Origin of the sequence: Rhodanobacter sp. FW021-MT20, assembly GCF_041107475.1 — a bacterium.
Lineage (GTDB): Bacteria > Pseudomonadota > Gammaproteobacteria > Xanthomonadales > Rhodanobacteraceae > Rhodanobacter_A > Rhodanobacter_A glycinis.
In genome coordinates this window covers 114,006-214,336 of record NZ_JBGBPX010000004.1, presented here as the reverse complement: position 1 = coordinate 214,336, position 100,331 = coordinate 114,006, and the positions used below count along the sequence as shown (strand labels likewise).

Below are 100,331 nucleotides of genomic sequence, written 5' to 3'. Positions count from 1 at the left end.
ATCCGCCAAGCGTGCACTCAGCACCGCATCCGAGGCAAGATCGCCGTCGTGTCAACCACACCAGACGCGAGAGAGCCCGTGTTGTAGGCATCCAGGAATGTGTCAATGACGAAGTTGTCCACTTCGTAACTGGCTGAATTGCGGCTCAGGTCGGTAGAGAGCTTCAGATTGTCGCCATGCCACTTCAAACCGATCGCATTCTGGACGTTCTGTCCCCATTCGTGCCTGGCTTGGGTGCTGGTAGCCGCATAGTAATTGCCTGTGTACTGCGCACTGGTGATCGGGCAAATGTTCTGGCCAAAGTACTGCGAGCCGGTCAGGCCGATCGGGAAACATTGGCTGCTGGTGGTCAGCGCGTTGGGAGCCACCTGATTCTGCGGGCCGGAGAAATAGTAGGTCTGGTTGTACTTGTCCGACATCCAGGTGTAGAGGCCTTCCATATAGACCTCAGTGCTATCGTTGGGCTTCCACTGCAAGGCGTAGTTGGCCTCGGGCCGTTTGCGCCAGCCCACGTTGTAGTTGGCCCCGTACTGATTGTTACCAACCACCAGGTCACCATTTGAATTGCGCACCGGGTTACCGTGGCCGTCGTTCAGTACACTGGTCAGATTGCTGTCGACGTAGGCAACGTTGTAGTCGTAATGCATGGTGGTGATGCCCGCATTGATGAGGGCACCGAATTCACCGTAGTCGGTCTTCCAGCGATTGCTGAGCAGAATGCTGGCGGTCGGATCAGTATGACCCGCCGTTTTCTGATGCGTTCCGGTAACACTGATCGCAACCTTGCTTCCCTCGAAGTCGAAAGGCCGGTAGGTACGCATGTCTACCGTGCCGGCAATGCCGCCGCTGATCATGCTTGCCTCGGTGGTCTTGTACACCTTCAGCGCACTGACTGCCGTAGCCGGCAGATCCTGAAAGGCAAACGAGCGACCGCCGGACCCGAAGATTTCCCGGCCGTTCAATGTAGTTGCCACATTCGGAAGCCCGCGTACCACTACCCCGGTGGTCTCGCCCTGGAAGCCCTGCGACACCTGCACACCCGTCACGCGTTGCAGGGCATCGGCCACGGAGTTGTCAGGCAACTTGCCAATATCCTCAGAGACCACCGAGTCGACGATCATCCTGGAGTCGCGCTTGATTTCCTGCGCGCTCTCGAGACTGCTGCGAAGAGGAGTCACATTGACCGTCGACAGGTTGACTGCATTTTTCTTGTCCTGCTCCTCCCTGCGCTTCTTGGCTGCCTTGGTTTCTGTAGACGAAGCTGATGCATCGGCCGTCTGCGCCGGGGCAGCATTGACCGCCGGGGTGGCATCAGCCGCATGTACCGGGAACAGACAGGCACTGATCGCGCTGGCCAGCAGTGTCGCCGTGCAGGTAATCAAAATCGGGTGCTTCATGAAATTCTCCCCAGAACTTTTCTGTATGTCGTGATGATCGGGTAGAGCATTGCCTTCGCTCTTCGGTGCCTTTCGCCCATACCGGCTCGACAGCCCGTTGGCACGCTCCTCAAAAGCACGCCCGTCGCACCGAAAAGCCCGATTCGACGGAATTTCAAATAGTCTGACAATTTTGCATTTGTCGTACTATATGACCAACAATGCATCAGTTGCACTCGCTTGTCATGCTGCAGCGCAGCGCCTCGAATTTACGGATCACGCACACGTGAAAACGCCCGGCATGCCGGGCGTTTTCGTGGTCAATGACCGATCCAGCGGCGGCCTTGAATCACCGCCTGTCAGAAGGCCCTCAGGGGCTCAATGCGGATGCCGGCACCACACCCTTGGGCGAATGGCTCAGCACGCGAATGATCTGCGCCTCGCGCTCGCGATACGGCGTGCCATCCGCATGCAGCAGGTCGTGGAACCAGATCGTCGGCGGTTGCTCGGTATAGGGCCGCTGCCAGGAATCCCATGGCAGGTCGGTCTGTGTCTTGCCGTTGACGAAGCCCCAGTTGACCATGCCGACATTCAGCCGCTTGCCGATCGGCAGCACGCCATCGATGGTGGAGCCGGCGCCGCGCGCCATGTACTCGGTGCAGATCATCGGTCGGCCATACGGCTTGAGCTGGTCCACCCGCCGCAGGAAATCCTCTGGCCAGCCGTAGTTGTGGAAGCTGATGATGTCGGATTGCTCGACCTGCGTCCGTTCGACAGCGTTGAGGTGTGCCGAGGGGCTCCAGTCATCGTCATGCCACAGGCCGCTGGTGAGTGGCTGCGTCGGATGCTCGCTGCGTGCCCAGGTGAATACCTGCGGCAGCAGCTCGGCCACACGCTGGAATTTGTCCTTCGGCTCGTGATCGGCGTAATTGCCACCGCCCGGATTGTCCGGCTCGTTCCACACGTCCCAAGCGAGAATGCGATCATCCTTGGCGAAGCTGCCCACGATGTCCTTCACGTAATGCTCGAAGCGCGGGTACTGGCTTGGATCATCCATCGCGATACCTGGTGATTGCACCCAGCCGGAGTTGTGCACGCCGGGAATCGGCGGATGCTGCGGACCCAGTTTCGGATCCGGATCCCAGCAGGAATCGAACAGCACGAAGATCGGCTTGATGTGGTGTTTCGCCGCGATCACCAGGAAAGCGTTGATGCGCTTCTTGAAACCGGCCGGATCCTGCTTCCACAGCAGGTCATGCAGGAATACGCGCATGGTGTTCATGCCCAGCGACTGCGCCCAGCCCAGTTCCTGGTCGATACGCTTCGGGTCGAACGTGGCAGCCTGCCACATCTCCAATTCGTTGATGGCATCGGAGGGGACATAGTTGCTGCCCACCGGCCAAGGCTGCTTTGCGTACCAGGCATTTGCCTGCGCCTTCGTCCAACGCGCGGAAGCGGATGAATCCGCATGCGCCGGGACACCTGTGATGATCGCCACCAGGGCGACCAGTAGACAGGACCATATGTGTTTCATGAAACCTCCGGTGACGGCGGCATCACCGCCGACGCGGTGGCCTCGATACATGCCCCGGGCCACGAGGGCAACCGGGGCGGCATGCTTTCATTCAGTGCTTCCCGGCTTCCTTGTTCACCGAGAACCGATAAATGATGTGGTTGTGATAGGTCTGCCCCGGTGCCAGTCGTGCCGAACCGAAATCCGGGTGGTTGGGCGTATCCGGGAACATCTGCGGTTCCAGCACGAAGGCATCGCCCTGGCGATAGATGCGTCCGGACTTGCCCACGCTGGTGCCGTCGAGGAAGTTGCCCGAGTAGAACTGCAAGCCCGGCTGCGCCGAAAGCAGCGTCAGCACGCGGCCGCTGTGCGGATCTTCCACCTTCGCCATCAGGCGCGGCGCGGCGGCCTTCGTGCGGCTGATGACCCAGTTCATGTCGTAACCATGCCCGCGCAACAATTGCTCTTCCTTGCCGTCGCGGATGTCGCGACCGATCGGCTTGCCATGTCGGAAGTCGTAAGGGGTGCCCGCCACGGAACGGAATTCGCCGGTAGGAATCAGCGTGGCATCGACTGGCGTGATGCTGTTGCCTGGAATCGTGAGGATGTCGTGGTAGATGCTGCCCGAGCCTTCGCCGCCCAGGTTCCAGTAGGTGTGGTTGCTGATGTTGACGATGGTCGGCTTGTCGGTGGTCGCGGTGTAATCGATATCCAGTTCGTGGCCGGCCTTGAGCGTATAAGTGGCAGTGGCGGTGAGCGTGCCCGGATAGCCCTGGTCGCCGTCGGGACTGACATACCGCAGCGTCACGCTGGGCTCGGGTGACTTCACCACCTTCACCACCTGCCACACCACCTTGTCGAAACCCTTCGTACCGCCGTGCAGCGAATTGGGGCCATCGTTGAGCGTGAGCTGGTAGGTCTTGCCATCCAGCGTGAAGCGACCCTTGCCGATGCGATTGGCGAAGCGCCCCACCGAGGCACCGAAGTACTGCGGATCGGCCAGGTAGTCGTGCAGGTCGGGATAGGCCAGCACCACATCGGCAGACTTGCCGTGGCGATCCGGCAGCATCAGCGACTGCAGGGCAGCGCCCAGGCTGATCACACGTGCGGTAAAGCCATGCCCATCGTCCAGCGTCACCACCTCGACTTTCTGGCCATCGGGCATGGTGCCGAAAGTGGCCTGCCTGGCATCCGTTGCCATGGCCAGCGAAGACGTCGCCAGCAGCGACAGGAAAAGGGTGTTTCCGAATAGACGCTTGTTCATGATGATGCCCTGCCGAATGGGAGCCAACGCGTGAAGCACGCATGAACGAGAACATATAATATGACAATTGACAAGTGTCAAAATCCAGCTCACGCATTTCTGACCGCGCAGGCATGATGGCTTTCAGGAAGCCCGCTTCGCTGAGGCGACACCAACCTGAAAGGCAAAGGGCTCCGCCAGTTGCGTTGATCACATCACGAGGAGGGCCGTAATGAAGCATCGTCAATGGATCAAGGCAGGGTTGGTCGCAAGCAGCCTCGCACTCGCAGCCGCCGGATCAGCCCGTACGAGCGGCGAAGCCACGGCTCCCGCACCCACGCCAACGGCCCACCGCGTCAGCTTCGACAAATACAGTTTCCTGATCGACGGCAAGCGCACCTATCTCTGGTCGGGCGAAGTCCATCCCTATCGCCTGCCGAGCCCTGAATTGTGGCCGGACATCTTCCAGAAGATGAAGGCGGCGGGATTCAACACCGCATCGATCTACTTTTCCTGGGGATATCACTCGCCGCGCGAAGGCCAGTACGACTTCAGCGGCGTGCGCAATCTCGACAAGCTGCTGGATGACGCGCGCGATGCCGGCATCTACGTGATCGCGCGTCCCGGCCCCTACATCAACGCCGAAGTCGACAGCGGCGGATTCCCGTTGTGGCTGACCGACAAGCCGGTCAGGAACCGCAGCCCGGATCCCGCCTATCTCAAGCTCGCCGACCAGTGGATGACGCAGATCGACCGCATCCTCGCCCGGCACCAGCTCACCGACGGCCGCGGCACGGTGATCGCCTATCAGGTGGAAAACGAGTACTACAACGGCTCGCCGGCGGGTCGCGAATACATGCAGCACCTGGAGAACAAGGCGCGCGCCGACGGCATCACCGTGCCCCTGGTCGGCAACCACAACGCAACCTTCGTCAGCGGCAAGGGCGCGGTCGATGTCAGCGGCTGGGACTATTACCCGCAGGGCTTCGACTGCTCGCATCCGTCGCAATGGAAACCGGCGCCGGACATGGCCGCGCATCGCTTCGCCGGCGAGCCGCTGTTCACCGCCGAGTTCCAGGGCGGTGCGTTCGACCCCTGGGGCGGCCCCGGCTACGCCAAGTGCGCGCAGCTGATCAACGACCGCTTCGCCAACGTGTTCTACAAGGAAAACATCGCGGCGGGGGCGACGGCGCAGAACTTCTACATGCTGTTCGGCGGCACCTCGTGGGGCTGGCAGGCGATCCCGCAGAACTACACTTCCTACGATTACGGTGCGGCGATCACCGAGGGACGCCAGTTCGATCCCAAGTACTACGAGGACAAGCGGATCGGCTATTTCCTTCACGCCGTCACGCCCATCACCAAGACCAACGCGTTGGCGGCGGGCCGGGTCGACAATCCGCGTGTCGTCGATCGGGCGCGGATCAATCCGGACACCGGCACGCAATTCCATCTTGTTCGCCACGGCGATACCACCGCGTCGACGGTCGAAGCGGCGCATCTGACACTGTCGTTGAAGGAAGGCTCGTTCACCGTGCCGCAACAAGCCGGCACCGCGATCACCATCGATGGTCGCGAGAGCAAGTTGCTGCTGGCCGACTACATGCTCGGTGCGACACGGCTGGTTTATTCGACATCCGAACTGATGACCGACGCGACGGTCGGCAATCGCGACATCGCCGTGCTTTACGGCCGCCATGGCAGCGATGGCGAGACACTGCTCGGCTTTGCCGCCCAACCGAAGGTCACGGTGTTGTCCGGTACGGTGAGTCAGCACTGGGGCAAGCACGGGCTGCGGCTGGACTACCGGCATGACGGTCTGGCGCGCGTGCTGATCGACGGTGGCCAGCGGCCGCTGTTGCCGCTGATCGGCGATGACCAGGCCACGCAGCGCGTCTGGCGACAAGACACCCCCAAGGGTTCGGTATTGATGATCGGCTCGCACCTGTTGCGCAGCGCGAAGTACGACGATGGCACCCTGGCCTTGACCGGTGATGGCGACAGCGATGCCCGTGCGGAATTGTTCGCCGGCGACGCATCCAGACTCACCTGGAATGGCCGGCCGCTCGCCGCCACGCACACCGCTTCGGGGAGCCTGGCCGTGACCCTGCCAGTGCCGCAACCGATCACGCTGCCAAAGCTCGATCACTGGACACGCCGCGCCGGCGCCCCGGAGATTGCCCGCAACTTCAACGATTCCAAATGGCGCGTCGCCAACTTCACCACTACCAGCAGCATCACCAAGCCGGGCACGTTGCCGGTGCTGTTTGCCGATGACTATGGCTTCCATACCGGCAACACCTGGTATCGCGGCCATTTCACCGTCGACGCCCACCACGCCGCACCTTCCGGCCTCAAGCTCAAGGTCATCAGCGGCGGCAAGGGCGGCGCCTTCTCGGCATGGCTCAACGGCCATTTCCTCGGCAGTGTGACGCGCAGCGAAATCGGCGCCTTCAGCTTCCCCGCCACCATGCTCGTGCCGGGCGACAACGTCGTCTCGGTACTGACCGTCAACATGGGGCACGAGGAAGACTACGACTCCACCGGCGAGAACCGTACGGCGCGAGGCATCGTCTCGGCCGAACCGATCGGCGCCGATGCCAAGGCAGTCACCTGGCGCCTGCAAGGGGCGATCACCGACGAAAACCCGCAACGCGGCCCGTACAATTTCGGCGGTCTGTATGGCGAGCGCCACGAGTGGCCGATCAAGTCCGGCAAGCCTGCCGACTGGCAACCCGCAGTCTTGCCGGCCAACACCGCACAGCCCGGCGTGACGTGGTATCGCAGCAACGTTTCGCTCGCCCTGCCCAAGGGCCAAGATACGTCGCTGGGGCTGCAGATCACCGATCCGCCGGGTCGGCACTATCACGCGATGATCTTCGTCAACGGCTGGCAGATGGGCAACTACATCGCCGATCTCGGCCCGCAGCATCGCTTCCCGATTCCCGACGGCATCATCGATCCGCACGGGAAGAACAACATCACCATCGCCGTATGGAAGACCGACGCTTCGCCCGGTGGCCTCGGCACCGTCTCGCTCATCGATTACGGCTCGTACACATCGCCGGTTGATGTCACTGCGATTCGATAAGCGGAAACGGTATCCCGGCTGAAGAGCGCTGGGTGCGGCCCGGATACTTGCCACGAAAGTGGCCGGAATCCGGGCCGATCGCTGTCGGCACTGTCTCCACTCGCGCGACAGGCGCAGACTATAAGTTCCGGTCTGTCCCGGAACCCGTGTCATGAGCCTGCGCAGCCTTTTCGTCGACTTCAACAGTTACTTCGCCTCGGTCGAGCAACACGAGGTGCCGGCGCTGCGTGGGCGGCCGGTGGGCGTGGTGCCGGTGGATGCGGAAACCACCAGCCTGATCGCCGCCAGCTACGAGGCGAAGGCCTTCGGCGTGAGCACCGGCACGATGGTGCGCGAGGCACGTGCACGCTGCCCCGGCATCACCATCGTGGTAGCACGACCCGAACGCTACGTCGCCTGGCACGGCACCCTGAAAGCGGCGATCGATCGCGCGATTCCCATTGCGCATGTGGGCTCGATCGACGAGATGGCTTGCGAGCTGGTCGGTCGACAATGCCAACGCGCCATCGCCGAGCAGATCGCACGGCAGGTGAAGGACGAAATCGCCAAGTCTGCGCCAGGTGGCGCCATTCGTTGTTCCGTCGGCATCGCGCCGAATGATTTCCTCGCCAAGACCGCCACCGACATGATGAAGCCCGACGGCTTGGTGGTGATCGAACAGGCCGACTTGCCACAGGCACTGCATCGGCTGGAACTGCGCGACCTGTGTGGCATCGGCGCCTCAATGGAAGCGCGCCTGCACGCGGAAGGCATCCGCAGCGTGGCGCAACTCACTGCCGCATCGAAACTGGTGTTGCGCCGGGCCTGGGGCGGCATCGAGGGCGAACGCATGTGGGGTCTGTTGCGCGGTGCATGGCTGCCGACCGCCGAAACCACGCGCAGCTCGCTCGGTCATTCCCATGTCCTCGGCCCGGAGTTGCGCACGCCGGCAGGCGCCCGCGCGGTGCTGAAGAAACTGCTGGTGAAGGCAGCGATGCGGCTGCGCCGCGATGGTTTGCTGGCCGGTGCGATGGCCGTGCGCATCCGTTACATCGGGGTCGACCAACGTTGGGAAGGCAATCTCAATTTCGGCCCCACCGACGACAGCCGCGAGCTGTTGCACCTGCTGCGCGGCATGCTCGATGCCGGGCGCCGACCTGGGCATCTACTGCCCGGTCCGGCGCGCGCCGTGCCGCTATCGGTCAGCGTCACCCTGCACCGCCTCGGCGAGCGCGCGCAAACCAGCGGCTCGCTGTTCGCCCAGGCCACGCCAGCACGTGACGTCGACACGGTGATCGACCGCATCAACACCAAGTTCGGCCTCAACAAGGTCTACTTCGGCGGCATGCAGGACGCCCTCGCCCACGACGCCGCGCCGATGCGCATCCCGTTCAGCCGCATCCCCGAAGCCAGCGAAAACGAAGCCGACCACAACGCGCTGTGGCTGCAGACCATGAACCGCTTCAAGGCGATGACCGAGGGTGAGCATCGCAAGCGCGAGCGGGATAAACGTGGCTATTGAAATCCGGCTTCCGCAGTAATCGTGCAGGGGCTCGCTGGCGGAAAATGCTCTCCCGAATCCCGACCAACAGCATCGCCCGCGAGCGGGCTCCTGCCGTGGGCTTTCGGCGAAAGGATGACTTTTTTACAGGCTCCAAGCGTAGGCGCGAAGCGAGCCACACGGAGAGCCGCCATGGTCACCCTCGCGTGCGCTTGCCGCGCCGGGTCCCACCGCGCACGGCCGCAGCGTCCTCACGCAGGCACGCTTCCAGTTTCGCCAGCACCGGCAGATGCCGCGTGCGCAGCATGACCAGCGCCGTCTGCAGTCGCGCCACTCGCGGTGGCATGTCGCGCACCGACAACGCATCGCGCTGCGGAAACACCTCCAATACCGACCGTGGCACCAGGCTCGCGCCCACGCCGGCCGCGGCCGCGGCGAAGATGCCGTGGTAGGACGCGAATTCCAGCATGCGTGCGGGAACGATATGTTGCGCCTCCAGCCATTGTCCAAGTCGTCGCCGGTAGGCACACCCTTCGCTGTGGTAGACCAGCACGGTACCCTCGGCCAACTGTTTCGGCTCGCGCAACAGCTCGCTGCCGCGAGCAGCCACCAGCACCAGCTCTTCCACGTACAGTGGAACACTGCGGAAGCGCGTCGTATCCACCGACTCCCCGACGATGGCCGCATCCAGCGCGCCAGCCTGCACATCCGCCACCAGCCCACGCGAGGAAGCGGTTTGCAGATTCACCGCGATCTGCGGGTGCTGCCGATGAAACTCCGCCAATGGATACGGCAACCGGCTGGCGGCCACGCTCTCCATCGCACCCAGTCGCAGTTGGCCCACCGCCTCGTTGTCACGCACGGCGGCGCGTGTCTGCTCGGCCAATTCCAGCATGCGCCCGGCGTAATCGACCAGCGCTTCGCCCGAGGCAGTGAGGTGCAAGCGCTGGCCTTCTCGATGAAACAGTTGCACGCCCAGCGACAGCTCCAGTTGGTGAATGCGACTGGTGACGCTGGACTGGGCGCGGTGCAGTTTCGCCGCCGCACGACCGATGCCACCCGTCGCCACGACGGCCTGGAAGGTTTCAAGTGCACGCAAGTCCATGATCGATTTTTCCGATGATGATGTTCGTAATTATTCGCTATATACGATGGTACGCCTGACTTAGCATGGCCGCATCCCCATCGCCGGAAGCGCATCATGCGATCCCCCGTCCGTCTCGCCGTCGTCGGCATGACCGTATTGGCCATTGCGCTGGGCATCGGCCGCTTCATGCTCACGCCCTTGTTGCCGTTGATGCAGGCCGATGCGGGACTGAGCCTGATCGGTGGTGGCTGGCTGGCCTCGGTCAATAACATCGGCTACCTGCTGGGCGCCTTGCTGTGCGCGGCGCTGGCGCTGCCGCAACGCACCACCCTGCGCCTTGGCATGTTGCTGGTGACCCTGGGCACGCTGGGCATGGGCTTGGCGCCGTCACTGGCGTTGTGGCTGCTGTGTCGTTTCGTGGCCGGCGTGGCGGCCGCCATGCTGATGGTGCATGGCATTGCCTGGTGCACGGCGCACCTGCGCACGCATGGCCGCATCGGGCTGGAATCACTGCTGTACAGCGGCCCCGGCATCGGCATCGTGGTCAGCGGCACCCTGGTCGCCGCCCTGCACGGTGGCGGACTGGATTCCGCACGCTGGTGGCTGCTCTCCGGCGCATTGTGTGCCGTGGTAACCGTATTGACCTGGCGCACGCTGGCCGCTCCCGGCCAAACGCCGGCGGCATCCCATGTGCGGCATGAAAGCGGCCCGACCTGGCCGCTGGTGGCCATCTACGGCCTGTTCGGCTTTGCCTATGTGATTCCGGCGACGTTCCTGCCGCTGATTGCCGACGCACAACTGCACCTGCCTGCGTTGCGCGAGTGGTTCTGGCCGCTGTACGGCGTGGCCACGGTACTGGCGACCCTGTTGCTGGGCGTGCTGCCCACCGTGCGCAGCAATTACGTGGGACTGGCCGGTTGCTGTTTCTCGATGCTGCTGGGCACGCTGGCCTGCCTGTACTGGCCAACGCCCACCGGGCTGGCACTGGGTGCGGTGCTGGAAGGTGCCGCGCTCATGCCGGTGGTGATGTTCACCATGCGCGAAGCCGCCGTACTGGCACCACGCGACCCCACCCGGCTGATCGGTGCACTGACGGCAGCCTTCGGCATCGGCCAGATCATCGGCCCGTTGGTGGCCGCCACCCTGGCATCGCACCGGCACGGCTTTGCCGCACCGCTGGAATTGGCCGGCCTCGCCACCCTCGCGGCGTTGCTGCTGGCGCTGGCGTTTGCGCGGCGCCATCGATCCCGTGTGCCGGCCCCACTTACTTAGCCTGCTCCGACCGTAATTGCTCGTTCACTTCGCGCACCGCCTTCACGAAACCCGCAAACGGAATATCGGTGATGCCGACCAGGCCGATGTGCGAGTTTTCGCCATCGAGCAGTCGGCCGGTGACGGGTTGGTCGGTGTAATCGAACCAGTGCGTGCCCACGATATCCGGATCACTCGCCGCGGCCTGCACGAAACGCGCATAGGCCGGGCCGCGCTCGGACTCGTTCCATACCGAGGCCACGCCCTTGCCGAACGGACCGCGGTCATTCGAGCCGAAGTGGAACTCGGAGATCAGCACCGGCTTGTCGAGTTTGTGCATGGTGGCGGCATCGAAACCATGTTGCGGCATGTCGGTGTAGGTGTTGAAACTGACCACGTCGCAATACTGCGCACAGGACGCCACGGCCTCGGGCGTGCGCACCGCGAAACGACCACCGAGGAACAGATGATGCGGGTCGTCCCGATGGATCGCCGCGGCGACAGTGCGGAAATAAGTGTCGGCATAGTTGCGCAGCCACGCCTCGTAATCGGCGGTGATGGCCGGGTGCGCCTCGTTCGGCGCCGGCGCGGCGAAGCCGGTGGTCTCTAGCGCGTTCCACGAGGCCAATGCCATGCCCCAGGCGGCGGCCAGCTTTTGCGGTGTGCCGTATTTCTTCTTCAGCACTGCGATGAAGGCCTGCTTGGCCGGACTGCGTGCGTCACCGCGCAGCGTGCCGGTGGCCAGCCCCCAGCGCCCCTGCGGCCCGATACCGGCCCAGGCCAGTTCGTTGTCGGCAAAGTAGCCGAGCAACCACGGATCATTGCGCACGTCTGCACTCGCCTTCGCCACGGCCACCTTCACCGCTTGCACGAAACGGGGATCGAACGGATCGGGCATGCGCCCCCAGTAGTCGTAGCCGGAAGAGACATTGGCGAAGTCGCCGCGGATATCGATCGAGCGCGTGTACGGCAGGCGATGTGCCTGGCCCAGCGCGGGATCGCTCCAGTTGCCGATGGTGTTGAAGCCCCAGGCCTTGAGGCGATCCAGCGTGCGTGAGCGCCACGCGGCCAGCCAGCCCTTGCCATCGACGCGATACAGGTTGGCCTGATAGAAATCGAACCAGCGACCGTGGTCGTAACCGATGCCGGCACCGGCACCCGCATCGGGACGGCGATCGTCACCCGTGCCCCAGAACGCCGCCCATGCACCGCTGTCCGGCGGCAGGTCACGGAACATGAACTCGCGGCCCTGCACATAGGTGGGGTCCTGGCTGGCGGCTATCGCATTCACGCCCAGCGAGAAGAAGCCGTGGCCGTCCGGCGTCACCAGCCACCAGCGGCCATCCTGCTTCTGCGTGTGGAACCAGCCGGTCTTGCGCAAAGGGACGTCCATGCGGCCGCCGTACGCATCGAGTCCTTTCGCTTCGGCCAGCTCCGTCTTCAGCGTCGCCCGCTCGCGTGCATGCGCTGCCCGCAGAGCGGCATCACTGTCGACCTTTTCCGGCCAGTTCTCGCGCGTGTACTGTCCGTAGCGGTCGACGATGCCGGTGTAGGCATTGCGCGACGTGGCATCCCCCACTTCCACCTCGACGTTCCCCAGCAGCAAGGTCTGCGCAGCCTTTGGCGCCGGCATGCCGAGGCGGATCGCATGCACCGCCTGCAGGTCGATATCGCCCCGCACCGTGGTCGCCAGCAACACCGACCGGCCATGATCGTCGAACGGCATCGGCGGACCTACCTGCATGCCGAAAGCGCGCGACGACATGGCGCGCAGCGGCAACACCAGCGTCTGCGCCGGCCCCGGCAGCACACCCAGCGTGGCGTGCAGATGCTTGCCGGCGCCGCTGTCGATATCCACATCCAGCGTCACCGCCCAGGCCATCGCATCCTGCACGCGCAAATGCAGCTCACCCTGCCCGCTCCAGTTCCACGCACCCTGAGCCGGCTGGATGACAATCTGCGGCTGCGCGGCAGGCTGAAACTCGTAACGCTGCTGGATAACACCATCGGCAGCCGTTTCCGTGTGCCCCGTGCGCTGCACTTGCTGCAGCACGATGCGCGCCGAGGCATCCGGCGCCGCAAGCCTGACAACTTCCGTCGCCGACAACTGACTGGCAAAAAGCATTGCCGCACAAGTTGCCGCCATTCGCGTCATCATTTTCATTGCCGCCTCGCCATCACCGGATTGGCCGAGTATCGCGCCATTGGCGGAGCATGTCTGGCTGTCTTTCCCTTGCATGTCCGGCAAGGAATCGCATGCGCTGGAGAAGGCGAAGCGTCGCAAGCGATAGCGCCCCCTCTCTGGCCTCGGTTTCCGGTTACGGCGCGGTGTGGATAGAGGTGTAACAGGAGAGGCCGCGTCTGTTCCAAAACCCCTCAAGCGACAAGGCTTGTAGGGTCGGCGGGTTCCACAGGCCATTTCTTTGGGTCACCTTTCTTTGGGCCCGCAAAGAAAGGTGGCTCGCTGGCCGGCAGGACAGCGAAAGCCCGCCGCAGGCGAGCCATCTGGCGACCATGCCAACCTATCCAAAAACACTCGCCACAGCTTGGCAATCTCGCGACCAAGCCCGCTGGGCCCCTTGTCAGCGACGCTGCCAGCGCCGCCAAACCCAATACACCGGCACCCCCAACGCGATGATCACCAGACTCATCCCCGCATCCCCCGGTGTCTCGATCACGGTGGCAGTAATCACGCCCAGCACGGTCACCACGAACACCAGCGGCAGCAGCGGGAACAGCGGCACGCGATACGGCGCCGGTTCGTCAACGAATTTCCAGCGATACCAGAACAGCGTGCCGATGCCGAACACATGGCCGAGCCATTCGCCCACCGTGGTGTAGTCCACCAACTGGCCGAAGTTGCCCCATAACGTAAGCACCACCGTCCACGCGCCCAGCAGCGCCAATGCCACCTGCGGCGCACGCGTGCGCGGTTCGATGTAACCCACCGCGCGAAACAGCATGCCGTCCGCGCCCATGGTCTGCAGCACGCGCGCGCCACCGGCGATGGCGATGCTGCAATAACCGAAGGTGGAGCAGGCAATGCCGATGGCCATCACCTTCGCGCCGGGCGTGCCGAACAGCCGGTGCATCAGGTCCGCCGCCGGTGCCTGGCTCGCGGCCAGCCCGGCGTGGCCCAATCCGACCAGGTAAGCGATGTTGGCCAGCACGTAAGCCACCACCACGCCGACCATGCCCAGCGTCAACGCACGCGGCAAGGTGCGTTGCGGATCGCGCACTTCGCCGGCCATGTCATTCAGGTAATGGAAGCCGCCGTAGGTGAACAGCACCGGCAGCAAGGCGCCCACGAAGGCGCCGCGGGTTGCCGGATGAATGGCATCCGTGGCCAGCACGCCGCCCAGATGACCATGCGCCAGCACCAGTCCCACCACCACCAGCAACGCGATCGCGGTCAGCTTCAGCACCGCAAAGACGTTCTGCATCAGCGCGCCGGCGCGGATGCCGAACAGGTTCACGCCGACGATGAAGATGATCGCCCCCACCGCCACCGGCTTCACCCACAGCAACGGCAGGTCGACCGCCTTGCAGAAGTAGTCGGCAAAGGTGGTGGCCACTGCCGCCACGCTGCCGGGGTAATTGATCAGCGCCATCGTCCAGCCGAACAGGAACGCCGGCAGCGTGCCGAAGGCCTCGCGCAGATACAGATAGATGCCGCCCGCCTGCGGCCGCCGAGAACCCAGCTCCGCGTAACACAGCACCCCGGTCAAGGTAAGCAGACCGCCCAGCACCCACAACGCCAGCAGCGGCAGGCCCGAGGACGTGCGTTCGGCCACCGTGGCCGGCGTGCGGAAGATGCCGGCGCCGATCACGCCGCCGATCACGATCATCGCGCCATCCCACACCCCGAGGCGGCGCAGGTACGAAGTGGAACTGGTTTCGGTCGTCATCCCGCAACCTTGGCATGGCGCGGGCGGTTTCGGCCAGTCCCCCGAGTACCGACGGGCGCTATGCTGCGTACTCGGTCGTTCCGGCCGCAGGGGCCAACTAAGGAAACCACGCTGATGAACCACGCCACGGTGGTCCTGATGGGATTGCTGTTCGTAGCCGCCGGCTACCTCAGCTACCGCCACTACGTAAATGCCAAGGCGCTGCTTTACGACTGGGCTCAGGCCAACCGGTTCCGCATCCTGCACGCCAGGCGCGGCATGTTCCTGCCGCTGTCGATGATGTTCACCACCTCCAGATACCAGGTCGTCTACCACGTCTCGCTGTACGACGAATCCACCCACCGCATCCGCACTGCCTGGGTGCGGCTGGGCACGCGCTACTGGGGGGTGATGGATGGCGATGCGATCGATGTGAAGTGGGAAGACGCCGGCTGAGATCACGCGTGGTGAAAGAAATCCGTGCTGGTGTGTATATAGTCAGGAAGGCAGCCATCTGGCTTGCCGCGAGGGAATCGCATGAAACAGATATTCCAACTCATTGCCGGATCAGCGCTGCTTCTGGTACTGGTGGCCTGCCATGCGCCCGCGACTGGCAACACCTCTGCGGCAATGCAGTTGAAGGTCTACAACGTGCCGCCAGCCAAGACTGACGAAGTGAATAAAGCGCTGAGCTCTGCATTACGCGACAAGGCCAGTGTTTCCACTGCCGGGCCGGGCAAGTTGCTGGTGTATGCCCCCCGTGATGCGCAGACCTCCATCGGCAAGGCGATGGAGTCGCTGGACAACGCTGCAGAAAAACAGGCAGCGCCCGTGCAGGTAGGTGTGCATTTCTGGGTTGTCGATGGCCAATCCGGCGCTGGCAGTGACGATCCCGCGTTGAAGGATCTCGTCGGCAGCCTCTCGTCGCTGCGGCAGACCGTGGGGCCACTGCATTTTCACCTTGACCAAGCCGCTGCCCTCGTAGGCACCAGCAGCGAGAATGGCTCGCTGGTCACTGCCGACGGCCCGTACACCCGCAGCTTCTACTTCCACATCGAAACGATCGCCGGCAACACGGCCCGATTGCGACTCAGCTACGAGGACAACGGCGGGCACGGCCTGGGCAAACTCGACACCCACATCGATGCCACGTTCGGTCAATACATTGTGCTGGCACAAGCCCCCGGCGCCTGCCCGCAGCCACCCACGAATACAAGCGCAGCTACTTGCGCCAACAAACCCGCCATGCGCCTGCTGGTCGTGCAGGTGGACCGCTTGCCCGCGAAAGCCTGAGCCTTCTGCATGACGCTGCGCGAGGATGCGCTGCAGGCCAGCTATCGGCGACTGGAACGGCCGCTGTACAACGTGCTCTACCGCCAGCTATGGCAGGCGCAGGATTGCCAGGACGTGATCCACGATGCGTTCATGCGGGTGTGGGAGCGACGTGCAAAGGTGGACGAGGATACGCTCGACGCGTTGATCTGGACCACCGCGCTAAACCTGTCACGGAACCGGCTGCGCTGGCGGCGCCTGTGGCGGCAGGCCCCGCTGGACGAAGTCGACGCCATGGCGCATGACGCCACCGACACGGAAGACTTTCTCGCCACACGCCGCCTGCGCCTGGCCATGCGCGAACTGCCATCGACCTCGCGCGACGTGCTGCTGCTGGCCGAATTCAGCGGCCTGCGCGGGGCGGAAATCGCCAAGGTGCTGGGCATTCCCGCCGGCACCGTCGCCTCGCGCAAGCACCACGCCATGGAACGGTTGAAAGCCTTGCTGGGAGAAGCCATCGATGCGTGAACTCGAACACCTGCTGCCCGATCTCGAACCGCCGCCCGGCGGCTTGGCACGACTGCAGCACAGCCTGCAGGGGCGACACACGCGAACCGGTCCGCGTGTGCTGCATTGGCTGCCCGCCACCGCTGGCGCCTGCGCCATGATTCTGCTGGTCAGCCTCTGGCTGCCCGGTGTCGTGCAACGCCAGCAACGCACGGCCGCGCTGACGCGTGCGTTGCGCGAAGCCATGGCACCGCAGGCCAATGGCATCCGGGTCATCAACGGCGCCGTGCTTGCGCTACCCAGCGGGCAGGCCAATGTGCGGATCTACCTGGTGCAGACAAACCCGCCGCCTGCCGCGAAGCATTGAACGCACGCCGCTCAGGGCTTCGCCGGCAGGTGGTAGTACGTGCGTAGCGCGCATTCGTAATCGGCCATCGATGGCAGACCGATGGCAAGGCGGCGCTTGTCCACATGGGCCGGGTTCTCCATCGGGTCGGCCTGCAGCTTTCCCTTCACCACCTTGAACTGGGTGCCGTAGCGCTGCGGCTTGTGTTGCGCGACCAGTACACGGTCGGTCAACAAGGTGTATTCCTGCGCACTGATGCCGCCATCTCGCACGCGCGGCTGCAGTTCGGCCAACACATGTGCCTGGAAGACCGGATCGCTGTCGGCATGCTGCACCAGCAGCCACGCCGCCTCCACACCATCTCGCCCCACTTGGGCACGGGTGGGAAAGCCCTGCTTCGTGTCAATCTGCTTGATACGGGGAAGGTTATGGGCATCGACGGCCAGCATGGCCTTGATCGCAGCCTGGTTCTGAGTGCCCGCGGCAATCAGGGCGTTGCGCACTTTCTGGTCCGCATCGCTCATCTTCAGCAATTCGGCGCGCAGGGCTGGTTCAACGGGTTGGGTTGGTGGATGCGCCTTGCGCTGGGCAGCCACTTCGGCTTTCTTCGCCTGAATCCAGGTCGCCAGGTGCGGACACTGCCGCGCCATTTGCGCGTCGTCGCTGTCGGCCGCATGTGCCACGGCTACCGTTCCCGCCAGCAGCCCCGCCAATCCCCATAGCCACACCTTGTGCATTGTCCATCTCCCTTGATTTGCCGATTCGTGCGGGTTCGACCTGAAGATCCGCGATCGGTTTCATTCGGTCAAGCAGGCACTCATCGCCGCGCGCGGCGCCATGCGCTTTCGAGCAGGATGGCGAGCAGTCCGACGCACAGGATGATCGCGTTCCAACCACCGCCGAGGCGAAGCAACGGCAACGCCAGCCATGCCAGCAGCAGCCATGCCACGATGCTGAGCGCATAGCGGCCGTCATCGACGAACAGGCCCCACAGTTCACTGATGATGGTCCGCAGCCAGCGCATCATGCCGACGCTCCATGGATGGCGGCACGACGGCAGCCGCGCACGGCAAACATGGCCGCGACCAGGTAGGCAGGGATCAGGGCAAGGATCGCGACGTCGCCACCGGGCCACGCGTCCCCCATGCCCTCGCCCACCCAGAACGTACCGAACGCACACAGCAGGACGCCGACGACGAATTTCAAGGTGTTCTCCGGCACCCGCGCCAGCGGGCGATGCACCACCGCTCCCAGCACGATCACCACCAGCAGGGCTGCCACCGCGCCCGCGCTGGCCGGCAGCCACAGGCCGGGCCGGCCGGCGCTGATCGCGATCACGATGAACACCACTTCAAGCCCCTCGAGCATGCAGATCTTGAATGCGGTCGTGAAGGCCAGTCGGTCCCAACCCTGCGTCGCCACCACCGAGCCTTGCAACGCCTGCGTCTGGCGCGTGTAGATGGCCGCCTCGTCGTGCAAGGCCAACACGCCGGCCGCGCGCAGGATGGCCTTGCGCAGCCAGCGCATGCCGAACAGCAGCAACAACGCGCCAACCAGCAACTGGATGTCGCCCAGCGGCACCCGGGTCAGCGCCGAACCCAGCAACGCCACGATCAGCAGCAGTACCAGCACGGCCAACGCGCTACCGGTCACCGCGCTGCGCCAGCCGCGCGTCACCCCGACCGCCAGCACCACGGTCAGCGCCTCCACGCATTCCACCAGCGAAGCAAGGAACGCGGCCAGCAGCGTGGCCCCGGCATGAGCCCAATCGATCGGCATGGATGGAAACCTCGGCAGGCAAGCAGGCGACAGGTTCCGAGCATACGCGCTGGCGAACGGCGTGGCAGCGAACCGTCTAGGAGCGTGGGCGGTAGAAACTTTCGAGGCGAAAAAGTGGCTGCGTGAGGACAGATTTTCGACGATTCGCCGGCCCATAGTGGTTCTATGGGCCAAGAAGCGACGAAGCGCTTCATAACAGCGAAGCTGGTCAAATATGGACCACGCAGACACTTTTGCAGCCCGGAAGATTTCTGTCGCCCACGCTCCTAGAATCGACGACATCCCACCGATCTCCCGGCGAAGCGTGACCGCCCCACCCCGCAAGATTCTGCATGTCGACATGGACGCGTTCTACGCGTCGGTGGAGCAGCGCGACGATCCCTCGCTGCGCGGCAAGCCGGTGGTGGTGGCGTGGCGTGGCGCGCGTTCGGTGGTGTGCGCGGCCAGTTACGAGGCGCGCACGTTCGGGGTGCGCTCGGCGATGCCGGCGGTGCGGGCCGAGCGGCTATGCCCGCAGGCGATCTTCGTGCCGCCGGATTTCGGGCGTTACAAGGCGGTGTCGCGGCAGATCCGTGCGATCTTTGCGGAGCACACCGACCTGGTCGAGCCGCTGTCGCTGGACGAGGCCTATCTCGACGTCACCGCCGCCAAGACCGGCCTGCCCTCGGCCACCGCCACGGCCGAGGCGATCCGCGCCGCGATTCGCGCGGAAACCCGGCTTACCGCCTCGGCCGGGGTGGCGCCGAACAAGTTCCTGGCCAAGATCGCCTCGGATTTCCGCAAGCCGGACGGCCTGTTCGTGGTGCGCCCGCGCGAGGTGATGGATTTCCTCACCCCGCTCTCCGTCGCGCGCCTGCCGGGCGTGGGCAAGGTGATGGAAGGGCGGCTGGCTGCGCTGGGCGTTATCACCGTGGGCGAGCTGCGCACGGTGCCGGCGGAAGAAATGGAACAACGCTTCGGCCGCTGGGGCCGGCGCCTGCACGAGTTGTCGCTGGGCATCGACGAACACCCGGTGCAGCCGGATCGCCCCACCCTGCAAGTCTCCGCCGAGGATACGTTCGAGAACGACCTGCCGTTGGATGAACTCGAACCGCACATCCGCCGCCTCGCCGAAAAAGCCTGGGCCGGCCATCAGCGCGAGGTGGAAGGCGGCCGGGTGGCGCGCACGGTGGTGCTGAAGCTGAAGACCTCGGACTTCCATACCCTGACCCGCAGCCTCACGCCGACGCTGCGACCCGCCTCCGCGCGCGAGCTGGCCGACATCGCCTGCGCCCTGCGCGACCGCGTGGAACGTCCGGCGAATACCCGTTATCGGCTGGTCGGGGTGGGGGTGTCCGGCTTTGTCGAGGCCGACAGCTATGCCGCCCAGCGCGACCTGTTCGACCCCCGCTGAGCCCCCGCGACCACGCCGCCGGCTACTTTTTCGACCCAAAAGCCGGGACCGCGCAAGGATTTCGCCCGGCGAGGGACGCCGGGAAGACACCGATCACCCGCCGCCAGGCACCTTGCCATGGCACATCCGGCCGCGCGCGCCCACGCCTCCACATCGGCTGGAAACCGTTGCCACGACTCATTCCAGGCCGTTTTCATCGACCGGATTCGCACTGCATGGCCCCCTGCCGAGCCAGCCCCGGCCACCCCCGCCATCCCTCATTCGGGGCCGCCCCGACAAGCCGGTTATCTCCAGCACGCGCACGCACGTGAATTGTGGGTTATGCTGGCGAGGCAGCGCTTGAGGCAACTCCGGATGCACTGCGCACCCTTACGGCGAGTTCGCCTCACTCCAAGCCGTAAATCATCCATGTTTCAAAGGTTACGTGTTATGTCGGATCGTCAGAGCGGTACAGTCAAGTGGTTCAACGATGCCAAGGGCTTCGGCTTCATCAGCCCGGAAAGTGGTGACGACTTGTTCGTCCACTTCCGTGCCATCCAGGGCAACGGCTTCAAGTCGCTGCAGGAAGGCCAGAAGGTCACCTTCGTCGTCGTCAAGGGCCCGAAGGGCCTGCAGGCCGACCAGGTGCAGGTGGCGTAAGCCTCCTTCCAAGGTGTTTTGGAGAAGCCCGCTTCGGCGGGCTTTTTCATGCCTGGCGTTCAAGCCTGGCGGCTCACGCCACGCCGTCCCCGCTACCTCGTGCCAAGGCGCCGGGCACCCGCGCTCAGCTCTCGCTGGACGATCCGCCGAAACGGGGAAGATTCCAGCCAAAGCGCAAGGACACGAAGCGCAACGTGAAACACAGCAGGATCGGCAGCCAGGTCGCCCACAGGACAGGCCACCCGACACGCTCGCCGAGTACGGCCAAAGCCGCGCCAGCGAAGGCGGCCGACGCATAAATCTCCCGCTGCAGCACCACCGGCACACGGGCCAACAACATGTCGCGCGCCAGGCCGCCGCCAATCGCGGTCACCATGCCCAGGATGATCGCCACTTCGACATTGCCGGTGGCCAACAGCGCCTTGTGCGCACCGTACACCGCGAACAGGCCCAGTCCCATCGCGTCGAACAGGCGCACCGGATGGTCCAGCCGCTCCACCTGACGGTAGGCCACGATGGTGGCCAGCGCAGCGACCACCGCGGTCAGCAGGTAGCGCCACTCGGACAGACCGGCCGGCGGCACCGCCCCGATGCACAGGTCGCGCGCAATGCCGCCGCCACACGCCGTGACGTAGGCAATGACAAGGATGCCGAAGAGATCCAGCCCTTCCCGTCGCGCGGCAGTGGCACCGCTGATGGCGAAGGCAAACGTACCGGCCAGGTCGACCAGGTTGAACAGCAGGTGCTCATTCATGCAACCAGATCGCTCGCGGACATGCCGACGGCGCGGCGAAGGCTGCCATTGAACCAGTTTTTGCTCGCGCGCTCACGGCTTGCCGAATGTGTTGCCGTCGACACGCATAATTTGCTTGCAATCAAATAGTGCACTATATATATTCGCCACATGAACGCTCGGCACGCCTCCACTACCGGTACCTCGCACCTGCTGCTCGACCAGCAACTGTGCTTCGCGCTGTATGCGGCGAACCTGGCGATGGGCAAGGTCTATCGCAAGCTGCTCGCCACGCTGGAACTCACCTATCCGCAGTACCTGGTGATGCTGGTGCTGTGGGAGCGCGACGAGCTCACCGTCTCCGACATCGGCGAGCGCCTGCACCTGGACTCCGCCACGCTCACGCCATTGCTCAAGCGCCTGCAGGCCAATGGCCTGCTCGATCGCGTGCGCTCGACCGCCGACGAACGCCAGGTGGTGATCAGCCTGACCGCCGAAGGCCGCGCGCTGAAAAAGCGGGCCGCCGCCGTGCCGGAGGGTGTCCTTTGCGCCGTCGGCTGCGCGCCGGACGAGCTGCAAACCCTCAAGCAGGACCTGGACCAGCTGCGCACCCGGCTGGCCAATGCCCTCTGATCATGGCCATCACGCGCAACCGCTTTTCACTTTTACTTATCGCACTATTTAATACTGAACAACTTAACTGACGGAGCCACGCCGGGCACTCCCGAATTCGCGACCACCCGCCCGGTCACCCACCCCATGAGGTCACACCCATGTCCATCGAAAACGTTCTCTACCGCGCCCATGCCAAGGCCACCGGCGGCCGTGACGGCCACGCCACCTCTTCGGATGGCGTACTCGACGTCAAGCTGACCACCCCGAAGGAACTCGGCGGCGCTGGCGACACCGGCACCAATCCGGAACAGCTGTTTGCCGCCGGCTACTCGGCCTGCTTCCTCGGCGCACTCAAGTATGTCGCCGGCCAGCAGAAGCGCAGCCTGCCGGCCGATACCAGCATCGAAGGCAACGTGGGCATCGGCCCGATCCCCACCGGCTTCGGCATCGAGGTCGAACTGAAGATCCACCTGCCCGGCCTGGACCGCGCCGAAGCCGAGGCGCTGGTGCAGAAGGCACACATCGTGTGCCCCTACTCCAACGCCACCCGCGGCAACATCGACGTGACGCTCACCGTGGTTTGAACCCGCCACGGACATCCGCACGACAAAAAGGCCCGGGTTCGACCCCGGGCCTTTTTACAGCGAGAACAGCTCAACCCAGGCGACGCGAGATCGCGAAAAACACCAGGTTGCCCAGGCCGGTAGCGCCAGCCAGCACCGCGATCAGGCCCGGCGTGACCTCGGTCCAGCCGAACCACTGGATCAGGCCAAAACCCAGGGCCAGCGACAGCAGCACGATGCCCCAGCGCAGCGAGGAATGGCGCCGGCGCTGCTCCTCGTCGCGCAGCATCGCGTCGATCAGCTCGGGCGAGCCGCCCGCGCTGACCATGCGCTTGCGCACCATCGCGTCAATGCAGACCTTGATGGAATAAGCGATGCAGACAAACAGCACCATCGGAATCAGTATGGCCATGTTCATGGGTTGCTCCTGGCGGTAAGGATGGAAATGGCGAGCTTCGGGAACATGGATACCAGTCGGCGCGCAACGGTTGCAGTTGCGTGCGTGCAACCGTTGTGCGCGCGCACGTATCCATCCGGTCATGGATGACATTCGCCACCCAGACCGCGAACTGGTCGATGCCGTGCTGGCCAACCGGCCGGGCGCGTTCGAGCGTCTTGTGCACGAGCATCAGCGGCTGTGCTGGCACCTGATCCTGCGCATGGTTCGCAATCCCGAAGATGCCCGCGAGCTGTGCCAGGACACCTTCCTGCGCGTGCACCAATGCCTGCACCAGTATCGGGGCGAATGCGCGCTGAAATCCTGGATCGGCCGCGTGGCCTATTCCATCGCGCTGCGTCACCTGCAGCGCAAACGCATCCCGCTGGTGGAAAATGCCGATGACGAAGGCACCCCGCTGGTGGAAAGCGTCAGCGACGGCTTCGACCTGGAAGCCGCCTGCGCGAACGCGGAAACATCGCGGCACCTGCATGAAGCGATCGAGGCGCTGCCGCGTTTGCAACGCACCGTGCTGACGCTGTATTACCTTGAGGAAATGACGATTCCGGACATCGTCGACATCACTGGCCTGGCCAGTGGCACCATCAAGAGCCACTTGTTCCGGTCTCGACTGCGCCTGCGCGACGCACTCGAAACCCGCACAGGAGTTGCAGCATGAACCACGACACCCCTCCCTTCGATGACCACGCCAGCGAACGCGAGTGGCAGGCACAGGAACGCGCGATGCGGGCCGAACGGTTCGGCCTCGATGCGAACCGCGACGACGCCCGCGTGCAGCGCTACCGCCTGATCACCCGCGCCCTGCGCCAGCCACCAGCCGAGGCGTTGCCCGCCGACTTTGCGCAACAGATGGCCGCGCAGGTGGCGCCCCATGCCGTCTCCGCGGAAACGCCCCGCGAGCGCCGTCTTGAAGCCACCTTGTTCACCTGCGTGATCGGCATCTTCGTCATCGCCGGTGCCGCGACCACCGTCCTTTACCACCTGGACTGGCTGTCCACCCTGCGCATCGCGCTGCCGGCGCTGGATCCACAGGCCATCCGCTGGCCACTGGCCTTCGCCGGCTGTCTGGGGCTTTCCTGGCTGCTGGGAAAACTGAAGCCGCGCGGGCAAGCGCACCCGCTGGCCTGATTCACTCGGATCGGACGAGCCGGCAAACCGCGAGCAACCATGACGTCGCCATCCATACAGGCCACGGGCACAGCCGCCTGCAAGCGCACTTGGCGGCGATCTTTCAAAAAGCGACGGCACAAACGTCATAACCCAAGCCCCCTGCGTGCAAATGGCCGCGGCCTTCGGCGGTAGCAAGCCGCCGCAATCCCCGCCCGCTCGCCTCCTCCCGTGCACGCAGGGGGCGTCCTTTCTGGTGCGAAAGCACAGGCACAAAAAAAGCCCGGGCGAACCCGGGCTTCGTATTCCAATGCAGTGCCGCCTTACTTTTTCTTCTTCGGCATGTACAGGTCGGTGATGGTGCCTTCGTAGACTTCGGCGGCCATGCCCACCGATTCACCCAGGGTGGGATGCGGGTGCACGGTCAACGCGATGTCGGCGGCCTCGGCACCCATCTCGATCGCCAACGCCAGTTCGGAGATCAGCTCGCCGGCGTTCACGCCGACGATGCCGGCGCCCACGATGCGATGGGTTTCCTCATCGAAGATCAGCTTGGTGAAGCCTTCGGTGCGGTCGATGCCGATGGCGCGACCGGAAGCCGCCCACGGGAACTTGCCCACGCCGACCTTGAGGCCCTTTTCCTTCGCCTCGCGCTCGGTCACGCCGACCCAGGACACTTCCGGATTGGTGTAGGCCACGGACGGAATCACCCGCGCGTCGAAATGGCTCTTGCCGCCAGCCACCACTTCGGCCGCCACATGCGCCTCGTGGGTAGCCTTGTGCGCCAGCATCGGCTGGCCGACGATGTCGCCGATGGCGAAGATGTGCGGCACGTTGGTGCGCAGCTGCGTATCGACGTTGATGAAGCCGCGTTCGGTCACCGCCACGCCGGCCTTGTCCGCACCGATCTTGTTGCCGTTGGGCGAACGGCCCACCGCCACCAGCACGCGATCGAACACGGTGGTATCGGGAATGCTGTCGCCCTCGTAGCCGACCTCGATGCCCTTCTTGGTGGCCTTGGCCGAGACCACCTTGGTCTTCAGGTGGATGCCCTTGAGCTTGCCGCCGATGCGCTTGGCCAGCGGCTTGACCAGGTCGGCGTCGGCACCGGGGATGAGCTGGTCCATGAACTCGACCACGGTCACTTCGCTGCCCAGGCCGGCGTACACCGTGGCCATTTCCAGCCCGATGATGCCGCCGCCGACGACCAGCAGCTTCTTCGGCACGTCCTTCAGTTCCAGCGCGCCGGTGGAATCCATCACGCGCTCATCGTCCCACGGGAACATCGGCAGGCGCACCGCCTGCGAACCGGCGGCGATGATGGCGTTCTCGAAGCGGATCAGTTTCTTGCCGTCGGCCGTCTCCACTTCCATTTCATTCGCCGAGACGAAGCTGCCGGTGCCCTGCACGATGCGCACCTTGCGCTGCTTGGCCATGCCGGCCAGGCCGCCGGTGAGCTGGCCCACCACCTTGGTCTTGAACTCGCGCAGCTTGTCGATATCGATCTTCGGCTTGCCGAAGCTGATGCCGTGGGCACCGATGGCCTCGGCCTCGTCGATCACCGCGGCGGCATGCAGCAGCGCCTTGGACGGGATGCAGCCCACGTTGAGGCAGACGCCGCCGATGGTGGCGTAGCGTTCCACCAGCACGGTATCCACGCCCAGGTCGGCGGCGCGGAAGGCGGCGGAGTAGCCGCCGGGGCCGGAACCCAGCACCACCAGCTTGCACTCGATGTCGGCCGCCTTCCCGGTAGAAGCTGCCGCTTGCGGCGCCTTCGCCTCCTCTCCCCGCTGGGGAGAGCCCTGCCCTGAGCTGGTCGAAGGGGATTGAGGTGAGGGGCGGGTGCTCGCGGCAGAGTTGCCAGCCGCTTTCGCTTCGTCGCCAGACTGCGGCGAGCTCGCCCCCTCACCCTGGCCCTCTCCCCGCTGGGGAGAAGGAGAGGCTGTGTCGGCTCCGCTGGCGTCGGTCTCGAGCACGGCAATCACCGTGCCTTCGGACACCTCGTCGCCGACCTTGAGCTTCAGCTCCTTGATCACGCCGTCGGCGCTGGAGGGAATCTCCATGGTCGCCTTGTCCGATTCCAGGGTGATCAGGCTCTGGTCCTTGCTCACCGTGTCGCCGGCCTTCACCAGCACTTCGATCACCGGCACGTTGTCGTGGCCGCCGATATCCGGAATCTTGATTTCGATGGTGTTGGCCATGATGTGTTTCCTTCGTGTTGCGGGACGTCAGCGGGCGTCCGGATCTTGGGGAGTGGTGGGTTTCGGGTGCTGGCTGGCGCTTTCGGCAATGTCGCGGCGAACATCCCGCACGGCGTCGTTTCCGCTCTCGTGCTGGCCTTGCGCGCGCGGCTCGGTGGTGCCGGAATCCTCGGCACCGCCAGGGCCGACCCAGCTGTGCACATGCACGTCGCGCTGCGGGAACGGAATCTGGATGCCATACTTTTCCAGTGCGCTGTGCAAGGCCCAGTTGTACGCGGCACTGACTGCACCGACGCGTCGCGTGGCTTCGGCATTGAGCCAGACCACCAGCGAAAAATGAAAGGAGGATTCGCCGAAATCGGTCAGCCACACCTGCGGCTGGCGCGGCCCATCCATGGTCAACGTGAACGGCACCGCGGCGGCGGCCTCCAGCGCGGCCGCCTTGACCCGTTCCTTGTCGGTGCCATACGGAACGCGGAACGGAATCTTCTGGCGCCGCGCCACCTCGCGCAGCGTCCAGTTGACCACCTGGCCGGTGACGAATTCGGAGTTCGGCACCAGGATGTCGATATCGTCGTTGGTGCTGACCAGGGTGGCGCGGATGCGGATTTCCCGCACATGCCCATGCACGCCAGAGGCCAGTTCGACGAAGTCGCCCACCTTCAGGCTGCGGTCGAACAACAGGATCAGGCCGGAAACGAAGTTGTTGAAGATCGCCTGCAGGCCGAAGCCGAGGCCCACGCCCAAGGCCCCGGCGAACACACCCATCTTCGCCACCGGGATGCCCACCACGTCCAGCGCCCACAACAGGCCGACCGTGAGCAGCAGGTATTGCAGCAGGCGCTCGACCGTGTACAGGTTGGACGGGCTGATGTGCTCGTGCCGCTCGCCGTAACGTCGCAACAGACGCCGCAGCAGCGCAGTGCCTGCCAAGAACAGCGCGAACAGCAACACGCCGCACAAGGCGGAGCCGACTGTCACGTTGACTTCGCCCAGGGTGAATCCGAGATCCGTCCACGTTTGCGCCTGCTTCATGCCCGGCGGGATGGCCATGGGCGCGGCCATGGCCGGCGCCAGGCCGACACGCATTGCTGAAGCAGGCACCAGCACCGGGTCGGTGTTACAGCAGCAGGCGGCGGATGTCGCCGAGCTGCTTGGCGACGAACACCGCGAAACGTGCGGCCAGCGCGCCGTCGATCACGCGATGGTCATAGGACAGCGACAGCGGCAACATCAACCGCGGCGCGAATTCCTTGCCATTCCAGACCGGCTTCATCGCCGCCTTGGAGACGCCGAGGATGGCCACTTCCGGCGCGTTGACGATGGGCGTGAACGCGGTGCCGCCGATGCCGCCCAGCGAACTGATCGAGAAGCAGCCACCGGACATCTCGGCCGGGCCAAGCTTCTTGTCGCGCGCCTTCTTCGAAATTTCGCCCAGCTCGCGGGCCAGGTCGAGCAGGCCCTTCTTGTCCACGTCGCGGATCACCGGCACCACCAGGCCATCAGGCGTGTCCACCGCGATGCCGACATGGAAGTACTTCTTCAGGATCAGCTTCTCGCCGGTTTCGTCCAGCGAGGCGTTGAACTGCGGATACTCCTTCAGCGCCGCCACCACCGCCTTCATCTGGAACACCAGCGGGGTGATCTTGAGTTCCTTGTTCTCTTCGCCAAGCTTCTTGCGGAAGGCTTCCAGCTCGGTGATGTCGGCGTCTTCGTGCTGGGTAACGTGGGGGATCATCGCCCAGTTGCGCGCCAGGTTGGCGCCGGAGATCTTCTGGATGCGCGAAAGCGGCTTTTCCTCGATCTCGCCGAACTTGCTGAAGTCGACCTTCGGCCACGGCAGCAGGCTGAGGCCGTTGCCGCCAGCCACCGGCGCGTTGCCCGGACGGGCACCGGACGCCAGCGCGTGCTTCACGTAGCCGGACACATCTTCACGCTGGATGCGACCACTGCGACCGCTGCCCTTGATCTGGGCAATGTCCACGCCCAGTTCGCGCGCAAACGCACGCACCGCCGGGCTGGCGTAGGGCGCATCGCCCGGCATGACGATGGTGGCGTCCAGCGGTGGACGCGGGCTCGGCGCGGCGGTAGGGGCCGGGGCGGCGGACTTCGCGGCATCCGCCGCCGGGGCGGGCGCGGCTGCCGGAGCGGCAGCAGGTGCCGGCGTCGGCGCGGGCGCGGGCGCGGGTGCCGGAGCGGGCGCTGCAGCCGGGGCTTCGGCCTTCGAAGCCGAGGCGTCGGCACCGTCGGCCTCGACCTGCGCGATCACCGCGCCCTCGGACACTTCGTCACCCACCTTCAGCTTCACTTCCTTCACGGTGCCGGCAAACGGTGCGGGCACCTCCATGGTGGCCTTGTCCGATTCCAGCGTGATCAGGCTCTGATCCTTCTCCACACGGTCGCCGGGCTTGATCAATACCTCGATCACCGGCACGTTGTCGTGACCGCCGATATCGGGTACGTGGACTTCTTTGAGGTCGGCCATGGGTTCTCCTGCGGATCAGTGGGACCGCGGGGGATGGCGGTCGCAAGGCTTCAATGATAACGAACATGGCCCCGCTGCGGGCGATTCCGGACGTCCAAATCGTCCATCCGCATACGTATGCAAACCGGCCGAAACGTGCGGATGCATGACCTTGGGCCCGTACACGCGCACCCCCTCATACCTTAGTCTGATGCCTGCAAGCGCTGCGCGGGGCGGCGCCGGAGGGAACCCATGCTGGCCATTCGCGATTTGTCCAAGACTTACGCCAACGGCGTGAAGGCGCTGCGCAGCGTCACGCTCGACATCCCCAACGGCATGTTCGGCCTGCTCGGCCCTAACGGCGCGGGCAAATCGTCGCTGATGCGCACCATCGCCACCCTGCAGGATCCGGACGCCGGCACGATCGCGCTGGATGGCGTTGATCTGCTGGCCGACAAGCAGGCCACCCGTCGCCTTCTTGGCTACCTGCCGCAGGAATTCGGCGTGTACCCGAAGGTGTCGGCCGAGGCGATGCTCAACCACTTCGCCGTGCTCAAGGGCGTTACCGCGAAGGACGAGCGGCGTGAGTTGATCGAAGTGCTGCTGCGCCAGGTGAACCTGTGGGATGTGCGCAAGCGCAAGCTGGGCACCTATTCCGGTGGCATGCGCCAGCGCTTCGGCATCGCCCAGGCGCTGATCGGCGATCCGAAGCTGGTGATCGTGGACGAACCCACTGCCGGCCTCGATCCGGAAGAGCGCAACCGCTTCCTCAACCTGCTGGCGGAAATCGGCGAACGCGTGGTGGTGATCCTGTCCACCCATATCGTGGAAGACGTCACCGACCTGTGCTCGCACATGGCGATCATCGGCCAGGGCCAGGTGCTGCTGGCCGGCGAGCCGCACGAAGCGATCCGCTCGCTGGATGGCCGGGTCTGGCGCCGCAGCATCGACAAGGCCGAGCTGGACAGCTATCGCGCCCGCATGAACATCCTGTCCACCCGGCTGTCCGGCGGACGCACCCTGCTGCACGTATTGGCCGACAGCCGCCCCGAGGAAGGTTTCGAGCCGGTCGCCCCCGATCTGGAAGACGTCTACTTCGGCCGCCTGCGTGCGCAGGCCACCGCCCGGGCCGCCTGACGCCACTTGCACTTTCGTGGGAGCGCACCCTGTGCGCGAGCTTTCCTTCGGCGTGACGCAGAGCATCGCGCACAGGCTGCGCTCCTACACCAGACAGGATCACCGCATGTTCTTCGAGATCTTCCGCTTCGAATGGCGCCAGCAGCTGAGGGCACCGCTGTTCTGGATCATCCTGGCGGCCTTCGCCGGGCTGGCCTTCACCGTCACCAGCACCGACGCCGTCACCGTCATGGGCGGCGCCAGCGGCAATGTGCTGCGCAATGCACCGCTGGTGATCGCGCGCCTGCTTAATGCCTTCGCCGCGCTCAGCATCCTGCTGGTGGTGGTGTTCGTGGCGAACACCGCAATCCGCGATTTCGAGCAGCGCACTGCGGAGCTGCTGTTCGCCACGCCCATGAGCCGCGGCGCCTATCTTGGCGGCCGCTTCGCCGCCGGCTACCTGATCCTGCTGCTGATCCTGGTGGTGTGCGCGCTGGGGCTGGCACTGGGCGGCTCGATGCCATGGGTCGACGCCAGTCGGCTCGGCACGGCCGACTGGCGTGGCTATGCCTGGGGCTTCGGCGTGATGGTGCTGCCGAACATGTTGTTCATCGCCGCGCTGCTGTTCCTGCTGGCCACCGCCACGCGTTCGCTGCTGGCCAGCTACGTGGGCGTGATTGCCTACTTCGTGCTGCATGGCGTGGCCGGCTACCTGAGCCGCGACGTCAACAACCATGTCATCGCGGCGATGCTCGATCCGTTCGGCACCCGCACCCTGGCCATCGTCACTCGCTACTGGTCGCCCGACCAGGCCAACCACCTGCTGCCGACGCTGCATGGCGTGCTGCTGTTCAACCGGCTGCTGTGGCTGGGCGTGTCGGTGCTGATGCTGGTCGCCTCGTTCGTGCTGTTCCGCCCCAACCGCGAGGGGCTGCAATTGCCGCGTCGCAAGAAGCGCGCCGAACCGCCCATGCTGCGTCCGCAGGCCGGCTCGGCTGCACTTGCCCTGCCCCACACCACGCTTCACCACGACTGGCGTGCACGCCTGATCCAGTTACGCACGCAGTTCATGTTCGACACCAGGGGCGTACTGCGCGGCGCGGCATTCCTGGTACTGCTGGTGCTGTCGCTGGTGGTGATGATCGTGGCACTGATCTCGTCCGGGCTGGTCTACGGCACGCCGGTATGGCCGGTCACCCACCACGTGCTCGGCGCGATCAACGGCAGTTTCACCCTGCCGCTGATCATCATCGTGATCTTCTATGCCGGCGAACTGGTCTGGCGCGAGCGTACGCACCAATCGGCCGAGGTGAGCGACGCGTTCCCGGTGCCGGACTGGGTGTCACTGTTGTCCAAGCTGGGCGCACTGCTGGCGATCATCGTGCTGATGCTGCTGATCGGCGCAGTGCTGGGCATGGGCTGGCAGCTGGCGCATGGCTATACCCATCTGGAGCCAGGCCTGTATCTGGGCATGCTGGCACTGAATGCGATCCCGTTCGTGTTGATGGCGGTGCTGGCGCTGTTCCTGCAGGTGGCGAGCAACAACAAATTTTTCGGCTATCTGCTGAACATCATTTGGGTAGTGGCCAGCACGTTGGGCTTCAGCCTGCTGCACTGGGAGCACAACCTGTACAACTACGGCAGCACACCCGGCGTGCCGTATTCGGACATGAACGGCTTCGGCCATTTCATCGTCGGCGCGCTGTGGTTCGACGCCTATTGGGGCTGTCTCGCCGTGGCGTTGCTGGTGCTGTCGGCACTGCTGTGGGTGCGCGGCACCGGTCAATCGTGGCGTGACCGGTTGCATGAGGCCCGCGTGCGTGCGCGGCCACCGCTGGCTGCGCTGTTGGCCGTGGCGCTACTGGCCTTCCTCGGCCTCGGTGGCTGGATCTTCTACAACACCAACGTGCTCAACCATTACGAGAACAGCACGGCGCAGAAACGCGAACAAGCCGATTACGAAAAGCAGTACGCGAAATATGCCGACCTGCCGCAACCGCGCATCACTGCGGTCAAGGCCGACGTGGACATCTATCCGTACAAGCGCCGCCTGCGCATCCACGCGCACTACACCCTGGTCAACAAGCACGACGTGCCGGTCACGAAACTGCTGGTGAACTACACCAACGATTTCGTGCCCGCATCGCTGCACTTCGCCCCGCATGCCACCGCCAGCTTCGACAAGCGTCTGGGCGTGGCGATCTATACGCTGAAGACACCGCTGGCGCCCGGGGCCTCGATGCCGTTCGACTTCGACATCGACTACGCGCCGAAGGGCTTCACCAACGGAACCGGCGAAACCTTCCTCGTCCACAACGGCACCTTCTTCAACAACAGCCTGCTGCCGCAGTTCGGCTACCAGACCAAGTACCAGCTCACCGACCGCAACGATCGCCGCAAGTACGGCCTGAAGCTCGACGTGCCGCGCATGCCGCCGCTGGGCGACCAGAAAGCTCGTGCCAATACCTACATCAGCAACGATGCCGACTGGATCAGCTTCGACACCACGGTGTCCACCGCCGCCGACCAGATCGCGCTGGCGCCCGGTACGCTGCAGAAGAAATGGGCGGCCAACGGCCGCAATTACTTCCATTACGTGATGCAGCAGCCGATGCTGAACTTCTTCGCCTATCTTTCTGCCCGCTATACGGTGAAAAGCGTGGACTGGAAGGGCGTGGACATCTCGGTCTACTACAACCCGGCGCACGCCTGGAACGTGGACCGGATGATCGAGAGCGCGAAGGATTCGCTGGACTACTACGACAGTCACTACACGCCGTACCAGTTCAAGCAGCTGCGCATCCTGGAATTTCCGGACTACGCCGCGTTCGCGCAATCGTTCGCCAATACCATTCCGTTCTCCGAGGCGATCGGTTTCATTGCCGACCTGCGCGACAAGAGCCACCTCGACTACGTCTACGACGTTACCGCGCACGAGATCGCGCACCAGTGGTGGGCGCACCGGGTGATCGGCGCCAACATGCAGGGCTCGACCATGCTCAGCGAATCGCTGGCGCAGTACTCCTCGCTGATGGTGATGAAGCACAAGTACGGCGCCGACCAGATGCGCAAGTTCCTCAAGTACGAACTGGATTCCTACCTCGCCGGCCGCGCCAATGAAAAAGTGGCCGAGGAACCGCTGGCGAAAGTGGAGAACCAGCCGTACATCCACTACCGCAAGGGCTCGCTGGTGTTCTACGCGCTGCAGGATTACGTCGGCGAGGACAAGCTGGACGCGATGCTGAAGCAGTTCCTGCTCGACAAGGGCTTCCAGCAACCACCGTACACCGACTCGCAGGAATTCATGGATGCGCTGTCCAAGGCGCTGGGGCCGAAGTGGCAGCCGATGCTGGACGACTTCTTCTGGAAGATCACCCTGTTCGACAACCGCATCACCGACGCCACCGCGAAGAAGCTGCCGGACGGCAAGTACCAGGTGACCATGAAGGTGCACGCCGGCATGGTCTATGCGGACGGCAAGGGCAAGGAGACGAAAGCCGCGCCGAACATCCCGATCGAGATCGGCGTATTTGCCGCCTCGCCTGGCGCGGGCAAGGACGGCAAGCCGCTGTACCTGGCCAAGCGCAACCTGGCCGAGGGCGACAGCACGATCACCGTCACCGTTGACGGCAAGCCCGCCACTGCCGGCATCGATCCGTACAACGAGCTGATCGACAAGGTCTCCAGTGACAACCGCCGCGCGGTGACGCTGCAATAGCTGTTTGTTTCCCGCAGGCCGCGATCACCGCCTGCGGGAAACCGTCTCAGGTGCGATCGGTGGTCGACGACAACAAGTCGGCCTGCACCACTTTCAACTCGCGCTGCGGCAGCGGGATGCTGATGCCCTTGTCGTCGAAGCGCTTCTTGATCGCGCCCAGCAGATCGGTCTGCACCGTCCAGAAATCCGCGGTGAGCGTCCACGCGCGTACCAGCAGGTCGACCGAGCTCTCGCCCAGCCCATGGGTCCAGACGACCGGCTCCGGATCCTTCAGCACCCGCGCGTCCGCAGCCAGCAGCTGATGAATCTCGGCCATGGCGGCGTCGATATTGTCCTTGTAGCCAATGCGCACATCGAGCTGGAAACGGCGCTTGCCGCGACGGTTGTAGTTGGTGATCACATCGCTGCCGACCTTGCCGTTCGGCACCACCGACTCGCGGCCGTCCGGCAGCAGCAATTGCGTGTGCATCAGGTTGATGCTTTCCACCGTGCCATCGACACCCGCGACGGTAACGAAATCGCCCACCCGGAACGGGCGGAACATGATCAGCAACACACCCCAGGCCAGGTTGCTCAGCGAGCCTTGCAGCGCCAGGCCAATAGCCAGGCCCGCGGTACCCAGCGCCGCCACCATCGGCGCCGATGGCACGCCGATCACGCCCAGCGCCATCACCACAAGCACGGCGATCAATACGCCGAACAGCAGGTTGCGCAGGAAGCCGATCAGGGTGGTGTCGATCTTCGCCCGGCCCAGCGCACGCGCGGAGAAATTCACGATTCGCCGCACCACCCACGTACCGACCACCAGCAGCACCAGCGCGCCCAGCACTTTCAGGCCGACGCGCGTGAGCGTGTCCACGTTGACATAGTCGGAGAGAGAGGGAATCGCGGCGTGGCTGGCGGCGACTTCATGGGGCTGGAAAAGCATGGGGATCAGGCTCCGGCTGGAAAATCGGCCACAAGCCTAACAGCGCTGGCGAAAAGGTTCGGTGTATCCCGGGCATGCGTGGATGGCCCCGGTCGACATCCGCCGCGAAGGCGCCGATCACCTGCACCCCAGGCCTGCAGGCAAAAGAAGCCGCACCAGGCGTTGCGCCTGATGCGACATGCCGTGCGCGGCTAGGGGGGTACGCACGGTTGGGGAGTCACGCTGGAATCAGCGTATGGCGACTTGCCTTGCCTGGTTTTCATGCTCCGTATTCGTGTGTTTCAGCAATTGCAGCGCGGAGCCATCCGCCAGGCGGAAGCTGAATTGCTGCTGCAACTTGTCCAGTGATTCCAGTCGCGGACAAACGGCCTTGGCACGCGCCTCGAGTTGATCCGAGCGCTGGTCCATGGCCTTGTCGATCGATTGGTCGATTGCATCGGCACGTGCCTCGACATCGCTGGCGTGGCCGGTCAACACCGCCCACAGCACGCTACGGGTAATCGAGTGCGCCATGTCGTTGGCGGCCTCGGTCACCGGCTGCTCAATGGCCGAGCCGAAACCCTGCTGATCCCAGCGCTGCGCGTTGATGTGCGCATCCAGCGCACGCAAGGCTTCGCGGCGCTGATGGTTGAGCCGATCCACCAGTGCATCACGATGATGCTGGCTGCCGCCCAGTGTCGCCGCCACCGTGGTCAGCGCGTCGAACGCCATGCCGATCGCCTCGTTGGCAATGCCGGCCATCTGTGGCAGCAAGTCGCGCATATCGCTTTCGTAGGCGCGCAAGCGGGCCGCATCCGCACGAGACACGGCCACCGCCTTGCCGTTCACCCGCAACTGGCCGTCGTGCATGAACACGTCGGAGGGATGGCCATCGCCACTGCGATGAAAGTCGATGCCATCCGGCTTCGCCTGCACGTCGTAGGCACTGCTGTAACCACAGTGTTCGTTGTCGACATGCAGGTCGCGGGCCGACGCCTGGGCCATCGCAGCCACACCCAGCGATACGGCCAAAATCATCCATCGTTTGCGCATGTTCGTTTCCCCGTGAACACGGACGGTCATCGTCCGAACCCGGCTTGGATGCCGCTCCATGCCGTAAAGGTTTAACCGGATTCGCCTTGCAGGCATGGGCCATGCGTCATCCCGTGCTGTTGGTCATGCTGTCGTGACCATGCCATCCGACACACGCAGCTCGATGGCAGAAACGCGGTCGCACGCTAGGCAAGCCGCCACGGGCGAGCTAAGTTGCCAGGATCGACCGTCGTTCGTGGAGCAGCACATGCCCGATTCCACCGATGTCATCGTCGTCGGCGCCGGCCTGGCCGGACTGGTTGCCGCCACCGAGCTGACCAATGCCGGCCGCCACGTGCGCGTGCTGGAGCAGGAGCCGGAACAGAACCTGGGCGGCCAGGCGTTCTGGTCGTTCGGCGGCCTGTTCTTCGTCGACTCGCCGGAGCAGCGGCGCATGGGCGTGCATGATTCGCATGCACTGGCGCTGGCCGACTGGATGGGCACCGCTGCGTTCGATCGGCCCGAGGATCACTGGCCGCGACGCTGGGCCGAGGCCTATGTGGATTTCGCCGCCGGCGAGAAACGCGCCTGGCTGCACGCCATGGGCATGCGCTGGTTTCCAGTGGTGGGCTGGGCCGAGCGCGGCGGCTATGGCGCGATCGGCCACGGCAACTCGGTGCCGCGCTTCCACGTCACCTGGGGCACCGGGCCGGGCGTGCTCGAACCGTTTGTGCGCCGCGCCCGCGAAGCCGTGGCCAAAGGTTTGCTGCGTTTCGACTTCCGCCATCGCGTGGACGAGCTGATCGTGGAAAACGGCGCCGTCGTCGGCGTGCGCGGCACGCGCCTGGTCGACGATGCCGCGGCACGCGGCAAGCCCAGCTCACGCGCGGCAGCGGGCGATTTCGAACAACGCGCACAGGCGGTGATCGTGGCCTCCGGCGGCATCGGCGGGAACCAGGCACTGGTGCGCCAGAACTGGCCGGCACGGCTCGGCACGCCACCGGCGCACATGCTTTGCGGCGTACCCGCGCACGTGGATGGCCGCATGCTCGGCATCAGCGAAACCGCCGGCGCGCGCCTGATCAACCGCGACCGCATGTGGCACTACGTGGAAGGCATCGAGAACTGGGACCCGATCTGGCCGATGCACGCCATCCGCATCCTGCCCGGGCCGTCGTCGCTATGGTTCGACGCCACCGGCAAGCGTCTGCCCGGGCCGCTGTGGCCGGGTTTCGACACGCTGGGCACGCTGGAATACCTGCGCCATACCGGCCACGACTACAGCTGGTTCGTGCTCGATCAGTCGATCATTCGGCGCGAATTTGCGCTGTCCGGTTCGGAGCAGAATCCCGACCTTACCGGCAAAAGCTGGCGCCAGGTGGCGAAGCGCGCAATCGGCAAGCACGCGCCGGCACCGGTGGAGGCGTTCAAGCAGCACGGTCGCGACTTCGTCGTGCGCGACACGCTGGAGGAACTGGTGGCCGGCATGAATGCACTGGCCGGCAACGCACTGCTGGATGCGGCGCAACTGCGCCGCGAAATCGAGGCGCGCGACCGGCAGTTCGACAACCCCTACAGCAAGGACAGCCAGGTCATGGCGATCCACAATGCGCGGCGCTACCGCGGTGATCGACTGGTGCGCGTGGCCAAGCCGCACCGCCTGCTTGATCCCTCGCATGGACCGCTGATCGCGGTGCGCCTGAACATCCTCACCCGCAAGACCCTGGGCGGCCTCGAAACCGACCTGCAGGCCCGCGTGCTGGGCCACGACGGCCAGCCGCTGCCTGGCCTGTACGCCGCCGGCGAAGCGGCCGGTTTCGGGGGCGGTGGCCTGCACGGTTATCGCTCGCTGGAGGGCAGCTTCCTCGGCGGTTGCCTGTTTTCCGGGCGCATCGCCGGGCGCGCCGCTGCGGCCGCCGTGGCATGAGCGAGAGCCGCTTGCCACGCATGGCCATCCACGGCGCCGGCCTGGTCGGCTGCTATCTGGGCGGACGTCTGCACGGCCACGCCGCCGTGCGACTGATCTGCCGGCCGTACATGATCACCGTGCTCAACGAGCACGGTCTCGGCACCAGTGACTTCCGCGGCCATCAGCGGCATGTCGCCGTCGACTCGTTGGACCTGCGCACGCATGCCAGTGCCGCCGTCGACGCCGAGCTGGTGCTGGTGACGGTGAAGTCCGCCGCCACGGCGGAAGTGGCGGAGAAGCTGGCCGGCGTGCTCGCACCCGGTGCCGTGGTCATCAGCTTCCAGAACGGGCTGCACAACGCGCAGCAACTGCGCGCGGCGCTGCCGGCGCATACCGTGCTGGCCGGCATGGTGCCGTTCAACGTGGTGCAAACTTCGCCCGGCGTATTCCACCAGGCCTCATCCGGCGCATTGATGGTGGAGGACTCGCCCGCGCTGGCACCATTCATGGAGGCCTTCGCCAGCGCCGGCCTGCCGCTGCAACCGCGCAGCGACATGCCCGCCGTGCAATGGGCCAAGCTGCTGCTCAACCTCAACAACGCGCTGAACGCGTTGAGCGGTTTGCCGTTGCGCGAAGAACTGTCGCAACGCGCATGGCGGCGTTGCCTGGCACTGGCCCAGCGCGAGGCACTGCACGTGCTTGATGCCGCGAAGATCCGCCCGGCGCGACTCACACCGTTGCCGCCCGGCTGGTTGCCGCGCGTGCTGGAATGGCCCGACCTGCTGTTCCGCCGCATCGCCACCACGATGCTGGCAATCGACCCGCTGGCACGCTCCTCCACCTGGGAGGATCTGCAGACGGGTCGGCGTACCGAAGTGGACTACATCAACGGCGAAGTGGTGAAACTGGCCGAGGCACACGGCCTGCGTGCCCCGGTCAACGCGCGCCTGGTCGACTTGATTCGCGAAGCGGAGCAGCAGCCGCGACCCTGGCTTGGCGAAGCCTTGCTGGCGGAGTTGCGCAACGCCTGTTGACGCCAACGCCCTCCGCCTCATCGGCGACGTCGGTTCAGGACCGGCGTTCGTCGATATCGGTCACCAGGCCATCGACGATGGTCACCACGATCACGTGACCGTCGCGCCGATACTGCCAGCGCTGGCCGCCCGAGCTGCTGCGGCCTCTCGTTCCCCGGCGATGACGACCTCGCGAGCTGCCGCGATGCGCGCGATACGACGGGCGCCCCAGCAATTCCTGCACGTGCGCCGCAGTGTCGCCCACCATCAGCAATCGATTGCCCACGCGCAAGCTGTCGGAGGCCTGCGCCACGCCGGCACAAGCGATCCACGCGAACCCGAAAAGCACGAACACCCACATACGATGAGGCATGACGTCTCCCTGTCTGTCGTTGCACAAGCCCGGCACGCCGCCGAGCGGATCCTGGACTGCCAGGAGCGTGGGCGGCAGAAATCTTCCGGGCTGCAAAAGTGTCTGCGTGGTCCATATCTCCGTCGCTTCCTGGCCCATAGAACCACTATGGGCCGGCGAATCGTCGAAGCGCTTCATAACAGCGAAGCTGGTCAAATCTGTCCTCACGCAGCCACTTTTTCGCCTCGAAAGTTTCTACCACCCAAGCTCCTAGAACCCCGCGCCTGGCTGCGCGAGATAGTGCAGTTCCTCCTCCGTGCTCGGTCGACCCAGCACGGCGTTGCGATGTGGAAAGCGGCCGAAGCGCGCGATCACTTCGCGATGACGCCGAGCATAGTTCAGCGAACTTCGGAAACGGGGGCGCTCCGCCGGCGTCACCTCCGCGTACAAGGCCTCGAACAACGCCACCGAACGCTGCTGCAGGCCTTCATTTTCAGCATGTTCCAGCGGCATGTAGGCAAACCCGCGCTGCAGCGGCGGAAGCTGGCGGTCGAAACCTTCGGCAATGCCCGACAAGGCAAGCCGCTGCGCACTGACGTCCTGCGCCCACGCGCGCGGGTCATCCCGATACAGGTTGCGCGGAAACTGATCGAGCAGGATCAGCAGTGCCAGCCAGCCGCGCGGCGTGTCCGCCCATGCATCGAGGCGACCTTCCGCGGCGGCCTGCACCTCGGCGCCGAAGCGGGCCCGAATCTGTTCGTCAAAGGCGGCACTCTTGGCAAACCAGCGTTTGGCCTGCTTGTCGGCGAACCAGAAATCCAGCAACGCGTCGGCGCGGGACGGTGTCGTGGACATGCTGAAGCCTCCTCGTGGCATCCGGACACCCGGGCACGATAACAGGCCTTCAGTAGCCCACCGCGCGGGCCAGGCTGCGCATGTCGCGATGCAGGGCATCCAGTCGCGGACGCTGTCGATGCAGCAGGGGTGCCGCATCGGTCGACGCCGTGGCCAGCGCCTGCTCGAAGCTGCGCAACAAGGCCGCTTCGTCGCGAGCCAGCAGGCGAATCCACAACACGTCGCTGCGCGGTATCGCGCGCCAGCGCCAGGCGTCGATGCGCGATTGCACTGCGTCCATCCAGTGTGCCTTTGGAGCCTGCGCAGCCACCGGCTCGCGGCCCTGCGCACGCCATTCGGCAATCAGCTGATCGAGCAGTTCCGCGTTTTCCAGCAGCACGCTGCGCAGACCCGGTTCGTCCACGGTGATGGCCGCACGACGATACGCCGCACGCAGGTGAAGACTGCGACGGATCATGTTGCGCCAAGGGTGTCGCGATACAGCGTGTCGCGATACGGGATGTTGCGATACGGGCGACACGGGGCCGCCTCCTGTCCATGGGGAACTGGTTGCCAGTTTCGGACCCGGCCACTTAGCGCAGGGTTAACCCGCCCCGCGCGTGGGCAAAGCACTCAGAATCCGTTCAAGGTTGGGCGACTCAGTGGCCTACCTCAAGCAGGTCCAGCGACCGCCCCTGATCGTCGCGGATCCCCTGCTGCAGCGAGGCCAGGCGCTGGATGTCCGGGCACAAGGCCTCGATCCGCGGGCGCAACACCTGCATGCGTTGCTGCAGGCGGGCCGGCCATGTGTTGGCCAGGTTGCTGGCGCGGTCGCGCAGGGCGGCGGCACCCTGCAGGTCGCCACTCATGGCCGCGGTCAGCGCCTGCTGCCCAAGATCGGCCGCCAGCAGCGGCACGATGTCGCTGGCCAGGCGCTGGGCATACTGGTTGGCGGCGGTACCGTGCCAGTCGTGGGTGCTCTGGCTGGCCGCGATGCGCTGTTTGAGGTCGGCCGCATCCGCCGCCAGCCGGCGATCCAGTTCGGCACGCGTATCGGCGCCCAGGTTCAATCCGCCCGCTTCGCTGCGGATGGCCTGCACCGCGACGTCCACGCCCTGGTCGGCCACGGCCTTCACCCGTGGCACCAGCGCACGAAGGTTGCGTTCGAACAGGCTCAGCCGATCCTGGTTTTCGTCATTCAGCGCCACCGCTTGGCCATCAACCCGCAGCGTGCCGTCCTCCAGCAGCACCCGTCGCGGTGCCGGGGCGGGCCGGTCGAACAGCAGGCTGTTCGCCTGCACGGTGAGGTCGTAGCTGCTGCTGGCGTGGCAGGTCGCCGCCAGCTGTTGCGCATGGACACTGGTCGCGGCAGCGAACAATCCGAACAGGATGAGGGGCAGATGACGCATGACGGGTTTCCGGCGGATTCCAGCGCACAGCGATACCCCGGCGCGAGCGAACCCGCGCTGAACCCGGGCCGGCCACGCCGCTGGATTCAGCGCGTCAGCGAATCCTTGCGCCCACGGAATTGCGCTTTCACCGACGGCTGGCCCAACCGCCACGCCAGCCATACCAGCACGGGCACCGAAACCACTTTGAGTGCCAGGCCGATGTGGTAACTGCGCCGCGCATGGTCCAGCAGCGCCTGCAACGCCACCGCCCCCTGCGGGCCGGCGGCAGCGGCCATCGCCGTCGCCGAATCGACAAAACCGTGCCATTGCTGGAACAGCCACAAGCCGCTCAATGCCGACCACGCCGCCAGGATTCCGGCAGCCACCTGCAGCGGCAGTCGCGACCAGGCCTGGTGCAGAATGCCGCCCGCGCACAACACGATCAGTGCAAAGGCCGCCAACAGGTACCCGGCATCCCAGGCCAGCATGACGCGAAGCCCCGCGGCCCTTTGCGCATCGCCAGACCCCAAAGCCTTCAGGTGCGCCCACACTTCCTGTGCGTGATGCACGTATTGCAGGCAGCCAAACGCGGCCAGCAGCAGGATCAGCCACAGCACGATGCGCCACAGCGCCAGTCTTGACGAGGATGCGCTCGTGCGCATGGTGAATGGCATCGGGAAACCACCTTTCTTGATGAGGCCAGGTCATGCAGAACCAGGCCGGAATTCGCTTTCAAACCCACGTCACGACAGACCTTCGCGACGAAACCCGTATGGATCGACCAGGCGCGAGGTGCGCCAGGCGTACTGCAAACCGGTCACCGAACCCGGTCTGTCATGGAGACGTTACATGGTACTTCGCGGCGAACCGGGCGTGCGAGCTCGCCTCGCCGATACGACGAAGGGCGCCCGGAGGCGCCCTTCGTCGTCGCGTTGCCTGCCAGGATCAGCGGCGGCTGATGGTGAACTTGCCCACCGACACGCCAAGGTTCACGCCCTCGCCGGTACCAGCCAGCGCCAGCGACGTGGTGCCCTTGGTCAGCACCTGCGCGGTGCCGCTCTTGACCACGCCGGCCTCGGCGCCCGCCTGGGCGTAATCGCCGAATACGTCGGCGATGCTGCGCACATCACTGATTTCGCCCTTGCCATGGTCAATGCGGAACTTGCCCGCGGTGAGGCCACCGCCGACCACGCTGATCTTCACCGGTGCGCTCTGGCCATTGTCGCAAGTCACGAAGCCAGTGCCCTCGGCGTGCTTGTAGATAAGCGACCAGCCGGACAGCTTGAATTTCAGGTGACATTCCACCTTCGCCGTTTCGGCCGCATGCACGGGAGCCACCGGCAACGCCGTCATCGCACCCGCACACAGCATCAGGGCAGCCGTCAGTCCAAGGGTACGCTTGCTCATGGTCCTCTCCTTACGTTTGGCGTGATCGCCGGTTAAGCGTCCAGTCTCTGACGCAACAAGTGAACGAACAGACAAAACCGGAATACCTGTTCAGCGCCCGCACGGCAGCGTGACGGCGGCGTGCAGGTGCCGTCGCCGGGGTTTGGTCACGCATGCCTTGATGATTCACTAACAACAGGGCGCGCAAACTTCGTCACGCAGGCTCGACGCCGTCACCCATGGAGAAAACATGCTCAAACATTCACTGGTTGGTTACGACGGTTCCGAATCCTCGCAACAGGCATTCCGTTTCGCGATGGAAGTGGCGCGGGCATGCGGCGGCCGCGTACGCGTGGTGTCCGTGCTGCAGGTCGCCGAGGGCGGCGACACCTGCGCGCTGATGATGACCGATGCCGGCGCGCAACGTGCGCAGGACCTGCTCGACGAACTGAAGACGCTGGAGCCGGATGCCGCTGGCCTGATCGACCTCGAAGTCACCCACGGCAGTCCCGGCGACGTGCTGCTCAGCCAGGTGCAGCAACACGACATCGACCACATCGTGATTGGTCACACCGCCCGCGGCACGCTGGCGCGCTGGCTGCTCGGCTCGGTCTCCGGCGACGTGCTGGCGCGTGCGCACGTGCCGGTGACCGTGGTGCGTTGACACCGGCACCTCGTCGAAAATACCGGCGAGTCGGTTCGCGTTAATCCACGCAGCGGTCCGGCCCTTATGCTGGATCGCTCATCGCCAGGTCACTCTGCGGCGTTTCTCGCCCCGTTCCCGGCCCATTCCCCCAGCAGGAACCCCACCGTGGACACCACCGACGCCCAGCCGTGGACGCTGGAAAATCTGGACTTGACGCGCATCGACGTCGCGCGCATCCGCCACGACGAAGACCTGTTCTTCCTGGTCTGCGCCGCGTCGTTCGCCGAACAGGCGGCACAGCCGCACATGCACGAACTGGTCAAGCAGTTTGCCGGTGACCGCGCATGGCAAGCGTGGTTGCGCCAATGCTGGCAACCGGAAAAGTGCCAGCACGGCCATGCCCTGGCCGCCTATGTGCGCCATGTCTGGCCGGAATACGACTGGCAGGCCGGCTTCAAGGCCTGTCTCGATGCCGCCGTGGTGCAGCCGCCCGAGCTCTACCGCGAGCGCGGCTTGACCCTGGCCGCACGTTGCGTGATCGGCGCCGGCGTGGCCAGCCATTACCGCGCGCTCGGCGAGATCACCGACGAACCGGTGCTGCGCGAGCTGGTCGCCTGCATCAAGCGCGACGAAGTCCGTCACTTCAACCGCTTCTGCCAGCAACTGGAGCAGTGCCGCACCGAAGAAGGAACCGGTCGTTACCGGATGCTTCGCGCCATGCTGGGCCAGGCCCGGCGCGGACGTGCGCCGAACCATGACGCGGCGCTCCAGCCGGTGTTCGCGCAGTGCTATCCGCAGCAAGTCGCCGACCCGGCCAGCCGCGCGCAGCTCGCCGACCGCGTCCATCAGCGCCTGCGCGCCCATTTCGGCGCCAACACCACGGCAAGAATGCTGCTCAAGCCGCTGGATCTGTCACCACGCCTGCACGACATGCTGGAAAGGCCGCTGACACGATTCAGCCACCGCGTATGGCCGCTGCCCTCACGCGCCCATGCCGCGCTGGCGCCGGAGCCCGCGCGTTCGTAGTTCGGTTGTGCGCTATCGGACCGGCGCCGCCGTGCGCGGTTCCGATTCGATCTTGCGCTGTTTCGCCTGCTCGATCTTCAGGCGCGCCACATCCACCGGGCGGATGCGCGTGATCGTGCAGGGAAAGTCGCGATGCCCGGTGAGCACCTTGTCGAAATTCACCGACACTTCGTCCAGGTTCGAAGTCAGCCCGATCGCGTTGGTGAATTCGAGGTTCTGGCAAGCGCCACCCACATCCAGCAGCCAGGCCTTGTTCGGCCGCGTGTAGACGGCGAGCTGCGTATCGCTCAGCGGCTCCCACGACCACAACGGCGCGAAGAAACGGAAGCTGCGCACCGGCGCGCCGGCTGCCGCGAGGTACGCAGCCTGGCGCTGCTGCTGACGCTGCGCATAGGGCACGCTGGAACAGGCTGCCAGCAGGCCGGCCAGGACGATGGCCATCGATACCCGCACGCATGACATGGTGGCTACCTCCGCTGGAAACCTGCCCATTACAACGCGCAAGCACCCGCGCCGTGCACGTGCCTATTTCTTCTTGCCGCCCTTGTGCATGGTCACCTTCTGCCACTTCGCCGGCTCGAAGCCCGCCACCTCGTAGGTCAGCGTTTCGTGCTTGTCACCATCGGTCAGGGTCACGTCCATGGTGATCTTCTTCGTTTTCGCCATGGCGTCGATGAAGGCCTGGTCGTCGCGGATGAACAGGGCCGGTTCGCCGCCGTTGGGCCGATAGGCGCGCAGTTTGCGCGGCTTGCCGTCGAAGGTTGCAGGAATCAGACAATTGCCCTTGCACACGAAGCCGTGGCCGCTGCCGAACAGGAACACGCTCTGGCCCCAGTCCGAATGCCGGCGCAGCACCAGCCGCACGGCGTCGTTGCCGCCCGGCTCGCTGCTGTAGATGGCTGCGGTGGACTGCGTGCCGCCTTCCATCGGCCCGAGCTGATACAGCCACAAGCCCTTGAGTCGACGCGATTCGCTTTCCGCCTTCCAGCGCTTCTGGATGTCCGGCAAGGTCTGCTGCACTTCCTTTGCCGCCGCGCTGTCCGGGAAGCGGCTGACGATGTCCTGGCCCAGCGAGGCTGCCATCTGGTCGTTCTTGATCTTCAGCAGTTCGCGATAGGTGGCCAGCTGCCGCGCCGCATCGGCCTGCCTGGCCTGGGCTTGCGCCTGCGCACCGCTGGCCGGGGCTGACGCATTGCCGCCTTGCTGCGAACAGGCGGCGAGTCCCAGCGCAGCGCACACGGCAAGCGCAACGAGACCATGGCGGAAGGTCGGCTTCATCATCGTCGGCAGATTCCTGGATAACAGATGCCTAGCTTGGAACGAGCCGGCGCCGCTGTGCAAGTTCACTCCACTGTCGCGGGCTGACCGGCGTGCTCGCGCAACGCGGCGCGATAGCGGCGACTGCACGGAATTTTCGCGCCATCACGCAGGTGCAGCCGTGCGTCGCCGGTGTCCAGCGGCTCGATCTCGGCCAGGTAATCCAGGTTGACCAGATAGCTGCGATGCACCCGCACGAAGCGCGCCGGATCGAGCCGCTCCTCGATGCCGGCCATGGTGGCGCGCAGCGGATAATCGCGACCGCGTACATGCAGGTTCACGTAATTGCCCGCCGCCTGCAGCCATTCGATTTCACGCGCGGCAAGCAGGAATTCCTTGCCCAGCTTGCGCACCAGGAAGCGTTCGGGTCGATCCACCGGCTCCACCGGCACGCCTTCGTCCGGCTCGGCCAGCAACGTCGCCTCGCCCTGCTTGCGCAGCAGCCACAGCCGCGACAGGCAGATCAGCGCAATGATGAGGAAATAGTTGCGAATGTCCTTCAGGTACTCGTAACCGAAATTCGGCCACCACGCCCCGAAGCGGTAATGCCAGCCGACCAGCGCATAGGCCAGCTTGCGCAGCTCGACCATGCCGGCGACGTGCATCAGGCTGAACGCCAGGCTGGCCAGCAGATGACGGGGCAGGCTATGGCGCCAGGTATCGAAGCGGAACGGCCAACGCCGCTCCACCACCTGGATGAACGGAATCAGCAGCAGGACCAACAGCGAGCTGCTCGACTCCCATACCCACGGTTCCCATGCCGCCGTGCGGGAATGATCGATCTGCGCGACGATACCGTTGAATACCGTGTTGAGAATGGCCAGAGCCACCCAGAAGGCGACCTCGGCCGGTCGTCCCCAACGCTGGAAATCCCGATATTCGACATCCGCCTGTTCGCTCATGCCGGCGATTCTACGTGGCGCTGGCGAAATCCCCATGTGCCTCGTCACGCGGCGGGATCGGTTCGTCCCTGCGCACCCGCGATTCGTCACTTCGCGCTGGGAAAGGCCGCGATCGAGGGCCACGCTGCGGCCATGCCCAGTCACTGTGGAGCCACCCGATGAAAAGACGCGACCTGTTGAAGGCAGCCGCCACCCTGCCCCTGCTGCCGCTGCTGATGCGCAGCGGCACCGCCTTGGCGCACGGCGCCGGCTCGTTGGCGACAACACTGCGCTCGCGGGTGCGTCCGGGGCAAACCGGCTGGCCGGCGACCGCGCAATGGGAACGACTGAAACGCGACGTCGGCGGCCGGCTGCTGAAGCTGGAGCCCCCGTTCGCCCAAGGCGCCGCGTCGCCGGCATTGAAACAACTCGCCAACCCGTTTGCCGTGGGCGACAACCCCGCTCTGACCCTGACCAGCGGCTGGGCTGATGCCTGGACTTCGCAACCCAGCTCCTATGCGGTGGCGGCGGAGAACACGGCCGATGTGGTCGCAGCGGTCAATTTCGCGCGCCAGCACCACCTGCGGCTGGTGGTGAAAGGTGGCGGCCACAGTTACCAGGGCACCTCGGACGCGCCGGATTCGCTGCTGGTGTGGACGCGGCACATGAACCAAGTGAGCCTGCACGACGCCTTCGTGCCACAAGGCTGCGCCGGTCACCTCGCGCCACAACCCGCCGTGACCGTGCAGGCAGGCGCGATGTGGATCGACGCCTACGATGCAGTCACCACCAAGGGTGGCCGCTACGTGCAAGGCGGCGGTTGCACCACCGTCGGCGTGGCCGGACTGGTGCAGAGCGGCGGCTTCGGCAATTTCTCCAAGAACTGGGGCACGGCGGCCTCCAACCTGCTGGAAGCCGAAGTGGTCACCGCCGACGGCCAGGTGCGCATCGCCAATGCCCGCACGAACCCCGAGCTGTTCTGGGGCCTCAAGGGCGGCGGTGGCGGCAGCCTGGGCGTGGTCACGCGGCTGACCTTGCGCACGTACGAACTGCCCGAGTTCTTCGGCGGGATGGGCCTCATCATCAAGGCAGATTCCGACACAGCCTACCGCGCGCTGATTGCCAAGGCGGTGGACTTCTACCGTCGCGCGCTGTTCAACCCGCACTGGGGCGAGCAGATGAAGTTCTACGGCGGCGACACCCTCGACATCTCGATGATGTTCCAGGGCCTCAGCAAGCAACAAGCCGAGCAGACTTGGGCTCCTTTCGTCGACTGGGTGCACGCGCGCAAGAACTACCGCATCACCAAACCGTTCCAGGCGCTGGCGGCGCCGGCCCAACATCTCTGGGACGCCGAATTCCTGCGCAAGTACGCACCGAATATCATCGTGTCGGACGACCGGCCGAACGCGCCCCGCGACCACTTCGTGTGGGCCGGCGACCGGGATCAAGCGGGCTGGTTCATCCAAGGCTACCAGTCGGCGTGGCTACCTGCTTCGCTGCTGCAACCGGGGCAGCAGACGCCACTGGTGAATGCCTTGTTCGAGGCCGCGCAACACCAGGGCGTCTCGTTGCACTTCAACAAGGGCCTGGCCGGTGCGCCAGCCGACGCGATCACCCGCGCCCGCGACACCGCCACCCACCCACAGGTGCTGGACGCCTTCGCATTGGCCATCAGCGCCAGCGGCGGCGACCCCGCCTTTCCCGGCATGCCGGGCACGAAGCCCGACTTGGCCATGGCGCGGCGCATGGCGGCGGCCGTCGAGAAAACGATGGATGCGCTGCGCGCCGTAGCGCCCGATGCCGGCTCCTACGTCTCGGAAAGCGATTACTTCCTGCGCGACTGGCAGCAGGGATTCTGGGGCAGCAACTATCCGCGCCTCGCCGCAGCGAAGCGCAAGTACGATCCCGACGGGTTGTTCTTCGTGCACCACGGCGTCGGCAGCGAGGAATGGAACGCGGACGGCTTTACGCGGAAAGGATGATCGCGCCGCGGCACCACTGCGCACCGGCGTCGGGTTCGAGCAAGCCGCCGGTGCGCAAACACATCGTTTTCCGCCATCGACTCAGGATTCACTGCCAAGGATCGAATCCAGATGCTCGACCCGCTCGATCTGGTCAAGCCAGATGCGCCGGCTCCATGCCGGCTCCCGCGGTCGCTCCAGGCGCAACTCGGCGTTGATGCCTTCGCGGCCACTCTGGTCGCGCATCACCTGCATGGTGGGGCGTACGCTGACCACGCCCTCGCACACGCTGCCGTCCTTTTGCACAATCGACACGTGGCCGTTGCCCTGCAGATCGGCCACCAGCGACTCGAGGCGGCGTATATCGGCCGGATCGACACAGACACGTTCGACATATTGAGCCATCGCAACGACCTCCTCGGTGGGAATGCGCATCCACTCTGACGGATGCGCGGGTAAGCGCGAGTGAATTCGGCACGAACGCTTTCGCCGCGCAATGCGCGCAGGCACCCCGCCCTTGCTCGTCATTCCGGCGAAGGCCCACTGCTGTCCGGAATAATTTCGAATACCCGCAGTCGTGCGGTGGCATATGCCGAAATCGGTTTTTGCCCGTCATTCCGGCGAAGGCCGGAATCCAGTGACTGTGTGGCTTGAGCAAGCGTGATCGTCACTGGATCCCGGCCTTCGCCGGGATGACGAGCACGATAGGTCATCGCCAGCCGATGTGGAGTCACCTCCTCGCCGTATCCCGGGCAAACATCGCCACGCCTTCGCCTTGGGAGCCATGCCCGGGTTATTCCGGACAACAGTGGACCGACGCCGGGATGACGAGCAAAAAGCAGCTATTCGATATTCTTTACCCCGCGATCACGGTAAAGACCGGACTGAGCCGTGGGACAATGCGCGGCCCCGCCCGGATCCCCAGATGCCTTCTCCCACCGCTCCACGCTCCGATTCGCTGCTGCAGCACCGTGCCTTCGTCGCCTTCTGGTGCGCGCGCATTGCCTCCGGCTTCGGCTTCCAGATGCTGTCGGTGGCGGTGGGCTGGCAGATCTACGCGATCACCGGGCGCGCCTTCGATCTGGGCCTGATCGGGCTGGTGCAGTTCATTCCCTCGGTGTTGCTGGCGCTGCCGGCCGGACACGTGGCCGACCAGTTCGAACGACGCCGCGTGGTCTTGCTGGGGCAGATCGCGGAATGGACGGCCATCGTGTTGCTGGCCGCATTGACCATGACCCACCGCATACACGAAACGGGCATCCTCACATTGGTGTTCGTGATTGGCGTGGCCAAGGCATTCGAGTCGCCGTCGATGCAGTCGCTGCTGCCGGCACTGGTGCCGACCTCGATGCTGCCGCGCGCGGTGGCGGTGAGCGGCTCGGCATTCCAGATGGCGATGATCCTGGGCCCCGCGGTAGGTGGCCTGCTGTACGTGGCCGGCCCCGGCGTGGTGTACCTCACGGCCGCCGCGTTGTATCTCGTCGCTGCCACGATGATGGCGCGCCTGCGCTACGAGCACACCCCACCGAAACGCGAACCGGCCACGCTGAAAACCCTGTTCGCCGGCGTGCATTTCATTCGCGCGCGCAAGGACGTGCTGGGGGTGATCTCGCTGGACCTGTTCGCGGTGCTGTTGGGTGGCGCCACCGCGCTACTGCCGATCTTCGCCAAGGACATCCTGCACACCGGTCCGTGGGGCCTGGGCCTGCTGCGCGCGGCGCCGGCGGTGGGCGCACTGCTGATGTCGGTATGGCTGGCGCGGCACGACATGCAGCGCCGCGTGGGCATGATCATGTTCGCCTCGGTGGCCGGCTTCGGCGCGGCGACGCTGGTGTTCGCCGTATCCACCGCACTGTGGCTGTCGCTGCTGGCGTTGTTTGCACTGGGCGCGTTCGACATGGTCAGCATGGTGATTCGCGGAGCGCTGGTGCAACTGGATACGCCGGACGCGATGCGCGGCCGGGTCAGCGCGGTGAACGCGATCTTCATCAACACCTCGAACCAGCTCGGCGAATTCGAATCGGGCATGCTCGCCGCGTGGCTGGGTGCGGTGAACGCCACCCTGCTCGGCGGCATCGGTACGCTGGTGGTGGTGGGCTTGTGGATGACGATGTTCCCCACCTTGCGCCGGCGCCAGAAACTGCATGTGGAGCCGGCCGACGTGGAACCGGCCACCAACACGCTGTAGGCAGGCGGCATCGCGCAAAGCGCGACAGCAGCGTCGGCAAGCCATCGCGATGGCGTTTAAACTTCGCATTTCTGCCCGGGAAGTTCAGCCATGCTCGTCACCTCGCCCGCCGCCTTCCTCGAAGCCTTCCAGACACTCGCGCCGCAGCCCGGCATGGCCGCCACGGCGCGGAGCGCATTCCTGGTAGCGCCGGCGGACTTCACCCTGGCCGCAGAATCGGCGCGGGACAACCGCTACATGGCGATGGACCAGGCCGTCGACCCGCTGCGTGCGCTGGCCCAGCACCAGTCGCTGGCGCAGGCACTGCGCGAGGACGTGCCGGTAATCGTATTCCCCGGCGACCCGGCCACGCCCGACGCGGTGTTTCCGAACAACGTGTTCGGCACCGCGCCCGGCACGCTGGTGATCGGGCGCATGCGCCATCCCGTGCGCCAGCGCGAAGCGCAGCGCGGCGACATCCGCGCGTTCTTCGGCGAGATGCTGGACTACGATGAAGTCGACCTGTCCGGCTGCGACGAACTGGTCGCCGAACTGACCGGCTCGCTGATCATCGACCGCGCCCGCGGCATCGGCTACTGCGGCCTCAGCGAACGCTGCGACATGGCCGGTGCCGAGGCGATGCACAAGGCCTTCGGCCTGCGCCTGACGTTCTGTTTCGAGCTGACCGAAAGCGAATACCACACCAACGTGGTGTTCGCCCTGCTCGCCGGCCGCGCAGCGATTCTTGCCGCCGACGGCTTCCGTGATCCGGCCGTGCCGCAGGCCATCGCCAGCGCCTACGGCGACCGCGCACTCTGGCTCACTCCCGCCCAGAAACAGGCGTACGCTGCCAATGCCATCACCCTCGTCGACGACCGTGTGTGGATGAGCGCCGTGGCCGCCGCCTCGCTGCGCGACGAGCAACGCGAATCGCTCACGCAATGGGGCTTCCGCCTCGGCGCGGTGGACCTGTCCGAAATCGAGAAGGCCGGCGGCAGCCTGCGCTGCTGCGTGGGCGAGATCTATTGAATCATTCGTCCACCATCATTCCCATGTAGCAGGAGCCCGCTGGCGGGCGATGCTCCTGCTCTGGCGCTCCAGAGAGGAAAGCAAAAGCATCGCCCACCAGCGGGCTTCTACACTTGGAAAAACACTGCCGGAGCGTTGCCATGATCACCGTCCACCACCTCAACAATTCGCGCTCGCAGCGCATCCTTTGGCTGCTGGAAGAACTGGGCGTTCCCTACGAGATCAAGCGCTACCAGCGTGATCCGAAGACCATGCTGGCGCCGCCGGAACTGCGCGCGGTGCATCCGCTGGGCAAGTCGCCGGTGGTCGACGACGATGGCACCGTACTGGCCGAGTCCGGCGCCATCGTCGAATACCTGGCCGATCGCTACGACACCGGCACGCTGATTCCGCCACATGGCACCCCGCAGCGCCTGCGCTGCAACTACTGGCTGCATTACGCCGAGGGTTCGGCGATGCCGCCGCTGCTGCTGAAACTGGTGTTCCACCGCGTCGAAACCGCACCGATGCCGTTCTTCGCGCGGCCGATTGCCAAGGGCATCGCCGGCAAGGTGCAGCACGGTTTCGTCGATCCGCAGATCGCGCTGCACCTGGACTACATGGAAGGCGAACTGGGCAAGAGCGTGTGGTTCGGCGGTCCGGAATTCAGTGTCGCCGACATCCAGATGAGCTTCCCGCTGGAGGCCGCCGCTTCCCGTGGCGGACTCAACGAAAGCCGGCCGAAGCTGTGGGCTTTCCTGCAACGCATCCATGCTCGCCCCGCCTACCAGCGCGCACTGGAACGCGGCGGCGAATACACGCTGGGCTGAACGGCCGGATGCCCCGTTTACGCCCGGCTCACGGGTCGGCTGGCAACGTGAGCCGTCCCAACCTGAGGAGAATGTCCATGAGCCGGTCTCGCGATCTCGAAAGCCGCGTCGACGACCTCGGCGACCGCGTGCGCCGTTATGCCGGGGATGTCGGCGATACCGCCCAGGGCTGGATGGCCCGTGGCCGCCGCAGCGTGTCGCGCCTGGGCAACCGCGACTATGGCCAGCGCGTGTCGCGCGCCGCCGAGGACCTCGCCGACGAGGCGAACTACCAGTATCGGCGCCTGCGTCGCCAGGTGAACCGCCACCCCGCCGCCACCGTGGCGATCGTGGCCGGCACCGTGGGCGCGTTCCTGTTGCTGCGCAAGGCCTTCCGCAGCGACGACGAGGACTGAGCGCGCCGACCGCTTGCCGGGCAGGAGCGCACCCTGTGCGCGATGGCTCCTGGTTTTGATCGGCGTCGAGGCATTCGCGCACAGGGTGCGCTCCTACCTTTCGATATCCATGACGACGCTCCACCTGTCGGGCGTTCGGCATCGGAGAAGGCTTTGCAAAGGAACCGGTTCCACGAAAAAGCCGCCCCGATGGGCGGCTTTTTCGTGGAACGACGCGATGACTCAGACAGTCAACGGGTTGGGCTTGTCCGGATCGAGCTTGTATTCCTTGATCGCGCGCGCCACGTCCTTGGCGTTGACCTTGCCGTCCTTCGCCAGTGCGGCGAGGGCGGCATGGGCGATCCAGTAGCGATCGACCTCGAAGAAACCACGCAGATGCTCGCGCGTGTCCGAACGACCGAAACCGTCGGTGCCCAGCACGGTATAGCGCATGCCGTCCGGAATGAACGCACGCACCTGGTCGGCAAACTCGCGCACGTAATCGGTGGCGGCAACCGCCGGGCCCTGGCGACCTTCCAGCAGGCCGGTGATGTACGGCACGCGCTGCTTGGCTTCCGGATGCAGGCGATTCCAGCGCTCGGCGTCGAAACCGTCGCGGCGCAGCTCGCTGAAGCTGGGGCACGACCAGATGTCGGCGCTGACGCCGAAGTCCTTCTCCAGCAGTTCGGCGGCGGCAATCACCTCGCGCAGGATCACGCCCGAACCCATCAGCTGCACGCGCGTCTCGCCCTTCTTCGGCTTGCCGGCGTCCTTGAACAGGTACATGCCCTTGATGATGCCCTCCGCGCTGCCTTCCGGCATGTCCGGGTGCGCGTAGTTCTCGTTCATCACGGTGATGTAGTAGTAGTGATCCTCCTGGTCCTGCAGCATGCTGCGCACGCCGTCCTGGAGCACCACCGCCACCTCGTAGGAGAAGGTGGGGTCGTACGAGCGCACGTTCGGGATCGCGCCGGACATCAGGTGCGAATGGCCGTCCTCGTGCTGCAGGCCTTCGCCATTGAGCGTGGTGCGACCCGAGGTGCCACCGACCAGGAAGCCACGCGACCGCATGTCGCCGGCAGCCCAGCACAGGTCGCCGATGCGCTGGAAGCCGAACATCGAGTAGTAGATGAAGAACGGCAGCATCGGCTGGTTGCTGACCGAATAGCTGGTCGCCGCCGCCATCCACGACGCCATGCCGCCGGCCTCGCTGATGCCTTGCTGCAACACTTGGCCTTTCTGGTCTTCGCGGTAGTACAGCAGCTGGTCGGAATCCTGCGGCTTGTACTTCTGGCCGAACGGCGCGTAGATGCCGATCTGCCGGAACATGCCTTCCATGCCGAAGGTGCGCGCCTCGTCGGCGACGATCGGCACCACGCGCGGGCCGATGGCCTTGTCGCGCAGCAGCAGGTTCATGCCGCGGACCAGCGCCATGGTGGTGCTGATCTCGCGCTCGCCGGTGCCCTTGGTGATCTGCTCGAAGGCATCCAGCGCCGGCGCCTTGAAGCTCTCGTCGGCCTTGCGGCGGCGCTGCGGCAGCGCACCGCCGAGTGCCTTGCGGCGCTCCAGCATGTACTGCACTTCCTCCGAGTCCTTGCCCGGGTGGTAGTACGGCACATCCTTGAGCTGGTCGTCCTCGAGCGGGATGTTGAAGCGGTCGCGGAACGCGCGCACGGCCTCGTCGTCCAGCTTCTTCTGCTGGTGCGTCGGGTTCTGCGATTCGCCCGAGCCAAGGCCCATGCCGTAGCCCTTGACCGTCTTGGCCAGGATCACGGTAGGCATGCCTTCGGTGTGCACGGCGGCGTGATAGGCGGCGTAGACCTTGTGCGGATCATGGCCACCACGGTTCAGGCGCCATACGTCGTCGTCGGACAGGTTGGCGACCATGGCGCGGGTCTGCGGGTACTTGCCGAAGAAATGTTCGCGCGTATAGGCGCCACCGAAGGCCTTGCAGGCCTGGTACTCGCCGTCCACGGTTTCCATCATCAGCTTGCGCAGCGTGCCATCGGTGTCGCGCGCCAGGAGCGGATCCCAGTAGCTGCCCCAGACCACCTTGAGCGCATTCCAGCCGGCGCCGCGGAACGCGCCTTCGAGTTCCTGGATGATCTTGCCGTTGCCGCGCACCGGACCGTCCAGACGCTGCAGGTTGCAGTTGATCACGAAGATCAGGTTGTCCAGCTTCTCGCGGCCGGCCAGCGCGATCGCGCCGAGCGACTCGGGCTCGTCGGTTTCGCCGTCGCCCAGGAAGCACCAGATCTTGCGATCGCTCTTGGGAACCAGGCCGCGGTGCTCCAGGTACTTGAAGAACTGCGCCTGGTAGATCGCCTGGATCGGACCCAGGCCCATCGACACGGTGGGCACCTGCCAGTAATCCGGCATCAGCCACGGATGCGGGTAGGACGACAACGCGCCGCGGCCATGGCCCACGACTTCCATGCGGAACAGGTCGAGCTGTTCCTGGCTGATGCGACCTTCAAGGAACGAACGCGCATAGATGCCCGGGCTGGAATGGCCCTGATGGAACACCAGGTCGCCCGGATGATCGGCGCTGGGCGCGCGCCAGAAATGGTTGAAGCCCACGTCGTACAGCGTGGCCGACGAGGCGAAGCTGGCGATATGGCCGCCCAGATCACCGGGCTTGCGGTTGGCGCGCACCACCATCGCCATCGCGTTCCAGCGGATCAGCGAACGGATGCGCCATTCCATCGCCGCGTCACCGGGGCTCTTGGCCTCGTTCGCCGGTGCAATGGTGTTGACGTACTCGGTGGTGGGGTCGAACGGCAGGTAGCCGCCGGAACGACGGGTGGTGTCGACCATGCGCTCCAGCAGGAAATGCGCACGTTCGGTGCCGTCGTGATGGATCACTGCATCGAGCGAGTCGATCCACTCTCGGGTTTCGGTGGGGTCGATGTCCTGGTGGAGGATATCGTCGAGCTGATCCATTGAAGGTTCTCCGCGGCGCCGTGCGGCGCAGATTTTGGGTGGGGAGGCTTGCCGCAGGGGGATGCAGCAGGCTGACAGTCAAGTCTAGCCCGCGGGGCACACGACTGCCAATTGGACGTCCGTCGATGGGCGTCCATGCGGTGGCGCATGGGGTGTTGCCTTTGCGCCCTCTCCCCGGCGGTGAGAGGAGGCGAAGGCTTGCAAGTGCGAGCGAAGCATGCCGTAGAGCCGCTCCCTCGCCCCTCCGGGGAGAGGGCTGGGGTGAGGGGACACGCTGGCGACGAGGGGGCTACGAAGCGTGCTTTCGTTGCAGGCTACCGCGAGCACCCGCCCCTCACCTCAATTCTCTCCCCAAAGGGGAGAGGAGGCGAAAGCCCGCAAGTTCGAGACGACGGTGCCGAAGAGCTACTCCCTCGCCCCTCCGGGGAGAGGGCTGGGGTGAGAGGACACGCTGGCGACGAGGGAGCTACGAAGCGCGCTTTCGTTGCGCGTCATCGCGAGCACCCTCCCCTCACCTCAATCCTCTCCCCGACGGGGAGAGGAGGCGAAGGCCTGCAAGTTCGAGAGGACGGTGCCGAAGAGGCACTCCCTCGCCCCTCCGGGGAGAGGGCTGGGGTGAGGGGACACGCTGGCGACGAGAGAGCTACGAAGCGTGCTTTCGTTGCAGGCTACCGCGAGCACCCACCCCTCACCTCAATCCTCTCCCCAAAGGGGAGAGGAGGCGAAGGCGGTGGGCGGGTTCGCCTGCCGAGCGTTACTGGGTGAAGTAGCGCCCGGCTTCGAAACCAACTTCATTTTTTTGCGCGCGCTATGCGCGCGCGGCGCGGATCTGCGCATCCACGGCGGCGATGGCGGTCATGTTGACCACGCGTCGCACGCTGGATGCCGAGGTGATGATGTGCGCGGGTTTGTCCACGCCCATCAGGATCGGCCCGATCGCCACGCCGTCGGTCATCACGCGCACCATGTTGTAGGTGATGTTGGCGGCGTCCAGGTTGGGCATCACGAACAGGTTCGCGCGACCGGTCAAGGTGGTGTTGGGGAAGATGCGCCGACGCAACACTTCGTCCCACGCGGTATCGGCCTGCATCTCGCCGCCCATGTCCAGCTTGGGTGCGCGCTGGCGCAGGATTTCCCACACCTTGCGCATCTTCGCCGCGCTGGGGTTGTCGTGGCTGCCGAAGTTGGAGTGCGACAGCAAGGCCACCTTCGGTTCGATGCCGAACAGCTTGAGGCGGTACGACGCCTGCATGGTGGCCTCGGCGATCTGCTCGGCGCTGGGATCGGCCTGCACATGGGTGTCGAGGAAGAACCAGGCGCCCTTGTCGTTGATCACGCCAGTCATCGCCGAGGTGCACGACACACCCGGGTCCAGCCCGAACACGCTGCGCACGTAGCCCAGTTTCTTGTGGTAGCGACCGACCATGCCGCAGATCATCGCGTCGGCTTCACCGCGCTTGACCATCATCGCGGCGATCAGCGTGTGCCGCGATCGCATCAGGTTCTTGGCCGCGTCCGGGGTAACGCCGCGACGTTCGGTCATGGCGTGGTACTGCTGCCAGTAGTCGTTAAAGCGGGGATCGTCGTTGATGTTGGTCAACTCGAAATCCACGCCCTGGCGCATGCGCAGGCCGAGGCGCTCGATACGCATGTCGATGATGTCGGGACGGCCGATCAGGATCGGATAGGCCAGCTTGTAGTCGATCACCGACTGCACCGCGCGCAGCACGGTTTCCTCTTCGCCCTCGGCGTAGACCACGCGCTTGCGGTCACTGCGGGCGCGGTCGTACACCGGCTTCATGATCAGGCCGGTGCGGTAGATGAACTGGCCGAGTTTCTCCTTGTACGCGTCCATGTCGGTGATCGGCCGCATGGCCACACCGGAATCCATCGCCGCCTGCGCCACCGCCGGCGCCAGCATCACCAGCAGGCGCGGGTCGAATGGCCGCGGGATCAGGTATTCGGGGCCGAACGAAGGCACCTCGCCACCATAGGCGCTACCCAGGTCGGAGGCTTCCATCCGCGCCAGCTCGGCGATGGCCCGCACGCAGGCAGTCTTCATCGCCTCGTTGATGCCGGTGGCGCCCACGTCCAGCGCGCCACGGAAGATGTACGGGAAACACAGCGCGTTGTTGACCTGGTTCGGGTAATCCGAACGGCCGGTGGCGATGATGCAGTCCGGGCGCACTTTCTTCGCGTCCTCGGGCAGGATCTCCGGGTTCGGGTTGGCCAGCGCCATGATCACCGGCTTGTCGGCCATGGTGGCGACCATTTCCGGCTTCAGGATGCCGCCGGCCGACAGGCCCAGGAACACGTCCGCGCCGTCGACGATCTCGGCCAGCGTGCGCATCTTGGTATCGCGCGCGTAACGCGCCTTGTCCGGGTCCAGGCCCGCGCGGTCCTTGTAAATCACGCCGTCGCGGTCGAACGCAATGATGTGCTCGGGCTTCACGCCCAGCGCCACCAGCATGTCCAGGCAGGCGATGCCCGCCGCGCCGGCACCGGTGGTGGCGATCTTCACGTCCTCGATCTTCTTGCCCACCACTTCCAGCGCGTTGAGCACGGCGGCACCGACGATGATCGCGGTACCGTGCTGGTCGTCGTGGAACACCGGGATCTTCATCCGCTCACGCAACTTGCGCTCGACGATGAAGCATTCCGGCGCCTTGATGTCTTCGAGGTTGATGCCGCCGAAGGTCGGCTCCATCGCGGCGATGATGTCGACCAGCTTGTCCGGGTCGCGCTCGTTGAGTTCGATGTCGAACACGTCGATGCCGGCGAACTTCTGGAACAGCACACCCTTGCCTTCCATGACCGGTTTGCCGGCGAGCGGACCGATGTCGCCCAGGCCCAGCACCGCGGTGCCGTTGGTGATGACCGCCACCAGGTTCGAGCGCGCGGTCATTTCGCTGGCCACGTTCGGGTCGTCCACGATGGCTTCACAGGCGTAGGCCACACCCGGCGAATAGGCCAGCGACAGATCACGCTGGGTCAGCAGCGCGGTGGTCGGCGTGACCTTGATCTTGCCCGGGTGCGGGTGACGGTGATACTCGAGCGCGGCTTGGCGCAGGTCTTCGGAGTGGGCCATCAGAAGTGTCGGAATCTATGCGGTAATGAAGGGAGCCACCGGCACGGTGGTGCGGCTCATGGTAGCACCGGGCCACGTCGGACCGAACGCATCGCGTGGCATGGACATGTCGCCGAAACAGCCCACCGTCTGCTGTTTCAAGCCTGGAACGTTTCGCGCCTGAAACGTGCGCCGCGGCCATCCACGCAGGCGCTGCGCGAGGCGCGATCAGACACTCGCCGATAGCGCATCCGGCTCGACCCGCCCCATGCGGATACCGTTGATGAACACCGAGAACGCCAGCTTGCCGGCCAGCCCGTGCGCGTGACGCATCCACGGCGGCAGCCAGCGCGGCGATGCCAGGGTTCCATCGGCGAAATGCGGCTCCAGGCTGAGCACGTCCGCCAGCGCCAGCTTGCCGGCGAACAGGTAGCGCAGCAGATCCATGCGTTGCTCGCGGAACGCCCAGCGGAAGAAAGTGTGCACGGCGAGCAGGCCGGACAGGTACACGTTGTCCTTGGCGAAGGCCGCGCCACCGGTGACCGGCACGCCGCGGAACACGCGCTGGGCGGAATGGAAACTGTCTTCCACGCCCTGCCCGCGTTCGTGGAAGAAGCGGTAGACCTCGACGAAATCCGCGCCATTCAATGCCATGTCGATGGCCAGAATGCGCAGGCTGATGCGCTTGAGCCGGGCGATATCGATGGCGCCGGACATCAGTTCGGCGAACACCGCCAAGCCCTCCTGCGTGGCGGTGACGCGCGGTGAAGTGCGCGCCAGCGAGGCCAGCAGCGGCTGCTCGCGGCCGTTCAGCGCGGTCAGCGAATGCACGTAGGCCTCGTGCGCCAGCAACTGGTGGCGGTCGTACTCGCTGAAGCAGGTGCCGTCACGCAGGCGGATGCGGGTGGCGCCCGCGGCGGCCTTGGCGGTCAATTCGGCGTCCAGTTCCACGGCAATGACGCCGGCGCCGAAGAAGCCGTCCAGCGTGCTGGCCAGTTCGTCGCGCAAGGTGGCGGACGGGATGTCCACGCGAATGTCATCCGCCAACAGGTCGGCGCCCAACTCGTCGGACAGCTCCACGAAATAGCGTGCCGCGTCGAGGTTGCTGCGATGGCTGCCGGGGATCACGTCACCCGGCTTGCCGTAGAGTGCGATCGACGGCGCGGTGACACCGCCAGTCCCCACCGCTTCGAGCATTTCCGCCGCGATGCGCCAGGACTCCGCGGTACGGCGCAGATAATCGCCCAACGCATCGGTTGGCGCAGCAGCGCCGTCACCGGCTTCGCGCTCGATCGCCGTCAATTCGGCACGCGCGTCGGCCAGGTCAGGCCGGCGATAGTTCACCTCCGGCAACGCAAAGCGGCCTTGCGCGTAGTCGGCGATCATCCGGCGCTCCAGCGACGCCGGCCACGCGACCGCGCCGAGGATGTGGATGCCACGCACGGCGGCGAGCAGGCGGCGGTCGAGATCGGCGTAGCGTTGCAAGGCGGGAGTGGCGTTCATGCCCATGGCCTTCCGGTATCGGCGATTGCAGCGACGCTCGAACGCAATCCACAACCATCATTCCGGCCCGCGCCCACTGCTGTCCGAAATAATTTTGAACCCTGTGGCTCCGCATGACTTGTACCGATACCGCCCCCTCGCTCGTCATTCCGGCGCAGGCCGGAATCCAGTAGCCGTATGGCTTGGACCGGCGTGATCGCTACTGGATCCCGGCCTGCGCCGGGATGACAAACCGGAGAGGGGGTCGCTGCCAGAAATGGAGTCGCCCCCTTGTTGCATCTCGTGCAAGCGGCGCGGGTATTCACTCTCGAAGGACATCCCAGGATTATTCCGGACAGCCGTGGGCCCGCGCCGGAATGACAAGCCATGCGACCGGGCCGCAAACGCCTCACTCCCGCTCGCGCTTGCCGCGCGGCGAGTGCGGCCGGTCGATCGGCCGGCCACCACGTTGCCGGCGCAGGCGCGCTTCCAGCGTGGCGGCCTGGTCCTCGCGTTCGTCGCGCAGCTTGAGGTAGTTGCGCCAGCGCTCGGGCGTCAGTTCGCCGCTGTCCAGCGCCGCCTGCACCGCGCAGCCGGGCTCGCTGCCATGGCCACAGTCGGCGAAGCGGCATTGTTCGGCCAGCGCCTCGATATCGGCGAACAGGTCGAGGTTTTCCTCGCCGGTGAGCTTCAGTTCGCGCATGCCGGGGGTATCGATCAGGCAACCGCCACTGGGCAGCTGCAGCAGCGCGCGGTGCGTGGTGGTGTGGCGGCCGCGGCTGTCGTGCGAGCGCACCGTGTTGGTGGCCATCTTGTCCACCCCGAGCAAGGTGTTGGTCAGGGTGGATTTGCCTGCGCCGGACGAGCCGACCAGCACCGCGCTGTCGCCGAGCTGCAGGTACTTCGTCAGCAATTCGGCGCTGGCCGCTTCCTTGCCGTTGATGGCATGGATCGGCGTGCCGTCGGGCAGGCGCGCACGCAAGGCGGCCAGCAATTCCTCGGCATCGTCGCGGGTGTCCAGCTTGCTCAGCAATACCACCGGTTGCGCGCCGGAATCCTCGGTCAGCGAGAGATAGCGTTCGATCCGCGCCGGATTGAAGTCGCCATCCAGGCCGGTCAGCACCAGCACGTAGTCGATGTTGGCGGCGATCAGCTGGCGCTCATAGCGCTCGCCGGCGGCGGCGCGCGACAACACCGTGCGTCGTGGCAGCACGCGCACGATGTGCGGTGGCTTGCCCGCCTCGACCTCCACGAAATCGCCCACGGCGGGGCGTTCGGAAGGGTCCAGGCCACGCTTCAGGAAATGGCCGGCCGGCTGCGCGCTGAAGGCCTGCTCGCCGTCGTGCAGCTCGTAACCGGTGCGGTGCTGGGCCACCACGCGAGCCAGTCGCAGGTCGCCGCTGGGCAGGTGTTCGCCACGCCAGCCGATACGGCGAAGGCGCTCGATGTTCTGGACGTCCGTCATGGGGGGCGATGATGCCAGTCCGGGGGTTGTCCGAGAATAGCCCGGAATCGGCCCCGTGCGCGCCACCCCGGACGCTCGCGCTGCAGTGCATCACGCTGCTAGCATCGGCCCACCGGCGGTGGCGCCGGGCCTGATATCGAGGAATGCCGGTGGTGGCTTCGATCAAACCCAGTGCGCATCTGGCGGACGTGCGCTACGAAATCCGCGGTGCACTGACCCGTCGCGCACGCGAACTGGAGGCGGCCGGACGGCCGATCATCAAGCTCAACATCGGCAATCCGGGCCGCTACGGCTTCGAGGCACCGGCCCATTTGCGCGAAGCCATCGCCGCACATCTGCGCGACAGCGAAGCCTATGGCCACGAACAAGGCCTGGACGAGGCACGCGAGGCGATTGCCGCACAGCAGCGTGCTCGCGGCGCACGCCATGTGGAGGTGGAGCGCATCTTCGTCGGCAACGGCGTCAGCGAGCTGATCGACCTTTCCCTGCGCGCCCTGCTGCAACCCGGCGACGAAGTGCTGCTGCCCAGCCCGGACTATCCGCTGTGGAGCGCTGCCACCATTCTCAACGGCGGCACCCCGCGCCATTACCGCTGCCTGGCGGAGAACGGCCACCTGCCCGATCCGGCCGAAGTCGAGGCACTGGTCACCCCGCGCACCCGCGCGCTGGTGCTGATCAATCCGAACAACCCCACCGGCGCGGTCTACCCGCGGGCGCTGCTGGAACAACTGGTCGCCATCGCCGCGCGCCATCACCTACTGCTGCTGTGCGACGAGATCTACGACGACATCCTGTATGACGACACGCCGTTCCAGCCACTGGCCGAAGTGGCCGGCGAACTGCCCTGCATCAGCTTCGGCGGTCTCAGCAAGGTGCATCGCGCCTGCGGCTACCGCATCGGCTGGCTGAGCCTGTCCGGCAACCCGGCCCGCACGGCCGAGTACCGTGACGCGCTGCAGCTGCTGGCCGCGTTGCGCTTGTGCGCCAATGTCACCGCGCAATGGGCAATTCCCGCAGCACTGCAGGGCGCGCCCACCATTCACGCGCTGACCGCGCCGGGCGGCCGGCTGCACGAGGCGCGCCGGGTGATTCTCGAAGGCGTCGCCTCCAGCAACTATCTGGACCTGGTTGCCCCGGCCGGTGCGCTGTACGCCTTCCCGCAAGTGCGTACCGACCGTATCGCCACGTTTGACGACAACGCGTTCGCGCTGCGCCTGCTGGATGAGGAATCGGTGCTCGTGGTGCCCGGCACCAGCTTCAACGTGCCGGCCAGTCGCCACCTGCGCCTGACCTTGCTGCCGCAGCCGGCGGACCTGGCCGAAGTGTTCGTGCGCATGGAACGCGTGCTGGCGCGAATGGCCACCGAGCAGCCGGAGCGCACCGTCGCTGCGGCGTAATCACCCCCTCCCTGCCTCCTCCTGCACGCAGCGGGAGGAGCCAAGAGCCCGGAACCCGGCATGCCCCTGAGTTATCTCGCCCTGGGCGACTCCTACACCATCGGCGAAGGCGTCGAGGCCACCGGGCGCTGGCCCGCGCAACTGGCGGCCCGACTGCGCAACGAAGGCGTGCCGCTGGCCGAGCCGCGCATCCTCGCCACCACCGGTTGGACCACCGACGAATTGGCCGCGGCGATGGATGGCACCCGCTTCGACCCGCCCTACGCACTGGTCAGCCTGCTGATCGGCGTCAACAACCAGTACCGCGAACGCAGCGCCGAGGCGTACCGCGGCGAATTCGTGGCACTGCTGGAACGCGCCATCACGCTGGCCGGCGAACGTTCGTCACGCGTGCTGGTGCTGTCGATTCCCGATTGGGGTGTGACTTCCTTCGCCCGCGACAGTGGTCGCGACTGCGCGAAGATCGGCGCCGAGCTGGACAACTACAACGCCATCGCCCGCGACGAAACCCTGCACTGCGGCGCCCACTGGGTCGACATCACCGGGCTCTCACGCCAGCATCCCGCGCTGCTCGCCGATGACGGCCTGCATCCGTCCGCGGCGCAGTACACGCTGTGGGCCGAAGCGACGGTGCCGGTGGCACGCCAGGCGCTGCGATAGTCCTGCGGCAACGCCTGCGCCATCGCGGCTACCCTTCGACTTCGGCCCGCAGTGCCTGCGCTCGGGGCGAACGGGGGGGGCGGTTCACAACCGGGCTTTCTCGCTAATCAGCGCCCGCTACACACGCCTGCCCCATGCCGTCACCGACAGCCCGATGGTCGATGCCGACCATGCGGTCAGCTACTTCGCTTCGCTGTCCTACGTCTTCTAAAGCCATGGACAGCGGAATCATCCGACGCATCGTGACCCTGGCCGAACGCCTGGAACCGGACCGCCAGGCCGTATGGAACTGGCTGTTCAACACGAAAATCGAGTCACTGGACCACCATGCCGCGATCGAACTGGCCTTCGCCGGCCAGGGCGAAAAGGTGGTAACGATGCTCGAAACGGCACTGCACGACGAGACCGCGGGCCACGCCACCGCCTGAGATTCGGGCAAGCCGCAGGGGGCGGACTACCTTGAACCTGTCCCCTCCAGCAACATATCAGGGGTACCATTCCCTTTTAGCCTGCTTGCCGGAAGCCTTGCCATGTCCCTCGACACTCCTACCCGCGAACGTATCGAAACCCTGCTCAAGGACCACCGCGTGGTGCTGTTCATGAAGGGCAACCGCCAACAGCCGATGTGCGGTTTCTCTGCCGCCGCGACCAACACGCTCAACGAGCTGCTGCCGGATTACCACACCGTCAACGTGCTGGACGATCCGGAAATCCGCGAAGGCATCAAGGAATTCGGCAGCTGGCCGACCATTCCGCAGTTGTACGTGGAGGGTGAGCTGGTCGGCGGCGCCGACATCATCCGCCAGATGTACGGCAGCGGCGAACTGCACCAGTTGTTCGGCATGGCCCAGCCCGACCGCACCCCGCCTGAAATCACCATCACCGACAAGGCCGCCGAGGCAATCCGCCAGGGCACGGCCAATGCCGAAGGCTTGGCCTTGCATCTGGAGATCGGCCCCGACCACAGCGCCGGTTTCCAGCTGGCCCCGGCCGGCGACGGCGACATCGTGGCGCACGCCAATGGCCTGGAAGTGCACTTCGACCCCGCTAGCGCCCAGCGCGCCAAGGGTATCGTCATCGATTGGGTCTCCACCGTGCAGGGCGAAGGCCTCAGCCTGAAGTTCCCCGGCGCGCAGGAAATCAAGTCGCTCAGCGTGCAGGAACTGCAGCAGCGCCTGGCCGACAACAGCATCACCCTGATCGACGTGCGCCCCGCCGCCGTCCGCGCCCAGCTCGCCCCGCTGCCACAGGCGCGCATCCTGGAAGAAGAAGGCTACGACGCCCTCGCCGCCCTCCCCAAGGACACCCAACTCGCCTTCATCTGCATGCATGGCATCTCCAGCCAGGGCATGGCCGAACGCTTCGCCGCGCACGGCTTCAGTCAGGTGCACAACGTGGAAGGCGGGATGGAAGCATGGAACGCCGCCTACACCACGCGACACTGAACGCACCCGACGCCGCGGGAAGCGCAGTGTGAAACGTCAAAAGGTGATGACGGCATGAGCATGAACCCGTCCTCCACAAACGAGGGCGGGGCCGGCGTGGCCCAACTGCTCCGCGAAGCCGGCCGCGCACTGAGTTTCGGCCAGATCGCTCTTGCCGAACAACAACTGGACAAAGTGCTGGCGCTCGCCCCCGGCAATACGGAAGCCTGTCGACTGCTGGGTATCGCCGCCCTGATGGCCGGCGATCATCCCCGGGCCATCTCGCACCTGCGCAGCGTGCTCGCCGTCAGGCCCGATGATGCAGTTATCAACATGACGCTGGGCAACGCCCTGTTCGAGACCGGCGAGACCGAAGCTGGCCTGGCCAGCTTGCAGCGTGCCAGCGAGCTCGCACCCGGAATGGCCGCGGCCTGGTACAACCTGGGCCGCGCACTACAGGTATCCACCCGCATGGAACCGGCCCGCGATGCCCTGCAACGTGCCGTGGCGATCGACCCAAACCATGCCAGGGCCCGCAACGCACTGGCCACCGTGCTGACCAACCTGGGCGAGATTCCGGCCGCCGTGGCGATGCTGCGCGAAACCCTGCGCCGGCAACCCGAGGATGTCGATGCCTGGCTCGCGCTTGGCAACATCAAGACCGAAATCCTGGGCAGCGGTGACGTGGAGCAACTGCGCCGCCTGCTTCACCGGACCGATGGCTCCGACGACACCCGCATCCTGCTCGGTTTCACCCTTGCCAAGGCGCTGGAGGATCAGGCCGATTACGCAGCAGCGTTCGATGTCGTGAGCGAAGCCAACGCTCTGAAGCGGCGAACCCTGTACTGGAGCCGTGAGGAGGAGCGCTCACGCGTCGATGCCATCGCGGAAGCGTTTTCCCACCCGCTGCCCGCGCCGCTGGATCCCGCGCTGGGACAGGAAGTCATCTTCGTGGTTTGCCTGCCACGTTCCGGCTCCACCCTCGCCGAGCAGATCCTCGCCTCGCACCCGGACGTCGCGGGTAGCGACGAGATCCAGACGCTGCCCGAGATCCTCGACGAGGAATCTGCACGCCACGGCCAGCCCTTCCCCCAGTGGGTACCCACCGCGACCGCCGCTGATTGGCACCGTCTGGGCGAAACCTACCTGGCACGCGCCCACGGTCAGCACCCGACGCATCTGCGCTTCACCGACAAGAACGTCAGCAACTGGGCCTTCGTCGGCGCAGCCTTGGCCATGCTGCCCGGGGCCCGGGTGGTGAATGCTCGGCGCGACCTGCTGGAAAACTGCTTCGCAGCCTATCGGCAGCTGTTCACCACCGGTCAGTTACGACCTGGATGACATGGTGGACTACTGCGCCGGCTATGAGCGCTTGAGCCGGCTCTGGCAGAAGCGTTTCCCGCAGCAATGGTTCGATCACCACTACGAGGCACTGCAGCACGCGCCGGAACAACAGATCCGCACACTGCTGGATTTCTGCGAACTGCCGTTCGACCCGGCCTGCCTCGCCTTCCACCAGACACCACGCACCGTGCTTACCTTCAGCTCCGCCCAGGTGCGCCAGCCGCTGCGCCGGGATACCGCGCGCGCCGCGCTCTACGGCGACAAGCTGGCGCCGTTGCGCAGTCGCCTTCAGCAAGCCGGGCTACTGTCGACAGACAGGTAGTTCGCCACTCAAACTTGGACTGGCTGCCGGTTTCCTGTCGTCCCCTTCCGGCAAGACAAAAAAACCACCGGCCATGCAGGCCGGTGGCTCAAGGTTGATGCGAAATGTTCGCCGATCAGTAGTCGTAGGTAACCGAGAACCGCATCGTGCGCGGCGGCGTGGTGAACGTCGGCTGGCCGTAGTAACTGTTCACGTACACCGTGTTGGAGGCGCCGTCATAGGAAGTCGGGAACGACGGCTGAACCTGTGTGGCTCGCTGCTGGTTCAGTGCGTTGAACACGTCCAGGTTGAAACCCAGTTTGTTGTCTGCGAACGCCGGGTGGTAATGCACACCCAGGTTGAGCAGTTCCGTCCACGGCGTGTGGCCGTTCGAGCCCGGCGTCACGCGCTTGCCGTTGCACCAGTGGTAATTGCCGCTACCGCCGTTGTTGTAGCCAGTAGGGTCTCCATTGCCATCGGGACCGAAGTAACCCAGACATTCCTTGGGTGCCCCGGACTGGGCAAGCAAGGTAGCCGAGAGCAGCCATTCCGGTGCGATCTGATAATCGCCACGGAAGCGCAGCTGGTGCGTGCGCACGTTGATGAGGTCGCCGTACTGGCCGTCCATCAGCTGCCAGCTGTCCCAGTCCTCGGTCTTGGAAATGTCGCCTTGGCCGAAGTCGGAACGTACCTGGCCTTCGGTATTGCCGAAGCCACGGCTGTAGGTGTAGTCGATGCGGCCATACCATTTGCCGTCGAACGGATGCTCCAGGTACAGGTTCAGTGAGCCGTACTTGCGCACCGCGCCGCGGGTGAAGCCCCAGTCCTTCGTGGTCATTGGCACGTTCACCCGGCTGCTGCCGTCATCGGACACCACCAGCATGTTGTTGGTCATGCCCGGGTTGAACAGGCGACAATACGAGGCGCCATACAGCGAATTGGAGTATTCGCCCGGATTGAGCCCCATACTGGTCATCTTGGTGGCGATCTGGCCCGGCGAGCATTCGTCGTCGATGGCGGCCTTCAGGTCGCGCCACATGGCCTTGGCGCCATACACCCAACTGCTACCCAGCTTCTTGTCGAAGCCGACGATGAACTCGTCCTCGTACTCCGGTTTCAGGTTGCGCGCGGCGACCTGTTGCGGATCCTTGGGAGCACCGTTCTCGCCATCAGGTGAGGCGTACGGCGTGCAATTGCTCGGATCCGCGGGCTCGCCAGTAGCGGGATCGATCGTGGTGTAATGGCAGTGCGAGACCAGGAAGGTGGAAACGTTGGCCGCGCGCTCAGCCGCATTGTTGGGCAGCGCCAGGTAGTAACGACCGGCGTTGCCGTAGACCTTGAACGAGGAATCGCCGAACACGTCCCAGCTCGCTCCGATACGCGGCTCCCACTGATTCTTCTCGTCGACGAACGCCTGCCCCAGGTTGTTGTTGTTGGTGAAGTGGTCGTTGCGCAAGCCGATGGACAGCAGGACGTTGGAAGCCACTTGCCAGTTGTCCTGCAGGTACCAGGCCTTCTGCGAGGTCGACATGCTGGTGGCCCAGCCGATGTTGCGCTTGTCGACCCGGTGACTGCCATCTGCATAGACTGTCGGGTAATAGCGCCAGTAGAAGTCCTGCGACGGATTGAACGGATTGAACTGACTCGGGCCTTGGTCCGTGGCCGTCAGGTACATGTTGTCCATACCCACCATCAGGTCGTGGCCACCCAACTTGTAGTCGAAGTCCACGCGCAGGCCGCGGCTGGCATTCTTGGCACCCGGCATGGTCCAGGTCGTGTTGGTCTGGGCATTGTGCGGGTGGCTGCCGTCGGGCAACGTTGCGTAGGATGTCTGCGACAGGAAGGGCAGCGGGCTGGTGTTGCCGTAAACCACCGGATCCTGGAAATGGGCCTTGCCGGCCAGGATGCTCAGCGTGGCCGCGTCGGTGATATAGCTGGTGAAATGGGCAATGTAGAACTGCGCATTGTCCTTGGTGACGTCGCCCTTGCTGGAGAAGGCGCCCTTCTTCAGGGTGTCGTAATTGAAGTCGTAGTACGAGCCGCCACCATTGGAGGTGTTGTTGCGCAACGTGGTCAGTTCCAGCACGTTGTTGTCGGTGATGTTCCAGTCCAGCTTGGCGTAGATCTTGGTCTGCTTGTCTTGGTACTCCCATACGTTGCCGCTGTCGATGCTGCCGACGCTGGTGCCCTTGCTCTTGGTGGTTTCACCGGCCAGGAAGAAGTACAGCTTGTCCTTGATCAGCGGGCCGCCCAGGTAGGCCGAATACACGGTTTCCCAGGACTTGTTGTCGTTGCGGTAACGGTACAGCGAGCCCGGCTTGGAGGGGTCGTCCGGCTGATAGGTGAGCGTGCCCAGCGGCCCCGGAATGGTCGGATGGCCATAGTGGTAGTTGACCGGATTGCCTTCCAGCGAGCGCGGCTGCCACAGTACCTGACCACCAAAGTGCCACTCGTTGGTGCCGCGCTTGCCCACCTGGTTGATCACGCCGCCGTCGGAACGGCCGTACTTGGCGTCGTAACCGCCGGTCAGAGTTTCCTGCTGCTCGATGGCGCCGTAGGGCAGTTGGAAGCCGCCAAGGTTCTTGTACGGTTCGCCCACGTTGTAGCCGTTCACGTAGTAAGCGTTCTCGGACACGCTGGAACCACCGAAGGACACCAGCGCACCACCGGACGGACCGGTGAAGTAGCTGCTGCCCGGCGTGGTGTTGGGCGCCAGCAACGCGATGGCCTCGGCGCTGTGCGCCACCGGCAGGCGTTTCAGATCGGCCGAAGTGATGACGGTGCTGGAATTGACGCTGCTGACGTCGATGGACGGCAACGCATTGGCTGTCACCGTGACCGCCGACAACTGGGTCGCATTGCTGTTGCCGCCAGCCGTGGCGTTGCTGGTGAAGTCGACGCCGGCGGCGCCGCCAGTGGAGACATAGGTGTCTTTGTGGGTGCTGACGACGGTGCCGTTCTGCTTGAGGGTTACCGTATAGCTGCCTACCGGCAGGTGATCGACGCGGAAACGACCCGTGCTGTCCACCGGCACTTCGCGCGAGATACCCGAACTGTTGCTCACCACCACGGTCTCACCCGACCCTGCGGGCGCCTGTCCCAAGATGCTGCCGACCGTGCTCTGCGCCAGCGCGGCACCAGCAAAACTGAGGCCCAGCGCCACCGCCAGGGCAGTGCGACGCCAACGGAAATTACCGGCGCCGGTACCGGCTCCATTACAAGTAGTCATGTATTTCTCCCCAATAGAGATTGTCGCGAAGGGCGACGAAAAAACGAGGCAGACACTCAAAAACCCGAGTTCGCAATTACTTACCGTAAATACTTGCGAACTCCCTCATGGCTTGATCTACCGCTTCGCAAAATACCTCCGCAAAAACGCATGAGTCAACAAAATTTTTATGTTTGGCCCGGCATGTCGCGATAACACAATGCTATTCATTGCGTAATATCGGCCAGTCTCCGCCATTTGTTGCATATTGCTGCCGGATCTTCGCTATTCGTTACGCATTCCCCCGATCGCTCATCATTCACTCGTTCATGTCCGCAGGTATTTGAGCGCACGCACCAACCGCTCTACCATCCGGCAATGACTGCTTCCACAGACTCATCCGAATATGCGCCCGCCTCCGACACCACCCGGCTCGCCGAGATCCAGGCCATGCTGGAGGCCCGGCTGGTGCGGATTCCCGATGATGTCGCAAGCCTGGTCGAGCTATCGCGCACCCGCTTTCATCGAGGTCATTTCCGCGCAGCAAGTGCCCCTCTGCTGCGCGCCGCCGGCCATTTGCCACACGACGCACCGCAGATTGTTGCGCTGGTTCAGCGATTGATCGCTCAAGGCGAGATCGCCGTTGCCCGGCGCTGCCTGCAACTGCTGGCACAGGCCCCCCAGCCACCCGCTGACATGCTGGCCACCCAAGCCCACCTGCAATTCATGCTGGGCGATCACGACTGGGCCCTGCGCACGATGGCGGCGGCCGTCGACGCCGGCGTTGACGGCCCCGGCGACCTGTTCATGCACGCCATACTGCTGCAGTTCAGCGGCCAGGCGGACGCTACCCATGCCGTGCTGGAACGCTGTCTGGCCCGCTGGCCCGGCTTCGGCGACGCGCTGACGGTCCTCGTCAACCTGCGCAAACAGCGTCCCGAGACCCAGCGTCTGGATTGGATCGCCGCCCGGCTGTGCGAACTGCCCTTGGCCGGCACGCCGGAACAGCGCTTCGTGCGCGCCGAGTTCGAATACGCCCGCTTCAAGACCCTCGACGACCTCGACCGGCGCGACGAGGCCTGGGCGGCGCTGGAGAGCTGCAACGCACTGATGCGGGCGCTCAACCCCTACGACGCAGCGGCCGAGGAACGCGTCACCACGGCGCTGATCGGCATGCCCGTGTCACCATCCGGGCCCGTGCATGCATGCTCGCCGGGCCCGCTGCCGATCTTCATCGTGGGCATGCCGCGCTCGGGCACCACCCTGCTTGATCGCATCCTCTCCAGTCACTCGCAGGTGGCCTCAGCCGGCGAGATCATCGACTTCTGGCGCCAGTTGCACTGGGTGGCGGACGTGCCTCCCGCGCGCAACGCGGGCCTGCTGGAAATCGTCCGCCGCAGCGCACGGATCGACTACCGGGAGCTGGGCGAGCGCTATCTTGCCCAGACCCGCTGGCGCGCGCAGGGCAAGGCCTGGTACGTGGACAAGCTGCCGGCGAACATCCAACTGGTGGGGTTCATCCGGCGCGCGCTGCCGCAGGCGCCGATCCTGCACCTGGTGCGCGACCCCATGGATGTGTGCTTCTCCAACTACAAGGCGCTGTTCGGCAACATCTCCGCCTACAGCTACGGATTGGACTCCGTCGCGCACTACCACAGCCAGTATGCGCGGCTCGCGCGGCATTGGCGCACGGCGCTGCCGGGCACCGTGCTCGACGTGCCCTATGCCGACCTGGTGCAGCGCACCGAAGACACGGTAAGCAAAGTGCTGCAGCATTGCGGACTCACGCTCGAGAACGCCTGCCTGCACCCGGAACACAATGCCGCGCCGGTCGCCACGCCCAGCAGTGCCCAGGTCCGCGAAGCCATCCACCGCCGCGGCCTGGGGCAATGGCAGCGCTACGCCCGCGAACTGGAACCTCTGCGCCGGGCGCTGGCCGAACAGGAAAACGGAGCAGGCTGACCACTGCGCGACTCGCCACAGCCCGGGCCGACATGACTACGTATCCGGCAAGGTTCCGCACCGGTGGTGCCAACCGGGCCGCTGCGCACAAAGGAAAGCCGCCGGACGAATCCGGCGGCTTTCCAATACGCCACGATGCCCGGTCGGGACCGGGCATGCTGCCTGTGCTTACCAGTCGTAAGTCACGCCAAACTGCACGTAGCGAGGCAGCTCGCTGCCCGCCGTGAGCATGTACGTGGACTCCGGTGCGGACGTCAGGCCATAGCCGTAGTCGTACTGGGTCGCGTTCTGCTCGTTGAACACGTTGAAGACCTGCACCTGGAAGCCCAGTTTCTTGCCGGCCCAGAGTGGGCGGTACGCCACTTGCAGGTCGAGCTGGTGCGTCCACGGGGTCCGACCGTTCGCGGCCGGCGGCATCGGCTTGCCACCGCAATAGTGGTAGTCGGTATTGCCGTAGTTGTTGAACTTCGATATCTCGTCCACACCGTAAGCACCCAGGCAGAACTTCGGATAACCCGAGGCGATCCGCAGCTGTGCCCCCACGCTCCACTCCGGCGCCAACTGGTAATAGCCGTAGGCGCGCAGCTGATGCTTCTGGTCGTTGGCCTGCACGCCGCCCGCGTATTCCATGAGCTGACTGAAGTCCCACTGCTCGGTCGAGGACTGCGAGCTGCCGCCCTGGCCGATGCTTGACTGCACCGGTCCCTCGGTATTGCCGTAGCTGCGCGAGAAGGTGTAATCCACCTTGCCGTACCACTTGCCATCGAACGGGTGCTCCAGGTACATGTCCAGCGCGTAGTACTTGCGCTTGAGCTTCTGGAAACCCATTTGCTCACGCGTGATGGTCGCCTCGTCGTAGCCGCCCGCTTCGTTCGCGACGCGAATGACGTTGGTCGCGCCCGGATTGATCAGGTAGCCCCCGTTGAGATCAGAGATCTTCAAGGTCGCCGGGTTGGCGCCCTGGGCGATCAACTGGTTGTAGATGACCTGCTGGTCACCCCAGTCGTCGATCGCACGACCCATGCGGTTGACGATGCCGGTAACACCATAGACCCAGGACGAATTGATCTGCTGCTGCATGCCGAGGACGAACTGGTCCTGGTACTCGGGCTTGAGATTGGTGGCGGCCACGGTCTTGGGATCGATCGGGGTGCCGTCCGAGTTGTTGCTCGGCACCGCGCCGCCCGGGGCGTTGGTGGCGAGCGGATGGATATTCAGCGGCGCACCGGTTTCCGGGTCGATACCCTGGTAGGTGTAGTACTGATTCGTGTAGAGCGGCGCACCGGCGGCGCGCAAGGCAACGCTGGAGGGCATGGCGATGTAGTAGCGGCCCACGTTGCCGAACACCTTCAGGCTCGAATCGCCCAGCACATCCCAGCTGAAACCGAGCCGCGGCGCCCACTGCGGGCTGGTTTCTCTCAGGTAGGCCACGCCGGCCGGGTTGTAGTTGGTGAACTGGTCGTTGCGCAGGCCCAGGTTCAGCAGCAGATTGGGCGTGACCTGCCAGTTGTCCTGGATGTATTGCGCGCGCTGCGCCACCTTGACGGTGGCGCTGGTAACGAAGACGTACTTGGAGACGATATATCCCTGCTCGCCACCCGGCTGGGTATTGGGCGGCGCCACGTTGTAGACGCCAGAGGTTACAGGTTTGCCAGGATCGACCTTGCCGTAATCCCAGGCGAATCCCGGACCTGTCATCGCCTTGCCATCATTGATGTCGATGTCGTTGTCGTTGTCGATGCCGAACTGCAAATCGTGGTCGCCCAGCCTCCAGTCCAGGTCCAGGCGGTAATTGGTGACGCTGGATTTGTGCCTGGGGTTGCTGATGTTGGTACTGGTATTCAGGCTGGTGATGCCGGGACCGCCGTAAAGCGGGTTTTCGTTGCCCGAGCCGAGCACATTCGCAACGTCGGGAGTCAGCCCGGCGATAGGCGGCTGCTCGACGTAGTAGCTATTGTGCATCTTGCCGACCATCGCGCTCATGGTCAGGTTGTCGGTGATGTACGAGGTGTACTTCGCGATCCAGATCTTGGCCGTGTCCTTGCTGTACTGGCCGTAGCTCTGTAGCGCGCCCAGCTTCTTGGTGCCGTAGTCGAAACCGTAGATTTCCGGCGCACTGGTCTGGTACGAATTCTGGATACCGGTCAGCGAGAGGATGTTGTTCGCGTTGATGTTCCAGTCGAGCTTGGCGTAATACTTCGGCGCCTTGGTCGTGGAGAAGTCTTCCTGGCCACCGCCGGAAGTGATCGGCTGCACGTTGCTGTTGCTGGTCTTGTTCGCCTCGGCGGACAGGAACACGTACAGCTTGTCCTTGATCAGCGGGCCACCCACGTAGGCGTCGTAGACCGTGTTCCAGGTGCTGCTGGCCTGGCGATAGCGGTAGAGATCCCCGGGCTCCTGGCCCGGCGTGGTCGAGCGCGGATTCGCATAGTGGTAATTCACATAGTTTGCTTGCGCAAACGCCGGTTGCCACAGCACCTGGCCGCCGAAATGCCACTGGTTGGTACCGCTCTTGCCGACCTGGCTGATCACGCCGCCAGCGGAACGGCCGTATTTCGCGCCATAGCCGCTGGTCAATGTCTGCTGCTGATCGATGGAGCCGTAGGGCAAGGTGATGCCGCCCGTATCCGAAAGCGGATCGGTCGTATTGAACCCGTTGATGTAGTAGGCGTTTTCGACCACCGTCGAACCGCTGAAGGAGACCAGCGGATCGCCCATCGGACCGCTGCCCAGCCGCGCCGCGCCCGGGGTTGTTCCCGGGGCCAGCAGCGCGATGGAGCCTGCCGAACGCGCCACCGGCAGCCGCGCGAGTTGCTCGGAGGTGATGGTGGTGTTCTGGGTGGTCGAGGTGACGTCGATCGCCGGCAAGGCATTGGCCTGAACCGTCACCGCCGCAAAATTCTTGGCGTTGACGCCCTCGGCACCGGCGCCGGCGTCGGTGAAGTCGGCTTCCAGCGCGCTGCCCGCCTGCGGGCTGACGTGTTCATGCGTCTGCACGACCTGGCCGCCCTGCAGCAGGTTCACCGTATACGTGCCCACCGGGACGGTAAGGGAGTAATGGCCCGACGTCCCGACCGGCACGGTGCGGCTGAAGCCCGCGCCACCCGTGACCTGGACTTCGGCGCCGGCGGTGGCCGTGCCGAAAATGGTGCCGGTCGTGGCTTGCGCGAGTACCTGCCCCGACAAGCCGAAACCCGTGGCAATGGCCAAGGCCAGTGCCGTGCGCTGCACATGTTTCCCCCCGGACATGCGCGTGACTTTTTTGATATTCATGAAATTGATCCCACCGGTTGAAGGAACACCATCCGGAACCCGGAGGCGCGATTGCGGTGTACGTCATGACGGGCCGGACAGACCGGCCATGCGTCATGGCCGCGGTACGACCTCGTACTTCCCCCGGTCGCGTGAGCGATGGAAGGCGTACGGACAGATCGATGGATCGGACCCGTCAGGCGCCCGATGCAAATTTCAATCGATCTAATTCGAGACTAGGCCATCCCGTAACAAAATTTCAACGATACAAGTCTCGTTTTGTCACACTTCCGCGAAAACCTGCGTCTTCGACGCATCAGACGCCATTGCGGCGTCCGGAACACGGCCCGGCTTCACCCGTCACGAAAGGCCGGCGGATACCCGGCTCATTCGCCCTCGATATCTTCCTCGAAGCGCAGATGCTTCACGCTGCGCCCGTTGCGGCGCACCAGCTTCAGCGCCTCGATGCCGATGCGGATATGCGATTCGACGAACTGCGTGGTCACGCTGCGGTCGCTGGCCTCGGTCTTCACGCCTTCGGGGATCATCGGCTGGTCGGAGACCAGCAGCAGCGCGCCACATGGAATGCCGTTGGCAAAGCCGGCGGCGAAGATGGTGGCGGTTTCCATGTCCACCGCCATGCAGCGGGTGCGGCGCAGGTAATCCTTGAACTGGTCGTCGTGCTCCCATACGCGGCGGTTGGTGGTGTAGACGGTGCCGGTCCAGTAGTCGTGGCCGAGGTCGCGGATCATGGTGGAAACGCCGCGCTGCAGCTGGAACGCGGGCAGCGCCGGCACTTCCGGCGGCAGGTAGTCGTTGCTGGTGCCCTCGCCGCGGATCGCCGCGATCGGCAGCACCAGGTCGCCGATCTGGTTCTTCTTCTTCAGGCCGCCACACTTGCCCAGGAACAAGGCCGCCTTCGGCCGGATCGCACCGAGCAGGTCCATCACGGTGGCCGCGTTCGGGCTGCCCATGCCGAAATTGATCAGGGTGATGCCGTCGGCGGTGGCGTTGGGCATGGGGCGATCGCGCCCCTGCACTTCCACCCCGTGCCACTCGGCGAACAGGTCCACGTAATGGCCGAAGTTGGTGAGCAGGATGTGCTCGCCGAACTGTTCCAGCGGCGTGCCGGTATAACGCGGAAGCCAGTTGGAAACGATCTCTTGCTTGTCTTTCATGCGCAGGCTCTGGAGGCGACGCAACGATCTTTCGTTGCGCGTTACCGGCGACGCCACGCCGGCGAGATGCCAAAAGATGGTACTCATCATAGGCGGTGACCCTGCGGCCTCGCCAGCCCCGGCGACAACCGTCCGGCGCGAGCACCCTTCCATTTTTCCGAGTTCCCCGCGCGACACCCCATGCTATGTTCGGCCTGCCGATCAACGGAGACCGAATCATGCGCATGGGGTTGGCGATCGACGCATCCTGCGATTTGCCGCAGGCGTTCCTGCAGAAGCACGACATTGCGATCATGCCCATCGCGGTACGCGTGGACAACGACACGTTCAAGGACGACCGCGCGCCGGCCGAGGTCCAGCGATTCCTCGACCTCAAGCTGGGCAGCCGCAGCCACTCCGCCGAAACCGAGCCCTGTTCGGTCGAGGACGTGCAGAAGCTGTTCCTGGAGAAGCTGGTGCTGGAGCGGGACTGCGTGTTCTGCCTCACCATCACCGCCACGCGCAGCCCGATCAACGAGCACGTGAACAAGGCCAGCTTCGGGGTGTTGAAGAACTATCGCAGCGTGCGCGAACCGGCCGGCATCAGTGGCCCCTTCCTGATGCGGATCATCGACACGCGCACCATCTTCGCCGGCTCCGCCCCGGCCGTGTACGAAGCCACCCGCCTGATCGCTGCCAATGAACAACCCGCGGCGATCCGCGAGCGACTGGCCCACGTCGCCAACAATTCCTACGGCTACATGCTGCCGCGCGACCTGTACTACCTGCGCGCCCGCGCCAAGAAGAAGGGCGACAGCAGCGTGGGCCTGTTCAGCGCCGTGCTCGGCTCCACCCTGGACATCAAGCCGATCCTGCGCGGCTATCGCGGCGAAACCGGGCCGGTCGGCAAGGTCCGCGGCTTCGAGCACGGCACCGAAGTGCTGTTCGGCTACGCCGCCAAGCGCGTGCATGCCGGCCTGATGGTGCCGATGGTCTGCGTGAGCTATGGCGGTGATCTCGCCGAACTGCCGAAACTGCCCGGTTACGAACGCCTGCGCGCAGCCTGCGCGGAATGCAACGTCGAGCTGATGGAGGCTCCGATGAGCATCACCGGCATGGTCAATGTCGGCGAAGGCGCGGTGACGCTGGGTTTCGCCGCCGAGGAACACGTGGCCGAATTCTGAGTCCGGCGCCCGATTGCCCTGCAGGTTCGCCGCCGGCTTAGAATCAGCGGCATGACACGTCGTGGCCTGCTGTTCCTGCTGCTCCTGTCCGTTGCCCCGGCGGCGGCGGGCACCACGGTCTACAAGTGCACCGGCCATGACGGCAAGGTGAGTTACCAGGGCATGCCCTGCTCCGCCATGCAGCGGCAGAAGACCCTGACGCTCCGCGACCGGCAGCCCACTCCAGCGCCGGCTCCGGCGGCACCCGTGGCCGACACGCCGGCACCGGCGCCGGCCATCGCCGCACCGCCACCGCCACCCTCTCGCCCGGCCGCGCCACTGCCGCTGATGTACCGCTGCGTGCGCGCCACCGACGGCACCACCTACCTCAGCTCCGGCCAGCCCGCGCCCTACCTCGCGCCGCTGGGCATGCTCGGCATCGTGCCCTCCTCACTGGCGCAAACCTATAGCGGCGCCAACCACATGGGCCACGGCAAGGTCACGGCAGGCCTGGTCGCCAACAACTACACCTGGGTGCAGGACCGTTGTCGCGAGCTCAGCCCAAGCGAAACCTGCCAGGCCCTGCACGACGACTGGGATGCCAACGAAGACAAGCTGCGCCGCGCCTTCAAGAGCGATCAGCCGCCCTTGCTCAAACGCGAGGCCGAACTGCGCGCGCAACTCACCAACTGCTGAAACCGGCCGCCACTTCGGCCGCCCGGCACACGCCTGGTCAATGTTTGCGCAATGCGTGGCAAGTAACCGTTCGGCAACGCCATTGGCGAGTTGTCCACAGGCTTGCCACCAGGCTTTCCCCAGCGCCTGTGGAAAACACCGCGTCCTCGTTTCTAGAAACCGAAATTGAGAAAGCCGCCATCCACCGCCAGCACCTGGCCGGTGATGTAGCTGGCCGCGGGCAGGCACAGGAAGGCAATCGCCGACGCCACTTCCTCCGGCTCGCCGATGCGCTTGAGCGGCGTGCGCTCCAGCACTTCTTCCAGGTAATCCTCGTCGGCCAGGGCGGGGTCGGTGCGCTGGGTACGGATGTACCACGGCGCCACCGCATTGACGCGAATGCCGTCCACCGCCCATTCGGCGGCGAGATTGCGGGTGAGCTGGTGCAGCGCGGCCTTGGTCATGCCATACGGCGAGCCGGTGCGCACATGGGTGAAGCCCGACACCGAGCCCACGTTGACGATGGCTGCATTGGCATGCTGCACCAGTTGCGGATGCGCCAGCCGGCACATCTCGTAGGCGGAGAACAGGTTCTGCTCGAAGATCTCGCGATAGTCGTTCGCGGCGTAATCGAGCGTAGCCATCGGTCGATTGCCACCGGCATTGTTGACCAGCAGCGACAGCGGCGCGCCCAGGTCGGCCACCCAGTCGAACACCGCCAGCCGGTCTTCCGCCTCGGCCAGGTCGGCGCCGAAAGCGAAGACGTCGATGCCGGGGAAATCATCGGCCAGGTCCAGCCGCACCTGTTCGAGATAGTCCTCGTCGCGCGCCACCAGCAACAGGTTCGCGCCCAGTGCCGCCAGTTCGCGCGCGGCGGCGTAACCGATACCCTTGCTGGCACCGGTGATCAATGCGGTGTGGCCGTGCAACTGCCACGCGTTGATGCGGCTGTTCATGCGCCGAAGCTTACACGATGACTTGCCCGGTGCATCGCATGGCGCAACACTTCCGCCATCATCCAGCGGGGAGTTCGTCATGAAGGTCGTGTTGCCATTGCTGTGCCTGTGCCTGCTGGCCGCCTGCTCGGACAAACCGCCCGTGCCGCAGGCTGCCGCGGCCAGTCAGGCCCATGCCGCCTCCGTCGCCACACCATGGGATGCGATGAAGCAGGACGAACAGCGCGCGAAGGATGTGCAGAAGATCGTCAACAAGCAGGCCGAACAGCAGCGCAAGCAGATCGAGGCACAATCGCAGTAACGCACCATTTGGACGTCTTGACGTCCATCGTCTTGCCAGTCGGCACGTTTGCGGGCATCGTGCCGGAATGAACGCCCACCCTTCCGCACACGCCATCACCCCCGACACGCCACTGCTGGACATCGACGCAGCCAGCGTGTTGCGCGGTGAACGCCTGATCCTCGACCACCTGAGCCTGCGCATTGCCCCTGGCCAGCACACCGCGATCCTTGGTCCCAACGGCTCGGGCAAGTCCACCCTGGTCAAGCTGATCGCACGCCAGATCTATCCGCTGGCGCGCCAGGATGGCCGCGGACAGGTCCGCGTGTTCGGCCGCGAGCGCTGGAACGTGGCCGAGCTGCGCGGTTTGCTCGGCATCGTCTCGCCGGCGGTGCAGCTCGATTACACCAGCGACACGCCAGTGGAAGTGTTCGACGCGGTGGTCTCCGGCTTCTTCGCCGCGCGCGGACTGGGTCTGGACCATCGCGTCACCGAAGCCATGCGCGAGCGCGCGCATGAAGCATTGGAGCAACTCGATGCCAGCCACCTGACCGGCCGCGAGATGGCCTCCCTGTCCACCGGCGAGGCGCGCCGCGTGCTGATCGCCCGCGCACTGGTGCATCGCCCGCGCGCACTGCTGCTGGACGAACCCTGCGCCGGCCTCGACCTGGCCAGCCGCCGCCGTTTCCTGGAGAGCCTGCGCACGCTCGCCCGCGGCGGCACCACGCTGCTGCTGGTCACCCATCACATCGAGGAAATTCTGCCGGAAATCGACCATGTGGTGCTGCTGAACGACGGCCGCGTACTGCAGCAAGGCAACAAGGCCGCCACCCTCACCGACACCGCCCTCACCGCCACCTTCGGCATGCCGGTCCACGTGCACCGTCGTGGCGACTGGCATGCCGCCACGCTCGATTGACTGTTCAGCCACTCAACGGTCAACCCACCGCTTTTGCTCGTTACTCTTGCGCGGACCGAGACATTCTTCGAAAGAAATGTCGTCTTGATTGAAGTGCCTCGGATGCATGCCGCCACCTATGGTGACGGGGTTCCGTCCGCCTGCCGGCAGCCGGGTTCATTTTCTCGCTTGTCCGAGAAAACGGAACCAAAAGAGGGACACCCTGCGTTCGCGCCCACCGGCTCTGCGAGCCGGCGGGTCCGCGCCCGGCTACGGGGGTTCGCCGACAGGGCATCCTGCCCTGGCGTCGAACTGGCTGGCATCCATGCCAGCCACCCTGCGGGCCTTGTCCTTCGCCGCGCGCCGCTTCTCGAAGGGATGGAAAACGGTGAAGCCTTGCGACAATGACATGGCAACGTTGAATCGTACGAAGCGCATGGGATCAGCCCGGCTGACGAGCCGCTTTGCAGCCACCCCCTGCCGCCACAAGCAAGTGAGCCATCCCGCAATCCCCAACCGGCACACGCCGCTTAATGCGGCGTGCAAAAACAATACGCATACACATTCGGCTTGCCCGGCTCGGCCCGCCGCAGCAGCGCCAGGTCCGGCGCCATGGCATTCACCTGCGCCACCCATCGCGGCAGATGGATGCCATAACCCTGCAGTGTGGTCACCATCGCGTTCTGCTTCATGCTGATCAGGAAACGCTCGAACGTGCTCAGCGGCGCCTCTTCGTAACGCACCGGGTAACCCGACGCGAGCTTGGCCAGCTTGGCCGCTTCGCCGATTGCGTCATCGAGACCACCGAGCTGATCGACCAGACCGCGTTGCAACGCCTGTCGACCCGTCCACACGCGGCCCTGGGCGATCGCGTCGATGGCATCGAAACTCTTGCCGCGCGCCTTGGCCACGCCGCCGACGAAATCGCGGTAGCCCTTGTTGATGATCGCCTGGATCACCGCGCCGACCTTGGGATCGAGCGGCCGGGTGATGTCGAACGCGCCGGCCATCGGGCCGGTGGCGACGCCGTCGCTGGCGATGCCGAGCTTGGCCAGCGTACCGGGCACCGAGTAGTACATGCCGAAGATGCCAATCGAGCCGGTGATGGTGTTCGGCTCGGCCATGATGCGGTTGGCGTTCATCGAGATCCAGTAGCCGCCGCTGGCCGCCACGTCGCCCATCGACACCACCACCGGAATGCCGGCGGCGCGGGTCAGTGCCACTTCGCGGCGGATCTGCTCGGCGGCATACACCTCGCCACCGGGCGAGTCCACGCGCAGCACCAGCGCACGGGTGTGCTTGTCCTCGCGCGCAGCGCGGATCAAGGCCGCGGTGGATTCGCCGCCGATCGATCCCGGTGGCCGTCGACCGGCACCGATATCGCCTTCGGCGACCACCACCGTCACGCCCGCGGCGAAGGCATTGCCCTGGTGCGGGAGATCGGCGACGTATCGCGCCAGACCCACCTCGCGAATGCCGAAGCCTTTCTTGCCGGCGGGCACGCCCTGCTTGCGCAGCATCTCGATCAGCTGGGCGCGGGTGGCGGTGCCGTCGATCAAGTGTTCGTCCAGCGCCAACTGAGCGAGGTCGCCGTTGGTCGTCGCGATCTTGGCCGGCAAGTCGTCGATGTCGGCGCGCAGCGCGGCCGGATCGATCTTGCGCAGCTTCGCCACCTCGTCGATGTACTCGTCCCACAGGCCGCCCATCCAGAAGCTGTCGGCTTCCTTCGAGGCCGGTGACGCGTGGTCGAGGATGTAAGGCTCGGCCGCACTCTTGAACTGGCCGACGCGGAACAGGTGCACCTGCACGCCCAACTTGTCGAGCAGGTCCTTGTAGAACAGCCGGTAATTCGCCAGCCCGGTGATCATCAGCTCGCCCTTCGGATCGAGCAGCACGCGGTCGGCATGCGCGGCCAGGTAATACTGGTATTGGTCGAGGCTGGGCGACCAGGCGATCACCGGCTTGCCGCTGGCACGGAAGCGATCCAGCGCCGCGCCCACTTCGCGCAAGGCGGCAAAACCGCCGCTGTGCAACTGGCTGGCGTCCAGCACGATGCGGGTGATGCGCGAGTCTTTCGCCGCCGCGTCGATCGCACCGACCAGGTCACGCAACTGCACCTGTTTCGGAGCCTCGCCGGACAGGCCGGCCAACGCCCGCTGCAACGGCTCGACGCTGTATTGCTCCACCAGTTGCCCGCGCGGTTGCAGCACCAGCACGCTGTGATCGACCACCTCCTGCCCCGCATGCCGCCCCGCATACAGGCCCAGCACCAGCAACAGCAGCAAGCCGAGCAGGCCGAAGAACACCACGTTGATGATGACCAGCCGCACCCCATTGATGCCGCGCCCGAACACGCGCAGGAAAGCCCAGAATCCATTCGGCTGGCGCGGTTGGCGCAGCGGCGGTGGTGATGTCATGCCGGTAGTCCCTGTGGTTTGCCGGCCAGCGTAGCGGTTCGCGCGACGGCCGTCATGGGGCTGCCGGGAAACCGGGGTGCCGGCGACATGCCGGGCTTCGGCTCATGCGTGGATGCGCCGGCTCACAAGCTCGGCGCGATATACGGCAAGTCATCCAGCCGGCTCTCGCCGACGAAGTGCGGATGCCGCGAACTGCGCCAGAAGCGCACGAACAGCAGCACCGCCGCCACGCTCAAGCCCGCGATCAGGCCCATCCACATGCCGCGCGCGCCCAGCCCATGGTGGAACGCCAGCCACCAGCCCGTGGGCATGCCCACCACCCAGTAGGCGAACAGGGTGATCGCCATCGGCACGCGGGTGTCTTTCAACCCGCGCAAAGCCCCGTTGGAGACCACCTGGATGCCATCGGAAAGCTGGAACAGTCCGGCCAGCACCAGCAGTTGCGCGGCCAGGCCGATCACCCTGGGGTCATGCGTGTACAGCGAGGCGATGAAATGCGGCACGCTGAGCATCACCCCGGCCGACACCAGTTGCGTGACCAGGGTCAGGCCGATGCCGCAGAAACCCGCATAGCGCACGCCGGCCGGATCGCCACGGCCCACCGCATTGCCCACCCGCACGGTGATCGCCATCGCCAGCCCCAGCGGGATCATGAAAAACAGCGAGGCCACGTTCAGCGCCACCTGATGGCTGGCCGCCACGTCTTCGCCCAGCGTACCCATCAGCAGCGCCGCACCCACGAACAAACTGGCCTCGGCCAGCAGCGTCACCGCCATCGGCAAGCCGATGTGCAACAGGTGCCCGATGCGTTCCCACTTCGGCCATTCGAAGCCGTCCAGCAGGCCCAGCCCGTGATAGTCGGAATGTCGCAGCACATACGTGGCAAAGCCCAGCATTTCCAGCCACAGCACCGTGGCGGTGGCGATGCCGCAACCACGCGCGCCCTGCGGCGGCAGGCCCAGCTTGCCGAACATGAACACGTAACCCAGCGGCACCAGCAGCACCAGCCCGCCGAGGCTGAAATACATCGACGGTCGCGTCAGCGACAGGCCTTCGGACAATCCACGAAACGCGAAGTAGCAGGTCAGCGCCGGCGCGCCCCAACTGATCGCGTGCAGGAATTCGCCCACCGAGCGATACAGGGTCGGGGTCACGCCGATCAGCTGGATCAGCGGTTCCGCATGGCGTACCGCAAACCACAGCAGCACGCCCAGGATCAGCGCCAGCCACAACGACTGGCGAAACACCGCGCCGACCTCGCTGCGCCGCCCCGCACCATCAAGCTGCGACACCGACGGCGGCACCGACATCATCACGCCGATGCCGCTGACGATCGCCAGCGACCAGATGCTGGCGCCCACCGCCACCGCGGCCATCACGTGCGCGCTGTAATGCCCGGACAGCATGGTGTCGATCACGTTGCTGCCGATGGCGGCGAGCTGGGCCAGGATCAGCGGCAAGGCCAGGCGCACGGTGGCGCCGATCTCGCGCGCGATGCGGGCACGATCGGGACGGAAGGACTTCATGGACAAGGTATACCTCGGTGGGCGGGCATTGTACCCGAGCCATCGGTCATGGCTGTCCCGCACGTCGGCTTGTGCCAAGATCCCGCGCTGAGCCGCATGGGGATGGGGAATGAAGGAACTGACGTCGTTCGAAGGCCTGCACTGCGCCAATTGCGGCGAGCCGCTGCAGGGCGAGTTCTGCCATCACTGCGGCCAGTCGGTGCACAGCGTGCTGAAGCCGATGCACCACATGGTCGAGGAAACCGTCGAGACGGTGCTGCACATCGACAGCCGCATCCTGCACACGTTGCCCGCGCTGTTCCTGAAGCCGGGCTTCCTGACACTGGAATATTTCGCCGGCCGCCGCGTGCGCTACATCGCGCCGTTCCGGCTGATGTTCGTGTTGTGCCTGCTGGTGTTCTTCGTGCTGCACCTGGCTACCACGGAATTCGTCTCGCACACGCTCGGTCAATACCAGTCCGAGGTATTGCACGACGGCAGCAAGGACTTTGCGCACGCCGACAGTGCCACCGCCGTGCGCGACAGGCTCGATGACCAGTTGAATGCCCTCAACGCCGTGCAAATCTACGGCGACAGCGACATGGCCGCCCAGGCCGTCCAGGCCAAGCAACGCCTGCGTGAGGCCGCCAACCGGCGGCTGGCCGAATTGCACGCCCCACCGTTGGCCGTGCCGTCCAGCGCGCCGAAAGCCGCGGATGAATCCGCGCGTCTCAAACCGATACAACCGATCCGGCTCGGCTGGCTGCCCGACTTCGCCAACCGGCGCCTGACGGCCATGGCGCAGCACGTCGTCGACAACTTGCATCTCTACAAGCACGGCGATGCGGTCAGCCGGGAAGCGGCCAGGCAGCGCATGCTCAATGGCATCTTCGGCAAGCTGCCGGGAGCGATGCTGGTTCTGGTGCCGATCTTCGCGTTGCTGCTGAAGCTGTTCTACGTGTTCAAGCGACGGCTCTACATGGAGCACCTGATCGTGGCCCTGCACAGCCAGGCCTTCCTGTTCCTGTGGCTGCTGCTGTGCATCTTGCTCACCGTGTTCGCCCACTGGCTGGAGCCGCACGCGCTGTGGACCACCTGGCCGCTGAACTGGCTGGGACGGATTCTGCTGCTGTGGGCGCCCGTTTACCTGTTTCTGATGCAGAAGCGCCTGTACCGGCAAGGCTGGCTGATGACATGGCTGAAATATTGGTGCATCGGGTGGTGCTACCTCTTGCTGCTGGGTCTGGTGCTGACCATGGCGGCGATACTCGGCGCGGCCCAGTGAGTGAGGCTCTTCCCAATGGCTGTCGCGCGGGGTTTTGCACAGCAGCAATGTCTTGACATCCACGCTTGTCAAGTCTTGCTGCAGCCTGAATCCATGCTCGGGCGCATTTTTCAAAGCATTGAAAATAAACACTATTTATTCGTGACTAAAACTTGTCCACGCCGTCCAAAGGTCCGTAGCCACGCGCTTCGGGGCATGCTCTCCACGTTGCATCCACAGACTTATCCACAGCAGCTGTGGATAAGCGGAAAACCTGTAAGAGGTTAGTCACTTACCCGCCTTTCCTGGAGTTTTCGGCAACAGGCCCCGGCAAGCGCCCGCCGGATCGATCTTCAGCTGCAGGATCGGGCTGCAGCCGTCAGTGGCTGTCCACGCGATACACTGGACCGCCACGAGGTTCGCATGCCAGCCGTACTCCGCGTCGCCCTGCCGGTTCCCCTGCCCAGCCTGTTCGACTACCTGCCGCCCGCCACGGGCCAGGCGGTGCCGGGCAGCCGCGTGCTGGTGCCGTTCGGGCGGGGCAAGGCGGTGGGCGTGGTGGTCGACGTGGCGGCGGACAGCGCGATCGGCAAATCGCGGCTCAAGCCTGCGATCCAGGCGCTGGACGACGCGCCACTGCTCGATGCCGAACTGATGCGCAGCCTGGCCTGGGCCGCCGACTACTGGCTCGGCGCCCCCGGCGAGGCCTACGCCAACGCGCTGCCGCTGGCCTTGCGCGAACCTCGCCCACTCCCCGATACCCGCGACGAAACCTGGGCACTGACCGTGTCCGGTCAGAGCGCACTGGACGCCGGCAGTCGCCGCGGTGGCAGTCGCGACCTGTTGCAGGCGCTGGTCGCCATGCCGCTGGCGGCCACCGAATTGAGCGAGCGCCTGCCCGGTTGGCGCACCGCCGCTCGCCGACTGGCACCGGCCGGGCTGATCGAACGCGTCGCTGCACGTTCCGTCGCCACCACCGTCACCACCGCCCCCGCCCTGAACGACGAACAGCAGGCCGCAGTCGCCGCCGTGGCCAGCATGCTCGGCCAGTTCCAGCCTTTCCTGCTCGACGGCGTCACCGGCAGCGGCAAGACCGAGGTCTATCTGGCGCTGATCGCCCAGGCATTGGCGCAAGGCCGGCAGGCGTTGCTGCTGGTGCCCGAGATCGGGCTGGCGCCGCAAACCGTGCGCCGCCTGCGCGAACGGCTGGGCGTACCGGTGGAAGTGCTGCATTCCAACCTGTCCGAGGGCGACCGCGCGCGCGCCTGGCTGCGCGCGCGCAACGGCGAAGCGCGGGTCATCCTCGGTACCCGCTCGGCGGTGTTCACGCCATTGCCGCAGGCCGGCATCCTGATCGTGGACGAGGAACACGACGGCGCCTACAAACAGCAGGACGGCTTCCGCTACCACGCGCGCGACCTCGCCGTGGTGCGCGCCCGCGCACTGGGCGTGCCGGTGCTGCTGGGCTCGGGCACGCCGTCGCTGGAATCGCTGGCCAACGTCGTCGCCGGTCGCTATCGGGGATTGCACCTGCGTGCGCGCCCCGGCGCGGTCCGACCGCCGCAGGTGCAGATCGTGGACATGCGCGCGCAGCGTCTCGAACATGGCTTGTCGCCCACCCTGCTCAGCGCGGTGGCGGACACGGTGGCGCGCGGCGAACAGGTGCTGGTGTTCAAGAACCGGCGCGGTTACGCCCCGGTACTGCTGTGCTACCAGTGCAGTTGGCACGCCGACTGCCCGCGCTGCGAACGGCCCATGACTTTGCATGTCGGCCGGCGCCAGCTGATCTGCCATCACTGCGACCGCCGCGCACCGGTACCGACGGTCTGCCCGTCCTGCGGCGCGACGGAGCTGAAGCCGCAAGGCCAGGGCACCGAGCGGCTGGAAGAAGCGCTGACCACGCAATTCCCCACCGTGCCGGTGCTGCGCATCGATCGCGAAACCACCCGCCGTCGCGACACCTTCGAACAGTTGCTCGACGGCCTGCGCAACGATGCGCCCGCCATCCTGGTCGGCACCCAGATGCTGGCCAAGGGCCACGACCTGCCCAACCTCACCCTGGTCGCCATCGTCGGCGTGGACGAAGGCCTGCTCAGCGTGGATTTTCGCGCTGGCGAACGGCTGGCGCAGACCGTGGTGCAGGTGGCCGGACGCGCCGGACGCGCGGCGAAACCCGGTCGCGTGCTGTTGCAAACCCATCATCCCGATCATCCGCTGCTGCGCCAGTTGCTGGCCCAGGGCTACGCCGCCGCTGCGCAGGAACTGCTGGCCGAGCGCCGGCTGGCCCTGCTGCCGCCGTTCAGTCATCAGGCGCTGCTGCGGGCCGAGGCGCACCAGCGCGGCCACGTCGATGCGTTCCTGCATGCGGCCAACGCCGCATTGCCGGCAGGTCACCCGCTGCAGGTCGCCGGCCCGATGCCGGCGCCGATGCCGCTGCGCGCCGGTCGTCATCGCGGCCAATTGCTGCTGGAGGGCGACAGTCGCAGTGCCCTGCACGAGGTATTGCGCGCCTGGCAATCCACGTTGTTCGCGCTGCCCGCGGCGCGACGGGTCCGCTGGTCGCTGGACGTCGATCCGGTCGATCTTTACTGAGCGACGCCATCGACCCGCTTTGCACGCCAGCCCGGGCAAACTGTAGCGACTGCCCTTTTTGCGAGAGGCCGATGACGATGCCTACTGACTCCACGGACCCGGCGACGTGGCCCCACGTACTCATCCTCGGCGGTGGTTTCGGTGGCATGAGTACGGCGCAAAGTCTCGCCGGCGCTCCGGTGCGGGTCACGCTGGTGGATCGGCACAACCATCATCTGTTCCAGCCGCTGCTTTACCAGGTCGCGACCGCCAGCCTCGCCGCGCCCTCGATCTCCGCCCCGTTGCGGCAGATCCTGCGACGCCAGCGCCACCTCACCGTCTTGCTGGACGAGGTGACCGGCATCGACCTGGCCGCGCGTCGGGTGACATGCGACCACGGCACGCTGGACTATGACCTGCTGGTCGTCGCCACCGGAGCCACCCATGCCTATTTCGGCCACGACGATTGGGCGCCGTTCGCGCCGGGGCTGAAGACCCTGGACGACGCCTTCCTGATTCGTCGGCGCGTGCTGATGGCATTCGAACAGGCCGAGCGCGAAGACGACCCGGCGCTGCGCCAGGCGTGGCTCAATTTCGTCGTGGTCGGTGGCGGCTCGACCGGCGTGGAACTGGCCGGCACCCTGATCGAACTGGCCCGCCACACCTTGCCGCGCGAGTTCCGCCGCAGCGACCCGCGCCAGGCCACGGTGCGCCTGATCGAATCCGGCCCACGGCTGTTGCCGGCCTTCGATCCGGTGTTGTCGGACAAGGCCCGCAAGCAACTCGAGCAACTCGGCGTGGAGGTGCGCACCGGCGATGCCGTTACCGCGATCGATGCCGAGGGGGTGAACATCGGCGAGCAACGGCTGGCCGCACGCACCGTATTGTGGGCCGCCGGCGTGGCAGCCTCGCCCATCGGCCGCCTGCTGGGCGCGCCGCTGGATCGCGCCGGACGCGTGCAGGTACAGCCCGATCTGACCCTGCCCGACCACCCGGAGGTTTTCGTCATCGGCGACCTGGCCGGTCTCAGGCAGACTCATGGCAAGCCGGTACCCGGCGTGGCCCCGGCGGCCAAGCAGATGGGCCAATACGTGGCGGCGGCGATCCGTTCCCGCCTGAAAGGCAAACACGACGCCAAACCGTTTCGCTATCGTGACGACGGCTCGCTGGCGACCATCGGGCGCATGGCGGCCGTGGCGCAGTTCGGCCGGCTGAAGCTGTCCGGCCTGGCCGCCTGGACCGTGTGGCTGCTCGCCCACATCGCATTCCTGATCGGCTTCCGCAACCGGCTGGTGGTGATGCTGGACTGGGCCTGGGCTTACTGGACGCACCAGCGGCATGCGCGAATCATCGTGAGCGAGGACCAGCGCACAGACGCGGACTGATTGATTCCGGGGGCCCTCAGCGCAAGCAGCGCCACGGAATCCACACCATGAAAAGCAAACGGCCCGCACAGGCGGGCCGTTGCAGTCACTTGTGGTGATGTCGACACTCAGGCCGCGAACAAGCCACGCATCTTCTTCATCGCATTGGCCTCGACCTGACGGATGCGTTCGGCGGAAACGCCGTACTCGTCAGCCAGATCCTGCAGCGTGGCCTTGTTGTCTTCGCTCAACCAGCGGCGCTGGATGATGTCGCGTGAGCGATCGTCCAGCTTCTGCAGCGCGTTCGACAGCGTTTCCATGCGGTTGTCGACCTGGTCGGCATCGGCCACGTTGTCGTACGGGTCGGCGCCGTCGTCGATCAGGAACGCCGCCGGTGCCGGCTTGGCGTCGTCGTCGGCATCCACCGGCGCTTCGAAGCCGATGTCACGGCCCGACAGGCGCGATTCCATCTCGCGCACGGTCGCTTCCGGCACGCCCAGATCCTTCGCCACCACGCGCACTTCCTCGGCGTTCATCCAGCCCAGGCGCTTCTTGCTCTTGCGCAGGTTGAAGAACAGCTTGCGCTGCGCCTTGGTGGTGGCCACCTTGACGATGCGCCAGTTGCGCAGGATGAATTCGTGCATCTCGGCGCGGATCCAGTGCACCGCGAAGCTGACCAGGCGCACGCCCTGATCCGGGTCGAAACGCTTCACCGCCTTCATCAGACCGATGTTGCCTTCCTGGATCAGGTCGGCCAACTGCAGGCCGTAGCCCGAATAGCCACGTGCCACGTGGACCACGAAACGCAGGTGCGACATCACCAGCTTCTTTGCCGAAGCCAGGTCTTCGTCCTCGTTGTAGCGACGCGACAGCGACTGCTCCTCGTCCTGACTGAGCACGGGGATGCGATGGACCGCCGAAATATAGGCATCCAGACTGCCGACGACGCTGGGCACCGGCAGATTGGCGGTCACCAAGGCTTGAGACATGTTGGAACCTCCTGAATGAGGGATCAGCTTAGCACTCTGGTACTTGGAGTGCTAAAGATGCCATAGGTTCCGTGGGGAACCCGTCAAATTTAATAAACCGTATAGTACAGAAATAATCCCGGCTTGTCCATACTGGCGGGACTCCCGGCGGCCGGCATGGCCCGTTTGGCAGGGTGGCGCACCACAGGCTCGTCCTCAATCATGCAGTTCGCTGCCCCGGGCGCCGCGGTTACAGCTGACCACGGCGGAACATGCCAAGCAACGTGCCCACGTTTCCCCGTACAAGTCCGGCTGACTACAATGCCTCGACACATTTCATTCATAGCCTGAACTGCCGGGGGAATTCTCTTGATCATCTGTGTCCCCAACGTGTTGGCCGCCGACGAGCTCGGCACGATACGCAAGGAACTGGAGCACGCACCGTTCGTCGACGGCGCCACTACCGCCGGCTGGTCGGCCCGCGAGGTGAAAAGAAACCAGCAGGTCGATCCCCGCAGCGATAGCCATGGCCGGATGGCCGACATCATGCGCAACGCCTTCCTGCGCAACGGACTGCTGCAGGCAGCCCTGTTGCCGGCGGCAACCACCATGGCGATGTTCAACCGCTACGGCACGGGCATGCAGTACGGGCCGCATGTCGACACCGCCGTGATGGGTGGCATGGGCAGCGCCGTACGCAGCGACATCGCGATCACGCTGTTCCTGTCCGACCCGGAAAGCTACGACGGTGGCGAACTGGTGGTGCACACCAGCGGCATGGAATACGAGTTCAAGCTGAAAGCCGGCGAGGCCATCGCCTACCCCGCCAATACGCTGCATCACGTCAAGCCGGTGACCCGGGGCGTGCGCCAGGCCGGCATCATGTGGGTACAGAGCCTGGTGCGCGATCCGGCCCGGCGCGAACTGCTGTGGGATCTGGAAAGCGCCAAGCGCCAGATCTTCGGCAAGGAAGGCAAGACCGAGACCTTCGATGCCATCAGCCGCTCGCACGCGAACCTGCTGCGCATGTGGGCCGACGTCATCTAGTTCGCCTCGAAACGTGCTTTACCCCAACGCCGCGCGCGGCGGCAGCGACCAGTCGATGGGCGCCAGCCCGCGGCTTTCGAGGTACTGGTTGGCGGCGGAGAAATGGCCGCAGCCGATGAAGCCGCGATGGGCAGACAGCGGCGAGGGGTGGACGGACGTCAGCACGCAGTGGCGCTGGCGATCGATCAGCTGGCCCTTGCGCTGCGCGTAGCTGCCCCAGAGCAGGAACACGATGCCCTCGCGCTCGCGATTGAGCGCATCGATGGCCGCGTCGGTGAAACCCTCCCAGCCCTTGCCCTGATGTGCGGCAGCGCGGCCCTGTTCCACCGTCAGCACGCTGTTGAGCAGCAGCACGCCGCGCTCGGCCCACGGTGTCAGGCAGCCATGGTCGGGCGGGGACAGGCCGGGATCACGGGCGATCTCCTTGAAGATGTTCTGCAGCGACGGTGGCGGCCGCACGCCCGGACGCACCGAAAAGCACAGCCCGTGGGCCTGGCCCGGGCCGTGGTACGGGTCCTGGCCCAGGATCACCACGCGCACCGCGTCGAACGGGGTGTGCGCGAAGGCCGCGAAGATTTCCGGGCCGGGCGGATAGATCACCTTGCCGGCGCGTTTCTCCGCGCGCAGGAAATCGGCCAGCGCGCGCATCTCGGGACGTTCCAGGTAAGCACCGATGCGCGCCTTCCACGATGGTTCCAGCTGGATGTGCTCGCCGCTCATGCCGCCGCGTCGTGACCGCGCAGGTGTTGCGCCACGCGCAACTGGAACAACAGCTTGGTGATCAGCAGTTTTTCTTCCACCGGCTTCTCCACCAGATCGTTGGCGCCCGCTCTGAGCAGGGCGGCCTGGTTGGCCGGGTTCTCGTCGCCGGTCATCACCAGCACCGGCAACTTGCCCTTGCCGTAGTGGAACTGGTTGCGTATCTGATCGAGCAGGTCGCCGCCGGTCAGTTCGCCCTTCAGGCTGACATCGGTGAGCACCACGTCGGCGCCCACCTGGCCTTGCGCGCGCTCGGTTTCCAGCAGTGCCAGCGCGTCTTCCACGCTGACCACGTGGCGCACGGTGAGACCGATCTTCTCCAGCATGCGACGGGTCGCCAGCGCCACCACGCGGCTGTCCTCGACGTACAGCACGGTGCCCTCGGCGGCGCTTTCCGGACGCACGTAGCCGCGGATGAACTCGGCCAGCGCCTTGAAGCCCAGCGACTTGTCGAAATAGTCGGTGACGTCCTCACCCAGCGAACGCTGGTGCAGGCGCGCATCGACATCGCCGGATACCACCACGATCGGCACGTAGATCTGCGGCGCCGATTCGCGCACGTAATGGGCCAGCTCCAGCCCGTCCATGTCGGGCAGGCGCAGTGCAATGGTGATGAAATCGAACACCCCGCCTTCGAGCAGGCGCTGTGCCTCGGCCCCGGTGCCGCAGTCGACGACTTCGGCCTCCGGCAGCTCGGCGCGCAACACGCGCGCAATCAACTGGCGCACCACCTTGGAGCCATCGACCACCAGCACGCGCGGCGCGGCGCTGGCGAGGCGATTGCTGATACTTCCACTCATCCCCTGTCCACCTGCTTGTACGGACGTCCGTGACGGTACGTCGTGTGGCGCCCTCCCGGCGCCACGGGCCCATGGGCTGCAAACCCGGGGGCCGTGAAGATGCCGCGCGTCGATCCCACGGCGCGGCGGCTTGTGTTCATGCCGCCCGGCGCAATTGCCATGCGCTGACCAGGCGCGCACCGAGCCAACCCAGTACGGCAGCGGCCAGCGGCACGGCCAGCAGCAGCGATGGCGGCAACCCGCCAATGCGCAGTTTGCCAGCATAGGCCTGGCTCAACTGTGCCACCGGTCCGAGCAGCGACCATTCGACCAGCAACGCCAGCAGTAATGCCAGCACGCCGCTGAACAAACCGTACCAGATGCCGGCATACAGATAGGGCCGGCGCACGAAGGCGCGGCTGGCGCCGACCAGCATCAGCACGCCGATTTCCTCGGCGCGGCTGGCGATGTCCACCCGCACCGTATTGCCCACCACCAGCAGCGCGGCCAGTGCAAGCAAACCGGCCAGCAGCAGCACGATGCGATCGCCCACGCCAAGCAGGGCATCGAGCCGCTGTCGCCAGCTGCCGCTGTCCTGCACCGTGTCCACGCCATGCAGACCGCGCAGGTCGGTCGCCAGGCGGTCGATCGTGGCCGCGTCGAGGCCATCTTTCGGTTGCACCTGCAGCACGTAGGGCAGCGGATTGTCATCCAGCACATGCAGCGCGTCGGAGAAGCCCTGCATCTTGGCCAGTTCGTCCATGCCCTGCTGCGGTGTCTTCAGCGTCACCGTGGCGACATCGTTGCGCTCGCCGACCTGTTTGGCCAGCAGCTGCGCCACGCTGCCGGGTTGCCCCGGCTGCAGGAACACACTGATCGCGGGATTGCGCCCCAACGCGTCACCAAGATGCTGCACGTTGCCCAGCAGCAGGTAGAAAGTCAGCGGCAAGGCCAGCGCCAGACCCATCACCGCCACGGTCAGCAAGGTGCCGAACGGACGCGAGCCCAATCGGCGCAGGCTGGCCACGGCGCTCCAGACATGGTGTTCGCGCCAGCTGGCGAAAGGTCGCGCACGGGTATGGTGGCTGCGCTCGGCCGCCTCGGACGATTCGGCCTCGGGTTTTTCGATGGGCGCGTTCACAGCACCTCCTCGGCGGCAACGTCCGCCACCAGCCGGCCGTGATCGAGCACCACCACGCGCTTCCGGATGCGCTTGATCAGCGGCAAGTCGTGGCTGGCGACCAGCACGGTGGTGCCGACCTGCTGGAACTCGGCGAACAATTCCATGATTTCCACCGCCAGTTGCGGATCAAGGTTGCCGGTCGGCTCGTCGGCGATCAGCAATGTCGGCCGACCGACGATGGCGCGGGCAATGCCGACGCGTTGCTGTTCACCAGTGGACAGCGAATCGGGCAACTGGCGCTCGTAATCGAGCAGGCCCACCTTCTCCAGCGCGGCGCGCACGCGGCGGCGGCGTTCGACCGGCGCCACGCCACCGATCACCAGCGGCAACTCGACATTGGCGAATACGGTGCGATCCATCAGCAGGCGATGATCCTGGAAGACCATGCCGATGCGCCGACGCAATTTCGGGATGCCGCCGCGATGGATCTTCGCCAGCGGCTGGCCATCCAGCACGATGTGGCCGTGCGAGGGGCGCTCGATCAACGCCAGCAGCTTGAGCAGGGTGCTCTTGCCGGCGCCGGAATGGCCGGTGACAAAGGCCATCTCGCCTTCCTTCACCTCGAAGGAAAGTTGCGACAGCGCCTCGTGGCCGCTCTCGTACCGCTTGCTTACCTGATCGAAGCGAATCACCGCGTGCCCCCGAAGCTCAGTCCACACCGGCGCCAAGGATACGGGAGCGCGCATGAAACAAGAACCGATATGCGTCGCTTCGGTCGTGTGGAGTCAGCCGGCGTGCACCTTCTTCCGGATCGGGAAGAAGGTGCCAACCGCTCAGCGGCCGGTAAACAGGCGGCTGAGGCGACGGAACAGGCTCGGCTTCTTCGGTGCTGCCGCGACGGCGGCCTGCGTGGCTACCTGCCGCGACGGACGATGGCCGGCTTCGCCATTCGTCCGCTCGCGCGGCGGCCGCTCGGTCCGGGCAGAGCGATTGCCACTGCGCTCGGTTTTGGAGGCCGACTCGCTGGTGACGGCATTCTCGGCACCATTCGCCGGTGCACCTTCGCCGTTGCGACGGCGACCGCGACCACCACGACGGCGGCGCCGCTTCGGCGCCCCTTCCGCGGCAGGCGTTTCGCCACCGGCCGGCGTCGCGGCAGCAGCGGGCGCGGCCACCGCCACTTCGGCCGCCTCGACCGATGCGACCGGGCGCGGCTTGCGTTCGGAGGACGGACGCGGACCGCGTTCGCCATTGCGGCCACCGCTGCTGCGACTGTCGCCACGGCCGCCGCTGCGACGCTCGCCATGGCGCGACGGCTTCTTCTCGTCGCCACGTGCTTCCACCTTGTCGCCGAACGCGGCGCTGTCGGCCGCGGCGGCGGCGACGAACTCCGGGTCGATCGCGTGCGGCTTCGGCATCACCAGCATGTCCGGCTCGATCGTGGCGACCGGGATCTTCTGGCCGATGTATTCCTCGATCTCGGGCAGGCTCATCGCGTACAGGTCGCAGGCGAAGCTGATCGCATCACCCTCGGCGCCCAGCCGCGCGGTACGGCCGATGCGATGCACGTAATCCTCGGCATCCTGCGGCAGGTCGTAGTTGAAGACATGGCTGACCGCGGGAATGTGCAGGCCGCGCGCGGCCACGTCGGTGCAGACCAGCATCTCGAGCTGGCTGTCCTGGAAGCGCTGCAGCAACTTCTGGCGCTTGAGCTGCGGCACGTCGCCGGACAGCGCGCCGGCGCGGTAGCCCTGCCGCTTGACGCGATCGGTGATGCGCTCGGCGGCGGCCTTGGTGTTGACGAAAACGATGCTGCGGCTGGGCTTTTCGCGCTCCAGCAGGTTCATCAGCAGCGGCATCTTCTCTTCCTTGGCCGGGAAGTAGACCACCTGGCGCACCTTGTCGGCGGTGACGTTGTCGGTCTCCACCACCAGCTTCTCGGCCTCGTGCATGTGCTCGTAGGCCAGTTCCAGCACGCGATGGCTCAGCGTGGCGGAGAACAGCAGCACCTGGCGCTGCTCGCGCGCCGGCAGGCGGCGGAAGATGAAGCGCACGTCCTTGATGAAGCCGAGGTCGAACATGCGGTCGGCCTCGTCGACCACCATCACCTCGACGCCGTTGAATCCGAACACGTCCTGCTTGTGGTAATCGAGCAGGCGGCCCGGGGTGGCGATGATGATGTCGCAGCCGTCCTTGAGCTGCTGGCGCTGCTTGTCGTAATCGACGCCGCCGTAGATCAGCGCGGTGCGCAGGCCGGTATGGGCGCCGATGGCGCGGGCATCCTTGTCGATCTGGATGGCCAGCTCACGGGTCGGCGCGATCACCAGCGCACGCGGATCGGAATCCCGGCGCTCGGCCACGGCCGGCGTGGTCAGCAGGCGGTTCATCAGCGCGACCAGGAAGGCGCAGGTCTTGCCGGTGCCGGTCTGGGCCTGGCCAGCGACGTCACGACCGGCCAGCGCCACCGGCAGGGTCAGTTCCTGGATGGGCGTGCAGCGGGTGAAGCCGGCTTCGTCCAGGCCTTGCTGCAGCAGCGGATGAAGGTTGAAGTTGGCGAAAAAGGTATCGGTGAGTACGGTTTGTGACATTTAAGTAGGCATGCGTAAGGCGGGGGGCCGCCAAGGCGGCCGGCCCGGTTCGCGGGTCGGATGATCCGGAACGGGTGGATGGATGCAACACGGCGCGGCGCGGGCCCCCCCGGCCCTCGAAAGGCTCTGGTGGAGGTGTCCGCTACGACCGCAGGCGGTGTCGCACGACGAAGGCAGATCCCGCGTCGGTCCCGCTGGCATTGGCGAAGGGGCTCAAGCCCAGCCGCCTCGCCAATGTCAACGGAACCTTCCGCTGCTGCCCAGGGAACTTGCCGGGTTTTGACTGGCAGGCTCCTTGAATCTCTTGAATCGCGCCCCGAGTTACGCTGGAATGGAAACCTGCCGCAAGGGCAATCCCATGTACGAGAATACGGCTCGTCCGGCGCAACTTGGGCGCCTGAGTGTAGCCGATGCCGGCCGCGCGGTCGTCATTTACCCCCTACGCCATCCACGGAGACCCCGATGAGCGACCTGATTACCCATGTGAGCGACGACGCCTTCGAGGCCGAAGTGCTGCAGTCCGACACCCCCGTGCTGCTCGATTTCTGGGCCGAATGGTGCGGCCCGTGCAAGGCCATCGCGCCGATCCTCGACGAGCTGGCCACCCAGTACCAGGGCAAGCTGCGCATCGCCAAGATCAACATCGACGACAACCAGAAGACGCCCCGCACCTACGGCGTGCGCGGCATTCCCACCCTGATGGTGTTCAAGAACGGCAAGGTCGAGGCCACCCAGATCGGTGCCGTCAGCAAGGGCCAACTGGCCCAGATGATCGACAAAACGCTCTGATCCATCCGCTGAAATAGCCGCACCTCCCCGCCGCCGCGCTTTACGGCGCCGCGCGGCGGGTGTTAGATTCGTCCAGACCGTCGGGACTGTCCTGTCCCCCGCGCGACCCGCGCGACGCTCAACACCCTCCTTCCTGTACCAACGGCGCCCCACGAGGTTTGCCCGTGTCCGATATCGAAAGCAAAGACCCGACCGACGCCAAGCGCGCCGATACCAAGCCGGCCGCCGAGCCGCGAGCCCGCGCACCACGCAAGAAAGTCGACAAGTCGGCCGACAAGCCTGTGCAGGCCAGCCTGCCGGTGGACGCACCCGCTCCCGCTCCCGCACCCGCCGCGCCCGCACCGACGCCGGCCCCAGCGCCGACGCCTGCACCCGCGCCAGCTCCGGCTGCCGACAGCCCGTCGCCCGCCAGTGGCGAGGCGAATGCACCGCGCCAGAGCGAAGGCAGCCCGTCCGCGCCCGCCCAGGGCAACGGCAATAACGGCAATAACGGCGGCAACGGTGGCGGCAACAACAATCGCAACGAACGTGACGGCCGCGGTCGCCGCCGCCGCCATGAGCGCGGCCAGCGCCCCGGTGGCCAAGGTGGCGGTCAGGGCAACAACCATCCGCGCAACAATCCCAACGGCTTGCCGATGGACGACGACGAGAATGCCGATGCCGGCAGCAACGATCGTCTGATCAACCTCACCGAGCTCAAGCGCATGAAGGCGCCGCAGCTGCTGGAGTTCGCCGAGTCGCTGGGTATCCGCGAAGGCGTCGCCCGCCAGCGCAAGCAGGATGTGGTGTTCAACATCCTCAAGGCGCACGCCCGCTCCGGCGGCGGCATCTGGGCCGAGGGCGTGCTGGAAATCCTGCAGGATGGCTTCGGCTTCCTGCGCTCCGCCGACGAGTCCTACCTGGCCGGCCCGGACGACATCTACGTCTCGCCCAGCCAGATTCGCCGTTTCAACCTGCGCACCGGCGACTACATCACCGGCCGCGTGCGCCATCCGAAGGAAGGCGAGCGCTACTTCGCCATGCTCCGCGTCGACGACATCAACGGCGATCCGCCGGAGGCGTCGAAGAACAAGATGCTGTTCGAGAACCTCACCCCGCTGTTCCCGCGCACGGCTTTCAAGCTTGAGCGCGGCAACGGTTCGAGCGAGGACATCACCGGCCGCATCCTCGACCTGGTCGCGCCGATCGGCCGCGGCCAGCGCGGCCTGATCGTCTCCCAGCCGAAGTCCGGCAAGACGATGATGCTGCAGAACATCGCCCAGGCGATCAGCTACAACCACCCCGACGCGCACCTGATCATGCTGTTGATCGACGAGCGCCCGGAGGAAGTGACCGAAATCGCCCGCAGCGTGCGCGCCGAGGTCATCAGCTCCACCTTCGACGAGCCGGCCGTGCGCCACGTGCAGGTCGCCGAAATGGTGATCGAGCGGGCCAAGCGCCTGGTCGAGCACAAGAAGGACGTGGTGATCCTGCTCGACTCGATCACCCGCCTGGCGCGCGCCTACAACACCGTGGTGCCCAGCTCCGGCAAGGTGCTCACCGGTGGTGTCGACGCCAATGCACTGCAGCGTCCGAAGCGCTTCTTCGGCGCCGCCCGCAACGTCGAGGAAGGCGGCAGCCTGACCATCGTCGCCACCGCGCTGACCGACACCGGCAGCAAGATGGACGAGGTGATCTACGAAGAGTTCAAGGGCACCGGCAACATGGAAGTGCACCTGAGCCGCCGCATCTCCGAGAAGCGCGTCTACCCGGCGATCGACATCAACCGCTCCGGCACCCGCCGCGAGGACCTGCTGATCGAGCCGGACATGCTGGCCAAGATCTGGATCCTGCGCAAACTGCTGCACCCGATGGACGAGCTGGCAGCGATGGAGTTCATGCTCGACAAGATGAAGAACACCAAGTCCAACGACGAGTTCTTCAATTCGATGAAGCGCTGAGCACAAGCTCCCGTTTCGCCACGCAAGGCCGGCATCCCGCCGGCCTTGTCGTTTCCGGAGCATGGAATCGTCGGCCGCAAGCCGCTGGCAGGTTGTCGGACTTTGGCTGGTCGGGCTGCTAGCATTTCCATCCCCGGCCCACGACGGTTCCCCCATGCGCATCCTGCTTGTCGAAGACGACTCCTTGGTGTCCGATGCCATCACCCGCGGCCTCTCGGTCGAGGGTTACGTGGTCGACGCGGTCGCCACCGCCGAGGCGGCACCGGCCCGACTGGCGGCGGCGCACTACGACCTGGCCATCGTCGATCTCGGCCTGCCCGGCATGGACGGTTTCGACCTGGTGCGACGCCTGCGCAACGAGGGCAATCCGTTGCCCTTGCTGATCGTCACCGCCCGCGACGGCCTGGACGATCGCGTCAGTGCGCTCGACCTCGGCGCCGACGACTACCTGACCAAACCGTTCGCCCTGCCCGAATTGGCTGCGCGTTGCCGCGCGCTGACCCGCCGCGCCGGCGTGGCCGGTTCGAACGAATTGAACGTGGGCGCGCTGCGCATCGACCTGGCCGGCAAGCGCGTGCTTGGCGCCGGCGGCAAGACCCTGGACCTGACCCGGCGCGAATGGTCGATCCTCGAATGCCTGAGCCTGCATAGCGGCCGCGTGGTAAGCAAGGATCGCCTGATGCAGGCCATCGTCGGCTGGGAAGAGGA

85 protein-coding genes (1 of these 85 only partly in view) are annotated in these 100,331 nt (G+C 65.4%); 43 read left to right on the top strand and 42 right to left on the bottom strand.

What is annotated here, in order from left to right:
- Positions 1-17: 17 nt before the first annotated feature.
- From AB7849_RS07585 to AB7849_RS07575, 3 genes are all read right to left on the bottom strand, one after another.
- Positions 18-1,397 (bottom strand): TonB-dependent receptor plug domain-containing protein, encoded by a 1,380-nt coding sequence (locus AB7849_RS07585; protein WP_369500783.1) that lies wholly within the window; start codon positions 1,395-1,397, stop codon positions 18-20.
- Between the two features lie 349 nt (positions 1,398-1,746).
- Positions 1,747-2,910, bottom strand: a complete 1,164-nt coding sequence (locus AB7849_RS07580) for a 1,4-beta-xylanase (RefSeq protein ID WP_037098181.1) — start codon at positions 2,908-2,910, stop codon at positions 1,747-1,749.
- 91 nt (positions 2,911-3,001) lie between these two features.
- On the bottom strand, positions 3,002-4,153 hold the full coding sequence (locus AB7849_RS07575) for an aldose epimerase family protein (protein WP_008208167.1): 1,152 nt from the start codon (positions 4,151-4,153) through the stop codon (positions 3,002-3,004).
- 211 nt (positions 4,154-4,364) lie between these two features.
- Here AB7849_RS07575 and AB7849_RS07570 point away from each other — a divergent pair, with 211 nt between their 5' ends.
- Together AB7849_RS07570 and AB7849_RS07565 are read left to right on the top strand one after the other, a co-directional pair.
- Positions 4,365-7,223, top strand: a complete 2,859-nt coding sequence (locus AB7849_RS07570; RefSeq protein ID WP_008208166.1) for a beta-galactosidase — start codon at positions 4,365-4,367, stop codon at positions 7,221-7,223.
- A gap of 151 nt (positions 7,224-7,374) precedes the next feature.
- Complete coding sequence (locus tag AB7849_RS07565) at positions 7,375-8,724, top strand: DNA polymerase Y family protein (protein WP_008208164.1); 1,350 nt, start codon at positions 7,375-7,377, stop codon at positions 8,722-8,724.
- Between the two features lie 175 nt (positions 8,725-8,899).
- Here AB7849_RS07565 and AB7849_RS07560 read toward each other — a convergent pair whose 3' ends face one another.
- On the bottom strand, positions 8,900-9,808 hold the full coding sequence (locus AB7849_RS07560; RefSeq protein WP_008208162.1) for a LysR substrate-binding domain-containing protein: 909 nt from the start codon (positions 9,806-9,808) through the stop codon (positions 8,900-8,902).
- A gap of 96 nt (positions 9,809-9,904) precedes the next feature.
- Here AB7849_RS07560 and AB7849_RS07555 point away from each other — a divergent pair, with 96 nt between their 5' ends.
- Positions 9,905-11,062 (top strand): YbfB/YjiJ family MFS transporter, encoded by a 1,158-nt coding sequence (locus tag AB7849_RS07555; protein WP_008208159.1) that lies wholly within the window; start codon positions 9,905-9,907, stop codon positions 11,060-11,062.
- Here the strand turns inward: AB7849_RS07555 and AB7849_RS07550 are convergent.
- Entirely contained in the window at positions 11,055-13,166 is a 2,112-nt protein-coding gene (locus AB7849_RS07550) for a beta-galactosidase (RefSeq protein WP_008208157.1), read from the bottom strand. The two genes, AB7849_RS07555 and AB7849_RS07550, sit on opposite strands and share 8 nt — an antisense overlap.
- A gap of 457 nt (positions 13,167-13,623) precedes the next feature.
- Positions 13,624-14,949, bottom strand: coding sequence for an APC family permease (locus AB7849_RS07545; protein ID WP_008208154.1), 1,326 nt, complete (start codon positions 14,947-14,949; stop codon positions 13,624-13,626).
- 114 nt (positions 14,950-15,063) lie between these two features.
- Here AB7849_RS07545 and AB7849_RS07540 point away from each other — a divergent pair, with 114 nt between their 5' ends.
- The 4 genes from AB7849_RS07540 (at position 15,064) to AB7849_RS07525 (ending at position 17,074) form a co-directional block, all read left to right on the top strand.
- Positions 15,064-15,384 (top strand): hypothetical protein, encoded by a 321-nt coding sequence (locus AB7849_RS07540; RefSeq protein ID WP_008208153.1) that lies wholly within the window; start codon positions 15,064-15,066, stop codon positions 15,382-15,384.
- An 81-nt stretch (positions 15,385-15,465) separates the two neighbouring features.
- Positions 15,466-16,221 (top strand): hypothetical protein, encoded by a 756-nt coding sequence (locus tag AB7849_RS07535; protein WP_008208151.1) that lies wholly within the window; start codon positions 15,466-15,468, stop codon positions 16,219-16,221.
- A gap of 9 nt (positions 16,222-16,230) precedes the next feature.
- A complete protein-coding gene (locus AB7849_RS07530) occupies positions 16,231-16,728 on the top strand; it encodes an RNA polymerase sigma factor (RefSeq protein ID WP_008208148.1) in 498 nt (165 codons plus the stop codon).
- Positions 16,721-17,074 (top strand): hypothetical protein, encoded by a 354-nt coding sequence (locus AB7849_RS07525; RefSeq protein WP_008208147.1) that lies wholly within the window; start codon positions 16,721-16,723, stop codon positions 17,072-17,074. Before AB7849_RS07530 ends, AB7849_RS07525 begins: the two co-directional genes overlap by 8 nt.
- Positions 17,075-17,085: 11 nt before the next feature.
- On the opposite strand, the gene AB7849_RS07520 is transcribed toward AB7849_RS07525, so the two are convergent.
- The 3 genes from AB7849_RS07520 to AB7849_RS07510 all read right to left on the bottom strand — a co-directional run bounded on the left by AB7849_RS07520 (position 17,086) and on the right by AB7849_RS07510 (position 18,832).
- Entirely contained in the window at positions 17,086-17,790 is a 705-nt protein-coding gene (locus AB7849_RS07520; RefSeq protein WP_008208145.1) for a DUF6624 domain-containing protein, read from the bottom strand.
- A gap of 80 nt (positions 17,791-17,870) precedes the next feature.
- Positions 17,871-18,080: a hypothetical protein gene (locus AB7849_RS07515; protein ID WP_008208143.1), complete on the bottom strand. Its 210-nt coding sequence runs from the start codon at positions 18,078-18,080 to the stop codon at positions 17,871-17,873.
- The gene (locus tag AB7849_RS07510) at positions 18,077-18,832 is read right to left on the bottom strand and encodes a COG4280 domain-containing protein (protein ID WP_369500782.1); all 756 of its coding nucleotides are present in this window, start codon (positions 18,830-18,832) and stop codon (positions 18,077-18,079) included. Before AB7849_RS07510 ends, AB7849_RS07515 begins: the two co-directional genes overlap by 4 nt.
- A 304-nt stretch (positions 18,833-19,136) precedes the next feature.
- On the opposite strand from AB7849_RS07510, the gene dinB reads away from it, so the two are divergent.
- On the top strand, positions 19,137-20,225 hold the full coding sequence (dinB, locus tag AB7849_RS07505) for a DNA polymerase IV (protein ID WP_369500781.1): 1,089 nt from the start codon (positions 19,137-19,139) through the stop codon (positions 20,223-20,225).
- Positions 20,226-20,654: 429 nt separating this feature from the next.
- Positions 20,655-20,864 (top strand): cold-shock protein, encoded by a 210-nt coding sequence (locus AB7849_RS07500; protein ID WP_008209068.1) that lies wholly within the window; start codon positions 20,655-20,657, stop codon positions 20,862-20,864.
- A 124-nt stretch (positions 20,865-20,988) separates the two neighbouring features.
- Here AB7849_RS07500 and AB7849_RS07495 read toward each other — a convergent pair whose 3' ends face one another.
- Positions 20,989-21,618, bottom strand: coding sequence for a trimeric intracellular cation channel family protein (locus AB7849_RS07495; RefSeq protein WP_008209071.1), 630 nt, complete (start codon positions 21,616-21,618; stop codon positions 20,989-20,991).
- A gap of 150 nt (positions 21,619-21,768) precedes the next feature.
- Here AB7849_RS07495 and AB7849_RS07490 point away from each other — a divergent pair, with 150 nt between their 5' ends.
- Both AB7849_RS07490 and AB7849_RS07485 read left to right on the top strand, forming a co-directional pair.
- Entirely contained in the window at positions 21,769-22,230 is a 462-nt protein-coding gene (locus AB7849_RS07490) for a MarR family winged helix-turn-helix transcriptional regulator (protein WP_008209072.1), read from the top strand.
- A gap of 140 nt (positions 22,231-22,370) precedes the next feature.
- Positions 22,371-22,796 carry an organic hydroperoxide resistance protein gene (locus tag AB7849_RS07485; protein ID WP_008209074.1) on the top strand — a complete coding sequence of 142 codons (426 nt, stop codon included), beginning with the start codon at positions 22,371-22,373 and terminating at the stop codon, positions 22,794-22,796.
- Positions 22,797-22,866: 70 nt separating this feature from the next.
- Here the strand turns inward: AB7849_RS07485 and AB7849_RS07480 are convergent, their stop codons facing one another.
- Complete coding sequence (locus AB7849_RS07480) at positions 22,867-23,193, bottom strand: DUF6249 domain-containing protein (RefSeq protein ID WP_008209075.1); 327 nt, start codon at positions 23,191-23,193, stop codon at positions 22,867-22,869.
- A gap of 121 nt (positions 23,194-23,314) precedes the next feature.
- On the opposite strand from AB7849_RS07480, the gene AB7849_RS07475 reads away from it, so the two are divergent.
- Positions 23,315-23,890, top strand: a complete 576-nt coding sequence (locus AB7849_RS07475) for an RNA polymerase sigma factor (RefSeq protein WP_037098711.1) — start codon at positions 23,315-23,317, stop codon at positions 23,888-23,890.
- A complete protein-coding gene (locus tag AB7849_RS07470) occupies positions 23,887-24,360 on the top strand; it encodes a hypothetical protein (protein WP_008209079.1) in 474 nt (157 codons plus the stop codon). Before AB7849_RS07475 ends, AB7849_RS07470 begins: the two co-directional genes overlap by 4 nt.
- Positions 24,361-24,662: 302 nt before the next feature.
- Here AB7849_RS07470 and lpdA read toward each other — a convergent pair whose 3' ends face one another.
- The 3 genes from lpdA to aceF are packed head-to-tail and all read right to left on the bottom strand — an operon-like array spanning position 24,663 to position 29,025.
- A complete protein-coding gene (gene lpdA, locus AB7849_RS07465) occupies positions 24,663-26,540 on the bottom strand; it encodes a dihydrolipoyl dehydrogenase (RefSeq protein ID WP_092703653.1) in 1,878 nt (625 codons plus the stop codon).
- Between the two features lie 27 nt (positions 26,541-26,567).
- The gene (locus tag AB7849_RS07460) at positions 26,568-27,605 is read right to left on the bottom strand and encodes a mechanosensitive ion channel family protein (RefSeq protein ID WP_202799620.1); all 1,038 of its coding nucleotides are present in this window, start codon (positions 27,603-27,605) and stop codon (positions 26,568-26,570) included.
- Positions 27,606-27,660: 55 nt separating this feature from the next.
- On the bottom strand, positions 27,661-29,025 hold the full coding sequence (gene aceF / locus AB7849_RS07455; protein ID WP_369500779.1) for a dihydrolipoyllysine-residue acetyltransferase: 1,365 nt from the start codon (positions 29,023-29,025) through the stop codon (positions 27,661-27,663).
- A gap of 231 nt (positions 29,026-29,256) precedes the next feature.
- Between aceF and AB7849_RS07450 the strand changes: the two genes are divergently transcribed.
- Together AB7849_RS07450 and AB7849_RS07445 are read left to right on the top strand one after the other, a co-directional pair.
- The gene (locus AB7849_RS07450; protein WP_369500778.1) at positions 29,257-30,141 is read left to right on the top strand and encodes an ABC transporter ATP-binding protein; all 885 of its coding nucleotides are present in this window, start codon (positions 29,257-29,259) and stop codon (positions 30,139-30,141) included.
- Between the two features lie 106 nt (positions 30,142-30,247).
- Positions 30,248-33,838, top strand: coding sequence for an ABC transporter permease/M1 family aminopeptidase (locus AB7849_RS07445; RefSeq protein WP_037101972.1), 3,591 nt, complete (start codon positions 30,248-30,250; stop codon positions 33,836-33,838).
- 46 nt (positions 33,839-33,884) lie between these two features.
- On the opposite strand, the gene AB7849_RS07440 is transcribed toward AB7849_RS07445, so the two are convergent.
- Positions 33,885-34,766 (bottom strand): mechanosensitive ion channel family protein, encoded by an 882-nt coding sequence (locus AB7849_RS07440; RefSeq protein ID WP_008215497.1) that lies wholly within the window; start codon positions 34,764-34,766, stop codon positions 33,885-33,887.
- Positions 34,767-34,994: 228 nt separating this feature from the next.
- Positions 34,995-35,798 carry a DUF2884 family protein gene (locus AB7849_RS07435; protein ID WP_008215499.1) on the bottom strand — a complete coding sequence of 268 codons (804 nt, stop codon included), beginning with the start codon at positions 35,796-35,798 and terminating at the stop codon, positions 34,995-34,997.
- Between the two features lie 247 nt (positions 35,799-36,045).
- Here AB7849_RS07435 and AB7849_RS07430 point away from each other — a divergent pair, with 247 nt between their 5' ends.
- Entirely contained in the window at positions 36,046-37,704 is a 1,659-nt protein-coding gene (locus tag AB7849_RS07430) for an FAD-binding dehydrogenase (protein ID WP_369500777.1), read from the top strand.
- Positions 37,701-38,720: a 2-dehydropantoate 2-reductase gene (locus tag AB7849_RS07425; RefSeq protein ID WP_202799606.1), complete on the top strand. Its 1,020-nt coding sequence runs from the start codon at positions 37,701-37,703 to the stop codon at positions 38,718-38,720. The genes AB7849_RS07430 and AB7849_RS07425 overlap by 4 nt, the downstream gene beginning before the upstream one ends.
- A 34-nt stretch (positions 38,721-38,754) precedes the next feature.
- Here the strand turns inward: AB7849_RS07425 and AB7849_RS07420 are convergent, their stop codons facing one another.
- From AB7849_RS07420 to AB7849_RS07395, 6 genes are all read right to left on the bottom strand, one after another.
- Positions 38,755-39,072, bottom strand: a complete 318-nt coding sequence (locus tag AB7849_RS07420; protein ID WP_037097875.1) for a DUF2845 domain-containing protein — start codon at positions 39,070-39,072, stop codon at positions 38,755-38,757.
- 249 nt (positions 39,073-39,321) lie between these two features.
- The gene (locus AB7849_RS07415) at positions 39,322-39,906 is read right to left on the bottom strand and encodes a DUF924 family protein (RefSeq protein ID WP_008210037.1); all 585 of its coding nucleotides are present in this window, start codon (positions 39,904-39,906) and stop codon (positions 39,322-39,324) included.
- Between the two features lie 49 nt (positions 39,907-39,955).
- A complete protein-coding gene (locus AB7849_RS07410; protein WP_008210040.1) occupies positions 39,956-40,363 on the bottom strand; it encodes a hypothetical protein in 408 nt (135 codons plus the stop codon).
- Positions 40,364-40,544: 181 nt separating this feature from the next.
- Complete coding sequence (locus AB7849_RS07405; RefSeq protein ID WP_008210042.1) at positions 40,545-41,294, bottom strand: DUF2884 family protein; 750 nt, start codon at positions 41,292-41,294, stop codon at positions 40,545-40,547.
- Between the two features lie 86 nt (positions 41,295-41,380).
- A complete protein-coding gene (locus AB7849_RS07400; protein ID WP_139201697.1) occupies positions 41,381-41,938 on the bottom strand; it encodes a hypothetical protein in 558 nt (185 codons plus the stop codon).
- Between the two features lie 283 nt (positions 41,939-42,221).
- The gene (locus AB7849_RS07395; RefSeq protein ID WP_008210046.1) at positions 42,222-42,683 is read right to left on the bottom strand and encodes a hypothetical protein; all 462 of its coding nucleotides are present in this window, start codon (positions 42,681-42,683) and stop codon (positions 42,222-42,224) included.
- A gap of 229 nt (positions 42,684-42,912) precedes the next feature.
- Between AB7849_RS07395 and AB7849_RS07390 the strand changes: the two genes are divergently transcribed.
- Together AB7849_RS07390 and AB7849_RS07385 are read left to right on the top strand one after the other, a co-directional pair.
- Complete coding sequence (locus tag AB7849_RS07390) at positions 42,913-43,326, top strand: universal stress protein (protein ID WP_008210048.1); 414 nt, start codon at positions 42,913-42,915, stop codon at positions 43,324-43,326.
- Positions 43,327-43,473: 147 nt separating this feature from the next.
- Positions 43,474-44,334 carry a ferritin-like domain-containing protein gene (locus AB7849_RS07385; RefSeq protein ID WP_008210050.1) on the top strand — a complete coding sequence of 287 codons (861 nt, stop codon included), beginning with the start codon at positions 43,474-43,476 and terminating at the stop codon, positions 44,332-44,334.
- Between the two features lie 12 nt (positions 44,335-44,346).
- Here AB7849_RS07385 and AB7849_RS07380 read toward each other — a convergent pair whose 3' ends face one another.
- The 3 genes from AB7849_RS07380 to AB7849_RS07370 all read right to left on the bottom strand — a co-directional run bounded on the left by AB7849_RS07380 (position 44,347) and on the right by AB7849_RS07370 (position 46,553).
- Positions 44,347-44,796, bottom strand: a complete 450-nt coding sequence (locus AB7849_RS07380) for a DUF6491 family protein (protein ID WP_008210053.1) — start codon at positions 44,794-44,796, stop codon at positions 44,347-44,349.
- Between the two features lie 63 nt (positions 44,797-44,859).
- Positions 44,860-45,615: a hypothetical protein gene (locus AB7849_RS07375; protein ID WP_008210054.1), complete on the bottom strand. Its 756-nt coding sequence runs from the start codon at positions 45,613-45,615 to the stop codon at positions 44,860-44,862.
- A gap of 62 nt (positions 45,616-45,677) precedes the next feature.
- A complete protein-coding gene (locus AB7849_RS07370) occupies positions 45,678-46,553 on the bottom strand; it encodes a LytTR family DNA-binding domain-containing protein (protein WP_008210055.1) in 876 nt (291 codons plus the stop codon).
- A 158-nt stretch (positions 46,554-46,711) separates the two neighbouring features.
- Here AB7849_RS07370 and AB7849_RS07365 point away from each other — a divergent pair, with 158 nt between their 5' ends.
- Positions 46,712-48,517: an FAD-dependent oxidoreductase gene (locus AB7849_RS07365; RefSeq protein ID WP_008210056.1), complete on the top strand. Its 1,806-nt coding sequence runs from the start codon at positions 46,712-46,714 to the stop codon at positions 48,515-48,517.
- An 81-nt stretch (positions 48,518-48,598) separates the two neighbouring features.
- On the opposite strand, the gene AB7849_RS07360 is transcribed toward AB7849_RS07365, so the two are convergent.
- Positions 48,599-48,901 carry a DUF3247 family protein gene (locus AB7849_RS07360; RefSeq protein WP_037099140.1) on the bottom strand — a complete coding sequence of 101 codons (303 nt, stop codon included), beginning with the start codon at positions 48,899-48,901 and terminating at the stop codon, positions 48,599-48,601.
- 520 nt (positions 48,902-49,421) lie between these two features.
- On the opposite strand from AB7849_RS07360, the gene AB7849_RS07355 reads away from it, so the two are divergent.
- The 4 genes from AB7849_RS07355 (at position 49,422) to AB7849_RS07340 (ending at position 52,896) form a co-directional block, all read left to right on the top strand.
- The gene (locus AB7849_RS07355) at positions 49,422-50,684 is read left to right on the top strand and encodes an MFS transporter (RefSeq protein ID WP_008210565.1); all 1,263 of its coding nucleotides are present in this window, start codon (positions 49,422-49,424) and stop codon (positions 50,682-50,684) included.
- Positions 50,685-50,774: 90 nt separating this feature from the next.
- Positions 50,775-51,692: an arginine deiminase-related protein gene (locus tag AB7849_RS07350; protein WP_008210568.1), complete on the top strand. Its 918-nt coding sequence runs from the start codon at positions 50,775-50,777 to the stop codon at positions 51,690-51,692.
- A 140-nt stretch (positions 51,693-51,832) separates the two neighbouring features.
- Complete coding sequence (locus tag AB7849_RS07345) at positions 51,833-52,501, top strand: glutathione S-transferase family protein (protein WP_008210569.1); 669 nt, start codon at positions 51,833-51,835, stop codon at positions 52,499-52,501.
- Positions 52,502-52,578: 77 nt separating this feature from the next.
- On the top strand, positions 52,579-52,896 hold the full coding sequence (locus tag AB7849_RS07340) for a hypothetical protein (protein WP_008210570.1): 318 nt from the start codon (positions 52,579-52,581) through the stop codon (positions 52,894-52,896).
- A 222-nt stretch (positions 52,897-53,118) separates the two neighbouring features.
- On the opposite strand, the gene aceE is transcribed toward AB7849_RS07340, so the two are convergent.
- From aceE to rsgA, 4 genes are all read right to left on the bottom strand, one after another.
- Positions 53,119-55,818: a pyruvate dehydrogenase (acetyl-transferring), homodimeric type gene (gene aceE, locus AB7849_RS07335; protein WP_369500773.1), complete on the bottom strand. Its 2,700-nt coding sequence runs from the start codon at positions 55,816-55,818 to the stop codon at positions 53,119-53,121.
- An 808-nt stretch (positions 55,819-56,626) separates the two neighbouring features.
- On the bottom strand, positions 56,627-58,906 hold the full coding sequence (locus tag AB7849_RS07330; protein WP_008210574.1) for an NADP-dependent malic enzyme: 2,280 nt from the start codon (positions 58,904-58,906) through the stop codon (positions 56,627-56,629).
- A 207-nt stretch (positions 58,907-59,113) separates the two neighbouring features.
- Complete coding sequence (locus AB7849_RS07325; protein WP_008210575.1) at positions 59,114-60,394, bottom strand: flavohemoglobin expression-modulating QEGLA motif protein; 1,281 nt, start codon at positions 60,392-60,394, stop codon at positions 59,114-59,116.
- Between the two features lie 382 nt (positions 60,395-60,776).
- Positions 60,777-61,832 carry a ribosome small subunit-dependent GTPase A gene (rsgA, locus tag AB7849_RS07320; RefSeq protein ID WP_369500772.1) on the bottom strand — a complete coding sequence of 352 codons (1,056 nt, stop codon included), beginning with the start codon at positions 61,830-61,832 and terminating at the stop codon, positions 60,777-60,779.
- A 152-nt stretch (positions 61,833-61,984) separates the two neighbouring features.
- Between rsgA and AB7849_RS07315 the strand changes: the two genes are divergently transcribed.
- The 7 genes from AB7849_RS07315 (at position 61,985) to AB7849_RS07285 (ending at position 66,979) form a co-directional block, all read left to right on the top strand.
- Entirely contained in the window at positions 61,985-63,229 is a 1,245-nt protein-coding gene (locus AB7849_RS07315) for an aminotransferase class I/II-fold pyridoxal phosphate-dependent enzyme (RefSeq protein WP_369500771.1), read from the top strand.
- 60 nt (positions 63,230-63,289) lie between these two features.
- Positions 63,290-63,889, top strand: coding sequence for an SGNH/GDSL hydrolase family protein (locus AB7849_RS07310; RefSeq protein WP_008216520.1), 600 nt, complete (start codon positions 63,290-63,292; stop codon positions 63,887-63,889).
- Entirely contained in the window at positions 63,807-64,100 is a 294-nt protein-coding gene (locus tag AB7849_RS07305) for a MipA/OmpV family protein (RefSeq protein WP_081491873.1), read from the top strand. The genes AB7849_RS07310 and AB7849_RS07305 overlap by 83 nt, the downstream gene beginning before the upstream one ends.
- Before the next feature lie 4 nt (positions 64,101-64,104).
- Positions 64,105-64,317 (top strand): hypothetical protein, encoded by a 213-nt coding sequence (locus AB7849_RS07300; protein ID WP_008216519.1) that lies wholly within the window; start codon positions 64,105-64,107, stop codon positions 64,315-64,317.
- A gap of 102 nt (positions 64,318-64,419) precedes the next feature.
- Complete coding sequence (gene grxD, locus AB7849_RS07295) at positions 64,420-65,334, top strand: Grx4 family monothiol glutaredoxin (protein ID WP_369500770.1); 915 nt, start codon at positions 64,420-64,422, stop codon at positions 65,332-65,334.
- Between the two features lie 54 nt (positions 65,335-65,388).
- Positions 65,389-66,654: a tetratricopeptide repeat-containing sulfotransferase family protein gene (locus tag AB7849_RS07290; RefSeq protein WP_008216517.1), complete on the top strand. Its 1,266-nt coding sequence runs from the start codon at positions 65,389-65,391 to the stop codon at positions 66,652-66,654.
- A 1-nt stretch (position 66,655) separates the two neighbouring features.
- Positions 66,656-66,979 carry a sulfotransferase gene (locus tag AB7849_RS07285; protein ID WP_008216516.1) on the top strand — a complete coding sequence of 108 codons (324 nt, stop codon included), beginning with the start codon at positions 66,656-66,658 and terminating at the stop codon, positions 66,977-66,979.
- A gap of 115 nt (positions 66,980-67,094) precedes the next feature.
- Here the strand turns inward: AB7849_RS07285 and AB7849_RS07280 are convergent, their stop codons facing one another.
- Positions 67,095-70,187 (bottom strand): TonB-dependent receptor, encoded by a 3,093-nt coding sequence (locus AB7849_RS07280; protein WP_369500768.1) that lies wholly within the window; start codon positions 70,185-70,187, stop codon positions 67,095-67,097.
- 357 nt (positions 70,188-70,544) lie between these two features.
- Here AB7849_RS07280 and AB7849_RS07275 point away from each other — a divergent pair, with 357 nt between their 5' ends.
- Positions 70,545-72,128, top strand: a complete 1,584-nt coding sequence (locus tag AB7849_RS07275; protein WP_008216481.1) for a tetratricopeptide repeat-containing sulfotransferase family protein — start codon at positions 70,545-70,547, stop codon at positions 72,126-72,128.
- A gap of 168 nt (positions 72,129-72,296) precedes the next feature.
- On the opposite strand, the gene AB7849_RS07270 is transcribed toward AB7849_RS07275, so the two are convergent.
- Complete coding sequence (locus AB7849_RS07270; RefSeq protein WP_369500766.1) at positions 72,297-75,401, bottom strand: TonB-dependent receptor; 3,105 nt, start codon at positions 75,399-75,401, stop codon at positions 72,297-72,299.
- 365 nt (positions 75,402-75,766) lie between these two features.
- Entirely contained in the window at positions 75,767-76,558 is a 792-nt protein-coding gene (locus AB7849_RS07265) for an AMP nucleosidase (RefSeq protein ID WP_037102435.1), read from the bottom strand.
- Positions 76,559-76,776: 218 nt separating this feature from the next.
- Here AB7849_RS07265 and AB7849_RS07260 point away from each other — a divergent pair, with 218 nt between their 5' ends.
- The gene (locus AB7849_RS07260) at positions 76,777-77,721 is read left to right on the top strand and encodes a DegV family protein (protein WP_172623993.1); all 945 of its coding nucleotides are present in this window, start codon (positions 76,777-76,779) and stop codon (positions 77,719-77,721) included.
- Between the two features lie 51 nt (positions 77,722-77,772).
- Entirely contained in the window at positions 77,773-78,396 is a 624-nt protein-coding gene (locus tag AB7849_RS07255; protein ID WP_369500765.1) for a DUF4124 domain-containing protein, read from the top strand.
- A gap of 152 nt (positions 78,397-78,548) precedes the next feature.
- Here the strand turns inward: AB7849_RS07255 and AB7849_RS07250 are convergent, their stop codons facing one another.
- Positions 78,549-79,331: an SDR family oxidoreductase gene (locus tag AB7849_RS07250; RefSeq protein WP_008214217.1), complete on the bottom strand. Its 783-nt coding sequence runs from the start codon at positions 79,329-79,331 to the stop codon at positions 78,549-78,551.
- Positions 79,332-79,410: 79 nt separating this feature from the next.
- Between AB7849_RS07250 and AB7849_RS07245 the strand changes: the two genes are divergently transcribed.
- The gene (locus tag AB7849_RS07245; RefSeq protein ID WP_008214215.1) at positions 79,411-79,632 is read left to right on the top strand and encodes a hypothetical protein; all 222 of its coding nucleotides are present in this window, start codon (positions 79,411-79,413) and stop codon (positions 79,630-79,632) included.
- 67 nt (positions 79,633-79,699) lie between these two features.
- Positions 79,700-80,530 (top strand): ABC transporter ATP-binding protein, encoded by an 831-nt coding sequence (locus tag AB7849_RS07240; RefSeq protein ID WP_008214212.1) that lies wholly within the window; start codon positions 79,700-79,702, stop codon positions 80,528-80,530.
- A gap of 509 nt (positions 80,531-81,039) precedes the next feature.
- Here the strand turns inward: AB7849_RS07240 and sppA are convergent.
- Together sppA and AB7849_RS07230 are read right to left on the bottom strand one after the other, a co-directional pair.
- Positions 81,040-82,926 (bottom strand): signal peptide peptidase SppA, encoded by a 1,887-nt coding sequence (gene sppA, locus AB7849_RS07235; protein WP_369500763.1) that lies wholly within the window; start codon positions 82,924-82,926, stop codon positions 81,040-81,042.
- 122 nt (positions 82,927-83,048) lie between these two features.
- Complete coding sequence (locus AB7849_RS07230; protein ID WP_008207878.1) at positions 83,049-84,452, bottom strand: MATE family efflux transporter; 1,404 nt, start codon at positions 84,450-84,452, stop codon at positions 83,049-83,051.
- Positions 84,453-84,561: 109 nt separating this feature from the next.
- Between AB7849_RS07230 and AB7849_RS07225 the strand changes: the two genes are divergently transcribed.
- From AB7849_RS07225 to AB7849_RS07215, 3 genes are all read left to right on the top strand, one after another.
- Entirely contained in the window at positions 84,562-85,716 is a 1,155-nt protein-coding gene (locus AB7849_RS07225; protein ID WP_008207876.1) for a DUF3667 domain-containing protein, read from the top strand.
- 402 nt (positions 85,717-86,118) lie between these two features.
- Positions 86,119-88,287: a primosomal protein N' gene (locus AB7849_RS07220; RefSeq protein WP_092702435.1), complete on the top strand. Its 2,169-nt coding sequence runs from the start codon at positions 86,119-86,121 to the stop codon at positions 88,285-88,287.
- Positions 88,288-88,358: 71 nt separating this feature from the next.
- Entirely contained in the window at positions 88,359-89,651 is a 1,293-nt protein-coding gene (locus AB7849_RS07215; protein WP_369500762.1) for an NAD(P)/FAD-dependent oxidoreductase, read from the top strand.
- A 107-nt stretch (positions 89,652-89,758) separates the two neighbouring features.
- Here the strand turns inward: AB7849_RS07215 and rpoH are convergent, their stop codons facing one another.
- Positions 89,759-90,619 (bottom strand): RNA polymerase sigma factor RpoH, encoded by an 861-nt coding sequence (gene rpoH, locus AB7849_RS07210; RefSeq protein WP_147626307.1) that lies wholly within the window; start codon positions 90,617-90,619, stop codon positions 89,759-89,761.
- 348 nt (positions 90,620-90,967) lie between these two features.
- On the opposite strand from rpoH, the gene AB7849_RS07205 reads away from it, so the two are divergent.
- On the top strand, positions 90,968-91,645 hold the full coding sequence (locus tag AB7849_RS07205; protein WP_008208493.1) for a Fe2+-dependent dioxygenase: 678 nt from the start codon (positions 90,968-90,970) through the stop codon (positions 91,643-91,645).
- An 18-nt stretch (positions 91,646-91,663) separates the two neighbouring features.
- Here the strand turns inward: AB7849_RS07205 and ung are convergent, their stop codons facing one another.
- From ung to AB7849_RS07180, 5 genes are all read right to left on the bottom strand, one after another.
- Positions 91,664-92,365: a uracil-DNA glycosylase gene (gene ung, locus AB7849_RS07200; RefSeq protein WP_008208492.1), complete on the bottom strand. Its 702-nt coding sequence runs from the start codon at positions 92,363-92,365 to the stop codon at positions 91,664-91,666.
- Positions 92,362-93,204, bottom strand: coding sequence for a response regulator (locus AB7849_RS07195; RefSeq protein ID WP_092702440.1), 843 nt, complete (start codon positions 93,202-93,204; stop codon positions 92,362-92,364). Before AB7849_RS07195 ends, ung begins: the two co-directional genes overlap by 4 nt.
- Positions 93,205-93,340: 136 nt before the next feature.
- On the bottom strand, positions 93,341-94,324 hold the full coding sequence (gene ftsX, locus AB7849_RS07190; protein ID WP_008208490.1) for a permease-like cell division protein FtsX: 984 nt from the start codon (positions 94,322-94,324) through the stop codon (positions 93,341-93,343).
- The gene (ftsE, locus tag AB7849_RS07185; RefSeq protein WP_202799611.1) at positions 94,321-95,052 is read right to left on the bottom strand and encodes a cell division ATP-binding protein FtsE; all 732 of its coding nucleotides are present in this window, start codon (positions 95,050-95,052) and stop codon (positions 94,321-94,323) included. Before ftsE ends, ftsX begins: the two co-directional genes overlap by 4 nt.
- 87 nt (positions 95,053-95,139) lie before the next feature.
- Positions 95,140-96,894: a DEAD/DEAH box helicase gene (locus AB7849_RS07180; protein WP_369500760.1), complete on the bottom strand. Its 1,755-nt coding sequence runs from the start codon at positions 96,892-96,894 to the stop codon at positions 95,140-95,142.
- 462 nt (positions 96,895-97,356) lie between these two features.
- Here AB7849_RS07180 and trxA point away from each other — a divergent pair, with 462 nt between their 5' ends.
- The 3 genes from trxA to AB7849_RS07165 all read left to right on the top strand — a co-directional run.
- Positions 97,357-97,683 (top strand): thioredoxin TrxA, encoded by a 327-nt coding sequence (gene trxA, locus AB7849_RS07175; RefSeq protein WP_008217218.1) that lies wholly within the window; start codon positions 97,357-97,359, stop codon positions 97,681-97,683.
- A 164-nt stretch (positions 97,684-97,847) separates the two neighbouring features.
- Positions 97,848-99,623 (top strand): transcription termination factor Rho, encoded by a 1,776-nt coding sequence (gene rho / locus AB7849_RS07170; RefSeq protein WP_369500759.1) that lies wholly within the window; start codon positions 97,848-97,850, stop codon positions 99,621-99,623.
- 154 nt (positions 99,624-99,777) lie between these two features.
- Positions 99,778-100,331 carry the 5' portion of a response regulator gene (locus AB7849_RS07165; RefSeq protein WP_008215920.1) on the top strand. 112 nt of this gene lie beyond the right edge of the window, so only the first 554 of its 666 coding nucleotides appear in the window; the start codon lies at positions 99,778-99,780; the stop codon falls past the right edge of the window.

What these genes read in the sequence shown, in the direction of transcription:
- AB7849_RS07585 (WP_369500783.1), bottom strand. Translation starts at nt 1,397, where the DNA reads ATGAAGCACCCGATTTTGATTACCTGCACGGCGACACTGCTGGCCAGC.
- AB7849_RS07580 (WP_037098181.1), bottom strand. Translation starts at nt 2,910, where the DNA reads ATGAAACACATATGGTCCTGTCTACTGGTCGCCCTGGTGGCGATCATC.
- AB7849_RS07575 (WP_008208167.1), bottom strand. Translation starts at nt 4,153, where the DNA reads ATGAACAAGCGTCTATTCGGAAACACCCTTTTCCTGTCGCTGCTGGCG.
- AB7849_RS07570 (WP_008208166.1), top strand. Translation starts at nt 4,365, where the DNA reads ATGAAGCATCGTCAATGGATCAAGGCAGGGTTGGTCGCAAGCAGCCTC.
- AB7849_RS07565 (WP_008208164.1), top strand. Translation starts at nt 7,375, where the DNA reads ATGAGCCTGCGCAGCCTTTTCGTCGACTTCAACAGTTACTTCGCCTCG.
- AB7849_RS07560 (WP_008208162.1), bottom strand. Translation starts at nt 9,808, where the DNA reads ATGGACTTGCGTGCACTTGAAACCTTCCAGGCCGTCGTGGCGACGGGT.
- AB7849_RS07555 (WP_008208159.1), top strand. Translation starts at nt 9,905, where the DNA reads ATGCGATCCCCCGTCCGTCTCGCCGTCGTCGGCATGACCGTATTGGCC.
- AB7849_RS07550 (WP_008208157.1), bottom strand. Translation starts at nt 13,166, where the DNA reads ATGCTTTTTGCCAGTCAGTTGTCGGCGACGGAAGTTGTCAGGCTTGCG.
- AB7849_RS07545 (WP_008208154.1), bottom strand. Translation starts at nt 14,949, where the DNA reads ATGACGACCGAAACCAGTTCCACTTCGTACCTGCGCCGCCTCGGGGTG.
- AB7849_RS07540 (WP_008208153.1), top strand. Translation starts at nt 15,064, where the DNA reads ATGAACCACGCCACGGTGGTCCTGATGGGATTGCTGTTCGTAGCCGCC.
- AB7849_RS07535 (WP_008208151.1), top strand. Translation starts at nt 15,466, where the DNA reads ATGAAACAGATATTCCAACTCATTGCCGGATCAGCGCTGCTTCTGGTA.
- AB7849_RS07530 (WP_008208148.1), top strand. Translation starts at nt 16,231, where the DNA reads ATGACGCTGCGCGAGGATGCGCTGCAGGCCAGCTATCGGCGACTGGAA.
- AB7849_RS07525 (WP_008208147.1), top strand. Translation starts at nt 16,721, where the DNA reads ATGCGTGAACTCGAACACCTGCTGCCCGATCTCGAACCGCCGCCCGGC.
- AB7849_RS07520 (WP_008208145.1), bottom strand. Translation starts at nt 17,790, where the DNA reads ATGCACAAGGTGTGGCTATGGGGATTGGCGGGGCTGCTGGCGGGAACG.
- AB7849_RS07515 (WP_008208143.1), bottom strand. Translation starts at nt 18,080, where the DNA reads ATGATGCGCTGGCTGCGGACCATCATCAGTGAACTGTGGGGCCTGTTC.
- AB7849_RS07510 (WP_369500782.1), bottom strand. Translation starts at nt 18,832, where the DNA reads ATGCCGATCGATTGGGCTCATGCCGGGGCCACGCTGCTGGCCGCGTTC.
- AB7849_RS07500 (WP_008209068.1), top strand. Translation starts at nt 20,655, where the DNA reads ATGTCGGATCGTCAGAGCGGTACAGTCAAGTGGTTCAACGATGCCAAG.
- AB7849_RS07495 (WP_008209071.1), bottom strand. Translation starts at nt 21,618, where the DNA reads ATGAATGAGCACCTGCTGTTCAACCTGGTCGACCTGGCCGGTACGTTT.
- AB7849_RS07490 (WP_008209072.1), top strand. Translation starts at nt 21,769, where the DNA reads ATGAACGCTCGGCACGCCTCCACTACCGGTACCTCGCACCTGCTGCTC.
- AB7849_RS07485 (WP_008209074.1), top strand. Translation starts at nt 22,371, where the DNA reads ATGTCCATCGAAAACGTTCTCTACCGCGCCCATGCCAAGGCCACCGGC.
- AB7849_RS07480 (WP_008209075.1), bottom strand. Translation starts at nt 23,193, where the DNA reads ATGAACATGGCCATACTGATTCCGATGGTGCTGTTTGTCTGCATCGCT.
- AB7849_RS07475 (WP_037098711.1), top strand. Translation starts at nt 23,315, where the DNA reads ATGGATGACATTCGCCACCCAGACCGCGAACTGGTCGATGCCGTGCTG.
- AB7849_RS07470 (WP_008209079.1), top strand. Translation starts at nt 23,887, where the DNA reads ATGAACCACGACACCCCTCCCTTCGATGACCACGCCAGCGAACGCGAG.
- lpdA (WP_092703653.1), bottom strand. Translation starts at nt 26,540, where the DNA reads ATGGCCAACACCATCGAAATCAAGATTCCGGATATCGGCGGCCACGAC.
- AB7849_RS07460 (WP_202799620.1), bottom strand. Translation starts at nt 27,605, where the DNA reads ATGGCCGCGCCCATGGCCATCCCGCCGGGCATGAAGCAGGCGCAAACG.
- aceF (WP_369500779.1), bottom strand. Translation starts at nt 29,025, where the DNA reads ATGGCCGACCTCAAAGAAGTCCACGTACCCGATATCGGCGGTCACGAC.
- AB7849_RS07450 (WP_369500778.1), top strand. Translation starts at nt 29,257, where the DNA reads ATGCTGGCCATTCGCGATTTGTCCAAGACTTACGCCAACGGCGTGAAG.
- AB7849_RS07445 (WP_037101972.1), top strand. Translation starts at nt 30,248, where the DNA reads ATGTTCTTCGAGATCTTCCGCTTCGAATGGCGCCAGCAGCTGAGGGCA.
- AB7849_RS07440 (WP_008215497.1), bottom strand. Translation starts at nt 34,766, where the DNA reads ATGCTTTTCCAGCCCCATGAAGTCGCCGCCAGCCACGCCGCGATTCCC.
- AB7849_RS07435 (WP_008215499.1), bottom strand. Translation starts at nt 35,798, where the DNA reads ATGCGCAAACGATGGATGATTTTGGCCGTATCGCTGGGTGTGGCTGCG.
- AB7849_RS07430 (WP_369500777.1), top strand. Translation starts at nt 36,046, where the DNA reads ATGCCCGATTCCACCGATGTCATCGTCGTCGGCGCCGGCCTGGCCGGA.
- AB7849_RS07425 (WP_202799606.1), top strand. Translation starts at nt 37,701, where the DNA reads ATGAGCGAGAGCCGCTTGCCACGCATGGCCATCCACGGCGCCGGCCTG.
- AB7849_RS07420 (WP_037097875.1), bottom strand. Translation starts at nt 39,072, where the DNA reads ATGCCTCATCGTATGTGGGTGTTCGTGCTTTTCGGGTTCGCGTGGATC.
- AB7849_RS07415 (WP_008210037.1), bottom strand. Translation starts at nt 39,906, where the DNA reads ATGTCCACGACACCGTCCCGCGCCGACGCGTTGCTGGATTTCTGGTTC.
- AB7849_RS07410 (WP_008210040.1), bottom strand. Translation starts at nt 40,363, where the DNA reads ATGATCCGTCGCAGTCTTCACCTGCGTGCGGCGTATCGTCGTGCGGCC.
- AB7849_RS07405 (WP_008210042.1), bottom strand. Translation starts at nt 41,294, where the DNA reads ATGCGTCATCTGCCCCTCATCCTGTTCGGATTGTTCGCTGCCGCGACC.
- AB7849_RS07400 (WP_139201697.1), bottom strand. Translation starts at nt 41,938, where the DNA reads ATGCGCACGAGCGCATCCTCGTCAAGACTGGCGCTGTGGCGCATCGTG.
- AB7849_RS07395 (WP_008210046.1), bottom strand. Translation starts at nt 42,683, where the DNA reads ATGAGCAAGCGTACCCTTGGACTGACGGCTGCCCTGATGCTGTGTGCG.
- AB7849_RS07390 (WP_008210048.1), top strand. Translation starts at nt 42,913, where the DNA reads ATGCTCAAACATTCACTGGTTGGTTACGACGGTTCCGAATCCTCGCAA.
- AB7849_RS07380 (WP_008210053.1), bottom strand. Translation starts at nt 44,796, where the DNA reads ATGTCATGCGTGCGGGTATCGATGGCCATCGTCCTGGCCGGCCTGCTG.
- AB7849_RS07375 (WP_008210054.1), bottom strand. Translation starts at nt 45,615, where the DNA reads ATGATGAAGCCGACCTTCCGCCATGGTCTCGTTGCGCTTGCCGTGTGC.
- AB7849_RS07370 (WP_008210055.1), bottom strand. Translation starts at nt 46,553, where the DNA reads ATGAGCGAACAGGCGGATGTCGAATATCGGGATTTCCAGCGTTGGGGA.
- AB7849_RS07365 (WP_008210056.1), top strand. Translation starts at nt 46,712, where the DNA reads ATGAAAAGACGCGACCTGTTGAAGGCAGCCGCCACCCTGCCCCTGCTG.
- AB7849_RS07360 (WP_037099140.1), bottom strand. Translation starts at nt 48,901, where the DNA reads ATGGCTCAATATGTCGAACGTGTCTGTGTCGATCCGGCCGATATACGC.
- AB7849_RS07355 (WP_008210565.1), top strand. Translation starts at nt 49,422, where the DNA reads ATGCCTTCTCCCACCGCTCCACGCTCCGATTCGCTGCTGCAGCACCGT.
- AB7849_RS07350 (WP_008210568.1), top strand. Translation starts at nt 50,775, where the DNA reads ATGCTCGTCACCTCGCCCGCCGCCTTCCTCGAAGCCTTCCAGACACTC.
- AB7849_RS07345 (WP_008210569.1), top strand. Translation starts at nt 51,833, where the DNA reads ATGATCACCGTCCACCACCTCAACAATTCGCGCTCGCAGCGCATCCTT.
- AB7849_RS07340 (WP_008210570.1), top strand. Translation starts at nt 52,579, where the DNA reads ATGAGCCGGTCTCGCGATCTCGAAAGCCGCGTCGACGACCTCGGCGAC.
- aceE (WP_369500773.1), bottom strand. Translation starts at nt 55,818, where the DNA reads ATGGATCAGCTCGACGATATCCTCCACCAGGACATCGACCCCACCGAA.
- AB7849_RS07330 (WP_008210574.1), bottom strand. Translation starts at nt 58,906, where the DNA reads ATGGCCCACTCCGAAGACCTGCGCCAAGCCGCGCTCGAGTATCACCGT.
- AB7849_RS07325 (WP_008210575.1), bottom strand. Translation starts at nt 60,394, where the DNA reads ATGGGCATGAACGCCACTCCCGCCTTGCAACGCTACGCCGATCTCGAC.
- rsgA (WP_369500772.1), bottom strand. Translation starts at nt 61,832, where the DNA reads ATGACGGACGTCCAGAACATCGAGCGCCTTCGCCGTATCGGCTGGCGT.
- AB7849_RS07310 (WP_008216520.1), top strand. Translation starts at nt 63,290, where the DNA reads ATGCCCCTGAGTTATCTCGCCCTGGGCGACTCCTACACCATCGGCGAA.
- AB7849_RS07305 (WP_081491873.1), top strand. Translation starts at nt 63,807, where the DNA reads ATGACGGCCTGCATCCGTCCGCGGCGCAGTACACGCTGTGGGCCGAAG.
- AB7849_RS07300 (WP_008216519.1), top strand. Translation starts at nt 64,105, where the DNA reads ATGGACAGCGGAATCATCCGACGCATCGTGACCCTGGCCGAACGCCTG.
- grxD (WP_369500770.1), top strand. Translation starts at nt 64,420, where the DNA reads ATGTCCCTCGACACTCCTACCCGCGAACGTATCGAAACCCTGCTCAAG.
- AB7849_RS07290 (WP_008216517.1), top strand. Translation starts at nt 65,389, where the DNA reads ATGAGCATGAACCCGTCCTCCACAAACGAGGGCGGGGCCGGCGTGGCC.
- AB7849_RS07285 (WP_008216516.1), top strand. Translation starts at nt 66,656, where the DNA reads ATGGTGGACTACTGCGCCGGCTATGAGCGCTTGAGCCGGCTCTGGCAG.
- AB7849_RS07280 (WP_369500768.1), bottom strand. Translation starts at nt 70,187, where the DNA reads ATGACTACTTGTAATGGAGCCGGTACCGGCGCCGGTAATTTCCGTTGG.
- AB7849_RS07275 (WP_008216481.1), top strand. Translation starts at nt 70,545, where the DNA reads ATGACTGCTTCCACAGACTCATCCGAATATGCGCCCGCCTCCGACACC.
- AB7849_RS07270 (WP_369500766.1), bottom strand. Translation starts at nt 75,401, where the DNA reads ATGAATATCAAAAAAGTCACGCGCATGTCCGGGGGGAAACATGTGCAG.
- AB7849_RS07265 (WP_037102435.1), bottom strand. Translation starts at nt 76,558, where the DNA reads ATGAAAGACAAGCAAGAGATCGTTTCCAACTGGCTTCCGCGTTATACC.
- AB7849_RS07260 (WP_172623993.1), top strand. Translation starts at nt 76,777, where the DNA reads ATGCGCATGGGGTTGGCGATCGACGCATCCTGCGATTTGCCGCAGGCG.
- AB7849_RS07255 (WP_369500765.1), top strand. Translation starts at nt 77,773, where the DNA reads ATGACACGTCGTGGCCTGCTGTTCCTGCTGCTCCTGTCCGTTGCCCCG.
- AB7849_RS07250 (WP_008214217.1), bottom strand. Translation starts at nt 79,331, where the DNA reads ATGAACAGCCGCATCAACGCGTGGCAGTTGCACGGCCACACCGCATTG.
- AB7849_RS07245 (WP_008214215.1), top strand. Translation starts at nt 79,411, where the DNA reads ATGAAGGTCGTGTTGCCATTGCTGTGCCTGTGCCTGCTGGCCGCCTGC.
- AB7849_RS07240 (WP_008214212.1), top strand. Translation starts at nt 79,700, where the DNA reads ATGAACGCCCACCCTTCCGCACACGCCATCACCCCCGACACGCCACTG.
- sppA (WP_369500763.1), bottom strand. Translation starts at nt 82,926, where the DNA reads ATGACATCACCACCGCCGCTGCGCCAACCGCGCCAGCCGAATGGATTC.
- AB7849_RS07230 (WP_008207878.1), bottom strand. Translation starts at nt 84,452, where the DNA reads ATGAAGTCCTTCCGTCCCGATCGTGCCCGCATCGCGCGCGAGATCGGC.
- AB7849_RS07225 (WP_008207876.1), top strand. Translation starts at nt 84,562, where the DNA reads ATGAAGGAACTGACGTCGTTCGAAGGCCTGCACTGCGCCAATTGCGGC.
- AB7849_RS07220 (WP_092702435.1), top strand. Translation starts at nt 86,119, where the DNA reads ATGCCAGCCGTACTCCGCGTCGCCCTGCCGGTTCCCCTGCCCAGCCTG.
- AB7849_RS07215 (WP_369500762.1), top strand. Translation starts at nt 88,359, where the DNA reads ATGACGATGCCTACTGACTCCACGGACCCGGCGACGTGGCCCCACGTA.
- rpoH (WP_147626307.1), bottom strand. Translation starts at nt 90,619, where the DNA reads ATGTCTCAAGCCTTGGTGACCGCCAATCTGCCGGTGCCCAGCGTCGTC.
- ung (WP_008208492.1), bottom strand. Translation starts at nt 92,365, where the DNA reads ATGAGCGGCGAGCACATCCAGCTGGAACCATCGTGGAAGGCGCGCATC.
- AB7849_RS07195 (WP_092702440.1), bottom strand. Translation starts at nt 93,204, where the DNA reads ATGAGTGGAAGTATCAGCAATCGCCTCGCCAGCGCCGCGCCGCGCGTG.
- ftsE (WP_202799611.1), bottom strand. Translation starts at nt 95,052, where the DNA reads ATGCGCGCTCCCGTATCCTTGGCGCCGGTGTGGACTGAGCTTCGGGGG.
- AB7849_RS07180 (WP_369500760.1), bottom strand. Translation starts at nt 96,894, where the DNA reads ATGTCACAAACCGTACTCACCGATACCTTTTTCGCCAACTTCAACCTT.
- trxA (WP_008217218.1), top strand. Translation starts at nt 97,357, where the DNA reads ATGAGCGACCTGATTACCCATGTGAGCGACGACGCCTTCGAGGCCGAA.